The sequence below is a fragment of the Pseudomonas sp. NY11955 genome (assembly GCF_048068035.1).
In the GTDB taxonomy this organism is placed as follows: Bacteria; Pseudomonadota; Gammaproteobacteria; order Pseudomonadales; family Pseudomonadaceae; genus Aquipseudomonas.
In genome coordinates, this window is sequence record NZ_JBLUPS010000024.1 from 1 (window position 1) to 82,160 (window position 82,160).

Here is an 82,160-nt window from a genome sequence, read left to right on the forward strand (position 1 = left end):
GCCATGCGCCAAGGCGTTCGCGCGCAAATCCCACAGGCATGATTGGCCCGAAACAAATGTAGGAGCGAGCTTCGCTCGCGATGCGCCGCGCGGGCGGCGCTCGATCTCACACGCACCATAACAATCAAGGCATGCGCAAAGAATCAGCTCAGCTCCAACCAGATCGGCGCATGGTCCGACGGTTTTTCCATCCCGCGCAGTTCATAGTCCACACCCGCCGCCTTGATCCGTGGCACCAGCTGCTGGGAGGCCATGATCAGGTCGATGCGCAGGCCGCGCTTGGGCTCGTCCTCGAAGCCGCGGCTGCGATAGTCGAACCAGCTGAAGCGATCGTCCACCTCCGGGTGCAGGTGGCGGAAGCTGTCCACCAGGCCCCAGCCTTTCAAACGTTCCATCCACTCGCGCTCTTCCGGCAGGAAGCTGCACTTGCCGGTCTTCAGCCAGCGCTTGGCATTGTCCGCACCAATGCCGATATCGCAGTCCTGCGGCGAGATGTTCATGTCGCCCATTACCAGCAGCGGCTGGTCGTTGCGGAACTGGCCTTCGAGCAGGGCCTGCAGGTCGCTGTAGAAGCGCTGCTTGGCCGGAAACTTGGTGGGGTGGTCGCGGCTTTCGCCCTGGGGGAAATAGCCGTTCATGATGGTGATCGGGTTGCCGTCGGCATCGGCGAAGGTGCCCCAGATGAACCGGCGCTGGGCGTCTTCTTCATCGGTGGCAAAGCCTTTGTGCAGGCTCAGCGGTGCCTGGCGCGACAGCAGGGCCACGCCGTAGTGGCCTTTCTGGCCGTGATAGTGCACGTGGTAACCCAGTGCCTGCACGTCGGCCAGCGGGAACTGATCGTCGCTGACCTTGGTTTCCTGCAGGCCGATCACGTCCGGCTGGTGCTTTTCGATCAGCGCCGCCAGCTGGTGCGGGCGGGCCCGCAGGCCGTTGATGTTGAAACAGACGATCTTCATGGAAAGACAATCCCGGTAAAAGCCGCGATGCTAGCCGACATCGCCGATCACCACCAGCATGGCAGCATGGTCATCCTGCTGCTAACGTGCTCCAGGGGGTGAACGAAGCGCGCAGGGGCACCTCCAAGGCACTGTACGCCCATTCCAGGAGGTCTGCCCGCAATGCCCGAAACCACAGCCGCTCCGGCCCGTGTCTGCCTGCTCGACGATGGTTACAGCCGCGAGGCGCGTTCGTTGCTGTACAACGCCTATCGCCATGAGCCTACCTTCGCCTATATCTTCGAGGCCCAGCGCCCAGGGTACGAAAGGCGCCTGCGCGTCATGGTGCGCGAATGGGTACGCCAGCACTTCTACCTGCAACTACCCGCCATCGGCCTGCTGGTAGAGGATCGCCTGATTGCCCTGGCCCTGATCGTGCCGCCGCTGCGCCGATTGGGCGTGGCCGACAGTTGGGCCTGGCGCCTGCGCATGATCCTGGGAACCGGCCTGCGCTGCACCCGGCGCTACATGGACTACCAGGCCGCGCTGGCCACCTGCCTGCCCACCGACCGGGTGCATGTGCTGCCGTTGCTAGGGGTGCACCCGCAGTTCCAGGGCAAGCACTACGGCGAGCAGTTGTTACAAGCCGTACACGACTGGTGTGCAGAAGACCCAGGCACCCAGGGGGTGGTGCTGGACACCGGTAACGAGCACTACCTGGCTTTCTATCAGCGCCAGGGCTACGAGGAAATTGGCGAGGTCGCTGTAGGACCAATCCGAGAGAGGGTGTTCTTCCATCCTAATCCTGTCTCTTCAAATTCCGCTTTTGCCTGAACAAGCTGCCAGACGGCTCCCTTGAGCGCCTGGCTCTGGTAGCATTTGCCGCATGACGTATTCAGGAAGATTGACCTGGGGCCTGGTTTTCTGGGCCGCCAGTTTTGCAGCATGGGGCCAGAGCGAGTTGCTGGTGAAGGTAAAACCGGCCAACAAGGCGCTAAAGGCCAATGTCGAAGGCTATATAGGCACTTTGGGTGACCGCGATGAAGAAGCACTTTTACGCTTCAGTCGCGGGGCCGAGGAGCAGGCGCGGAAAGCGGCGCAGGCACTTGGCTACTATCAGGCGCAGATCGATACCGAGGTAAAACCCGCCAGTGACGCAGACCATTCCCCGCAGCTGATCATCCATATCAATCCGGGCGAGCCGATTCGCCTGCGCAACGTGACCGTGCGCATCGAAGGCCCTGCCAGCGAGATGAAGGCCTTCCGCGTGCCCGACAGCAAGGCGCTGCGTGCGGGCGAGCAACTCAACCACGGCCATTACGAAGATGCCAAGCGGTTGATTCAGAACCAGGCATCGCGCTACGGCTTCTTCAGTGGCCGCTTCAGCAGCCAGCGCCTGGCCGTGGATCCGCAGGCCGGTGTGGCCGATATCGAACTTGTCTACCAAAGCGGCCCGCGCTATCGCCTGGGCGCCGTCACCTTCGGGGGCGACACGCCGTTGGATGACGACCTGTTGCAGCGCATGGTGTCGTTCAAACCGGGCACCCCCTACGACTCGGAATTGATCGCCGAACTCAACAACGACCTGCAATCGAGCGGCTATTTCGAAGGCGTGCGGGTGGATGCGGCGCCTACCGCAGCTGTGGGCGAAGAGGTCCCGGTGGATGTCCGCCTGGAAACCCGCAAACCACGCACCATGGGCCTGGGTCTGGGCTTTTCGACCGACGTCGGGCCGCGTGGCAAGGCCAACTGGACTCGCCATTGGGTCAACCCCCAGGGCCATAGCTACGGCTGGGAAACCGAACTGTCCGCACCGCGGCAGAACGTTGGCCTTTGGTACGACATTCCCCTCGATCCACCGCTGACCGACAAACTGCGATTCGCTGGGGGCTACCAGAACGAAGAGCTTGCCGGCACCGACACGCTCAGCAAGCTGTTGACGGTCGGCCCCGAGTGGCACAGCAAGCTGCCCAGTGGCTGGCAACGGGTGATTTCGCTCAAGTACCAGCGCGAGGAATACCGCCTGGGTGACGATTCCGGGTTGAGCAACCTGCTGATGCCTGGCGTGAGCTTTTCCTTCCTGCGCAGTGACAACCGCATCGACCCGCACAACGGCTATCGCCTGCAGTTCGATGTTCAGGGCGCCAAGGAGGGGTTGGTTTCCGACACCAACCTGTTGCATGGCAACGTATTGCTCAAGGGCCTGACCACGCTCGGCCATAACCACCGCTTTCTCGGTCGCGTACAGTTTGGCGGCAGTGCGACCAATGGCTTCAAGAACAACATTCCACCGTCGCTGCGGTTCTTCGCCGGTGGCGACCAGAGCGTGCGCGGTTATGACTACCAGACCCTGTCGCCGAAGAACAGCGACGGTGACCGCATTGGCGGGCGCTACCTGGTGGCCGGCAGCGTCGAGTACCAGTATTCGCTGACCGAAAAGTGGCGGGTTGCAACGTTCGTCGACCAGGGTAATTCGTTCAACAACCTGGAACTGCCCAGCCTCAAGACGGGTGTCGGCTTTGGCGTGCGCTGGGTGTCGCCGGTTGGGCCGTTGCGCCTGGACCTGGCCAAGGCGCTGGATGACGACGGGGGCATTCGCCTGCACTTTTCCATGGGGCCCGAGCTGTGAAACGCGTGATCAAATACATTGTGCTGGGCCTGCTTGGGGTCGTTGCGAGCGTGGGCCTGGCACTGGGCTTGCTGCTGGGTACCGAGGCTGGCAGCCGCTGGGCACTGGGCAAGGTGCCTGGGCTTGAGGTGGCCGATTTCCAAGGGCGCCTGGCGGGCAGTTGGCAAGCCAGCCGGCTAACTTGGGCCGACGCCGGCAGCAAGGTCGATGTTCAAGCGCCACTGCTGGCCTGGTCGCCTGCTTGTCTGCTGCGCGCCACCTTGTGCATCGACCGCCTGCAGGCCGAACGCATCGACATGGCCTTTGCGCCAAGCAGCGAACCGCCTAGCAGCGAGCCCCTGCAATTGCCGACCCTGCGCTTGCCGCTGGCCATCGAGCTGGGCGAGGTCAAAGTTGGCCAGTTGCGCCTGGATGGCAGCGACCTGCTCGGCGACGTGCAGCTGGCGGCGCATTGGACCAACAGCGGGATGCGCATCGACAGCCTGCGGCTGCAGCGCGACGACCTGCAATTGAACCTGCAGGGCGACCTGAAGCCCGAAGGTGACTGGCCGCTGCAACTCAACGCGCAGCTGCAGTTGCCTGCGGTAGAAAGCAAACCCTGGCAGCTGGCATTGACTGCCAGCGGCGAATTGCAAAAGACCCTGAAACTCACCGGCACCAGCAGTGGCTACCTCGATGCGACCCTGAGCGGCCAGTTGCAGGCGTTGGCCGATCATCTCCCAGCGACCCTGCAGGTTCGCTCCGAGGCGTTCAAACCGGCTGGCGCGTTGCCTGATACCTTGCAATTGAACCAGCTGAAACTCGATGCCAAAGGTGATTTGCTCAAGGGCTATCAATTGTCGGGCACGGCCAGCCTGCCGGCTGAGCAGTCGCCGATTGCCTTGGCCCTGTCCGGGCTGGTCGACAGTAAAGGCGCCCGGCTCGATGCCCTGGACCTGACTGCCAACGACAATCAGCGGGTCAAGCTGCAAGCCACGGCTGACTGGCAGCAAGGCCTGAGCGCCGATGCGCAACTGGACTGGCAGGACTTCCCGTGGTTGCGCCTCTATCCACTGGAAACACCGCCCGAGGTCACCCTCAAGCGCTTCATTACCCAGGTGCATTATCGCGATGGCAATTATCAGGGCACCTTCAACGGCGACCTGGATGGCCCGGCGGGGGCGTTCAGCCTGGCCAGCCCGTTCGAAGGTGACCTGAGCCAGGTGAAGCTGCCGCAGTTGGCGCTGACCGCCGGCCAGGGCAAGGCTGCCGGCAGTGTCGCCGTGCGTTTTGCCGACACCCTGGCGTGGGATGTCGACCTGCAGCTTTCCGCCCTCGACCCGGCCTATTGGCTGGCCGAACTGCCGGGCACCCTGGCGGGGCCACTGCGCAGCAAAGGCGAGCTGAAAGGCGAGGCGCTAACCCTCGATGCCCAGTTGGACCTCAAAGGCCGCCTGCGTGGTCAGCCGGCAGTGCTCAAGGCTGAGGCCCAGGGAGCAGGGCAGAGCTGGACCCTCGGCGCGCTGGCCATCCAGCTGGGTGACAACCGCATCAACGGCAGTGGCAGCCTGCAACAACGCCTGGCTGGGCGAATTGACCTCGACTTGCCGCGCCTGGGCCAGTTGTGGCCGAGGCTGCAAGGCCAGGTCAAGGGGCGGCTGGATGTCGCCGGTACCTTGCAGGCTCCGCAAGGTACTCTGACCTTGCAGGGCCAGCGCCTGGCCCAGGCCGAAAACCGTCTGCAGCAGCTGGACCTGGAGGCCCGTCTGGACAACGCTCAACGCGGCGTTGTCGAGCTCAAAGCCACAGGCATTCACCTGGGCGACACCGCCTTGGGCACGCTGCAGGCCAACGGCAAAGGCGACATTCGCCAACAGGCCTTGACCCTGGCGCTGGATGGCCCGCAGCTCAAGCTCGACCTCGGCCTGGATGGCCAGTTGAACAAGGGTGATTGGCGCGGGCGGCTGGCCAGCGGGCGGGTCCAGGCGGGAGGCCAGGACTGGCAGCTGCAGGCCCCGGCGCGCCTGCAACGGCTGGCCAGCGGCCAGCTGGACTTCGGTGCCCACTGCTGGCGCTCCGGCCAGGCCAGCCTGTGTGGCGATGACCAGCGCCTGGCCCCCGAGCCGCGTCTGCGCTATCACCTCAAGCAATTCCCGCTGGACAGCCTGGCCCAGTGGCTGCCGAAGGATTTTGCCTGGCAAGGCCTGCTCAACGCCGATATCAACCTGGACATTCCGGCCAGCGGCCCCAAGGGCACAGTCGTTGTCGATGCCAGTGGCGGCACCCTGCGTGTACGCGACAAGGGCCGCTGGATCGACTTCCCGTACCAGGCCCTGCGCCTGGACAGCACGCTGGCACCGCGACGTATCGACACGCGCCTGGCGTTTCGCGGTGAGCGCCTGGGTGAGTTGAACGTCAACGCCCGGCTCGACCCGCTGGGCAAGAACAAGCCATTGTCGGGTGATTTCCGCCTGGCCGGGTTGGACCTGTCGGTGGCCCGTCCGTTCGTGCCGATGGTCGAACGCCTGGCCGGGCAGCTCAATGGCAGTGGCCAGCTTTCAGGCACTTTGCTGGCGCCGCAGGTCCACGGCAACCTGATGCTCAGCGGCGGTGAGGTCAGTGGCGCAGAGCTGCCGGCCAGCCTGCAGGACCTGTCGTTGCAGGCACTGATTGCCGGCGAGCAAGTGCAGCTCAACGGCAACTGGCGCAGCGGCGAGGCAGGCCGGGGGCAGTTGAGCGGCAACCTCACCTGGGGCCAGGCGCTGGGCATGGACGTGCGTTTGCAAGGCCAACAACTGCCGGTTACGGTCGAGCCTTATGCCACGCTGGAAGTTGCCCCCGACCTGACCTTGCGCCTGATCGATGACAAGCTGGCGGTAACCGGCAAGGTGCAGGTGCCCAAGGGCAAGATCACCGTTCGCGAGCTGCCGCCGTCCACCGTCAAGGTGTCGGATGACACGGTGATCGTCGGCCACCAGACCGAAGAAGGCAAACCACCGATGGCGATGGCCATGGACATCGATGTCGAAGTGGGCCGCGACACACTGTCGTTCAGCGGCTTTGGCCTTACCGCCAACCTGCTTGGCCATGTGCACATCGGCGACAACCTCGACACCCGCGGCGAGCTGAGCCTGGCAGACGGCCGCTATCGCGCCTATGGCCAGCGTCTGACGATTCGTCGTGCGCGGCTGCTGTTCGCCGGCCCGATCGACCAGCCCTACCTGGACATCGAGGCCATCCGCAAGGTTGACGATGTGATTGCGGGTATCCGTCTGAGTGGCAGCGCCGAACAGCCCACCACCAAAGTGTTCTCGGAACCGGCCATGAGCCAGGAACAGGCGCTGTCGTACCTGGTGTTGGGGCGGCCATTGGGCACCTCCGGCGAAGACAACAACATGCTCGCCGAAGCGGCCTTGGGCCTGGGCCTGGCTGGCAGCGCCGGCATTACCGGCAGCCTGGCTTCAAGCCTGGGCATCGATGACTTCCAGCTGGATACCGAAGGATCGGGCAACAGCACCAGCGTGGTCGCCAGCGGCAACCTCACTGAGAAGTTGAGCCTGCGTTACGGGGTGGGGGTGTTCGAACCGGCCAATACCATCGCGTTGCGCTACAAACTGAGCAAGAAGGTTTACCTTGAAGCCGCCAGCGGGCTGGCCAGTTCACTGGACATTTTCTACAAGCGCGACTTCTAGGCCTGTGCCTGGGGCGGCCGTCAACGGACGGTGGCCGCCTCGATGAACTCATTGGTTTCGGAGGAGGGGGGCGGATTGGCGGCGCGTACCGGGACGATCAAACTGGTGTATTCCTCGATCAACCGGTTGAGAGCTTCGGGTGGATCGCTCGCCTGGAACTGCATGCGGATCTGAACTTCGTCCGGGTCCCGGCTTTCACCCTGACGGCTCTGGCCGCCGATGGTGACCTTGAAGCTGGCGGCTTTGTTCTCGCCTGCCGTCAGCAGTGCTTGTTGCGCTTCAGTACCTTTGACCCGCACCGACAAGTCGACTTGCATGCGCTCCAGGGCCAGGCCCTTGGGCGATACCAGGGCGAACAAGGGGACCCGCATGATGTGCTGGCCGTCCATTGCCACCTCGACCATCTTGGCTTTCATGGGGGCGCCTAACGCTTCGGTATCGCACTCGAAGAACTGGTCGAACAGGTTGATGTACTGCTGGGCGATCAAGCTATTGGTGGCGCTGGCGGCTTCTTGCAGGCCGCGGGTGATCTCGCGCAGGTCGATGGAGGTCATGGGGGCAGGGGGTTTTTGCAACGGTTCGACTCCTCAAGCCTGGTTGTGCCCCTCTCGCTCCAGCCAGAGGGGCAGTTGGGTGATGCTAAAGCGTCTTACGGGGCCGGAGGGGTTTCTGGAGCAGGCCCTTTCAAGGTATCTGCCTGGGAAATTTCGTCCGGGCTTTCCAGTGCGGCCGTTCTGATGACGGTCGGTTTGGTCGCGGCGTCAGTCAGGAACTCGATTACCCTCATCATCGCTTCGGGCGGCTCCTGGCGCTTCAGAGTCGTGTTGAAGGCATAGCGGGCACGGGTATCCGTTTTGCGGGTTTGCGTGGACTTGTGGCTCACGCTGCCTTTCACATTCAGCTTGAAAGGCCCCCAGCCCAGTGAACCGGTCGCCTCGGCATTCATGTCCTTGCTGGAAACATCTTCCGACATCTGGTTGATAACCAGCTCGAATTCGACATTACCTTGCTCGATCGAGATATTCGGGTGGGTAATGGCCGCCAGCAGCGGCACTTTCATGGTCTTGCTGACCACGCCCTTGTATTCGCCCTGTTCGTCGACGATGGTTTCGTCGTAGTCGAACTGGATGGCGACTGCCTTGCCATCCTGGACGCAAACCTGCATCAGGAAGTCGGCATACGATTTGCTGGCGGTCACCTGCGCCTGGACCATGGCCTGCAGGGGGCCGGCGATCATGCGGTCCATGGGCAGGGCGTTGATGACGGAACCAATAAGGCTGTTGTCTATCGGCATATCGGGAAACTCTTCTTTAGGTGAGGTGAGGCAGCCGCCAATAGCGGCCACGGTGCTTGGGGGGTCAGCGCGTGCAAGGTTCCTGGCGCCGGATGTTGCCGATCTGGCGCAGGCTCAGGCCGTACTTGTTGGCCAGCAGGCTGCGGGACAAACCGTTGGCGCTTTCCTTCTGGATCTGCTGGTTGCGCAGTTGGCGCAGGAAGTGGTCAACCTTGGGAATCTCCAGGGCGACGCCGGCAAAACGCTTGATCAGCGCTTCGAGCGCTTCGGCCGGCAGTACGTCGGCGAGCTTGGTGCGCTCGCGGTGCTTGGGGATGTATTTGGGCCTGCCGCCGTAGGCGCAGGTCAGCTGGTAGGCGTTTTCGATGCCGATACAGTCGATCAGGGCCTGCAACGAGTGGGGCAGTTGGCTGATATCGATCTGGCTCAAATCTGGCAGTTGCATATGGCGCTCCTTCGGGATGGGTGGGATGTGCGACCCGATCACCCGCGGCGTTATGTCGAAGGTGTGAGCAAATTCTGTGCGACAGCCAAGTCACGTCGCTAGGCGACATAGGGGCTAGTGGTTGTAGCTTCCGTGCACAGGTTTTGCAGGCAGCGATATCCTGCTCTGTAGGAAATGGCGTCGAAATCGGGCTGTACCGGTTGGTTTCTCATTTTTTCAGTCCCGTTGTTGTGGGAAGGGTCTGGCACCCTCAGTCGCATGGATAGCTGCTCAGCAGGCTGGCGCTGCCCAGATAGGCTCGTGGGGTGGCGCGCATACCCTCGGGCAACGTGCGCCAGTCGACCAGCAGACACAGCGCATGCAAAGGCTTCCCGTTGCTCTGACCGATGGCCGGGCCGGCAAAGCTGCGGCGGTACAGTGCCTGGGTCTGGCGCAGCGCCTGCACCTGATCGGCCTCGGCCAGCGTTTGCCGGGCCAGGTCGGGTAACCGGGCCATCGGCACGCTGAAATGCACCGGCGCAGCATCGCTCTGCAGGTAGCCGGCCTGGCGTACCCGTTGCCACAGTTGCTGCCATTGGCTGGCACCGGCATGGGCAGCCAGCTCCCGGCCCAGTTCGAGCAGGTGTTCGCCAGGTGTTTGCTGGGTGTCCAGCGCATGAAGGGAGAAGGGGAGTAGTAACAGCGGTGCGAGCAGCAGGGGTTTGTACATGGTGCCTCCGGCATGGGTGCTTGGAAGCCCCATGCTTTCAGGCTGACGCCGCCCCACCCAGCAGGAAATCCAGCGCCGGGGGCGGTGGCCGTTGTATCATTGCCGCGGCTCGTTGCGAGCCATATGCCCCTGATGTTGCAAGGAACCTTCGATGACACACGTGCAGCGCCTCAAATACTCACTTCTGATCATCCTGGTGGTACTGGGCTTGATGCTGGGCCTGTCCCACCTGCAAAAGCAGGGCACGATCAGTGAGCAGACCTTCCAGATGCTGGCCATCGCCATTGCCGTCGTGGTCGTGGTGATCAACGGCATTCTGCGGCGCAAGGTCAAGCCCTGATCTGTGCGGGCCGGCCAGTGATGGCCGGCCATGCGCTCAGCGCGAGGGTGTTTGCTCCAGTACGGCGCGCGCCTGGGGGTTGAGGCTGTAACATTTATCGCTACCCAACTGGATGACGCCTTCGCTGCACAGGCGCTTGAGCACCTCGCGCACACTCAGGAACGACAGCGGGATATCCAGTTGTTCCAGCTGCGCGTGCACACCGCGCACGCCAATGCTGCGGCCATTGCGGTCGGCGGCGTGCAAGGCGTCGATCACCTTGAGGCGGATCAGGCTGGTGCGCAGGCCGAAGGTGCGCAGCAGCTCGCGGATCTGCTCGTTGCCGATACGTTCGTCAGCAAAAACGTCCTGTCCCTTGGGCGCTTTGCCTGGGACGCGCCCGGCCTGGATCGAGGGTTGCGGGTTGTACATGTGAATGCTCCTTTTCGTGGACGAACCCGAAATGTGGTTGCCTCACTTACTAGGACGAATGAGAACGCAAAAACTGCAACCCACTCGTGAAAAAAATGCCTGTTTCTCATCAAGACGTTCCATCGCCTTGTAATACGTAAAATTTTCATCTGGCCATTCGTCTGATCGGGATGACCCCCGAACCCGAGGAGTGCCCGTGTTTCCACTTTTCCGTCCCATGACCTGCGCTGGCCTGGCCGCTGCCCTGGTGGCCTTCAGTGCCGGTGTACAGGCGCAGCTCGCCACCGCCGATGCCAGTGCTCAGATCCGCCGCACCAGCTACGGCGTGCCGCATATCGTGGCCAAGGATGAGCGCGGCCTGGGCTATGGCATCGGCTATGCCTACGCCCAGGACAACCTGTGCCTGCTGGCCAACGAAGTGCTGACCGTGAGCGGAGAGCGCTCACGCTTTTTCGGCGCCAAGGGCAAGACCCTGGAGCAGCGTGACAACTTGGCCAGCGACCTGTTCTTCACCTGGCTCAACAGCCCGGCGGCGGTCAATGGGTTCTTGCAGGCGCAACCGGTGCCGGTGCAGGCACTGCTGGCGGGTTATGCCAGCGGCTATAACCGGGCATTGGCCGAGCGCCGTGGCCAAGGGCTGCCCGCCGAGTGTGGCGATGGCGCATGGGTGCGCCCTATCAGCAGCCAGGACCTGGTCAAACTGACCCGCCGGCTGCTGGCTGAAGGTGGCGTCGGGCAGTTCGTCGAGGCGCTGGCGGGGGCGCAACCACCTGCGCTGACCCGCCAGCAATCGTCAGCGGGTTTTGCCAGCGCCCTGGCCCGCCAGGAGCGGTTCGCTTCGGAGCGCGGCAGCAATGCCGTGGCGCTAGGCGCGCAGCGTTCGGCCAATGGCCGCGGCCTGTTGCTGGCCAACCCGCACTTCCCGTGGGTGGGCGGCATGCGCTTCTACCAGATGCAACTGACCATTCCCGGTCAGCTCAATGTGATGGGCGCGGCATTGCCAGGCCTGCCGATGATCAACATCGGTTTCAACCAGCACCTGGCGTGGACGCACACCGTCGACACCTCGAAGCACTTCACCCTCTACCGCCTGCAACTCGACCCCAAGGACCCGACCCGCTACCTGCTCGACGGCAAGTCACTACCGATGACCCGGCAAACCCTCAGCGTCGCGGTCAAGGCCGAGGATGGCAGCATGAGCCAGGTACAGCGGCAGGTTTACAGTTCACAGTTCGGCCCGGTGGTGCAATGGCCAGGCCGCCTGGACTGGGATACGCGAGCGGCCTACAGCTTGCGTGATGCCAACCTTGAGAACACCCGGGTGTTGCAACAGTGGTACCAGATCAACCGCGCCAACAGCCTGGCGGCACTGAAGGGCTCGGTCGAGCAGTTGCAAGGCATCCCGTGGGTCAATACGCTGGCGGTGGACCAGGGGGGGCGGGCCTTGTACTTGAACCAGTCGGTGGTGCCCTATGTCGACCAGCAACTGTTGGATAGCTGCAGCAACCCACAGGCGCAAGGACGCCTGGTGGTGCTGGATGGCTCGCGCAGTGCTTGCCAGTGGAAGGTGGATGCCCAGGCGGCGCAGCCGGGTATCTTCCCGGCCAGGCTGCTGCCGAGCCTTGAGCGTGAAGACTTCGTGCAGAACTCCAACGACCCGGCCTGGATGGCCAACCCGGCGCAGCCGCTAACCGGTTATTCGCCCTTGATCAGCCGCAATGACCAGCCGCTGGGCATGCGTGGCCGCTTTGCCCTGCAGCGTCTGCAAGGCAAGGCCCGCCTGGATGTCGATGCGCTGCAGCGCATGGTCACCGATGACGAGGTCTACCTGGCCAGCCTGGTGTTGCCAGACTTGCTGCAATGGTGCAAGGGTGCCGACGCGGATGTACAGGCCGTGTGCAGCAGCCTGGCCGCGTGGAATGGCAAGGCCGACCTCGACAGTGGCATTGGCCTGGTGCACTTCCAGAACCTGTTCAATACCCTGGCCGAGCACCCCGAAAGCTGGCGGGTGGCTTTCGATCCGGCCGACCCGCAGCACACCCCGCGCGGCCTGGCGGTCGAGCAGGCCGCGGTGGGTAAGCTGGTGCATGAGGCAGCGCTGGCGTCGCTCAAGCAGGTGCGCGAGAGTGGCGTGGCAGGGGAGGCGCGTTGGGGGCAGGTGCAACAGGCTGTCGATGGCACCCCGGTACCGGGCGGCCCGCAGGCGCTGGGTGTGTACAACGCGATCTACAGCGTGCCGCACGGGCAGGGCAAGCGGCTGGTGGTCAGCGGTACCAGCTACCTGCAATTGGTCAGCTTCACCGACAAGGGGCCAGAGGCCCGTGGGCTGCTGGCGTTCTCCCAGTCGAGCGAGGCGGCTTCGGCGCACGCCAGCGACCAGACCAAGGCATTCGCGGCCAAGCAACTGGCGGTGATACCGTTTACCGAAGCGCAGATCAAGGCAGACCCGGCGTACCGGGAAGTGCTGATCAGTGAAGGAGACAAAGGGACGGTAGCACAGCAGTAAGGCATTCCGGCCTCTTCGCGGGCTCGCCCGCTCCCACAGGTTCTCTACACGCTTCTTGTGGGAGCGGGCTCGCCCGCGAAGAGGCCGGCCCTGCCAGCGCACACGCTTCAGGAAAACTCGAACGGCGCCAGCTGAAACCCTTGCTCGTCCACCTGCAAGGCCCACCCGCGGCGGTCCCAGTCGCCCAGCACGATACGCCGTGCCGGTTGCCCGTCAACCACCAGCTTGTGAATGGCCGGCCGGTGGGTATGGCCATGCACCAGCGTGCGCACACCATGCGCCGCCATCACCTTCGGCACTTCCTCCGGCGTGACGTCGACGATTTCGGTAGACTTCATGCGCGTCTGTGAACGGCTTTCGTTGCGCAGCTTGCGCGCCAATTTGTAGCGAGCCGAGAGCGGCAGGTGGCGCAAGATCCACAAACTCAGCGGGTTGCGCAGCAAGCGGCGCATCTTCATATAGCCCAGATCGCGGGTGCACAAAGTGTCGCCATGCATCAGCAGCACCTGTTCACCGCCCAGCTCGATCACGCTGGGGTCGCTCAACAGCGTGCAGCCCGCGGCATCGCAAAATGCCTGGCCAATCAGGAAATCACGGTTGCCATGCATCAGGTAGATGGCCGTGCCACTGTCGCTCAGCCGGCGCATGGCCTGGCAGATCGACTGCTGGAAAGGCGTCATGGCATCGTCGCCGATCCACGCTTCGAAAAAGTCGCCAAGGATATACAACGCCTTGGCGTGGCGGGCGCGGCCATCGAGCAGATCAAGAAACGCCCGGGAAATGTCCGGGCGTTCTTCTTGCAAATGCAGATCGGAGATCAGCAGGATCACTCAATGATCTCGGCTTTCTCGATGATCACGTCGTCTTTCGGCACGTCCTGGTGGCCAGCTTTCGAGCCGGTGGCGACTTTTTCGATGGCGTCGACGATTTCACGGCCTTCGATCACTTCGCCGAACACGGCGTAGCCCCAGCCCTGCACATTCTTGCCGCTGTGGTTGAGGAAGTCGTTGTCGGAGGCGTTGATGAAGAACTGCGCCGAGGCGGAGTGCGGCTCCATGGTACGGGCCATGGCGATGCTGTACTTCTTGTTCTTCAGGCCGTTGTCGGCTTCGTTCTGGATGCTGGCGCGGGTTTTCTTCTGGCTCATGCCGGCCTCGAAGCCGCCGCCCTGGATCATGAAGCCCTTGATCACACGGTGGAATACGGTGCCATCGTAATGGCCTTCCTTGACGTACTGAACGAAGTTTTCGGTAGTCAGTGGCGCTTTCTCGGCGTCCAGCTGCAGGACGATGTCGCCGTGGTTGGTGCTCAGTTTGACTTTGGACATGCTGAAACTCGCTCTTTCAAGGCAATCAGAAGTTAGGGTGCGCAGTGCGCGGGTTATCACCTGACGCAGGATCAGGCCATCGCGACACATGGCGTGCACTGGCCATTTTGCCAGGCTGCGGCAAAAAGCCGTGATAAATCACATCAGTTTGTTTGGGCCCGACTGTCAGCAGCTTGACTGCTTCGGCTATGATAGGCCCTTTGATTCAATCGGCCTACCCAGGCTGGACACACGCATTCAAGGATCCTATGAGCAAGCCCACTGCCGACAACGCGCCCAACGCCGCTGCCAAAGGCGCCCCCGCTGTCCCTGCGAACTTCCTGCGGCCGATCATCCAGGCCGACCTGGACTCGGGCAAGCACAGCAGCATCGTCACCCGCTTCCCGCCGGAGCCCAACGGTTACCTGCACATCGGCCACGCCAAGTCGATCTGCGTAAACTTCGGCCTGGCCAAGGAATTCGGCGGCGTCTGCCACCTGCGTTTCGACGATACCAACCCGGCCAAGGAAGACCAGGAGTACATCGACGCCATCCAGAGCGATGTCAAGTGGCTGGGCTTCGACTGGGCCGGCGACGTGCGTTATGCCTCCGACTACTTCGACCAGTTGCACGACTGGGCGGTCGAGCTGATCAAGCAGGGCAAGGCCTATGTCTGCGACCTTACCCCTGAGCAAGCCAAGGAATACCGCGGCAACCTCAAGGAGCCGGGCAAGAACAGCCCGTTCCGCGAGCGCAGTGTGCAAGAGAACCTCGACCTGTTCGCCCGCATGAAGGCCGGCGAGTTCAAGGATGGCGAGCGCGTACTGCGGGCCAAGATCGACATGGCTTCGCCAAACATGAACCTGCGCGACCCGATCCTGTACCGCATCCGCCATGCCCACCACCACCAGACCGGTGACAAGTGGTGCATCTACCCCAACTACGACTTTACCCACGGCCAGTCGGACGCCATCGAGGGCATTACCCACTCGATCTGCACCCTGGAATTCGAAGGGCATCGTCCGCTGTACGACTGGTTCCTTGACAACTTGCCGGTGCCGGCACATCCGCGCCAGTACGAGTTCAGCCGCCTGAACCTGAACTACACCATTACCTCCAAGCGCAAGCTCAAGCAATTGGTGGACGAGAAGCATGTCGATGCCTGGGACGACCCTCGCATGTCGACCCTGTCCGGCTTCCGTCGCCGTGGCTACACCCCGGCCTCTATCCGCAACTTCTGCGAAATGATCGGTACCAACCGTTCCGACGGCGTGGTCGACATGTCGATGCTCGAGTTCAGCATCCGTGATGACCTGGACCGCACCGCGCCGCGCGCCATGTGCGTGCTGCGCCCATTGAAGGTGGTCATTACCAACTACCCGGAAGGCCAGGTCGAGCAATTGGAGCTGCCACGCCACCCGAAGGAAGACATGGGTGTGCGCGTGCTGCCGTTCTCCCGCGAGCTGTACATTGACCGCGACGACTTCATGGAAGAGCCGCCCAAGGGCTACAAGCGCCTGGAGCCGGCCGGTGAAGTGCGCCTGCGCGGCAGCTACGTGATTCGCGCCGACGAAGCGATCAAGGACAGCGACGGCAACATCGTCGAACTGCGTTGCTCGTACGACCCGGACACCCTTGGCAAGAACCCCGAAGGCCGCAAGGTCAAGGGCGTGATCCACTGGGTGCCGGCCGAGGGCAGCGTGGAGTGCGAGGTGCGCCTGTACGACCGCCTGTTCCGCTCGCCGAACCCGGAAAAGACCGAGGAGGGCGGCAGCTTCCTGGACAACATCAACCCTGGCTCGCTGCAAGTGCTCAGCGGCTGCCGTGCCGAGCCGTCGCTGGCCCAGGCGCAGCCCGAGGACCGCTTCCAGTTCGAGCGCGAAGGCTACTTCTGCGCCGACCTGAAAGACAGCCAGCCGGGCCGCCCGGTGTTCAACCGCACTGTCACCCTGCGTGACTCCTGGGGCAGCTGAGGAAACGCCGTGCTTACCATCTACAACACCCTGAGCAAAGCGAAGGAAACCTTCAAGCCGCTGGAAGGCAACAAGGTGCGCATGTACGTGTGCGGCATGACCGTGTACGACTACTGCCACCTGGGCCATGGTCGCAGCATGGTGGCCTTCGACCTGGTCACCCGTTGGCTGCGCAAGAGCGGCTATGAGCTGACCTACGTGCGCAACATCACCGACATCGATGACAAGATCATCAACCGGGCCAACGAGAATGGCGAAAGCTTCGACGCCTTGACCGCCCGCATGATCGATGCGATGCACGAAGACGAGCGCCGCCTGAACATCCTGCCGCCGGACCAGGAGCCCCGTGCCACCGACCATATCGCCGGCATGCACGCGATGATCCAGACCCTGATCGACAAGGGGTACGCCTACGCCCCAGGCAATGGCGACGTGTACTACCGCGTCGGCAAGTTCGTCGGCTACGGCAAGCTGTCGCGCAAGAAGATCGAAGACCTGCGCATCGGTGCGCGTATCGAGGTCGACGAAGCCAAGCAGGATCCGTTGGACTTCGTGCTGTGGAAAGGCGTCAAGCCGGGCGAGCCGAGCTGGGAATCGCCATGGGGCCCGGGCCGTCCGGGCTGGCACATCGAGTGCTCGGTGATGTCCACCTGCTGCCTGGGTGAGAGCTTCGACATTCACGGTGGCGGCAGCGACCTGGAGTTCCCGCACCACGAGAACGAGATTGCCCAGAGCGAGGCGGCCACTGGCAAGCAGTACGCCAACGCCTGGATGCACTGCGGCATGATCCGTATCAACGGCGAGAAGATGTCCAAGTCGTTGAACAACTTCTTCACCATCCGTGACGTACTCGAGAAGTACCACCCGGAAGTGGTGCGCTACCTGCTGGTGGCCAGCCACTACCGCAGCGCGATCAACTACTCGGAAGACAGCCTGCGTGACGCCAAGGGCGCTCTGGAGCGCTTCTACCACGCCCTGCGCGGCCTGCCGCGGGTGGCGGCCAAGGGTGGCGAAGCGTTTGTCGAGCGCTTCAGCGTTGCGATGAACGATGACTTCGGTACCCCGGAAGCTTGCGCCGTGCTGTTCGACCTGGTGCGCGAGATCAACCGTCTGCGTGATAGCGACCTGGAAGCGGCTGCGGGCCTGGCCGGTCGCCTGCGCGAGTTGGGTGATGTGCTGGGTGTGCTGCAGCTGGAGGCCGATGACTTCCTGCGTGCGGGTGCCGAGGGCAAGGTCGATGCGGCTGAGGTCGAGGGTTTGATCCAGGCGCGTCTGCAGGCGCGTGCGGACAAGAACTGGGCCGAGTCCGACCGCATTCGCGACCAGCTGACCGCCATGGGCGTTGTGCTGGAAGACAGCAAGGGCGCGACTACCTGGCGTCTGGCTGACTGATCGACGTATAGGGGCTGCTTTGCAGCCCATTCGCAGCACAAGGCTGCTCCTACAGGGTTGTGCGATCCCTTGTAGGAGCAGCCTTGTACTGCGAATGGCCCGCATGGCGACCTCAAGCCTCTACTTGGCCAGCCCCGCCAGCGGGCAGTGCATCACCAACCTCGCCCCACCCAACGCGCTTTCCCCAATCTCCAACCCGAACCCATGCAGGTCGACGATCGCTGCAACGATCGACAACCCCAGCCCGAAGCGTGCTGGAAGACAGCAAGGGCGCGACTACCTGGCGTCTGGCTGACTGATCGGCGTATAGGGGCTGCTTTGCAGCCCATTCGCAGCACAAGGCTGCTCCTGCAGGGTTATGCGATCCCTTGTAGGAGCAGCCTTGTGCTGCGAATGGCCCGCACGGCGGCCTCAAGCCTCTACTTGGCCAGCCCAGCCAGCGGGCAGTGCATCACCAACCTCGCCCCACCCAACGCGCTTTCCCCAATCTCCAACCCGAACCCATGCAGGTCGACGATCGCTGCAACGATCGACAACCCCAGCCCGAAGCCGGCATGGCGGTGGCCTTCATCACTGCGGTAGAACCGCTTCAGTACCGCAGTCCGCTCTTCTTCCGGGATGCCCGGGCCGCTGTCCTCGATGGCCATGTGCACGCCGTTGTCGTCCTGCGTGGCGGTAATCCGCACTTGTCCACCCTCGGGCGTGAACTTGATCGCATTGCCTACCAGATTGGCCAGCGCTTCGAACAGCAGTTCGCGGTCGCCATGCAGTGCCGGCAACTGATCAGGCTGGTGCAATTCCAGGTGAATGCCGCCATCTTCGGCCAATGGCAGGTAAAAGTCGTGCAGTTCGACCAGCAGTTCGTGGGGGTCAAGCTGCACGAAGCCGGCGCGGCGCTGGCGGTCTTCCAGCTCGCTGATGCGCAGCAACCCACGAAAACGCGCCATCAAGGTATCGGTTTCGCCGATGGCCTGGTCCAGCGCCTCGGCTTGCGCGGAATCCACGTCGCTTTGCTGGCGAATGCGGTACAACTGCGCGCGCAGGCGGGTCAGCGGGGTGCGCAGGTCATGGGCAATGTTGTCGCACACCCCCTTGACCTCGTGCATCAGCCGCTCGATACGGTCGAGCATGGCATTGACGATGGCGGCCAGCATGTCCAGTTCGTCGCGCCGGGCCGACAGTGGTAGGCGGTGGGTCAGGTCGCCGGCGACGATCAGTTCGGCCTGGGCCTGGATCGCGCGGATTCGCTTGAGCGGCCGACGACGCAACAGATACCAGCCGGCAAAGCCTGGGATCAGCGTCAAGGAAATGCCCCAGAGCAGGGCATCGAGAATGATCCGGGTAACCACGAACAGTGAGCCGTTGTCGCGGAACAGTACCAGCCAGCGGCCGTCCTGCACCTTGATAGCCACCGCATCGCAGCTGTCGCGGGGCAGGTGGGGGTCGTCGGCATCCAGGCAGCGTTTCAACTCATGGATCTTGCCGTCCAGCCTGAGCTCTGGCGGCAGGGCGCGCACACTGCCGCTAATCGGGTTGAGCTGGCCGTCGAACAGCCCGTAGGCGTCGAAGCTGCGTTCCTCGAAGGCCTGGCTGGCGACCAAAGCGTCGTCCAGTTGCTTGCCGCTCATGTGCGCGAACAGGTGCTGGCGCTGCAGCATGGAATGGCGGGTAAGTTTGTTCAGGTAGCTGGACACCTCGAAGTACAGCACCCCCATGAGGATGCTGCTCCAGGCCACGAACAGAAAGCTGTAAAGCGCCAGCAGGCGGCTGGTCGAAGAGCTCCAGCCTTTAGACGGGTTCAGCAATGGCATAGCCGGAGCCCCGTACCGTACGGATCAGCGGCGATTGGCCGGGTGAGTCGATTTTCTTGCGCAGGCGGCCGATGTGCACGTCGATCAGGTTGGTGCCCGGGTCGAAGTGGTAGCCCCAGACTTCCTCGAAAATCATCATCCGCGTGATCACCTGGCCGCTGTGGCGCATCAGGTATTCCAGCAGCTTGTACTCGGTGGGCAGCAGGTTGAGCGTATTGTCACCGCGACGCGCTTCGTGGCTGATCAGGTCCAGTTGCAGGTCGGCGACCTGCAAGCGGGTCTGGGTCATGGGCACGCTGTTGCGGCGCAGCAACACCTCGACCCGCGCGGCCATCTCGTCGGAGGCGAACGGCTTGGTCAGGTAGTCGTCACCGCCGGCACGCAGGCCGCGCACCCGCTCATCGACGTCGGACAGGGCACTGATCATCAAGATCGGCGTAGCGATCTTGAGGCTGCGCAGGGTGGTGACGATGGTCAGGCCATCGACCTCTGGCAGCATGCGGTCCAGGGTGATCAGGTCGTAGCCGCCGGCAATGGCCTTGGCCAGGCCTTCACGGCCATTGTCGGCCCAATCCACCTCCAGGCCGTGGCTGGTAAGTTCGGCGACGATTTCCTGGCCGGTGACGGCGTCGTCTTCGATGGTCAGTACGCGAGGCATGCTGGTTCCTGGGCATCTAATAGAGATTTGATTGTGCCAAAGAATAGACAACCGGCGATTTAAGAAAAATTCATCTAGCGTGCGCCGATACCTTCGGCATGCATGATCTGCGCAATGATCGGCACTGGGGTCATCAGGTGCGAGCGCATCATGGCACTGGCGCGTTTGGCATCGCGGGCGAGGATCACCTCGACCAGTGCCGCGTGCTCCTGGCGCTTGAGCTCCAGCGCCTGCTCGGAAAACACCGTCTGCGTCAGCCACAGGTGGCGGTAGCGTTCGGCCTGGTCGAACAGGTAGCTGCGCGCCTGCAGCAGGTGCTTCGAGCCGCAGCCCGAGGCGATGGCGGTATGGAACGCCTTGTGCCGTTCGTCCCACACATCCAGGCGTTGTTCGCGGGTTTTCACTTCCACCACTTTGGCCAGGGTGTGCGAATGGGCCAGCACCGAGGCCTCCCAGGTGTCGTCGCCGCGCTCGATGGCGAGTGCGATGATCATCGCTTCCAGGTTGGCGCGGGCATCGTAGATGTCGTTCATCTCGTCCAGCGACATGGGTGCGACCCGGTAGCCTTTCTGGCTGATCGCGTTGACCAGGTGTTCGGCCACCAGTTGCGACAGCGCTTCGCGCAGCGGGCCCACGCCCAGGTCGTAGCGATCCTTTAGGGCGCTCATCAACAGTTTTTCACCGGGCTTGAACACGCCGCGGATGATGTCCTTCTTGAGCCTCTCATACCCGCTGAATGCTGAGTTTTGTCGGGGGGCGAGCGCTTCCAAGATCCTGTTCCTCAAAACGTTTTGCCGATCATACCGAAACCCTCTGTTGACGAAAAACAATGGACAAAAAAGATAAATATCGCTGAATAACAAAAATGTAGACATTTCTAGTTAGTGGCGATATTTTTACCTCGCCCGCACTGGTCCAGGTCACCACCGGACGGCGCCATTCACCTTTTTTGCCAGGACACTGCCATGAACGCCTTTACGCAGATCGACGAACTTGTCATGCCGCTGCCGCTCGAACCGCAGGGCTACACCATTGCCCCCTCGAAACAGTCGCCGCGCCTGCTGGAACTGACCTTTGCCCGGGAAACCGTGGAAGCCTTCGTACAGGCTGTTGCCCAATGGCCGGTGCAGGCGCTGGAATACAAGTCGTTCCTGCGTTTTCGCGTAGGCGAAATTCTCGACGAGCTGTGCCAAGGCACTCTGCGCCCGGTGCTGCTCAACACCATTCTCGACCGCGCCAGCGGCGGTATGCTGATTACCCCGATCGGCCTGGACGACGTGAGCCAGGCCGAGGACATGGTCAAGTTCACCACCGCCTGTGCACACCTGATCGGCCGTTCCAATTACGACGCCATGAGTGGCCAGTTCTATGCGCGCTTCGTGGTGGTCAATAGCGACAACTCCGACAGCTACCTGCGTCAGCCGCACCGGGTCATGGAGTTGCACAACGACGGCACGTTCGTGAACCAGATCACCGACTACGTGCTGATGCTGAAGATCGACGAAAAGAACATGGAAGGCGGCAATTCGCTGTTGCTGCACCTGGACGACTGGGAGCAGTGCGAGGAATTCTTCCGTCACCCGATGGCTCGCCGCGAAATGCGCTGGACCGCGCCGCCGAGCAAGAAAGTGGCCGAGGATGTATTCCACTCGGTATTCGACACCGATGCCGAAGGCCGGCCAACCATGCGCTACATTGACCAGTTCGTGCAGCCGGAAAACTACGAGGAAGGCATTTGGCTGAACGCCTTGTCCGATTCGCTGGAAGGCAGCGACAAGAAAGTTTCGGTGCCGGTCGGTGTCGGCAGCTTCCTGCTGATCAACAACCTGTTCTGGCTGCATGGCCGCGACCGCTTCACCCCGCATGAGGGCCTGCGCCGCGAACTGATGCGCCAGCGTGGTTACGTCGCATTCCCCAAACCGCTGTACCAGCGCGGGCAATAATGACAGGGCGCGGGGCGGGCGCCCGCCCATGCGTCTTTGCACAAAACGATGCCACCAGGGCCCGCGCGGCCCTCGGTGAGCAAGCCAGGCAATGCCTGCGTGTGAGGTAAGGCTGTGTACGATTTCATCATTATTGGCGGTGGCATTGTGGGTATGTCCACGGCCATGCACCTGATCAAGGTCTACCCGGACGCGAAGATTCTCCTGCTGGAGAAAGAGTCTGGGCCGGCCCGCCACCAGACTGGCCACAACAGCGGCGTGATCCACGCCGGCGTGTATTACACCCCTGGCAGCCTCAAGGCGCGCTTCTGCCTGGAAGGCAACAAGGCCACCAAGGCGTTCTGCACCCAGCACGGTATCCGCTTCGATGAGTGCGGCAAGCTGCTGGTAGCCACCAATGACCTGGAAATGCAGCGCATGAAGGCGCTGTGGGAGCGCACCGCGGCCAATGGCCTGGAGCGTTACTGGTTGTCGGCCGATGAGTTGCGCGAGCGCGAACCCAACATCGTTGGCATGGGCGGTATCTTTGTGCCATCCAGCGGCATCGTCAATTACGCTGAAGTGACCGCTGCCATGGGCGCCGAATTCCAGCGTGCCGGCGGTGAAATCCGCTATGGCGCCGAGGTGGTCGGCCTGCAGGAACAGGCCAGTGAAGTGATCGTGCGCACTCAGCGCGACGAGTTCCGCAGCCGATTCCTGGTAACGTGCTCGGGCCTGATGGCCGACCGCGTGGTGAGCATGCTGGGCTTGCGCACCGAGTTCGTGATCTGCCCGTTCCGTGGCGAGTACTACCTGCTGCCCAAGCAGCACAACCAGATCGTCAACCACCTGATCTACCCGATCCCCGACCCGTCGATGCCGTTCCTGGGTGTGCACCTGACTCGCATGATCGACGGCACTGTCACCGTAGGCCCCAATGCTGTTCTGGCGATGAAGCGCGAGGGCTACCGCAAGACTGACGTCAGCCCCAGCGACCTGTTCCAGACCCTGACCACCCCTGGCATCCTCAAGGTGTTGGCGAAGAATTTCCGTCCGGGGCTGATCGAGATGAAAAACTCGCTGTTCAAGGGTGGGTACCTCAAGCAGGTGCAGAAATACTGCCCGAGCATCACCAAGGCTGACCTCACGCCATACCCGGCCGGGGTGCGTGCCCAGGCGGTGTCGCGTGACGGCAAGTTGATCGACGACTTCCTGTTCGTCAACACCGCGCGCAGTGTCAACGTGTGCAACGCACCGTCGCCAGCCGCCACCTCGGCCATCCCGATCGGCGCCTACATCGTCGAGAAAGTGTGTGAGCAGGTCAGTCTGCAAGGGGGCAACTTCCCCAAGGCCGATCGTGCAGCCAACCAGCGTGCTGCCAGCTGATCCACCCGTAACGCCTCCTGCGGTCTCGTTTTACTCAACCCGAACTGCCCTACTCACCATTTAGGGCAGGGCGGGCTTTTTCGCGCCTGCGTCGGTGACGTGCAGCCGGCGGCCCCTGCGTGGGCATGACAAAAACAACAAGGTAGCGCCATGCAAACCCACAAGAACAATTTGAGTCATGGATTGAAATCACGGCATGTCACCATGCTGTCCATTGCCGGCGTGATCGGCGCCGGCCTGTTCGTCGGCTCCGGTCGAGCCATCGCCGAAGCCGGGCCGGCCACCATCCTGGCCTACATCCTGGCCGGTGGCCTGGTGGTGTTGGTGATGCGCATGCTGGCCGAAATGGCCGTTGCTTCGCCGGATACCGGCTCGTTTTCCACCTACGCTGACCTCGCCATCGGCAAATGGGCCGGTTACACCATCGGTTGGCTGTACTGGTGGTTCTGGGTGTTGATCATCCCGATCGAAGCCAACATCGCCGCTACCATCATCAATTCCTGGGTCCCGCAGTTGGAGATCTGGGTATTGTCGTTGGTGATCACCTTGTTGCTGACGGCCACCAACCTGTTTAGCGTGAAGAACTACGGCGAATTCGAGTTCTGGCTGGCACTGGTCAAGGTGGTGGCCATCGTCAGCTTCATTGCCCTTGGCGTTTGCGCCATTTTCGGCCTGTTGCCAGGCTCCGGCGTCAGCGGCGTCTCGCGCCTGTGGGATACCGGTGGCTTTATGCCCAACGGCTTTGGTGCAGTGCTGAGCGCAATGCTGATCACCATGTTCTCGTTCCTCGGGGCGGAGGTGGTGACCATTGCCGCGGCCGAATCCGACGAGGCGGGGAAGCATATTTCCAAAGCCACCAATTCGGTGATCTGGCGGATTACGCTGTTCTATATCCTGTCGATCTTCATCGTCATCGCACTGGTACCGTGGACTGACCCACGCCTGGCTACCGAAGGTTCCTATGTCACGGTGCTGGACACCCTCGGTGTGCCAAACGCCAAGGCCATCATCGACTTCGTGGTGCTGACGTCGGTGACCAGTTGCCTCAACTCGTCGTTGTACACCGCCTCGCGCATGGTCTATTCGCTGAGCCGCCGCGGTGACGCCCCGGCCTGTGCCCAGGTAACCAGCCGCAGTGGTACGCCAGTGGTGGCGGTGCTGTTGTCCACCGGGGCTGCATTCCTGGCGGTGATCGCCAATTACCTGGTGCCGGCCAAGGTGTTCGGCTTCCTCATGGCAAGCTCTGGCGCCATTGCCCTGCTGGTATATCTGGTAATCGCGGTTTCCCAGCTGCGCCTGCGCCAGCGCCTGACTGCGCAGGGCAAGACGTTGGGCTACCGCATGTGGCTGTTCCCGTGGCTCACCTGGGGCGTGATCCTGTTCATCAGCGGCGTGCTGGTGCTGATGCTGTTCCGGCCGGATCATCGCCTGGAAGTGGTGTCGACAATGGTGCTGGCGGTGTTGGTGGTGTGTTCGGGGTTGCTGGTGACCCGGCGCCGGGCGCGCGGCGTGGTGGCTGGTGGCGTAGGGCAGGGCGCCTGATGCGTCCAGCTTGAAGACAGACGAGCAAGTTGCATCAGGCTGTGAGAGGATGTCCGCCAACGAAGCCAGGACTCTGAACGCAGCCTGATGAAGACACCTAAAAGAATCGAACCCCTGATCGAAGATGGCCTGGTCGACGAAGTGCTACGGCCGTTGATGAGTGGCAAGGAAGCCGCTGTGTACGTGGTGCGCTGCGGCAGCCAGGTGCGCTGCGCCAAGGTCTATAAAGAAGCCAACAAGCGCAGTTTCCGCCAGGCCGCCGAATACCAGGAAGGCCGCAAGGTACGTAACAGCCGCCAGGCCCGGGCCATGGCCAAGGGCAGCAAGTACGGCCGTAAAGAGGCCGAAGATGCCTGGCAGAATGCCGAAGTGGCGGCGCTGTTCCGTTTGGCCGGCGCAGGTGTAAGGGTGCCCAAGCCTTACGACTTCCAGGACGGCGTGCTGCTGATGGAGCTGGTGACCGATGCCGATGGCGATGCGGCCCCGCGCCTGAACGACGTGCACCTTGAGGCCGACGATGCCCGCGCGTTCCATGCTTTTGTCATTCGCCAGATCGTGTTGATGCTGTGTGCCGGGCTGGTGCATGGCGACTTGTCCGAGTTCAACGTGTTGCTCGGCCCGGATGGGCCGGTGATCATCGACTTGCCGCAGGCTGTGGACGCGGCGGCCAACAACCATGCCTTCAGCATGCTGCAACGCGATGTGGACAACATGGCGCATTATTTCGGGCGCTTCGCCCCGGAGCTGAAACGCACCCGGTATGCGCAGGAAATGTGGGCATTGTACGAGGCCGGTGAGTTGCTCCCTGACAGCCCACTGACTGGGGTGTTCGAGGATGACGAACATGAAGCTGACGTGACTGGGGTGATGCGCGAGATCGACGCCGCCCGGATGGATGACGCCCGCCGCCGTGCGGCACGCGCCGAGGCTGAGTACGGGCCGGCCAAGGCAGAGGAGCCGACGCCACCCTGGCTTCAGTAATGTAGTGCCTGTTCCGGCCCCTTCGCGGGCACGCCCGCTCCCACAGGCCTTGTGCAGCCTCAAGGCCTGTGCAACCCCTGTGGGAGCGGGCGTGCCCGCGAAGGGGCAGGAACAGAAGAACCAGCGGTCGAAGCAGCCATTGCCATTGACGCAAGACATAATCTCGTCATTTGGCCTTTTCACTGGCGCGCGACAGGCATAAGGTATACGCCGTTCAAAATGCCCTGGAGCTGTCATGTCCAACCAATTCCCGTCCGTTCGTCCCCGCCGTCTGCGCCAGAACGAGTCCCTGCGCACGATCTTCCAGGAAACCGAGTTCCGCCTGGAAGACCTGATCCTGCCGATCTTCGTCGAAGAGGGCATCGATGATTTCGTGCCGATCACCAGCATGCCCGGTGTCAACCGCATCCCCGAGAAATTGCTGGCCCAGGAAATCGAGCGCTATGCCCGCGCCGGCATCAAGTCGGTGATGACCTTTGGCGTGTCGCACCACCTGGACGCCGTCGGCAGCGACACCTGGAACGAAAACGGCCTGGTTGCGCGCATGTCGCGTATCTGCAAGGACACCGTGCCGGAAATGGCGGTGATGTCCGACACCTGCTTCTGCGAGTACACCAGCCACGGCCACTGCGGCGTGCTGCATGACCACGGCGTGGACAACGACGCCACCCTGGCCAACCTGGGCAAGCAGGCGGTCATCGCCGCCGCTGCCGGCGCCGACTTCATCGCCCCGTCGGCGGCGATGGATGGCCAGGTGCAGGCCATCCGCAGCGCGCTGGATGGGGCCGGCTTCCACGACACCGCGATCATGGCCTATTCGACTAAATTCGCCTCGTCGCTGTATGGCCCGTTCCGCGAGGCCGGCGGCACTGCGCTGAAAGGTGACCGCAAGAGCTACCAGATGAACCCGATGAACCGCCGCGAAGCGGTGCGTGAGTCGCTGCTCGACGAGCAGGAAGGGGCGGACGTGCTGATGGTCAAGCCGGCCGGCGCCTACCTTGACGTGATCGCCGACATTCGCGCCGCCTCGCGCCTGCCGCTGGCGGCGTACCAGGTGAGTGGCGAATACGCGATGATCAAGTTCGGCGGCCTGGCCGGTGCCATCGATGAAGGCCGGGTGGTGCGTGAAAGCATCGGTGCGATCAAGCGAGCCGGTGCCGACCTGATCCTGACCTACTTCGCCATGGACCTGGCCCGCGAAGGTATCTGAAGCCAGGCCTTCAGCCTAAAAAGCCGCTGCAATTGCAGCGGCTTTTTTATGCCAATGCACAAAAAATCAGTAAGCGCTGAATTATTTAGTGTCCCGTTGTATCTGATCCCTTAGAGCATTCATCGACAGGGATACGGGCATGAAACCTCGCAAGAAAAGCGTCCAGCCAATCGGCCTGAAGGACATCACCATCGTCGACGACGCCAAGATGAAGAAGGCAATCACCGCCGCCGCGCTGGGCAACGCCATGGAGTGGTTCGACTTTGGCGTGTACGGCTTCGTCGCCTACGCCCTGGGCAAAGTGTTCTTCCCCAACGCCGACCCCAGCGTGCAGATGATCGCGGCGCTGGCCACCTTCTCGGTGCCGTTCCTGATCCGGCCATTGGGCGGGCTGTTCTTCGGCGCCCTGGGCGACAGGTTCGGGCGGCAGAAAATCCTTGCCGCGACCATCGTGATCATGTCTCTCAGCACCTTTGCCATCGGCCTGATACCGTCCTACGCCAGCATCGGCATCTGGGCGCCGATCCTGTTGTTGCTGGCCAAGATGGCCCAGGGTTTTTCGGTGGGTGGCGAGTACACCGGCGCTTCGATCTTCGTTGCCGAATACGCCCCCGACCGCAAGCGCGGTTTTCTCGGTAGCTGGCTGGATTTCGGCTCGATCGCCGGCTTTGTGCTAGGTGCAGGGGTGGTGGTGCTGATTTCCACCCTTCTTGGCGAAGAACAATTCCTGGAATGGGGTTGGCGCCTACCGTTCTTCCTGGCCCTGCCGCTCGGCATCATCGGCCTTTACCTGCGCCACGCGCTGGAAGAAACCCCCGCGTTTCAGCAGCATGTCGACAAGCTGGAACAGGGCGACCGCGAAGGGCTGGCCTCCGGGCCCAAGGTGTCGTTCAAGGAGGTGGCCACTCAGCACTGGCGCAGCCTGGTGACCTGCATCGGCGTGGTCATTGCCACCAACGTCACCTACTACATGCTGCTGACCTACATGCCCAGCTACCTGTCGCATAACCTGCATTACAGCGAAGACCATGGCGTGCTCATCATCATCGCGATCATGGTCGGCATGCTGTTCGTGCAGCCGATGATCGGCCTGCTCAGTGACAAGTTTGGCCGCCGGCCGTTCATCATCCTCGGCAGCGTGGGCCTGTTCGCCCTGGCCATTCCGGCGTTCATGCTGATCAACAGCGGTGTGCTGGGGGTGATTTTCGCCGGGCTGTTGATCATTGCCGTCATGCTGAACTTCTTTATCGGCGTGATGGCCTCGACGCTGCCGGCGATGTTCCCTACGCACATCCGCTACAGCGCCCTGGCCAGCGCCTTCAACATTTCGGTGCTGATTGCCGGCCTTACCCCGACCATCACCGCCTGGCTGGTGGAAAGCACTGGCGACCTGTACATGCCGGCCTATTACCTGATGGTGATCGCCGCCGTTGGGCTGGTCACGGGCCTGACCATGAAGGAAACCGCCAACAAGCCGCTGCGCGGCGCGGCGCCGGCGGCCTCGGACATCGAGGAAGCGCGTGAGCTGCTGCAGGAGCACCACGACAACATCGAGCAGAAGATCGAGGACATCGATGCGCAGATCGCCGAACTGGAAGCCAAGCGCAAGACGCTGGCCCAGCAGCACCCGCGCATCGAGTGATCAACGCGGCATGTAGCCACGCTGCCAGGCGCGCGGGATGAACCGCGACACCAGGGCCAGCACGCAGGCCAGCGCGCAACTGCCGGCCAGCGCCTGCAGGCCCAGGTGTTGTTGCAGCCAGGCGCCAAGTGCGGCCCCCAGCAGCATGCCGGCCCAAGGCACCAGTTGCACCCGCCAGCCATTGCGCCGCTCGCCAAGCAGCCAGCGCCCCAGGCCACGGCCGAAACGTGACAACGCGCCGGTCACGTAGGTCAGGCCGATGGGCAGGCCATTCACCTGTTCGACCACCGCATTGATCATGCCCATGGCCAGCGTGGCGGCCAGCAGTGCCGGGAAGGTAGCCGGCAACGGCCACGCTGCCGCGAACGCCAGCAGGGCGGCAACCACCAGCAGCACCGGCCAGGCCCGACGGTGGAAGCCACGCGCCAGCAGCACGCCCAGTGCATTGCCGGCGACGAAGCCCAGCACCGCGCCGCTCAGGCGCAGCACCAGGGCCAGGTCAGCTTCACTGATGGCCACCGCCAGGCGTGTGGTATTGCCACTCATGAACGACACGAAGTCGCCCAGTGCCAGTAGGCCAATGGCATCGGTCATGCCGGCCAGTACCGACAGGGCGGCGACCAGGCCTAGGCCGACGCGACCACGCAGAACGTGCAGGCGCAAACGCCTGGCGGTGCGCGCGGGGAGGGCGTCAGGCAGCATGTGCAGGCCTCAAGGCAGCAGTTTTTCGCGGGCCAGGGTGCCTTTGATGGTGCGCTCCACCACATCGACCAGCACCATGGTCTGGTGGTCTACCTCGATGTTGAGCAGCTCGCCAGCCTGGTAGCTGGCAAAGGTGGTCTGGCGCAGGGTTTCCGGGATCAGGTTGATGGTGATCACGTTGTCCTCCACATCCGCGACGGTCAGGCTGCAGCCATTGACCCCGATGAAACCGCGCGGGAACACGTACTTGCCCCATTCCGGCGGCATGCGGAACTTGATGAAGGCGCCGGTTTCCTTGATCGAAAGCTCGACGATTTCGGCGGTGGTGGCGATATGGCCAGCCATGAGGTGGCCGCCGACTTCGGCGTTCATTTTTGCCGAGCGTTCGATATTCACCCCTTGACCGGCCTTGAAATTGCGCAGGTTGGTGCGTTCCAGCGTCGCGGTCATGGCGTCGAACCTGACCTGGTTGCCGTCGATTTCGGTGACCGACAGGCAAGTGCCTTCGACACTGACACTGGCGCCGATCTTCAGCTCTTCGAGCAGTTCCGGGGTGAGGTCGATGGTGAACTGGTTGTGGCCCGGGTAGGTGGTTACATCAAGCAGAGGGCGGACGGCCTGGACGATGCCGGTGTACATGGAGTTGCTCCTGGGCACGGAAAAGAAAACACCCGAACGCTATGCCTCTGGAGCGTCAAAAGCAAGTTGACAGCACTGGCCTTGTCGCCGGCAAGCCAGCTCACACAGGTCCTCTGCGACCCTGGAGGCCAGTGGGAATCCTGTAGCAGCTGGCTTGCCGGCGAAGAGGCCAGGTCAGTCAACAAAGCGCTAGAACGTCAATTGCCACTGCCCAACCAGCGCATGGTTGCGGCTGTTGCTGCCCAGCTCCCCGCTATACCCGATGCCTACGCTCTGCCGCACACTCAGCCCTAGGTCCAGCCCGGCCTCGACCAGCAAGCTGTCGCGATCGATTGCACTGCCTTCGACACTGAACGCATCACCCCCTGCAATGAACGCCTGCCGCGTGTGGGTATCGATGCTGCCATAAGTGTGCCGCCAGCCCAGGGTCGCCCGTGGTGTCAGGCTCATGCCGTTGTTCAACTGCCCCAGGTGCGCCAGGCGCACACCAAAGGTGCTGCTGACGTTGTCCTGGGTATCGGCATCCACGGCCAGCGCAGCGTCGCCGCCTTGTTCGCGGTAGCTGTCGCGGTGATAGCGCTGATAGCCGAGGTTGGCAAACGGTTCGGCGCTCAGGCGACCGCTGCCCATGGCGTAACCCAGTTCGATGAAAGCCTGCTGGCTGTCAGCGTCGTAGTCACCCTTGAGGCGCTCGTTGAGGCCGGCAAACGCCACATCGCGCTTGCTGTCGCCGTCATGGCTGCTGTAGGCCGCGCCCAGGCGCACGGCCAGGGGGCCGCTCTGATGCTGGGCGTAGACACCGGCGTGCCAGCTGCGCACGGTGCCATCCAGGCCCGTGGCGTCCAGACGGCTGCGCGAGTAGCCGCCCAGCAAGCCCAGGCGCCAGTCGCCAGTTAACGCCCAGTCAACACCCAGCACGCCGCCGTTGGTGCGCTGCTCCAGGGTACTGGCGCCGTGGCTGCCTTCGACCTTGCCGTAGCTGCCCAGTGCCTGCGCCCACACGCGCCCCTGGGCGTTTGGGTCGTTGAGGTTGCGCGCTTCACGCGGCACGCCCGTGGCGGCAAGGGCCGGGCCGTCGCTGTCGTTCAGGCCAACCAGCAGGCTGCCAGCGCTGCCCATCGCCTGCATCGCGCCAAGCATGCTGCTGCCCACCTGCGACGCGCCAGCCAGGGTAGCGGCCGCCAGGTTGGCGGTGTTGCTGGCGGACAGTTGTTCGATTGCACTGCCGGCACCGATTGCGGTGGTGCCGAGCACCGCGTTGTACAAGCTGCTGTGCTGCCCGAGGCTGGCCAGGCTACGTGCGGCGCCAGCCGCGTTGGCAGACGGTGCGTAGTGCTCGAAGGCCACGTCGTTGCGGGTGTAGTCCAAGCCTACCGAGGTGCTGTTGTAGCTCAGGGTCGGGGTAAGGAAGGCATAGTCGCTGCTGACCTGGGCGAAGGTGCCGTTTACGACACTGGCAGTCAGCACGGTGTAGTGGCTCTGCCACGGGTAATCGCCGGCACTTGGCTGCACGCGCAGGGTGGCGCCATTGAGGTTGGCCGTGCCGCTGACGTTGAGCGGCGCGCTGCTGCCATCCGCGTTTACGCCGTACACCAGGCTTGAACCCTGGCCGAAGTTCAGGTCGCCCGCGACCTTGGCGACACCCAGGCCGGTGTCGGTCAGCAGCGTGCCGTTCACCTGTAGCCCACCTACCGAGCCACCACCGGCATAAGTGGCCCCTTGCTCGATCAGCATCTCACCGAGGATGCTGCCCTGGTTGATCAACGTAGCGCCCGAGGTCACCACGCCGCCCTGGCTGAAGTCATCGATGCTACGCAGCGTCCAGGTGCCACCGCTGACCTGCAAGGTTTCGAAGTTAGCGCTGTTGCCAAAGCTGCCAGTGCCGTCCAGGTTCAGGCTGTCGATGCCGGCGCCGCCATCGACCAAACCATTGAACACGCCACCGCTCAGTACGGTGAGGCTGTCGTTGCCAGCCCCCATGCTCAGTGCCAGGCCATTGCCACCGCTGATGGTGCCGTTGTTGATCACGCTGTCGTCGTACTCGCCGATCAGTTTGATGGCAAAGCCCGTTTCGCCTTCGATGCGCCCGGCGTTGCTGATAGTGGTCGCGGCCACACCGGCACCTTCGGCGCCGTCATCCACCAGAATGCCGTTGTCGACACTGCGGATGACCCCGCTGGCAGTGTTGACGATGCTGCCGCCGCCCATGGCAATGCCTTCGCTGCCATTTGGTCGGCCACCACTGTCGACGCCTTTGGCACCCAAGCCCTGGATGGTGCCGGCGTTGTAGACATGGCCGATGTTGTCGATATCGACGCCATCGCCGTCGCCATTGATCTTGCCGTCGGCGATGGCACCGGTGATGGTGCCCCAGTTGTACACCGTGCCGCTGCCGTCGGAGCCGAAACCCGAACCGTTGCGCCCGGTAACGCTGGCGCCCTCGTAGTTGTACAGCGTGGCATCGGTCTTCAGGTCGATGCCGTGGCGGTCGGCGCTGATGGTGCCGTGGTTATACACGGTGACGCCGGTCGAGGTACCGATCTTGATGCCGTCCCACTTCTGGTCCTGACCGTTGTTGTCCTGTGGGGCGGTGTCGGTGTAGATCAGCCCGTAGTTGGTGATCGTGGCGTTGGAGCCGGTCTTGATCGCGTCGTTGCCTGCGGCGTGGATCACGCCCGTGGCCTGGTTCACCAGGGTGGTGGTGAACGCCGGATTGTTCAGGGATTCGAGGTCGATGGCCTGGCCTTCGACGGTGGACGCGATGGTGCCGGCGTTGACGATGCTCAGGCTACCTCCGGCAGCCGGGTTGGTCTGCAAGCGCAGGCCATCGTTAGTGCCTTGGATCAGCGCCCCAGCGTGGTTGGTGATCACGAAGTGACTGAGGTCTTCGCCGTCGCTCTTGGAGTCGATGCCGCGGCCATCGGTCGAGCGGATGATACCGGCGTTATCGACGCTCACCGTGGCACCGCTGGTGTGCTTGGGCAGAATCACTCCGTCGTCGTCGCTGGCTACGATGCTGCCGCCGGAGGTCACCTTCAAGGTGTCGGACTTCTTCAGCTCCAGGGTGTCGCTGCTGGCGCTGTCGATCAGGTAATCCTTGGCAAAGGCGCTGGGGGCGAAAGCAGCACAGGCCAGGGCGACGCACAGGGCCAGGCGGTTGGGCGTGAAATGCATTGGGCGACCATGGGTTGGTGTTCAGGGGCGCCCAATATGGCTATTCGATATTACGATTTGATTGATCGTACGGCTGTTTTCATCGCCAATTACACATGTCCGCTACTGTTGACGATGCGCAAGCACAGCGCCTCGTAGGGGTCCAGGTTCACCGTCAGCCGCCCGTCTTCGCTCAAGTCGCCTTCGACTGTTTCGTTGATCATGTCCACCACCGGCCCTGGGGTGAACCCGGTCAACAGCAGTTCCTCGACAATCGCGTCCTGGCCAAAGTTCAGCGCACTGATCTGGATGCCGCGCCCGGCTGGCAGCTCATGCACCATCACCAGCAGCCCTGGGCTGATAACCTCGGGTACCAGTACCTGACGGCTGGTGGCAATGCCGTAAGCCTGGCGCACGGCCAGCAGTTTCTTCACGTTGGAGGCAAACGAATCAACCTCTTCCAGTTGGCTGTCGAGGCTGCCGTAAAGCGCACGGGCACGCGGCATGCCGCGCACCGAGGCGTCGGCCTGCGGGTCAAGCCCGGCGAGGTCATAGCCGCCCCGGTGAATCCAGCGGGTATCGCCATCGAGCATGCGCTCGGCAACCGCTTCGGCGGGTAGGGGCAGGGCGCCGACCAGGTCCCAGCCGGATAATGCGACCACCCCAGGCTGCATGGCGTTGTACATGACCAGCAGCAGGTGAACCTTCTTGATCAGCTCGATTTCAGCTGCGCCAATCTGTTCGAGATCGCGCATACCCAGTGCGGCGGCGATCAGGCTGGCGGTGGTGCAGGCGATGCCATTGGTGACGAAGCGCAGGTTGTATGGCGCATGTTCGCCGGACAGCCGTTCGTAGATCTCCTCGCGGATATGCTCGCGCAGGATGCTGCCAGGCAGGGTCTGGCCCTTGTACAGGTACATGTCATGGGCGTGCAGGGTCCAGAAGTGGACCAGTTCCACCGTCAGCTCGTCGTGGTTTTGCAGGGCATGGATCAGCGAGGCCGGGTCGATGCCGAAGGCGTGCATTTGCGTGAGCATCAAACGCAGGAACGCGGTGTCGCCGGTCAGCAGCGCATGCTGGTAGGCCGGCCGGGTAATGAAGTCGTAGGACAGGTCGGCACCGCCTTTGGACATTTGCGCAATGTCGTCGAGGGTCAGGTTCAGCTCCTGAAAGCTGAAACCGCCGGCCTTGCGGATCATGCCACCGATCAACTGGTTGCCGACGATCGACAGCGGGTGGCTTTCCGACCAGGCCGTACCGCTGGCGCGCGTTTCCACGCCGAGAAAGCCGTTGGCATCCAGGCGCAGGCCGCGTGCACCCAGGCAATCCAGGGCGTGCAACGCATCGCCGATGATCATTTGCTGGGCGGCAAAGGTCGGGTCCAGCCAGTTCAGCGACGGTTGGCCCTCTTTGAAGTAGTGCAGGTACACCCAGCGCCGGGTCTTGCCGTCGACACCGGTAATGGGCGGCGTGGCGCTCCAGTCGGTTTCTTTCACGCCCGGCTCGAAGAAGATGACCCGTTGCAGTTGACCGACGATGTAGTGGCGCGCCTTGAGTTCGTCGCACTGGGCTGGCAGCAGGTTGACCGCATCGCGGCCGATGGGGACCTCGGGCAGCAGCGGCCAGTCTTCTTCGCGCACCTCGACCATGTGATAAAGCCCCGGGTAGGGACCATGGGCGAGCTCGGCCAGGCGGAAGTCGGCACCCTTGCCGGTGTGCGAGGGGATCAGGTCGTCGATGGTCACGGCATTGTGCGCAGCGGCCATGCGGCTCATCTGGATCAGCTCCTGCTCACTGCCGTAGAGCGGGTCGATGTCGAAGCTGATGCGGTCGAAGTTACCGTCCACGCTAGGGGTGAGTTCGCGGCCACGGATGCCACCGGAGAGTTTTATCGGGCCGGTATGCAGGCCTTGTACGCCGATTTCCGACAGGCGTTTCCACAGCGCTTCGTGGGCCAGGGCTGCAAGTACCGAGCAGCCCTCGGGGGCGATGATGGCGTCGGGGTAGACGGTCAGCCACACCGAGGCGATTTCGGTGGCGCGGCGAGGCTGCGCCTCGGCGTAGGGTTGTTGCCACAGCCGGGACTGGCCTGAGTACAGGCTGGCGCGCTCCTGAGAGGCCTTGAGCATGGCGCGGTCTTCGAGCCATTTGACGTATGACGGGTCGGGCTGGGTCATTTCGCGTCCTCTTTGCGTGGCGGCATCGGCTCAGCTTATGACGGCTGTGACAGCTGAACGTTCGGCTTGAGAATGGTTTTGGCCTCTTCGCGGGCGTGCCCGCGAAGAGGCCGGACCTGCCAGGACACCCTCAACGCCGAGCCGACAATTGCTGTGGCGCCAGAAACGCATCATGAAAATAATTGCGCACGGCCTGCATCGCCGGGCTGAATGCCCGTTCCCGGTGCCAGGCCAACCCCACGCTCATCGGCGTGACCGGGTCGCTGATGGTCAGCGTTTCGATACGCTTGCCCTCCAGCGACCATGGGCGGTGCACCAGATCCGACAGGATCGCCACGCCGCTGCCATTGGCGACCATGCTGCGCACCGCCTCCACCGAGCTGGTTCGTACCCGTATGCTTGGCCGTTGCCCGGCCTGCTCCCAGTAACGCATGGCACTTTGCTCGGCCTCATCGACCGTCAACAGGATGAATGGCTCATTGGCCACATCGGCCAGGCTCACCGCCGAGCGTTCGCACAGCGGATGATGCCCGGGCAGCCACAGTCGGCGCTCGGAGTTGAACAGGGTTTCCGAGACGATGTCCGGGTGGGTGAGGTTGGCGGTGAGCACCACCGCCATGTCGAAACGCCCATCCAGCAGGCCTTGCTCGATAGCACTGCGCTCTTGTTCGAACAGCTCCAGGGTAACGTCCGGGTGCCAGTGTTCCAGGCGCTGCAGGTGGTGCGGCAGGAAGTAACCGATCACCGTGTAACTGGCTGCCAGGCGCAACAGCCCGCTGGCGCGCACGTCTGGCAACGGGCTGTTCAGGGCATCGTCGACACTGCGCAGAATGACGTAGGCGCGGTTCAGAAAGTGCCTGCCGGCCTCGGTCAGGCTCATGCCCTGTGCCGAGCGCTGGAACAACAGCACGCCGAGCATCGCTTCCAGCTCCTTGATTGCCGTGGTCACTGCCGACTGGGAGATGTTCAGGTGGATCGCCGCCTGGGAAATCTGGCCGATTTCGGCGGTGGCGACAAAGTAGCGGACCTGGCGCAGGGTCAGTGACACGGTAGGCTCCATGGGTATCTGATTTTCAGAAGGTACCCTATCTGTTTATAAATCTTCCCAAGGGGGTGCGGAGAATCTAACGTGGCTTGCATGCAGTCACAAGTGCCAGGAGATGCCGTCATGCAAGCTGTGGATTTCAACTCGGACATGGGTGAGGGCTTTGGCCCGTGGACTATTGGCGACGGCGTCGATAACGAACTGATGGGCTACATCAGCAGCGCCAATATCGCCACCGGCTTCCATGCCGGCGACCCTGGCACCATGCGCCGCACCGTCGAACGCGCCAAGGCGCTGGGTGTCGCGGTGGGTGCGCATCCCGGCTTCCGTGACCTGGTCGGCTTCGGCCGTCGGCACATCAATGCGCCGGCGCAGGAACTGGTCGACGACATGCTCTACCAACTGGGCGCACTGCGCGAAATCGCCCGCGCCCAGGGCGTGCGCCTTCAGCACATAAAACCGCATGGGGCGCTGTACATGCACCTGGCGCGCGACGAAGAGGCTGCACGCTTGCTGGTGGAGAACCTGCGGGTGATCGAGCCTGAGCTGCTGCTCTACTGCATGCCGGGGTCGGTGATCTGTCGCATTGCCCAGGAACTGGGGCAGCCGGTCATTCGCGAATTCTATGCTGACCGTGAGTACGACCTGAGCGGGTCGATCGTGTTCACCCGCAATGTGCGTGGCTACCAGCCCACTGCGGTGGCTGAGCGGGTGCTGCGCGCTTGCCGGCAAGGCGTGGTGCGTACGGTCGAGGGCCAGGATCTGGCCATCGCCTTCGATTCCATCTGCCTGCACAGTGACACCCCGGGCGCGCTCGACCTGGTCGAGGCCACGCGCAAGGCACTGGATACGGCCGGCATCGTGGTGCGAGCACCACGCTGAGCCCGTGCATTTTGTTTTTGCCTGCCTTTCTATAAAGATTCCAAGAAAAGGAACAGTCATGGCCGAATCGCTTGCTACAACCCCGATCCGCTACAGCTTCGGCGCCGACGAGCACCTGTTTGCCGAAGTCAGCGACAGCATGTCGCTGGAAGCTTTTTTCAAAGGCATGGCCGTCACCCGTGCGGTGGAGCGGCTGGCCTTGGATGGCGTGCTGGATGTGTGCCTGGCCAATGCGTCGTTCCAAATCCGCTTCGACCCGGACCGTATCGCCCCCGAAGCATTGCTTGAAGCCGTGCGCGGCGCCGAAGCGCAAGCGGTGGCCGAGCGTTCCTTGCAGACGCGGATCATCGAGATCCCGGTGCTGTACAACGACCCCTGGACCCATGAAACCCTGATGCGTTTTCGCGACCGCCACCAGGACCCGGGCAGTACCGACCTGGAGTACGCCGCACGCATCAATGGCCTGGCCGATGTCGAGGCCTTCATCGCCGCCCACAGTGGCGCACCGTGGTTCGTGTCGATGGTCGGCTTCGTCGCCGGCCTGCCGTTCATGTTCCAGATGGTCGAGCGCGAGCGGCAGCTGCAGGTGCCCAAGTACCTGCGCCCACGTACCGACACGCCCAAGCTCACCTTGGGCCATGGCGGCTGCTTCGGCTGCATCTACTCGGTGCGCGGGGCAGGGGGTTACCAGATGTTCGGCGTCACTCCGGCACCCATCTACGACCCGCAGCAAACCTTGAGCTACCTGAAGGCGCATATGGTGTTCTTCCGCCCGGGCGATATCGTGCAGTTCAAGCCCATTGACCGCAGAGCCTATGACCAAGCTGTGGCGGATGTGGAGGAGGGCCGCTTCGACCTGCGCATTCGCCCGGTGGCGTTTTCCCTGGACGCCTTCCTTGCCGACCCGGTCGGCTACCCTAAATCGCTGCAGGAGGCGCTGGCATGATCAAGGTACTCAAGCCTGGCTTGGCGACTTCCGTGCAGGACCTGGGCCGAGAGGGCTACTACCATCTGGGCATCCCACCGTCTGGCGCACTCGACCAGTATGCCTTGAGCGCGGCCAACCACCTGGTGGGCAACCCGGCCGGCGCTGCAGGGCTGGAATGTGCGCTGGTGGGGCCGGAGCTGGAGTTCCAGCAGGACGCACTGGTAGCTGTGTGTGGTGCCCAGATGCCAGCGTTGCTCGACGGCCGCGAGCAGCGTCCGGATACGGCGTTTGCCGTGCGTGCCGGGCAAGTGTTGCGTTTCGGCTTCCCCACGGCAGGCGCCCGGGCTTACCTGGCAGTGGCTGGAGGCATCGATGTGCCCGAGGTGCTCGGTAGCCGTTCCACCTATGCGCTGGGAGCGCTGGGCGGCTTTCATGGGCGCAAATTGATGGCGGGCGACCTGCTACCGGTCGGCGTGCCCAGCGGCAAGACCCGCGTCGGTGCGAGCCTGCCCATGGCCTTGCGCCAGGCTCTGGGCGGCGAGGTGGTGTTGCGGGTGGTGCCTGGGCTGTACTTCCACCGCCTGACCGACGCTGCGGCACAGAGCTTCTTCACCGAGGCCTGGACAGTCGGTTCCGAGGCTGACCGTATTGGCTATCGCTACAAAGGCGGCAGCGCCTTGAGCTTCCAGCCGCGGGAGCAGCCGTTCGGTGCGGGGTCGGACCCATCGAACATCGTCGACAGCTGCTACCCGATCGGCTCGATCCAGGTGCCGGCAGGATTGGAACCGATCATCCTGCACCGCGATGCCGTATCGGGTGGTGGCTACGCCATGATTGGCACGGTGATCAGTGCCGACCTGGATCTGATCGGGCAGATGCAGCCTAACCAGCAGGCGCGGTTCCTGGCGGTGAGCCTGGAGCAGGCACTGGAGGCACGGCGTTCGTACAAGAAGAAGCTGGCGTGCCTGGCCAGGCTCTTCGCCTGACCTTCTTGTGAGCGCGGCCTTGCGTCGCGATTGAGCTTCAGCCTCGTGGCATCGATTGCCGGGGCCACTTGCGGCCCGATCGCGACCCAAGGCCGCTGCATCTTCTTTCTCCCCGAAAGGTTCAGTTGAAAATTCCTACAACACCTTAGGACGCTCCCGACTCCCAGTAGAATGCGTTCCCCGATAGCGTTCATGTCTTCAGTTTGCTGGAAGACAAGGACCTCTTCATGCCTGGCCCATCCGATTTACCGCCGGTAGAACCCGCGGGCGCTGCCGATGCCCATGGCGTATCAGAACGCAGCGTCTACGCGATGCTCGAAGTGCCGGAAGGTACTGATTCACCCTATCCAGTTGACCAGGGGTCGCCAGGGGGAGACCCGGATTGCGAGGGCTACCCCGCCGACCCGGACTTCCAACTGCGCGGTGGCTACAAAAACCTGATGCTCGACGCAGCAAACCCGCTGTTCGGCCTGGTGATTCGCCTGCGTACGCTGGATGACCTGCCCAACATCGCCTACGTACACAAGACCGTACAAAACCAGATCAGCAACATTCGCGAGGAGATCCGCCAGCACGGTTACTCCACTGCGCATCTGGAAGTCTACTCGTACGCCCTGTGCCTGCACCTGGACGAAGCCGTGATGAGCCGCCCGTGGGGCAGCAACTCGTGCTGGAGCCATGAGCCGCTGCTCAGCATCTTCCATGGCGAAACCCAGGGCGGCGAGAAGATCTTCGTGCTGCTCGAACGGGTCATGCAGGCACCCAAGGAATTCCAGGACGTGCTGGAGTTTCTCTACTACTGCTTTTGCCTCGGTCTTAGGGGCAAGCACGCCCTCGACCCCAAATGCGACGAGATCATCAAGGCCCTCATCAGTCGCATGCACACGGTCATTCGCGAACTGCGTGGCCCCACGCCGGAAGAGGTGTGCGACCCCTACAGCAACGTCGTCCATTGCCCCCACCGCAAGCGGCGCTGGGAATGGCCCTGGTGGAGCCCGCTGGTGATCTCGGCCATCGCCATGGTCTGCGCCTACAGCTATTACAACTACCGCCTCGGCCTGATCACCGCCGAAGTCGTGGAGTCGCTCAACGCCATCATGCAGCAGTAGCGGGGACGCCACATGCCTAGTCAATCCGATTTGCGCTTCACCTTCCAGCCGCTGGTTGGTGGGAGTGAGTTCGAAGTGGTGTCGTTCGAGCTGGACGAAGCCATCAGCACGCCGTTCCAGTTGAAACTGGAACTGATCAGTTTCGAAGATGCTGTCGACTTCGGTCAGTTGCTCGACAAGCCAGTGTTGTTCACGATCTGGCGCGGTGAGCACCCGTTGCGCCATGTGCACGGCTTGGTCAGCACCTTCAGCCAGGGAGAGACAAGCCGGCGTCGCACTTGGTATCGCGCCCTGGTCGAGCCTGTGCTGGCCCGCGCCGGGCTGCGTTCGAACTGGCGCATTTTCCAGCAGAAAACAGTGCCGCAGATTCTCGAAATCATGCTCAAGCGCCAGGGCATGAATGCTTACCTGCTCAAGTGTATCGATCAGCACCAGGTGCGTGAGTTCTGCGTGCAGGCCGGTGAAACCGACCTCGATTTCATTGCCCGCCTGGCCGCTGAAGAGGGCCTCGTCTACCGTTTCGAGCACACGCCGAAAGACCACAAGCTGATCATTACCGACCGGCTGCTGGCGTTGGGGCAGATCAGCCAGGGCACCGTCAAGGCTGAACACGAGGATGACGGTTTCTTCGAACAGGATGACATCGGCCCCAACCAGGTGCTTTACCACGCCAACAGCGGCGGTGACCAGGCCAAACCCTGCCTGCGCCACCTGCGTTACAGCGAGCAGGTGCGGACCGCCCGCCAGGTCCAGCGGGACTACACCTTCACCCACCCGGCCTATCGTCTGGAGCTGCGCGCCGAAGGCAACGACCTGGGGCACCAGTCCACCGCCTACGAACGCTTCGACTACCCCGGCCGCTACAAACGCGAGGCGGTCGGCGCCCCCTTCACCGCCACTCGGATCACTGCTCTGCGCCATGATGCCCGCATGGCCGAGGTGGAGGGCGACGATGTGCGCCTGCAACCGGGGCTGAGCTTTACCCTGATCGAGCACCCGCGCGAAGACCTGAACCTGCATTGGCGGGTCACCCGCGTGCACCACGAGGGTAGCCAGTTCACCAGCCTGCAGGAAGAAGCTGCAAATGCGCAGCAAGGCACCCGCTACAAGCAGGAAGCCGTGCTGGTACCCGGCAGAGCCGAATGGCGCCCGGCTCCACTGCCCAAGCCGCGCATCGACGGCCCGCACATGGCGACGGTGGTTGGGCCGAAGGGCGAGGAAATCTACTGCGACCCATGGGGCCGGGTGAAGGTCAGCTTCCCTTGGGACCGGGAGAGCGAAAACAACGAGTTCAGCTCCTGCTGGGTGCGCGTGTCGCAGGGCTGGGCCGGCGGCAGTTGGGGCTCGATGGCCATTCCGCGCATCGGCCACGACGTGATCATCCAATACGTCAATGGCGACCCGGACCAGCCGATGATCACCGGGCGTACCTACTGCGGCAACCAATTGCCCCCTTATGACCTGCCCGAACACAAAACGCGCATGACCATCAAGAGCCAGACCCACAAGGGTGATGGCTTCAACGAGCTGCGCTTCGAGGATGAATTGGGCAAGGAAGAGGTATTCGTTCATGCCCAGCGAGATCAGAACAATGTGGTCGGCAACGATGAGACCACGCGCGTCGGGCGCAATCGGATCGAGCGGGTCGGTAATGATGAGCAACTGAGCATTGGTAACAACTACCGCCAGGAGACGGCGCGTGACCACCGTCTGGTCATCGGTCAAAACAGCCTTGTGGACATCAAGCAAAACTTGATCGAGACGGTGGGCAACGATCACCGCGAATCAACCGGTGCCAATCATCACGTCCTCATAGGCAAGGACAGCGAGCTTGTTGTCAAAGGCGCCCAAAAGGTCAATGTCGGGCAAGGCATTGAACAACGCACAACGGTCTACCAGCTGTGGGCCAGTGAGCGCATCGAGCTCCGAACTCCAGGTGGCAGCCTGGTGCTGGATGAGCAGGGCATCACCCTCAATGGGCTGACGCTCGACCTGCAGGGGCAAACCAAGGCGGTTGCGAAAGGCGATGGAAATACCCAGTCGCTAGCACTTGCGCCAGACGCCAGCACCACCTGTGAGGCCAGGTCGTGATGAATAGCGCGAACCTGGCCAGCAGCATCGAACGGCACCATGCGGCGCATTTGCATTGCCATGTATTGATAGATCCTCTCGCGATCACGGATAAGAGCGACCATGCCTTGCTTGCTCAACTGCGCGAAACGTTGGGCGAGTCTGCATTGACTCGAGTGCACAGGGTCGATCTGGCTAACGCGCCGCACCTGCACCCGGTTCTGGCCTGCCTGGCCTCACCCGGAACGGTACCCAGTCGTCAGTTACTGGAGCTGACTGCTCGTGCCGCCCACAGGGGGCTGTACCAGCACCGGCGCTACCTGAGTGGCTGGCTGTTCAGCGAGGCAACGCCAGCCACTGTGGCTGCCCATGTCACGGCCATGTGTCGCATACCCAATGCCGAGCGGGAAATCAACTTCTACCCGGTCTACGAACCTGTTCGCCTGGAATTGCTCGCGGCGACGTTCAAGCAGGTCGAGCATGGCCCGTGGTGGCCGGTCAACAGCTGGTTGTTCTTGGGTAGCGGTGGCAGGTTGGCCCACCTGAAAGGGCAGAGCGGACAGCGGCATCCTTTGCCAAAGGCTGCCCAGCGTATTCAGGAAGATGTGGTGTTGATCGAGCGCGTACTGGCTATCTGGAGAGTGCTGCGCGCGGGATCACACGACGCGACCCAGTGCCAGATACCGCCGTTTGCCGCCGTACGCGTATCCAACCACATTGATGACGCTCGCGGGCTGGGCTTGAGCGCAGAGGAGGACATCATGGTGTTTGCCCTCCATCACCTGTGCATTCACCCCAGGCTACATACCGTTGCCGCAGTGCGCAGCATGGTTGACGCGGCCGTCAGCGACCACCGACCACTTGCCCCCATGCTCGCTCACTACTCCGAGGCGCAGTGGTGCAGCCTGATCGATGTCCTGCCGAAAACCGAGAGACGTTTATGACCCTTAGCCAACGTATCGCCATTGCGATCGCCGAAGCCGGGCTGCCGCACGATCAGTGCATGTCCTGCGAACGGCAAGGCCTGCCGATCCTGCCACTGCGCCGCGCCCTGGTGCCGGATGCGCGCCCAGGTTGCGTCACCACCGTGGCGGGTAGCCTGCATGTCTCGACGAAAATGGGCCTGCGCACCTTGCGCATGGGCTACCTGTACGTGCTGCTGGATCAACAGGTCTGGCATGCCTACGAGGTCAGCGAGCAGGGCCACCTGCGCCGTTTCAACCCCTACGAACCCTCAGACGGCCCACCCGCGTCACTGCCCGAAAAGTGCGCGAATGAAAACCACGACATTCCCTCATCTTTCCTGAACATCGATACCGACCGCTATGGCAGCGCCTGGCTGGCCTTCTCCAGCGACCCTTGGCCGGTGCGGGTGTTGAATGCCTACAAGCGGGGCACGGCGCCTGCGCAGCGTTTTGAAGGGCTGGATTTGATCCAGGCGCGCAACAACCCTGAATTGCTGGGCATCGCCATGACGCCCGACAACCTGCGCATCGACAAGGAGGTGTTCGAGTACGCCCAGCATGGGTGTTCGCCGTTCGACAGTGCGCATGGCTTCCACAGCCGCTGGCTGCGCCGGTTCGCCCTGAAGGGGTATCTGGTCAATGCGATGAACCGGCACAAGCTTGAGAACGGCGTGCTGGCGGTGGTGCTCGACGACACCGTTGGCTTGATTCAGGAGTACAACCACCAGCGGTTGAACTGGGTGGTGAAGCGCCAGGTCTGGCGCGAAGAGCCCATGCGGGCGTATCAACTGCAGACTTCGCAGATTCTGCAGATCATCCGCGCCACGCACCGGGAGTGGGCGGCGCAAAAAGTACCGTCGCTAGAGCCGATGACTGGCGATGGGCCACCGGTTTTTGTCGACCCGGCAGTGGAACGTCAGCGCCTGGTCGAACGTGCACAGTCGGAAAGTGACGAGAGGCTTGAAGAGCGCTACCACGAGCCGCAACGGGCGGCGTTCCAGGCAGAGTACGACCAGCAGGAAGCCGAGTTCCAGCGCTACATCGACAAGGACGCCCGTGCGTATGCCGCACTGTTCGACACGCCCATGTTCAAGGTGGCCGAGCAGTACGATTACGACGGTGATCATCGTGAGTCTGGCGTGGCGTATGCCAAGACCATGGCGTTGTGCCTGGGCGGCGGTGTTACTGAAGCTGTGGTGCCCGGTACGGTGCCTGCGGCCGGCACCAGCGAAACGCTCTGGCTGAAATGGCTGCAGGATCCCGACAGTCCTCCCTATCGCGCGTTGTTGATGCGCGACCGCGCATTGCTGGCTGGGCTGCTGCCCAGTTTTACCGCTGCTGAAGCCATCAACTGGAACGACAGCGACAAGCTCTACGGCATCCTGAGCAAGATCATCGCCAGCGACGACGCAGGCCTGCGCATGCGCAACACCCTCAAACAGGCCATCGCCGAAACGCAGAGCGCGCTCAACACGGCCAGCCAGCGCCTGGCGCCCAATTTGCGACCTGGCATTCACAACGCGGTGCGGCACCTGAACAGCGCGACGCAGTTCCTCTACAACGGCGTGCACCTGATCGAACTGGAAGTGAAGATCAAGCTGGGCGAGTACTACGCCTTGCAGAGTGCCCACTTGCGCGAGTTGCAGCACAAGGCCAATGCCTCCATCGCCGAGGCACGGGACCGGATGCATCGCAACATCGATGAATTCGAACTTGGCTCGATGAAGGCGTTCCGTAAGGTGCGGCCGATCATCCAGCATGGGTTGATGAGCCTGGCAGTGCTCGACCCACGGTTCACCAACACCATGATCAGCGTGACGGTGTGGGTTGAAGGCACGGCTGAAGAGGTGCGTGGCCGGTTGCTTGAAGAGGCCAATATGAAGGTGACTCAGGCCAGCAGCGCGGCACAGATAGCCTTGGTGGATATTTCGGTGGCGGCGGGGACGCTGGAGGCGAATGCGCGCAAGGTGTTGCAGGGGATGAGGATCACTTCGCAGCAGGCGGCGAAGCTGGTGCGGGCCGGTTTTGGTGGCTTGCGAGGGGTGGCGGGGAGTTGGGAAGTACTGCTCGCGATTGGAGGGCTGTACTTGCAAAGTGACAGCCTGGCCAGGAATCAGGAAAAAGCGGAAGCGGAGGTTGGGCCGAAGGCTCATGAGGCGAAGTTGGCGTTGCAAGGCTCAGCACTGGGGGTGTTTGGGGGGCAAATCGAGTTGGTTGGACTTGTACTGAGATCAACTGCTGGCCACATTGGGGTGAGTCCGGCCAAAGGTGTTGTAGCCACTGGAGAGGCACTAATAAGGCTGGGTGCGGTAGTAAGTTCTGTTGCTGGTTTTATTGAAGCAGCTCAGGCTATTTCTGCGGCTAAACGCGCTTCGGCAGCAGGCGACAGTGTGGCGGCGACATTCTATGGTTATGCAGTAGCTTCTTTTGGTATCGGAGCCATTTCATTTGCGGGGGCGGCACTAAACGCATCTCTGCTTGGCCCGTTAGGCGTGGCTGTGATATTGGTGCTGGGAGCATATGCGTTAAGCAAATATGCTGAGAAAAATGAATCTAAGCCACTGGAGCGGTGGGCAAGACGGTGCTGCTTCGGGAAAGCAGATGAAAACCCCTCTGTTAATTGGAATGTTCCAGAGTACGCAGACATTGCGTTTGCAGAGCTCAATGCTGCCACGTTGGGTTTGCAGGCTAATTTACACTTTGAGTCAAATATCATAACTGACCCTGCCGCTCCTAAAGTAGGAGGATTGGTTGGGTTGGTAATAGAGCATAAGCTCAAATTTCAGATTGTCTTGCCAAGGTATAGAGATGCGGTCTCGGCTTATAACTGGAAATTGATAGTGCATCGCCACGGAGATGGAGACGCTCCAGAGTTCACCGGCGGGGAACCCATTGCCGGCGAAGCGCATCATGCTTCAACTGTAAATGCCGTCTCGAAATCGGCTAATTATTCTGGGTTTTCTCCGCCGCACCTGCCTGATTATAAAAATGGTTTCAGTTTTGATAAAAAGCAGCATGCTGATGTGGTAGCTGGTCGTGAGATTTTTAACTTTGAGATTTCTGGAGTTGTGGAGCTTATGCCCACGATAGGGGGGCACTCCATAGTGGCAGCGACACTGCTAGTAATGTACTGGCCAGATCGTAATGTAGATAGTGCGTATATCGAAGTATGTGTTCGGGGGCATAATGATACAGCGTGAATCAAGAGTTTTATGGAGGCGAGGGTTAGGCTGGAGTCACGATCTGCCTCATGTGGATGAAGTATCAGATCCTCATTTCACTCTAAAAGACATAAGTCCGCCGCCGAACCATGTTGGTGATGTGTATCTAGAATTTCCCAGGGCTACTCTGATATTGCGTGGTGTTTTGGCCTTGCTTGGCATTCCTGCCTTACTATTTTTGTTTGGATTGACACTGTGGTTGTACTGGAATGTCTTTAGCTACGGTTGGACACGTGAATGGATGATGTACGTTATGCTAGTTATTGGGCCTATTGTCTGGTTCGGCTCTATTTTTTCATTTGTCAAGTTGGACTTGATGCTTCCAAGGGACGAACCTATTCGCTTCAATCGCCTGCGGCGAAAGATCTATCTCTATCAATATCGATTCAACTACTTCTACCTGTTTAGCCGTAAACACTGGGGTGTAAAACCTGTCGCCTACAACTGGGACGACGTAACCGCCGAGGTCTACCGAGTCTATGCTCCCGGCCACGGTGGTCTGATCGAGAACGTCATGCTTTCTGTCCGCAACCCGGAAACCAATGAAGTCATCGATCGCGTATTGTTCACTTCCAGCCTTTACCGAGGCGAGGCCTACTGGGCCATCGCCCGATTGTTCATGCAACAAGGCCCCGAAGCCCTGCCAAAGTTCGTCCACCCGCCCCGTGACTGGAATGACGACGATGGCCTGAGCCACATGCACTGCCTGGCGCCGAAGGTTAAATGGCCAGACGATATTGACCGTGAATCCCGTACTGCACCGTCCGAAGGAGAAGCCCAGTGAGCCCGGTTGTACTAGTAGGCCATAGGCATGAATGCCCGCTGCATGGCGTTAATCAGGTAGAAAGCGGCAGCACGGCGTATACGTTCAATGGCCGCGCGGTTGCCAGGGTAGGTGACCAGACTACATGTGACGCAGTGATCGAAAGTGGGGCTGAGCATTACCTGATCGAAGGCGCTGCTGGAAGAGTGGATCTTATACCTATGTTCGGGAGCCATTCCATACTTGCAGCAACACTGTTACTGATGTATTGGCCAGATCGAAATATAGATAGTGCGTATGTCGAGGTGTGTAGTCGGGGTCTAAATGATTGAGCATGAGACAAAAGCGTTGTGGAAGCGTGCGATAGGCTGGAGCTATGATCTGCCTGATGTCAGTTCGCAGGCGGTCCCGCGTTTTGGTTTTGAAGATATAAAGCCATCGCCTAACTATTTGGATGAGGTGTATCTAGAGATTCCTCGCTCAACTGTCAGTTTGCGTGGCATTGCAGTTCTCCTTGGGGTTCCAGGTTTGGCGTTATCTTTTTTGGTGCTTGTCCCTTTGTATTGGAATATGCTCAGTATCAATTGGTCTCGTGACTGGTATATAGCTCTTACTGTGGTTTTTACGCCTCTGGTCGGTGTGTGGACTGTCGCGTCACTTGTAAAAATTGACTTGAAACTCCCAAGGGACGAACCCATTCGCTTCAATCGCATGCGAAGAAAGATTTATCTATATCAATACAGATTCCATTACATCTACCTGTTCAGCCGCAAGCACTGGGGCGTCAAACCTGTAGCCTATAACTGGGACGACGTAACCGCTGAGGTCTACCGTGTTTACGCTCCCGGCCACGGGGGGCTGATCGAGAATGTCATGCTGTCGGTCCGCAACCCCGAAACCGACGAAGTCATTGACCGAGTCTTCTTCACTCATACCCTGCATCAGGGCGAGGCCTACTGGGCCATCGCCCGGTTGTTCATGCAACAAGGCCCCGAAGCCCTGCCAAAATTCGTCCACCCGCCCCGTGACTGGAACGACGATGATGGCTTAAGCCACATGCACTGCCTGGCGCCGAAGGTTGAATGGCCAGCGGACATTGACCGTGAATCCCGTACTGCACCGTCTGAAGGAGAAGCCCTATGAACCCTGTTGTACTTGTAGGCCACTTACATGAATGCCCGCTACATGGCATTAACCAGGTAGAAAGCGGCAGTGCCGCGTATACCTTCAACGGCAGGGCGGTTGCCAGGGTGGGAGACCGGACCACCTGTGGCGCGGTGATCGAAAGTGGGGCTGAACACTTTGTGATCCAAGGCGCGGCGGTAGCGAGAAAGGGCGACCGGACGGATCACGGTGGTGTGCTGATGGAGGGCGATGCTGGGTGGTTGCTGGATTGATGAGTGGGCAGCGCAGTGGTTTGTGCAGGACTGGTTGTGAAGCTGAAACCTTGGGGCCGCTTTGCGGCCCATCGCGGCACAAGGCCGCTCCTACACTGAACGTGCTGGCTTGCTGATTTGCTTGCCGGATTGTGCGGCCACCTCCATGGCCTGGGCGTCCCGCTGTTTGCCTTGGCGGGCCAAGCCTTCCAGTTGCGGTATAAGCATGCCTTCGGGCAAATGCCGCCAGAAACGACCTGGCATGTGCAGGCGCAAGGCGCCCGGGTTGAGGCGGGCAGGGTTGAAGGTGTGGCGGTAGTAGGTGCGCCAGAGCTCAGCCCCCGGGTCTTCGGCGTTGCGGGCCCACTGGCGCCAGGCCTCGGGGCACTGTCGCTGGTAGTCGAATATCTGGCCGTCGAAGCGAATGCCATCCTGCGGTGTAGCAATCAACCAACGCAAGTGCCCCAGGCGGTCGGCGAAATGCGGGCTGGCACTTTGCAGAATGTCATGCGCCGGCTCGTGATAGGCCACCAGGTCCAGCTGCAAATGCTCGACCAGTTCATCGGGCAGCGGCACGAAGCGCACGAAGGCATGCAGATGATGTGCTTCGCGGGTCACCTGCTTGATACGCCGTTGCAGCTCACTGCCCAGCCGGTCACCTGCCAGCATTGCCGTGCGGTCGCCATGGGCGACCCGCCAAAGCACTTCATACAGCAGATTCCAGCGTTGCTCGCCACGGTAGCGGGAAGCCTGTTCCAGTTGGCTCAGCAAGGCTGCCGGGACTTTGGCGCGAAAAGGGCCAGGGCCTTCCGGGGGCGCAGTCGGGATGGCCAGCAGGTCAGCCATCGGGCCTTGTGACCAAGTGACTTCGGACGGGTCTATGCCATGCCCCAACAACACCCGGGCCTGATCGCGCCAAGTGGCGAACAGGTCGTCGCAGTCGAGCGCGATCACCCCCATAACCCCATCTGCACCGGTGCTTGCGGCTCACGCAAACGCGCACGCAGCAGGCCACTGCGCAGTTCGGCCTGGGCCGGGCGATAGTCGCTGGTGACGATGAACGGCCGTGCCTTGTCCAGCACGCAGCGCAGCTGGATCAGGTCGTCATAGCGGATACGCCGTTCCCGCCGCAAGGCAACCAGGCGCTGCACACTGCGCAGGCCGATGCCAGGGATACGCGCCAGGAGTGCGGGCTCGGCGCGGTTCACGTCCAGCGGGAAGACTTCGCGGTTGGCCAGCGCCCACGCCAGCTTGGGGTCGATGTCCAACGCCAGGTTCCGGCTCTGGCCCAGCAACTCACCGGCCTTGTAGCCATAGCCACGCAACAGGAAGTCGGCCTGGTACAGGCGGTGTTCGCGCAGCAGAGGTGGGGCAGCCAGGGGCACGCTGCCTGGGCTGTCGGGGATCGGGCTGAAGGCTGAGTAGTACACGCGCTTGAGGCCGTAGCCCTGGTACAGCGACTCGGCATTGCGCAGCAAGGTGCTGTCGTCGGTGCTGTCGGCGCCGACGATGACCTGGGTGCTTTGCCCGGCCGGGGTAAAGCGTGGCGCCTTGGGTTCGTTGGCCACGGCTTGCTGGCCCTGGTGAATCACGCCCATGGCCTGGCGAATAGTGTGCGCCTGTTTTTCGGGCGCCAGGCGTTTGAGGCTGGCGTCGGTAGGCAACTCGATATTGACGCTGAGGCGGTCGGCCAGGCGCCCGGCCTCTTCGATCAGCAGCGGGTCGGCCTCGGGGATGGTCTTGAGGTGGATGTAGCCGCGGAAGTTGTGCTCTTCGCGCAACAGCCGGGCCACGCGGATCAGCTGCTCCATGGTGTAGTCCGCCGAGCGGATGATGCCAGAGCTGAGGAACAGCCCACTGATGCAATTGCGCCGGTAGAAATCCAGGGTAAGACGCACCACTTCCTCGGGGCTGAAGCGCGCACGTGGCACGTTGCTGGAGCGGCGGTTGACGCAGTACTGGCAGTCGTACAGGCAGAAGTTGGTGAGCAGCACCTTGAGCAGCGATACACAACGGCCGTCGGGGGTGTAGCTGTGACAGATACCCATGCCGTTGGTGGCGCCCAGGCCATCGGCGCCGCGCGAGTTGCGCTTGGGCGCGCCGCTGCTGGCGCAGGACGCGTCATATTTGGCGGCGTCAGCCAAGATGCCGAGTTTGGCGATGAGTTGCATGGCGCTGTCTCGCTACACTGAATATCCATACAGTATTTTGAGAATGGATGGATTGCAAGTGATAGTGCGCCAGCCATACCCGACCAAATCTGTCAGCTAAGCTTGTGGCTGAACTTATGGATAGGCACGAGGCACGGGAGAGGTTATGAAGATCACCATCAAGCCGAAACTGGCGCTGGCTGGGCTGGCCTTGGCAATCGGCATGCTCAACGCCCAGGCTGCGGAAACCAGAAAAGTCGATGTACTGCTGGTGGGCGGCGGCATCATGAGCTCCACCCTGGCCATATGGCTCAACGAGCTGGAGCCTGGCTGGTCGATGGAAATGGTCGAGCGCCTGGACAAAGTAGCCGAAGAAAGCTCCAACGGCTGGAACAATGCCGGTACCGGCCACTCGGCCCTGGCTGAACTGAACTACACGCCGGAAAAAGACGGCAAGATCGACATCAGCAAAGCGGTGGAGATCAACGAGTCGTTCCAGATCACCCGGCAGTTCCTCGCCTGGCAGGTGAAACAGGGTGTACTGAAAAAACCGCACTCGTTCATCAACACCACCCCGCACATGAGCTTTGTCTGGGGCGATGACAATATCCGTTTTCTGAAAAAGCGCTACGAGGCGCTGCAGGCCAGCCCCTTGTTCAAACCCATGCAGTACTCCGAGGACCATGAGCAGATCAGCAAGTGGGTTCCGCTGATGATGGAGGGCCGCGACCCTAACCAAAAACTGGCCGTGACCTGGACGCCGATCGGCACCGACGTCAACTTTGGCGAGATCACCCGGCAATACGTGGGCTACCTGCAGTCCCGGCCGAACTTCGACCTCAAGCTGTCGAGCGAGGTGCAGGAAATCACCCGTAACGGCGACGGTTCCTGGCACGTCGAGTACAAGAACCTCAAGGATGGCAGCAAGACGGCCACCGATGCCAAGTTCCTGTTCATCGGCGCTGGCGGCGCGGCATTGCCACTGCTGCAGAAGTCGGGTATCGACGAGGCCAAGGACTATGCCGGCTTCCCGGTCGGCGGTTCGTTCCTGGTCACCGACAACCCGGCCATCGCCCAGCGCCACATGGCCAAGGCCTACGGCATTGCCGCCACCGGTGCGCCGCCCATGTCGGTGCCACACCTGGACACCCGGGTACTCGATGGCAAGCGCATGATCCTGTTCGGGCCGTTCGCCACGTTCTCGACCAAGTTCCTCAAGCAAGGGTCGTTGCTGGACCTGCTTGCCAGTACCAGTGTGCACAATGCCTGGCCGATGGTGCGGGTAGGGGTACGTGAGTTCGACCTGGTGCAGTACCTGATCGGCCAAGTGCTGCAATCCGACAATGACCGCTTCGAAGCACTGCGCACCTACTTCCCCGAGGCGAAGAAGGAAGACTGGCGGCTGTGGCAGGCGGGCCAGCGCGTGCAAATCATCAAGAAGGACGAAGCGCTCGGCGGTGTGCTCAAGCTCGGTACCGAAGTGGTGACGTCCAAGGACGGCAGCATCGCCGGCTTGCTCGGGGCGTCGCCCGGCGCTTCGACCGCACCGCCCATCATGCTCGATGTGCTGAACAAGGTGTTCAAGGACAAGGTGGCCTCCCCCGAGTGGCAGGCGAAGATCAAACAGATCATTCCGTCCTATGGCATCCGCCTTAATGACCACCCGGACCAAGTGCAGAAGGAATGGGCGTACACCAACGAAGTGCTGCAGCTCAGCCCTCCAGCGCCTTGATCCAGGCAAAGCGGTAGGTGTGGGTGGGGGCGACGGCTTGGCACTGGCCGTTGTCGGCATCGGCACCTACCACATACCACTCGGCCCGTGACGTCACGCCCAGCTTGCGGGCCTTGTCGGCGCTGAAGCAGCGGCCCAGCTCGATGGTGGGCACCAGGGCAAAGGCGCTAGGGTGCTGGCGCAGCCAATAGGCTGCCGCTTCTGCTTTGGATTGGCCGGTAAAGCCGAAGTGCACGATGGGTTGCCGGGCAAACAGCCAATGCCCCTCGCGCCAATTGACCAGCACCAGTTCGGCACCACCTGTGGCCTGCGCGGCGTCGCTCATTAGCGATTCATGCGGGTTGCGGCCTTCCTTGATGGGCTCGACGAAGCCACGCACGAACCACAAGGCGAACCATACCAATGCCACAGCGGTGAAAGCCTTGCGCCAGCCTGGCCGGTGTTGCCACCAGTGCTTGAGCAGCCAGGGCACCAGGGGTGCGATGGCCAGCACCAGGCCAGGCAGCGCCGGGAAGATATACAGCTTGCGCTTGCCGCTGCTGAGGCTGAAGAACAGCAGCACCAATGCCACCCAGCCAAGCAGCAGCAAGAAGCGGCCATCGCGTTTTTGCAATTGCCGGCGCCAAGCTGGCACCAGCCAGGGCAGGGCCAATATCAAGGGCAGCCAGTACTTGGGGATGACCTTCACGAAGAAGTACCAGAATGGCTCGCGATGGTCCCAGGCATTGGCGTAGCGGCTGGCGGTCTGGCGCAGCAGGATTTCCTTCAGGTAGGCCAGCTCTGGCGCGCCACCGCCATGGGCGATCGACACCAGCAATGGCAGCAACCACACCGCGCAACCGGCCAGTAACCACAGCAGTCCCAGGCTCCAGCGCCACCCCTGGCCGGGCATGGCCACAACGCCGTGCCAGCGTTGGCGTACCGCCCAGGCGTAAGGCAGCAGCATCAGCGCCGGGACAAACCCTACGCCTTTGCTGATGATGCCCAGGCCCATGGCCGCGCAGGCCAGGTAGAACCAGCCCCAGGCGGGCCCCAGCAGCAGGTGGCGCAGCATGCCGTAGAAGCCTAGCGCTACCCACAGGCACAGGAAGCTGTCGATCTGCCCGGTGCGTAGAATGCTGTAGCTCTGGTAAGTGGCCAGGAACAACAAGGCCGCGATCATGCCGATGCGCCGGTTCCACAAGCGCCGCCCGAGGTCATGCAGCACCCAGGTGATGGTCGCCGCCGACAGCAGCCCGGGCAAGTACAGGGCAACCTTGGGTGAGCCGGTCAGGTAGCTGAACAGCGCCACGGTCCACATGAACAACGGTGGCTTGTCGCCATAGATCTCCGCTGCCCGGTGCGGGATGAACCAGTTGCCGCTTTGCAGCATTTCCAGGGCCACGCCGAGGAAGCGTTCTTCATCGACATTCATCGGCTGGCGCCAGCCGATACCCGCGCCCAGCAGCACCACGGCAAGGGCGATCAGGGCCAGGCGTTCGGCGCCGAGCGTCTTGAACTTTGGCACAGGCCTATTCCTTCTGTTCCTGGTGGCGGGCAATCAGTTGCAGGTTTCGCAGGTAGACCAGAAAGCCGAAGCTCTGGCCGATGATGAACACCGGGTCCTGGCGGTAGATGGCGTACGTCAGCAGTAGCGCGCTGCCGAACATGCTCAGGTACCAGAAGCCCACCGGGATCACGCTGCGGCGCTTGAATTCGCTATACAGCCACTGCAGCACGAAGCGCCCGGTGAAAACGGCCTGGCCGGCGAAACCGACGATCAGCCACAGGGTTTCGCGGGTCATCCTTCGAGCTCCTGCGGGCGGCTGTCCAGACGGGTACGGCGGATCAGCCACCACACCCCGAACAGGTCGAGGATGCCGACCAGGGCGCGGTCCAGGTTGCCGTATTTGGAGACCCCGGCGTGGCGTGGTCGGTGGTTGACCGGGTGCACCAGCATGCGGCCGTTGTGGCGCAGGATCAGTGCCGGAATGTAGCGGTGCATGTGGTCGAAGTAGGGCAGGCGCAGGAAGGCTGCACGCTCGATCAGCTTCAGCCCGCAGCCGGTGTCGGGCGTGGCGTCTTTGAGCAGGCGGCTGCGCAGGCCATTGGCAAAGCGCGAGGCCCAGCGCTTGCTGGCGCTGTCGCGCCGGTTTACCCGGTGCCCGGCCACCAGCTTGACGCCGCCGGCCAGGTGCTGGTTGGCACGCACCAGGGCCAGCATGCCGGGGATGTCTGCCGGGTCGTTCTGGCCGTCGCCATCCAGGGTCGCCAGCCAGTGGCCGCGGGCCGCCTGGGCGGCATGCCACAGCGAGGTGCTCTGGCCCAGCGAGCGGTCGTGCCGCAGGATGCGCAACTGTGTGTAGCCCTGGCTTTTCAGGTGCTGCAGTACGCTCAAGGTACGGTCGCTGCTGCCGTCGTCGACCACCAGCACTTCATAGTGTTCGGCCGTGAGCGCAGCGCGTATCTCCATCAGCAGTGACGGCAGATTGTCGACTTCGTTCTTGGCGGGGATCAGTACCGAGAGGTCAAGGGGATCTGTCATGAGGCTACCTGTGATCTTGTTGTGATTGCGTGGATCAAACCCGGTAAAAATCCCGGTACCAGCCCACGAAGGCATTGACGCCATGTTCCAGCGACGTGCCAGGGGAGAAGTCGATCCAGCGAGCCAGTGAGCCGACGTCGGCCCAGGTTTCCAGTACGTCTCCCGCTTGCAGCGGCAGGTAGTCGCGCCGGGCCTTGATGCCCAAGGCGTGCTCCAGGCACTCGACAAAATGCAGCAGCCTTACCGGCTGGCCGCGGCCGATGTTGAACAGCTGGCAGGGCGGTTGTCCCTCGGCCGGCCGCGGCGGCTTCAGGCGCAAGCGCACGATGCTCTCGACGATGTCGTCGATGTAGGTGAAGTCCCGGCCCATCAGCCCGTTGTTGTAAACCTCGATCGGTCGGCCTTCGAGCATGGCGCGGGTGAACTTGAACAGCGCCATGTCGGGGCGGCCCCAGGGCCCGTAGACGGTAAAAAAGCGCAGACCGGTGGCAGGTATCCGATACAGGTGCGCGTAGCTGTGCGCCATCAGTTCATTGGCCCGCTTGCTGGCGGCGTACAGCGAGACCGGTTGTTCGACTGGGTCGTCGACGCTAAACGGCAGCTTGGCATTGGCACCGTACACAGCGCTGCTGGAGGCATAGATCAGGTGGCGGGGTGGCTGTCGGCGGCAGGCCTCGAGGATATTGAGGAAGCCAACCAGGTTGGCCTGCCCGTAGGCGTCAGGGTTATCCAGTGAATAGCGCACGCCGGCCTGGGCCGCCAGGTGGATCACTTCACTGAACGCCTGCCTGGTGAACAGTTGTTGCAGATCGGCCGGGTTGGCGATGTCGAGGGTATGGAAGTGGAAATTGGCAAAACCCAACAACTGCTGCAGGCGTGCCCGCTTCAGCTCGACACTGTAGTAGGCGTTGAGGTTGTCGATGCCGACCACTTCGATGCCCGCCTCGCAAAGGCGCCGCGCCAGGTGGAAACCGATGAAACCGGCCACGCCAGTGATCAGTACGGGCATGCTGGCTGCGCCTGGCCACGGCCGATGCCGTAGTAAATGAGGCCAGCGGCCGCCATATGCTCGGGCTCGAACAGGTTGCGCCCGTCGAACACCACCCGGTCGGCCAGCTGCTGCGGTACCTTGTCCAGGTTGAGCACGCGGTAGTCCTGCCATTCGGTGACGATCACCAAGGCATCGGCGCCCTGCAACGCATCGTCCTTACAGGGCACCAGTTGCAGGTCGGCACGCGGGCCGTAATGGCGCTGGATTTCTTCCATGGCCTGCGGGTCATGGGCCTGCACCCGTGCGCCAGCGGCCCACAATGCTTCCAGCAAGACCCGGCTGGAGGCTTCGCGGATGTCATTGGTATTGGGTTTGAACGACAACCCCCACAGGGCGAATACCTTGCCCCGCAGGCCACCGGGGTAGTGGCGTTGGATCTTGCTGAACAGCCGGCCTTTTTGTTGCTCGTTGACCGACTCCACCGCGCGCAGCAACTGTGCCTCGAAGCCTTCGGCGGCGGCACTGTGGCGCAGGGCTTGCAGGTCTTTGGGGAAGCACGAACCGCCAAAGCCGCAGCCGGCATAGATGAAGTCGTAGCCGATGCGTGGATCGGAGCCGATGCCACGGCGCACCATTTCGATGTCGGCCCCCAGGTGTTCGGCGAGGTTGGCGATTTCATTGATGAAGGAAATCTTGGTCGCCAACATGCAGTTGGCCGCGTACTTGGTCAGCTCGGCGCTGCGCGCATCCATGACCATGAGCTTTTCTCGGTTGCGGCTGAACGGCAGGTACAGCTCGCGCAGCAGCTCCACTTCGGCTGCTTGCGCGCCGCCGATGATGATGCGCTCCGGGCGCATGCAGTCGTCCACTGCAGAACCTTCCTTGAGGAACTCGGGGTTGCTGATCACTTGGAAGCGGCTGGTATCGGCCACGGCCTGGGCGATGCGCGCCTGGATGCGGTGGACCGTACCCACCGGCACAGTGGACTTGTTGACGATCACCTTGGGCCCGTCAGCATGTTCGAGGATGCTGTCGACCACGGCAAAAACGTGCTTCAGATCGGCGCTACCGTCGGCCTGTGGCGGGGTGCCGACCGCAATGAACTGCAACCTGGCATAGTTGGCAGCTTCTGCAGCGTCAGTGGTGAAGCGCAGGCGACCGCAGGCCAGGTTCTTTTCCAGCAGCGGCGCAAGGCCGGGCTCGAAGATCGGGCAATGGCCTGCACTGAGGCTGGCAACTCGCTCGGCGTCGACATCCATGCACAATACCGAATGGCCCACCTGTGCCAGGCACACTGCCTGGGTGAGGCCGACATAGCCGGTACCGAAAACCGTGACCTTCATTCGACAGCTCCTTGATAAGAAAGCTGAAAAAAAATGTCACATCGTTGTTTAGAAATTGTTACCTGACGAAGGATTTCAGGGGCAAGCTGGCGGCGATTTCGTTTCGTCCGGGCAGACGATCTAAACTTAGAGTCGGTTCGCGGTAACGTGTTTTTCAGCGAACTGAAACCCTTGAACCGACCACCGCCTCCCCGGAGCGGACGTCCCTCGCTGGCGATGGCCTTCTTGCAGAGGAGGGCAGGTCATGGACGAGGCAAGGCTTCACGATTTCATGGGTAAGCTGGTTGGCGACATGGGCGCAGCGGCGACCCTGGCCAATGTCATCCTTGGCGATGAGCTGGGCCTGTACCGGGCCATGGCCGATAGCCAGGCGGTTACCCCTGAGCAGTTGGCGCAAAAGACTGGCTGCCACCCGCGGCTGGTGCGCGAATGGTTGAATGCCCAGGCGGCATCGGGCTATGTGGTGCATGAAAAGGGCCGTTTCGTGCTGCCTGAGGAACAGGCCATGGCCCTGGCCCTGGAGGATTCGCCGGCCTACATGGCCGGGGGTGCGGCGGTGGTGGCGGCGCTGTTCCATGACAAAGACAAACTGGTAGCCGCCATGCGCGGCGATGGCGGGCTGGCCTGGGGTGACCACCACCCGTGCATGTTCAGTGGTACCGAGCGGTTTTTCCGGCCTGGGTATCGCACATTCCTGGTGGCAGAGTGGCTACCGGCACTTGAAGGTGTGGTGGCCAAGCTGGAGGCAGGCGCCAAGGTGGCGGACGTGGGCTGCGGCCATGGTGCCTCGACGCTGGTCATGGCGCAGGCATTTGCGGCGTCGACCTTCGTGGGGTACGACTATCATGGGCCTTCGATCGTCACCGCCAATGAGCGCGCCCGTGAGGCAGGGTTGACGGAGCGGGTGAGCTTCCAGCAGGCCAGCGCCAAGGACTACCCTGGGCATGACCACGACCTGGTGTGTTTCTTCGATTGCCTGCACGATATGGGCGACCCGGTGGGGGCGGCCAGGCACGCCTACCGGGCTTTGAAAGCGGATGGCACGGTGATGCTGGTGGAGCCTTATGCCGAGGATTCCCTGGACGGTAACCTGACACCCGTTGGGCGTTTGTTCTATGCGGCATCGACGTTTATCTGCACACCGAATTCGTTGTCGCAGGAGGTGGGGCTGGGCTTGGGGGCACAGGCAGGCGAGGCGCGGTTGCGGGCGGTGTTCGAGGAGGCGGGGTTCAGCCGGTTCCGGCGGGCGACGCAGACGCCGTTCAACCTTATTCTGGAGGCCCGGAAGTAGAGGGCAGCCTTTACCGGCCTCTTCGCGGGCACGCCCGCTCCCACAGGTAAAGTGCTGGATTGAGGCCTATGGTGGTCTAGTGGGGCTGCCCGCGAAAAAGCAGAAGGGGCGCCCTGTTGGCGCCCCTTCTGTGTTACTGCTTAGGCTTCAGCGTCCCAAGGACGATCACCTTTTTCATCCTTCACGCGGGTCGGCAGGCCCATCACGTCCAACGCCTTGAGGAACGGCTCGGCGGGCAGCTCCTCGACGTTGACCATGCGCTTGGCATCCCACTCGCCGCGGGCAACCAGCAGGGCGGCTGCCACTGGCGGTACACCGGCGGTGTAGGAAATACCCTGGCTGTCGGTCTCGGCGTAGGCTTCTTCGTGGTCAGCCACGTTGTAGATGAACACTTCGCGCGGCTGGCCATCCTTGGTGCCTTTGACCAGGTCACCGATGCAGGTCTTGCCGGTGTAGCCCGGGGCCAGCGAGGCTGGATCCGGCAGTACGGCCTTGACCACTTTCAGCGGTACCACTTCCAGGCCTTCGGCGGTTTTCACCGGCTGCTCGCTGAGCAGGCCCAGGTTCTTCAGCACCGTGAACACATTGATGTAGTGCTCGCCGAAACTCATCCAGAAACGCACGTTCGGCACGTTGAGGTTCTTCGAAATCGAGTGAACTTCATCGTGGCCGGTCAGGTACAGGTTTTGCGAGCCTACCACTGGCAGGTCGTCGGTACGCTTGACCTCGAACATGGTGTTGCTGGTCCACTGGCTGTTCTGCCAGCTCCACACTTGCCCGGTGAACTCGCGGAAGTTGATTTCCGGGTCGAAGTTGGTGGCAAAGTACTTGCCATGCGAACCGGCATTGACGTCGAGAATGTCGATCGAATCAATGCTGTCGAAATACTGCTGCTGCGCAAGTTTTGCGTAGCTGTTCACCACACCCGGGTCGAAACCGACGCCGAGAATGGCGGTGATGTTCTTTTGTTGGCACTCTTCGAGGTGTTTCCACTCGTAGTTGCCGTACCACGGCGGGGTCTCGCAGATCTTGCCCGGCTCTTCGTGGATGGCGGTGTCCAGGTAGGCGACACCGGTATCGATGCAGGCACGCAGCACCGACATGTTGAGGAAGGCGGAACCAACGTTGATCACGATCTGCGATTCGGTCTCGCGGATCAGCGCCTTGGTCGCCTCGACATCGAGGGCGTTGAGCGAGAAGGCCTGGATGTCGGCGGGTACCTTGAGGCTACCCTTGGCCTTGACGCTGTCGATGATGGCCTGGCATTTGGAGATGTTCCGTGACGCGATAGCGATACGACCCAGTTCGTCGTTATGCTGTGCGCACTTGTGGGCCACCACCTTGGCGACACCTCCTGCACCAATGATAAGAACGTTCTTCTTCAATTTACCCTTTGCTCCTTACTTGGTAGGCCGGTCTTACGACAGGCTGGAAACGTAGTCTTCGAAACCGAACTCGCGGACCACTTCGACGCTGCCGTCGAGTTGCTTGACCACGATGGACGGCATTTTCAGACCGTTGAACCAGTTTTTCTTGACCATGGTGTAACCCGCCGTGTCGATGAACGACAGGCGATCGCCAATGGCCAACGGACGATCGAATTGATACTCGCCGAAGATGTCACCGGCCAGGCACGACTTGCCGCAGACCATGTAGGTGTGCTCGCCGTCGTTGGGGGCCATCTTGGCGTTGAGGCGGTAGATCAGCAGGTCGAGCAGGTGCGCTTCGATCGAGCTGTCGACCACGGCCAGGTGCTTGCCGTTGTACAGGGTGTCGAGCACGGTCACTTCCAGCGAGGCGCTGTTGGTGATGGCGGCTTCGCCGGGCTCCAGGTACACCTGCACGCCGTAGGTTTGCGAGAAGGCCTTGAGGCGCGCGCAGAAGGCGTCTACCGCGTAGTCTTCACCGGTGAAGTGAATGCCGCCACCGAGGCTGACCCACTCGACCTTGTGCAGCAGGTGGCCGAAACGCTCTTCGATGTGCGTGAGCATTTTGTCGAACAGGCCGAAGTCACCGTTCTCGCAGTTGTTGTGGAACATGAAGCCGGAGATCTGTTCGATCACCTGCTCGATCTTGGCCGGGTCCCATTCGCCCAGGCGGCTGAATGGGCGGGCCGGGTCGGCCAGCAGGTAGTCGGAACTGCTGACTTGCGGGTTGACGCGCAGACCGCGCACTTTACCTTCGGACTGTTCGGCGAAGCGCTGCAGCTGGCCAATCGAGTTGAAGATGATCTTGTCGCAATTCTCGAGCATTTCCTCGACCTCGTCGTCGGCCCAGGCCACGCTGTAGGCGTGGGTTTCGCCGGCGAACTTCTGGCGGCCGAGCTTGAGCTCGAAGAGCGAGGACGAGGTGGTGCCGTCCATGTACTGCTGCATCAGGTCGAACACCGACCAGGTGGCGAAGCACTTGAGGGCGAGCAGCGCCTTGGCACCGGAGTGTTCACGCACGTAGGCGATCTTCTCCATGTTGCTGAGCAGCTTGGTTTTATCGATGAGGTAATACGGCGTCTTGATCATTTAAAGGCCCCCGGCCAGGCCGGCCAAAAAAAGGACACGCATTGTGCCTTCACTTGCCGCAGACCGAAAGGGTGGGATACGCATTTCGTCAGGGTTGACGCCATTGCGAAGGCATTTTTCGGTTGCGGCGGGCCTAGTAGATCAGGTGCATGTGACTATCGTAATCACCACCGACAGGTGGCAGCCTCAATCTGCCTGCTGCAACCATGCCTGAATCTGTTCCAGTGTGGCGGTGGCCCCGCCACAGACCACCACCAGCACATTCTGATAGTTGCCCAGTGCTTTGGCATCATAGGCCACTGCCAACGCTGCCCCACACGCCGGTTCTACGAGTAGGCGATGGTCCAGCAGGAACCGCTCACAGGCCTCCAGCGCCGCGCGATCGCTGACCAGCCGGCTGTGCACCGGATGCTGCTGCACGCACACCAGCGCCTGATCGGCCACACGCTTGGCCCCCAACGATGTCGCCACCGAGGCGATGCGCTCAAGCTCCACCGAATGCCCTGCCTGCATGGCCGCATGCAGGGACGCCGCGCCTTCGGTTTCCACTGCCAGCACCGGCACATCGCCCCAGCCATTGCGCTGCAAGCCCTCGACCACACCACTGAGCAAGCCGCCACCGCCGACCGACAATACCACTGCATCCGGCTTCAGGCCGGCCTCGGCCACTTCATCCACCAGGCTGGCATGCCCGGCCCACAGCAGCGGATCGTCGAACGGGTGGATGAAGGCATCGTCCGGGCCTACCAGTGTTTGTGCCAGGGCGTTGGCCTCTTGCCAGGAACTGCCGTGCACCACCACCTTGGCGTTTTCCAGGTGCAGCAGTTGCTTGGCCCGTTCGGTGGTGGTTTCCGGTACAACCACAGTGACCGGGACCCCCAGCTTGCGCCCCGCGTAGGCGACTGCCAGGCCGGCATTGCCGCCGGAGGAGGAGACGAAGTGCCGGGCGCCGCGAGCTTGGTGTACCTCGCAAGCGTGGCCTACACCGCGCAGCTTGAACGAACCGCAAGGCTGCAGTGCATCGAGCTTGAGCCAGACGTTACGGCCGGCAGCCAACGACAGCGGGCGCGACTCGATCAGAGGGGTGTGGATATGCAAGGTCATTGGCTGGCTCCGCGCAGTTGTTCAAGGTAGTTGTAAATGGTGTAGCGGGTTACGCCGAGGGCACTGGCGGCCTTTTCCACGCCGCCTTTGACGATGAACAGGCCACGCTCCTGCATGACCTGTACGGCCTCGACCTTGGCCTGTTTGTTCATCCGCCCCTGGCCGCTGCGTTGCAAGGAAGCCTGGATGATCTCGCTCATCAGCAGTTCCATGTCGGCGGGCTCGCTGACGGCAGGCGTGGCTCCCAGCGGTTGGAACTGCTGGAGAAAGCTCATGGCGGCGTCCAGGCCGGTGACGTCGGTGTTGACGCAGAGGCTGGCGAAGGGGTGGCCGTTGCTGTCACGGAAGATGGCCGTGGCACTGCGCAGCGTGCGGCCCTTGAGCGTGGTGGGGTAATCGGGTAGTACCACCGGCTCGCAGCCACGCTGGTCGGCCGAGGCCTGCATCAGTGCCTTGAAGCCTTGGTCCTGCTCCGGTGCGGCGAGGATCGGGCTGCCGACGCTACGGCCGGAGAGGTGGCCGTTGACGATCGCCACCACGGAATGCTCCGGGTGGTCCAGGTCGTGCAGCAGGATTTCCATGTTGCGTGCGGCAACGCTGCCCAAGGCTTGTATGGCGGCCTTGAGCACGGTGATGGTGAGGTGGCGTTCTTCGGCGGGGGAAAAGGGCATGGCAAATCGCATAATTCAACTTTTTGTGTATTTTTACACATAGCGTTGAATTATGCGATTTGCTTTTTCAGGCCCATTCGCGGGTACACCCTCCCACAGGATCGCCACAAGCCTTGAGACCGACGCCGTGCCTGTGGGAGCGGGTTTACCCGCGAATGGGCCGCAAAGCGGCCGCTGTAAACTCAGCTCAGAGCCGGAGTGCGCGGTGGGACCATGCGGCGCGAGCCGGTCGCCTCGAAGGCCGCGGCAAAGCTCAACAGCGCATTGTCGCTATAGGCACGCCCGGCGAAGGTCAGCCCCACCGGCATGCCGATATCGGCCATCACGCCCATCGGCACGGTCACGGTCGGCACGCCCAAGTGACGGATCGCCAGGTTGCCGTTGGCCACCCAGATCCCGTTGCTCCAGGCGATGTCCGCCGAGGCCGGATTGACGTCGGCATCAGCCGGGCCAACGTCCGCTACGGTCGGGAACAGCACGGCGTCCAGGCCCAGCTGGTCCATCCAGTCTTCCAGGTCCAGTTTGCGGGTCTGTTCCAGGCCGCGCAGGCCGTCTGGCAGGGTTTCGATCTGGTCCCAGGTCTTTAGGCCACGCTTGGCCATGTTGACGTACTCGTCCATGCCGGCGGCCAGGTCGTCCTCGCGGTTGGGCAGGGTGCCTGGGTCGTGGGGGAAAATCTTGGGCCCGTCGACATCGGCCAGGCGGTTGAGCTTGGGGTCGTCGTTGGCGCGCAGGAAATCGTCAAAACCCCAACCCGACAGTTCCCACAGTTCGTCATGCAGGAATTCCTTGCTGACGATACCGCGGTTGTAAACGGTCGGAGCGCCGGGGCGGTCGCCTTCGCAGTTGGACACCAGCGGGAAGTCCACTTCCAGCACTTGCGCACCGGCCGCTTCCAGGGCTTGGCGCGCTTGCTGCCACAGGTCGATCACCGTGGCGCGGGTGTTGATGCGTTGGCCAGTCGGGCCGCCGATGCCCGGTTTCTCGGAGGTGCCGGCTTCGGTGTCGGCATTGATGTACATGCGCGGCACGCCAAAGCGCTTGCCCTTGAGTGCGCTGGCATTCACTGCCAGGTCCAGGTACGACGCAGGACGTACCGCCGAGGCCGCCGGGATCGGCACCCAAGGCTGCAAACGCCACAGGTCGCCGCGCTTGTCAGCATCGTCGGCAACCACCACGTCGAGGATTTCCAGCAGGTCGGCCATGGTGCGGGCGTAAGGCACCACCACGTCCATGGTCGGCGTCAGCGGCCAGTTGCCACGCACCGAGATCACCCCGCGCGATGGGGTGTAGGCGCACAGGCCGTTGTTGGACGCCGGGCCACGGCCGCTGGACCAGGTTTCTTCGGCCAGGCCAAAGGCACTGAAGCTGGCGGCGGTTGCAGTGCCGGCACCGTTGGACGAGCCCGAGGCGAACGGTGCGGTCAGGTAGTCAGCGTTGTATGGGCTTTCAGCGCGGCCATACACGCCACGCTGCATGCCACCGTTAGCCATGGGCGGCATGTTGGTCTTGCCCAGGCAGACGGCACCGGCGGCACGCAGGCGCTCGATGGTGAAGGCGTCGCGCTGGGCGACCAGGTCCTTGAAGGCAGGGCTGCCGGAAGCGGCAGTCAGGCCCTTGACCAGGTAGCTGTCTTTGGCGGTGTAGGGAATGCCGTCCAGCGGGCTCAGCACCTGGCCCTTGGCCCGGCGGGCGTCGGAGGCTTCGGCTTCTTTCAGCGCCTCCGGGTTGCGTACCACTACGGCGTTCAGGGCAGTGGCCGTGTCGGCACCATCGTAGGCATCGATGCGTGCCAGATAGGCCTTGACCAGCTCGACCGCCGTCGTGCGGCCCGACTCAAGCGCATCGCGCAGCTCGGCAATGGAAACCTCGGTTACCTCGATCATGCGTTCACCAAAAAAATGTGCAGGTGGGGGCTAATGCGAGGAGTGTACAAGAAGGGCTTGGTGGGCGCAGGTTTGCGCAGGGGCAAATGGTTTTATGCAGGCGGGCATTGTCGGGGTCGCGCAGCGACCCCGGCCTACCCTTAATCGAGGTCTGTGGCTGAATGCCGCTCCGGCACCTGGCTGTCTTCATCGCCCCAGGTACGGTTGACCCGGGTACCGCGCTGCACCGCCGGGCGCAAGGCAATTTCCTCGGCCCAGCGCTGCACGTGGGGGTACTCATCCACCGCCAGGAACTCCGCCGCACCATACAGATTGCCGCGCACCAACTGGCCATACCACGGCCACACGGCAATGTCGGCAATGCTGTACGCCTCGCCGCCCAGGTAGCGGCTTTCAGCCAGGCGGCGGTCAAGCACATCCAATTGACGCTTGGCCTCCATGGTGAACCGGTTGATGGCGTACTCGAACTTTTCCGGCGCATACACATAGAAGTGGCCAAAGCCACCGCCCAGGTAAGGTGCGGCACCCATCTGCCAGAACAGCCAGTTCAGGCTTTCTGTGCGCGCAGCGGGCGATTTTGGCAGCAGGGCGCCGAACTTGTCCGCCAGGTACAGCAGGATAGCGCCCGACTCGAACACCCGTACCGGCGGCTCGACGCCGCGGTCGAGCAGGGCAGGGATCTTCGAGTTGGGGTTGACCTGGACAAAGCCACTGGAAAACTGGTCACCCTCGCCGATGCGGATAAGCCAGGCGTCGTATTCGGCACCGGTGTGGCCCAAGGCGAGCAGTTCTTCTAGGGCAATGGTGACCTTGACTCCATTGGGCGTGGCCAGGGAATACAGCTGCAACGGGTGCTTGCCTGTCGGTAGGTCCTTGTCGTGAGTCGGGCCGGCAACTGGACGGTTGATGCTGGCGAACTGGCCGCCGGGCGCTGCGTCGTTGCGCCAGACCTTGGGTGGCACATAGGCGGGCTTGCTCATGCATGGATCTCCTTCAATGGCGCGAATCGGTCACGTAGGACGTGGACCTGCATCTATGCCACGGGTTCGACGCAATGCGCAATTGCATAGCGCGCAAGCGCAGCATGCATGACGGCGTTTTCATCCAGTTTTCATCCGGGGTAGGCCTGGCCGGTTTTATGCTGGGCTATCTCTTCGCCCTGCAAGGAACCGCCGGCCGATGACCATTCCTCGTTGCTTGTTGGCGCTGGCACTGTTCGGCGGGCTGCTGGCCCGCGCCGACGCCGCGCCGTGGGTCGCCGGCCTGCACCCTATGACCCTGGCCGACCCGATCGACAGCCGCCCGATGCAAGCCCTGGCATTTTACCCGGCGATTGGCGCAACCCGTAGCCGCCGTATAGATGGGTATCCCGTCGAGGTGGCCGAGGAGGCGCCAGTTGCCATGGGGCGGTTCCCTTTACTGGTGCTTTCGCACGGCAATACCGGTAGCCCATTGGCCTTGCATTATCTGGCTACGTCGTTGGCCCGCCAAGGGTTCGTGGTGGTGGCGGTGGTACACCCGGGGGATAACGCCCGCGACCACAGTCGCCTGGGCACCTTGAGCAATCTTTATGGGCGGCCGCTACAGGTCAGTGCCGCGATCACCGCCGCACGCGATGATGCAGTGGTCGGGCCTTACCTGAATGACGGCAAGGTGGGCGTGATCGGCTATTCGGCTGGCGGTGAAACTGCGTTGATCCTGTCTGGTGCGCGCCCTGATCTGGACCGCTTGCGCCAATATTGCCTGGAGCGACCGAACGACGCTGACGCCTGCAAGACCCACGGCATACTGATCGCCGACCGCAGCGAACTCGCGCCTGAGGCTGACCCGCGAGTGGGTGCAGTAATGTTGATGGCGCCGCTGAGCCTTTTGTTCGGCCGTCATGCACTGGCCGGAGTGCAGATACCGGCGCTGATCTACAGCGGCGACAGCGACCAGTTGGTGGCGGTGGACCGTAATGCCGAAGCCTTGGCCCGCAAGCTGCCCGTCACCCCCGACTACCGCCTGTTGGCCGGTGCGGGGCATTTCGTGTTCATGGCCCATTGCGATGCCGAGCAGTTCGCGCGTATGCCGGCGCTGTGCAAGGACGCCGACGGCGTCGACAGGCGGCACATCCATCACTCGTTGCAACGTGAAACAGCGGCGTTCTTCAGCCAGGCCCTGGGCGCGCCAGAGCCCGCCGAACGTTCAGCCGAGACGGGCGCGCCGCGCCAGCAACAGCGTTAGGCCGACCCCGGCGAGGGCGAGCAAGGCCGCCACACAGAAGATCGAGGCGTAGCCCAGGTGCACGGCTACGGCCCCCATCACTGGCCCGGCGATGGCCAGTGCCATGTCGAAGAACACTGCATAGGCGCCCAATCCTGCGCCTCGGCTGCTGCTGGGAACTTGCTTGATCGCCTCCACGCCCAGTGCCGGGTACACCAGCGACAGCCCGAAACCGGTCAGCCCGGCACCCACCAGCGCCCAGGGCGGTGAGGGCGCCAGCCACAGCAGGCACAGGCCAAGCACTTCGGTGGCCATGCAGGCGACGGCCACGTTGAAGCCACCAAAGCGGTTGACCGCGTTGACGAAGAGCAGCCGCGAAATGATGAAGCACACACCAAACGCACTCAGGCACCAGGCCGCGCCCGCCCAGCCGCGTTCCAGGTAATACAGGGTGACGAAGGTGGTCAGGGTGCCGTAACCGATCGAGGCCAGGGTCAGGCCCAGGCCACAGGGCGCAACCCGGCCGAATGCCGACCAGAAAGGCAGGCGCTCGCCGCGTACCACGACCACGTCAGGGCGCTTGCGCAGTACCAGCAGCGCAGCGGCCGCCAGTACCAGCAACGCCGGCCCCAGCACGCTGAAGTTCAGCCCATCCACGGCCAGTACGCCCAGTGGCGCACCAATGGCGATGGCTCCGTACGAGGCGATACCGTTCCACGAAATCACCCTGGCAGTGTGCTCGGGGCCGACCTGGCTGATACCCCAGCTCAAGGTGGCCACGCCGATCAGCCCTTGGGCAACGCCTAGCAGCAATCGCCCGCCGAGTAACAGGGCCAGGCTCAGCACCGGTACGGTGAGCGTCCAGGCTGACAACAGCGTTAGTACCCCGCAGCCAGCAATCCCCAACAGGCCAAAGCGGATGGCTTGTTTACCCCCCAAGGTGTCCGCCACCTTGCCGGCGAACGGGCGGCTAAGCAGCGTGGCCAAGTATTGCAGACCAATCGTTACCCCGGCGATGACTGCGCCGAAGCCGAGTTGGTCGTGCACATAGCTGGGCAGTACCGCAATCGGCAGGCCGATGCAGAGGAAGGCAATGAAGGTATAGAAAACGATCGACAGGATCTGCAGGGTAATGTGCAGCGTATCGCTGGCTGGGGCGGGTTGTTGCGCGGTCATGGGCTCTTTCGCGGGCGGGCGGTTAGGCGTGGTCCCATCATGGCCGTTGCGCGAAATAAATGAAAGCAGGCTAACGAATTATTCGTCGGCGCAGTGGCAGCCTGAGGTCTGTAGGAGCAGCCTTGCGCTGCGAAGAGGCCAGCAGAAATCCGTTGGATTTACCGGCCTCTTCGCAGCACAAGGCTGCTCCTACGGGCGAAGAGGTCGGGCCAGCAGCAGATGGCCCGACCTTACCCTAGGATCAGACCAGCACGCCTTGGCTGCGCAGGTAATCGTCGTAGGTACCGCTGAAGTCCACCACGCCATCGGCCGACAGCTCGATGATGCGCGTGGCCAGCGACGACACGAACTCGCGGTCGTGGCTGACGAACAGCAGGGTGCCTGGGTAGTTTTCCAGCGCCAGGTTCAGCGCTTCGATCGACTCCATGTCCAGGTGGTTGGTCGGCTCGTCCATCACCAGCACGTTCGGCTTCTGCAGGATCAGCTTGCCGAACAGCATGCGACCTTGCTCACCACCGGAAATCACTTTCACCGACTTGAGGATCTCGTCGTTGGAGAACAGCATGCGCCCCAAGGTGCCGCGGATTACCTGCTCGCCGGAGGTCCACTGGCCCATCCAGTCGAACAGGGTCATGTCGTCTTCGAAGTCGTGGGCGTGGTCCTGGGCGTAGTAGCCCACTTCGGCGCTATCAGTCCACTTCACCGAACCCGCATCCGGGGTCATCTCGCCGACCAGGGTGCGCAGCAGGGTGGTCTTGCCAATACCGTTGGGGCCGATGATTGCAACGCGCTCGCCTGCTTCGACGGTGATGTCGAAGTTCTTGAACAGCACCTTGTCGTCGAAGGCCTTGGCCATTTTCTCGACGACCACTGCCTGGCGGTGCAGTTTTTTCGTCTGCTCGAAGCGAATGAACGGGCTGACGCGGCTGGAGGGCTTGACCTCTGCCAGCTGGATCTTGTCGATCTGCTTGGCCCGCGAAGTGGCCTGCTTGGCTTTCGAGGCGTTGGCCGAGAAGCGGCTGACAAAGGTCTGCAGCTCGGCGATCTGGGCTTTCTTCTTGGCGTTGTCCGACAGCAGTTGCTCACGCGACTGGGTGGCCGCGGTCATGTACTCGTCATAGTTGCCCGGGAACAGGCGCAGTTCGCCGTAATCCAGGTCAGCCATGTGGGTGCAGACACTGTTGAGGAAGTGCCGGTCGTGGGAAATGATGATCATGGTGCTGTTACGCGCCGTGAGGATCGTTTCCAGCCAGCGAATGGTGTTGATGTCCAGGTGGTTGGTCGGTTCGTCGAGCAGCAGTACGTCCGGGTCCGAGAACAGCGCCTGGGCGAGCAGTACACGCAGCTTCCAGCCCGGTGCCACTTCGCTCATCGGGCCGAAGTGCTGTTCCAGCGGAATACCCAGGCCCAGCAGCAGTTCACCGGCACGGGATTCGGCGGTGTAGCCATCCATTTCGGCGAATTCGGTTTCCAGCTCGGCGACGGCCATGCCGTCTTCCTCGGTCATTTCCGGCAGCGAGTAGATACGGTCGCGCTCGGCCTTGACCTTCCACAGCTGGCCGTGGCCCATGATCACCGTGTCGATCACGGTGAATTCCTCGTAGGCGAACTGGTCCTGGCGCAGTTTACCCAGGCGGGTGTTCGGCTCGAGCATGACCTGGCCAGCGGACGGCTCCAGATCGCCGCCGAGGATTTTCATGAAGGTCGACTTGCCGCAACCGTTGGCGCCGATCAGGCCGTAGCGGTTGCCGTTGTTGAATTTGACGGAAACGTTTTCGAACAGCGGCTTGGAGCCGAACTGCATGGTGATGTTAGCGGTGGAGATCAAGGAGCTTACCTATCAATAACTTACGTGGCTTCTTCGCAGCTACGGACCAATTTCGGACCAATCTGGAGTTTTTCCAGCTCCTGCCAGTCGTTGGACGAGTTAATCCAGCGCGCATAAGTCGATAAGAGCATCTGCACGCTATGCCCGAGCTGTTGGGCGATAAATGCGGGGTTGAGACCAGACATTAAGCATATTGTCGCATAGGTGTGACGGCAGTTGTATGGGGGGCGGTACCTGATCCCCAAACCTTTTAGGATCGGTCGCCATTGATGGTGCAGGTCCGAGGTCTGTTTTACGTGCTCTCCATTCTTCCCAGGCGGGAAGACGAACGGCGACTCGGTGAATTGACCTTTGCCCTGCCTGCGGCGCTCTACGTGTCGCTTGGCGAACTCCAGGGCATGAAGCGCTCTGTCGTTAAGCAGCACGAACCTATCCCTCCCGGTCTTCGTCCTTTCCTCAACCACCCCCAGTGCGATCGTTCGCCGCACGTGAACGGTCTTTTGGGTCGCGTCGACCGTATCCCAGCGAAGCGCCAGCCCTTCGGAAAGCCGCAAGCCGGTGAAGAACATGAATTCAAAGAACGCAGCGTAGATCTGGCTTGGCCAATGCTTGTGCTTGTAGAGCTCGGCGATGATGGCGTTGGCTTCGTCAAGGGTGAACGGATCGACCTCCTTCCTAGCGCGCGCCGGCAGCTGGATGGCCTCCGCTGGATTCCGAGTGATCAGCCCATCCATCACCACAGCGCGGAGAATGGTCGACAGCTTCACTATTGCGTTGCGCTTCACCGATGGAGACGTCCAGTTGATTGAGGCGATAATCCGCCTGAGCAGGGTGGAGGTGATCAGGTCAATGTGTACCAGGGCGAGGTGTGGCACCCAGTACAGATTCAGCGTGCCCTTGTAGTTCAGTTTTGTGCCGGCGGCGATCTCCCGACTGTCCAGCCATAGTTGGGCGTACTCGCCGAATGCTGGAACACCGCCCACGACAGCGGCGGAACTTGGAAACAGCTCCGTGTATTTGTCGTGGTCGAGCAGGTCGAGCTTGATCAGGCTGTTTACTTGATCGCGAAGCTGGGATGCAGTTTTGATGCCTTTCTGTGTCGCGGGGTAGGGAAGGGTTTCACTTCGACGGGTGCCTTCCCACATGAAGCGCAGCCGCAGTGACTCGTGGTGGAAGTCGATTCCTGCGGGAAAATCCACTGGCTTTCCAACCATTTGTCATACCTCTTTTTGCTGTAGATGGTCCGGCCACCAAGCTTTATCCAGACGCCCGCGGGAATCTTCCCATCCAGGTGTTGGTGTTCCAGGGAGCGCTTGTTTGTCTGCTCGGCGTCGCTCATACCGCCCCCATGACCCTGCGCACTCCTGCTCTACCAAATCACCTGCTTTGAGCTTCAGCGTTCCGCAGTTGCTACCTATGTCCTCGTCTGCGAACACAACTGTGATGTCTTCGGCAGGGGGCAGGGCGGACAGAGCCTTGAAGACCGGTACGGGCGCGTTCCAAGCCGTATCGAAAGACAGCGAGCAGCCTTCAACATCTATCTTCTAGCTGTAGGCGTTCCACTTGGTGCCCCAGGCATGGCGGGAGAAGTCCATGCAGTGCATGTATTCGGTCTTGCGGTGATTGCGAAGCATCTGGACGAACTGCTCGAAGTTTACGTCGCTGAGCTTCGTCACCGAGGATGTTTCCCTACTGTGCCGCTGCAGGCCGGCGAGCAGCGGGTTGTTGCTCAGGGGTAGATTGATTGCTGCCTCTGCAGCGGTCTCAGCCGCACCGCAGATACCGTCCCAGGGGAACGCGCCCTCGAACTTAATGAGCTTGCCGAAGTCGATTCGGCCGTCTCCGTTTGATTTAATCGGGGTTCAATATGAGGAGCGATATGGCCAAGAAAACTAGGAAGCCGTGGGGCTATGCAGCAGTCACCCTGATACCAACGGGTATCGGGTTCGCTTTCAGTGGGCTGATGACAGATCAGCCTGCATTCATCTACAGCGGTCTTGGTTTGGCCATACCGGGGGCGTTGCTTGCCGCGACGTATTTCCGGGCTGTACGCCGGCGAGCTTAAGTTGTAGAGAAGGGCTAGGAGTAAAGATTGACCTCGCTCGTTTGTCGTTGCACAGTTACAGCTGGTGAGGAGTACAAATGTTCTTTTGATGTCGCAAGGCCATTATTGGTATCGTAAGCGTCACCTAGAAATGCGATCATTCGGATCTCAATCCGAATGATCGAATGTGAGTGAGTTGCAGGACATGGATAAAAAGGATGTTGAGTTAGCGATTGGGCGCCTCCTAAAAGGAGAGCGTCCTTTCGGTTTTAGGCGCCCACGCTGGTATCTCATCACTGAGTATGGCGACCGATTGCCATTGAAGTACGTTTATGCAATGGCAAGTGGTCTAAATAGCCTTGATACTCACACAGATATAGCTAAGAAAGCCCTTGGGGAGTTGGGCTACACTTTTGTTGAGGACAGTGGTGGGTCTGCAGTCTCAGTAAGTTATTGGTGGGTCAATCACAAGCAAACTTATCAGGCCGAATTGGAAGGCGGTTACATATGGTCGCCTACAAAAAATTCAAATGGTGCTCGGAACCAGACTTACATCAACCTGACGCTGGTTAGAGCGGGTGACCTGGTATTTTCCTACGCCGGAGGGCAGATTCGAGCTATTGGTGTCGCGACCGCAGCCTATAGCAGCCAGGCGAAGCCCGAGGCTTTTGGCCAAGCAGGTCAGAACTGGTCGGATACCGGATGGCTGGTTCCTGTGGAATGGACTGAACTGGATCAAGCACTGTCGCCAAAAGATCACCTCACGGCCATTGCGAAGCTGTTGCCGGTTAAAAACTCGCCGCTCCAGGCAAGTGGGAATGGCAACCAAAGATGCTACCTCGCTAGCATCTCACCTGAGCTTGGCTCGTTTGTTCTCAGCCTGTCCAAGGCGACTGGGAGTGCCATCATAGAGCGGGTTAAGGAGCTTGAAGATCAGGTCAGAGCTGATGAAGTAGAGCGCGAAATCGAGTTAGACGAAGAATTGACTGCTACTGAGCGCGAGCAGTTGGTGCGCTCTCGTATAGGCCAAGGGGCATTTCGTCTAAAGGTATTGGATCATGAAAATTCTTGCCGTCTTACAGGTGTTTCCGATAGGCGCTTCCTAATCGCTAGCCACATCAAGCCCTGGAAAGATTGTTCGAATGCTGAGCGATTGGACGGGAGCAATGGTTTGATGTTGGCGCCTCACGTGGACAAGCTCTTTGATCGCGGTTGGATAAGTTTTCAGGACGATGGGGAATTGCTGGTTGCCGATACCGCTGAGGAAGTTGTATCGGCATGGGGGCTGGCGTCAGGCATGAATGTCGAGGGTTTCACACTGGAACAGCGACGCTATCTGAGCCACCACCGTTCATTGGTTTATAGGGGCAAGCTGTAGAAGCATGTACTGCTGGTTGCGTATCCTATCAATGGAGTCGACCTCCAGTATGCGGTGCTGCTGGGCCATGTTGTGGTCCTTGCGTGCAGGTGCCGCCCTCGCCGGGGTGCGTACTCAGTCAACTAGGGAATGTTAGTGCTGCGAGGGAAGTATGAGTAGATCGGATTTGATCATGTTGGTAGTAATTGGGCTGGGTCTTTTTGCTACAGGCCTGGTTTGGCGCCCCATGGTTGGGGATGGTGATAGTATAAAATATGCTCTAGAGTGTACTAGCTATATTGCAACGGCTGTGGCTGCAATCGTTGCAATAACTGCCCTTAGCGCATGGAGGGATCAGTTTAGGTATACTGAGCGCTTCAAGTGCTTAACTGAGCTAAAGGAGGCTGCAGCTGATTTAAGTGCTTTCAGTGAGTATCTTCATGATTATTACACTGCTTGCTTCAATAGCATCCCGAATGGTGGGACGCTCGTGTGGAAGCATTCAGATGATGGAAGCTTAGCTAAATGGTACAAAGCACTCGATAGATACAAGCGAGTGTGGACAACTGCAAGGGTTTTCTTGACTGAAGTTGAAATGGATTATTTTTCAGGCAAGCCTGAAGACTTTGATGATCTATATGCCAGAGCTTCGGTTTGCTTGCCCGCTTCTTTTGTTAATCACAAGGGGTCGCAAAAGCTAACGAAGCTTATGGAGTGCTATCAGGAGGTGCATCAAGAAAGCTGGGATCTTTACAAGTCTACCCTTAAGCAAGCTGAAGAATTGCTAAAAAAAAGTCGTTAGGCTTTGTTCAACGAGTTTGCCCTATGGCGAAGGCGCCGCCGTTCAGCTCTTCGAGGAGTTCGGTAGTATTGGTTGGGGTGGACATTGCTCGACTACTTGGGGCAAATACCGCTTGGCGGCAAAGTAATTTGGTGCTGGCGCCGCCCTCGCCGGGGAGGCGTTATCGTTGGATAAGGAAGGCGCTGGCGGGAAGCGCCGTGTAGTAATTTGTGGCGGTGTGCTTCGTTGCTTACCAAGCAAGGAGAGTGGTAATGAGATTGCGGGAAAGTCGTGCAGCTTTGAAGGAGTGGTTCATACCGAAGCGCAGGCGCTGGGTTGGCGGTGCGATGGTTGCATTCTGGGTTATCGGGCTGATCATCAACCCGACTATTCACTGGAGCTGGGGCAACATCGGTGGACTAGGTCTGTTCTGGTTTATCAGCGCTTGGCCGCCGGAGCTTTACGAGAAGCGTTAAGGCGTTGGCGGGCAGCGTCGGAGGGGCAGGCAGATAAGCGATTCTTGTGAGCCCGCAACGTTGAAGCCATCTCGGTGTTGCTGGATCGGTTTTCTGTGGGCATTGTGAGTTCGTCGGACAATACCCTCAAGTTCACGCCTGCTGCGCCGATGCAGTAAACACTTCCAACACGTGGTGTTCCCCTCAAATACGGACAGGATGGACTATGTACACAACACAGCAGGAGCAGCTCTCCCACGAACGCGACGCGATCGAAGAGGCCATTCGCAACGCCATCAAAGGTGCTGGCAAGGTCAACATCTTGGTCGCGGGAAAAACAGGTGTGGGTAAAAGTACGTTGATCAATACCGTGTTTCGTGGCGATTTAGCAGAAACGGGCTCTGGCCGCCCGGTGACGCAGAATACCCAAGAGATCACCAAGCCAGGGCATCCCCTGACCATTCTTGACACCAAAGGGCTAGAACTGAAGGACTTTGCCGAAATCAACGAAACGCTCGAAAAGGAACTGCGTGATCGGGCGGCCGACTTCGATGGTGAACGCCATATCCATGCTGCATGGGTATGCATTCATGAAGACGGCCGCCGTGTTGAGGAGGCCGAAATAAACCTGTGTAAACTCTTGGGCAGTTACAAGGTGCCAGTGATCGTTGTAATCACCAAGGCCCGCAATGACCAAAACTTCAGTAAGGAAGTCCGGGATGTCATCAAACAGGCCTGCGAAGTTGTGCGTGTCCGAGCCGTTACCGAGGAAATCGAGGTCGACGAAGAACGTATCTTTTTGCCAGTCAAAGGTATTGACGATCTGATCGCTGCGACCGCGAAGTACATCCCCGAAGCACAACAACGAGCCTACGCTAATGCCCTTTCCTCTAAGAACCAGGAGGGCCTGAAACAGAAAAAAAAGCAGGCTGAGCGTGAAGTGAACATGGCAGCAGGCTTGGCCGGCACCGCCGCCGCCGTACCTATCCCGTTTTCCGATGCCTTCGCGCTGGTACCCATCCAAGTCGGCATGCTGACCAAAATTGGAATTACCTATGGAATGGAAGTCAGCACAGCTGCTATCACAACGATGGTGGGCTCGATCATCGGTAGTTCGGCTGCTACGTTGATTGGTCGCGCGTTTGTCACCAATGCCTTGAAATTGATACCGGGTGTGGGGTCGGCGGCAGGTGGTGCGTTAGCAGCGACTACTGCGGTTGCCCTTACCAAAGCTCTCGGAGCCGCATACATTGCGGTACTGCATGACTTCTGCGAGCAGAAGCCTGGTGCCGAGCTAGACATTGAACTGATCACCAGCGAACTTAAGCGGCGAATGAAGTTTTCTTGAGCCTTTTCTGCGCACCATTAAAGAAACCGCGGTAATGCGCGGTTTCAGATAGCGAGAAAATGTTCTCGCTCGTATTGGTAGTCGTTCTTCTCCCACTCGCGTATCTGCGCCTGCCTTCGATGTAAATCTGCGTGCCCTTGCGTGTGTACTTGCCGGCGGTCTCCGCAATCTGCCAGGACAGCGCCACCCGGTGCCACTCAGTGCGCTCAACCTTCTCGCCCGATCACTTGTCCGTCCACTGCTCTCTGGCGGCCAAACTGAGGTTAGTCACCGCGTTGCCGTTCGGCAGGTAGCGCACTTCCGGGTCCCGGCCGCAGGTGCTGACCAGCATGACCTTATTTACCCCGCGGCTCATGACGAGAACGCTCCGGCCATGATGATCAGCACCAGTCGGGGCAATCGCGCCTTCGGCGTCGGTCGCTTCGGTCGTTGAGGAGCATACTGCCCGAATCAGTGCTGACGAGGCGGACGCCACTGCTATCAGCGGAGTGAGCAGCAGCCTTACTACCACCAACCAGAATGTCACCGCAGCGCAGCAGGCCGCCCAGGCCAGATGCCGAGGGCGTGAACAGCGCCCAAGCAGTCGCCATCAGCCAAACGGACGCGACAGTGAAGCAGCACGGCACTGAGCTAACTGCTCAGGCGAGCCGACTGGATGGGTTGTATGTCCAGGTGAACCCGGAGATGGAGGGTGACAGCACCGGCATGGCCGGCGCTGCGGGTGGCCTGGTCGGTGTGTGGACTGAGCAGCCGGCCCGGATCGAGGATGGCATTGCCATGGGCCGGCAGGTCGAAACAGTCCAGGCGCAGATGGGGCAGACCAATGCGTCGGTACAGCAGGTCAGCGAGGTCATTGCGGGTGTTGATGGCAAGGTGTCAGCCATGACCACGATCAAGGCAGAAACCATCTCAGGTGGCCGACGGGTCATGGCGGGCCTGGCTCTGGGAAGCGATGGCAGTACCAGTGAAATTCTGGCTTACGCCCAGCATTTTGCGATTGTCGACGAGTCATCTGGCCAGTTGGTCCTTCCGATTGTGGTTTCGAACGGTCAGGTGTTGATCAATCAGGAGGTGATAAACAAGGCGTTCATCCAGGACATCGTGGCCGGATTGACCATCCGCTCTCAGGCTCTCGATTCGCAGGGGCGGCCGCTATTGGAACTGAACTTCGTAACGGGGGCCGTGACTATCCGCGGGCAGGATGCCGAACTGAGTAAGGTTCGTCGATCAAGCCGCAACGGACCTCCGTGGCGCGGGTTAGCTGCCGCAGAAGCGTTAGCGCTCCTTGGCGTACTTCCGGAGTCATGCCACTGATCATTTCTTTCTCTTCAGCAATCAAATCGGTGCGGATCCGCTCGTACAGACTGATGCCGGCTTCGGTGACCTGGACGCGCACGGCGCGGCGATCTTCAGGATCGTCAATGCGTGTGACGTAGCCCTTGCGCTCCAGCGTATCGACCACGCGGCTGGCTGTGCTCTTGTCCAAAAACATCTCTTCGGCCAATGCCTGCAGACGCAGTGGACCTTGCTTTACTAGCGTTTCAACGGCGTAGTACTGAGTGACGGAAACGTCGTAGCAGCAGATACGGTCACGATCCCTGAACTGGTGAACCCGCACTAGCTGGTTTAAGGCCTCATACAGAGCTTCGGCGTCCTGACTCAGGTCGTCGTTACATTCGCGCGGCATATCATTTCCAATTGGTTGTTACTTACAACGATAGGTGGGATGAGCATGATCGTCAACTCGCCAGTCACCGGATTGACGGGTAGGGGATCGGTCGACTACCTTGGTTGTCACTACCAACTAAATAGGCAAGCTGCTGTGACACGATACGAAACGCACCTGCCAGTCAGTGAGAACCGTTATCGGTTGGTGCTCACTTTGGGCGTAACTCAAATCTTGGCTTGGGGGTCTACGTTTTACCTACCTGCTGTCCTAGCCGGCCCAATCACCCGAGATACGGGATGGTCGCTATCGTCTGTCGTAGGTGGATTATCCTGGGGCATGTTGGTAGCCGGTCTATGCGCGCCACTTGCTGGCCGAATGATTGATCGGCGTGGCGGACGTTATGTACTTGCCTTCAGCTCGTTTATGCTAGGCGCTGGGCTTCTAGTGATGTCTGTGGCGAGCAATTTGTGGCACTACTACCTGGCTTGGTCGCTATTGGGCGTGGCCATGGCCTCCGGCTTGTACGATGCGGCATTTGCTACGCTGGGCACGCTCTTAGGTGAGCGCGCACGGGGAGCAATTACTGGGCTGACCCTGATTGGCGGTTTTGCCAGCACTGCCGGGTGGCCTGCGATCGCTGCCCTGGAGTCGTGGATCGGCTGGCGGGAAACCTGTTTGATACTTGTCGCGGTGCATGTGCTGGTTGGTCTACCGATTCACTGGCTGGCTGTGCCCAAACCGACAGATCACGGAAAGCAATCAACTCCTGGAGCTTCGACCCCTCTTACACTTGATGAAGGTAGTCGCCGACTATTTTGGCTCGTTGCAGGGCTGATGACGGTGATTGCCTTCGTCATGGCCACTCTTTCCGTGCACCTGCTCACCGCGCTCAAGCAACTGGGGCTACCGGTAGTAACGGTATTGGCGGTTGGTATGGTAATTGGACCGGCCCAAGTGGTGGCCAGGGTACTGGAGTTCTCCATCGCTCGTCATCTTCATCCGAGCTGGTCTGCCCGTATCGGTGTGCTGGTGAGTTTGATTGGCATCTGTCTGTTTATTCCCGGCGTGCCTTGGTTGGCATTTGCCGCAGCAGCGCTTTACGGTGCCGGCATGGGCATTCTCACTATCGCGAGAGGTACATTGCCATTGGTGCTGTTTGGGGCGGAGGGGTACGGCACAAGAATGGGAGCACTGGCGCGGCCCATGCTCCTGGCACAGGCCGCAGGCCCATTAGCTGCGGCCCTAGTGTTGGGCGCACAGGGCGCCTCCGTGATGCTCTTGCTAACGGCGATGTTGATCGCTGTGGCGTTGTATTGCAGCTTTCGTCTGCCTATTCGATCGTCGAGTTGATACACCTCTAGGAGTGCGTCACGGACCGCCGAAGCTGGGGTCATTCAGCAGGAGTTCGTTCTAGTAGGGTGCTAGCGCATGGTTCTTGCGGCAGTTTTGCTACCGGTCCTGTGCCCCCTGAAAAGTCGCCGATGATTCAGAGCTAGCCGGGGTCATTCAAGAGTGGCCCAGCACGGCTAATTACGCTTCTTTATATACGCGGCCACCTCCATCCATGCGTCGGCAGCTACGGCTGAAGCCTCGCGACCTTTGTCGGTCAGCGTGTAAACCTTTCGGCCTCGACCGGCGACTGTCTCGCTTTGGACTGTAACGTAACCCCCTTGCTCAAACTCGCGGAGTACGGGGTAAATCGTGCCTTCTGTAGGGGCGCAGCACCCGTGAGTAGCCCCTTCGACTTCACGAGCGATTTCGTAGCCGTGCATGGGGCGCTCGTGCAACACGCTCAGAATGAAGAACTTGGAAAGGCTCATTTTGATGATGCCGTTCCAATACATTCGATCGGTGTAATCAATCACAGGTTTGGATGCCTTAGTGGGTTCTGTTGTTGACTTGGTCATGGTTGAAATTCAATCCAATGGCTTTCAGTGAGCCAGAAAATCCACTGCTCAGGTAAGACATTTCGTCGGCAGCGGATAAAAATACCTGTCAATACATTGATGGGTAATGTATGTTTCTGCACTATGCATTGAGCATCAATGCATAGGCCGATTGGGCCTCTTGCAATTCAGTGAGGCATCATTTCATGAGTAACTCGACGACTGACATTTCGACCCTGCAAGCCCCTAATTTGAAGGAAGAGGCGTTTGATTCTTCGATTGCTGACAAGCTTGAAGCTCGTCAGCCGATGAATCACCCACCTCGGATTCTAATGCTTTACGGATCCTTGCGAGAGCGCTCCTACAGCCGCTTAGTGACTGAGGAGGCTGCTCGGATACTGCGCAAGCTTGGGGCTGAAGTACGTATCTTTGATCCGGCAGGCCTGCCGCAGCCTGACACGGCTTCTCCTGATCACTCGAAGGTCAAAGAGCTGCGAGAGTTGTCCTTGTGGTCTGAGGGACAGGTTTGGTGCAGCCCTGAGCGTCACGGCAACATGACCGGGATCTTTAAAACCCAGATCGACTGGTTGCCTCTTTCCGAAGGGGCTGTACGTCCTTCTCAGGGTAGAACATTGGCCGTGATGCAGGTCAGCGGTGGGGCTCAATCCTTTAACACGGTAAATGCTCTACGGGTTCTGGGACGATGGATGCGTATGGTCACGATTCCGAATCAGTCGTCCGTGCCTCGCGCCCATCAAGAATTCGATGATGCAGGGCGTATGAAGCCGTCGCCTTACTATGACCGCATCGTCGATGTCATGGAGGAGCTGTTCAAATTTACGTTGCTGGTACGTGAACGTTCCGATTATCTGGTGGACAGATATTCTGAACGTGTGGAGCAAGCAGAAGAGCACCAGGCAGCGATTGCTAAAAACCTCGCTGACGCGATGTCAGGAGAGCGCAAATGAAAATTGCCTGGTTGTCTGATCTTCACTTAGTCGTGCCCGGAGGTGACCCCCCTCGGGGGGTTGATCCTGCCTTTAGAGCAAAGCTGTGCCTCGATGATGTACGTGCACGCCATGCGGATGCGGACCGCTTGATCATTACCGGTGACCTCATTCAGCTTCGCCATACAGGTGCATATGGGCTTTTGAAGGAGCTACTGGAGGAAATGCCGATGCCAGCCAGGCTTTTGGTGGGCAATCATGACGATAGGGCCGCGTTCCTCGAAGCCTTTCCAGATATGCCCAACGAGTTTGGATATGTGCAAAGTAGTGAGATGGTCGACGGTCACCAGCTGATTTATCTGGATACAGTCGCAGAGGGTGGCAAGCATCATGGGCAGCTGGACAATGTACGATTGCAGTGGCTTGATCGAGCACTGGGCCAGTGTGACTGCCCGGCCTTACTTTTTATGCATCATCCCCCGACTATGGTAGGCATTCCTGCGCTGGATAAAATGCGGCTGAACGAAGGCGATGCGGGGCTACTGGAAATCCTGCATCGCCACTCACATCGGTTGATTCACCTGTTCTGTGGCCATGTGCACCGTAGCATCTCAGGTACGTGGGGTGGCTTTCCCTATGCGGTGATGACGACACCACATGTTGGGTTTGAATTGGACATGCAACAGCACAAACTCCTACCAGTGGATGAGGCACCGGGCTATGGTGTGATCCAGCGTCTTGATAGCAGCATCATTGTTCATACACAGGTCATCAATGCGGCTGGCTCATAATCGTTCGGTCGGTGAGTGGCGGGTTGGTGGGAGGACGCGCGCTATCTCAGCAGGGGGAGCGGAACCCGGCGTATCCGCACCCGTAGAAGCGACCAGACCAAAGCAGCACACCCCCAAAAGACTGTATGGTGATGTTAGCGGTGGAGATCAAGGAGCTTACCTATCAATAACTTACGTGGCTTCTTCGCAGCTACGGACCAATTTCGGACCAATCTGGAGTTTTTCCAGCTCCTGCCAGTCGTTGGACGAGTTAATCCAGCGCGCATAAGTCGATAAGAGCATCTGCACGCTATGCCCGAGCTGTTGGGCGATATATGCGGGGTTGAGACCAGACATTAAGCATATTGTCGCATAGGTGTGGCGGCAGTTATACGGGGGCGATAGCGGACCTTGGTTAGTCTGCTGAGCGTGTAGGAGCAGCCTTGTGCTGCGAAGAGGCCCGTATGGCTGACAGTCATGTGTCGGCTATACGGGCCTCTTCGCAGCACAAGGCTGCTCCTACAAGGGCGCGGCGCCAGCCATGAAATGGCGCCGTGCCGGTCAGGCGTTACACCGCCAGCGCGCGCTCACGCAGTTCGCTGTTGAGGATGCGGTCGTTCTCGCTGTAATCGACCGGGCAGTCGATCACGTGCACGCCCGGGGTCTTGATGCAGTGCTCCAGCAGCGGCAGCAGGCCTTCGGCGCTT

The 82,160-nt window shown here is 61.2% G+C and carries 70 protein-coding genes and 5 pseudogenes; 35 read left to right on the top strand and 40 right to left on the bottom strand.

From position 1 onward, the window contains the following. Positions 1 to 143: 143 nt before the first annotated feature. Positions 144 to 956 carry an exodeoxyribonuclease III gene (xthA, locus tag ACNFBR_RS27710; RefSeq protein ID WP_416737690.1) on the bottom strand — a complete coding sequence of 271 codons (813 nt, stop codon included), beginning with the start codon at positions 954 to 956 and terminating at the stop codon, positions 144 to 146. Between the two features lie 162 nt (positions 957 to 1,118). On the opposite strand from xthA, the gene ACNFBR_RS27715 reads away from it, so the two are divergent. From ACNFBR_RS27715 to ACNFBR_RS27725, 3 genes are read left to right on the top strand one after another with little or no spacing between them, the layout of a single operon-like run. Then, complete coding sequence (locus ACNFBR_RS27715; protein ID WP_416737691.1) at positions 1,119 to 1,769, top strand: GNAT family N-acetyltransferase; 651 nt, start codon at positions 1,119 to 1,121, stop codon at positions 1,767 to 1,769. A gap of 52 nt (positions 1,770 to 1,821) precedes the next feature. Next, entirely contained in the window at positions 1,822 to 3,564 is a 1,743-nt protein-coding gene (locus tag ACNFBR_RS27720; RefSeq protein ID WP_416737692.1) for an autotransporter assembly complex protein TamA, read from the top strand. Beyond that, complete coding sequence (locus ACNFBR_RS27725) at positions 3,561 to 7,235, top strand: translocation/assembly module TamB domain-containing protein (protein WP_416737693.1); 3,675 nt, start codon at positions 3,561 to 3,563, stop codon at positions 7,233 to 7,235. The genes ACNFBR_RS27720 and ACNFBR_RS27725 overlap by 4 nt, the downstream gene beginning before the upstream one ends. Positions 7,236 to 7,255: 20 nt before the next feature. Here ACNFBR_RS27725 and ACNFBR_RS27730 read toward each other — a convergent pair whose 3' ends face one another. From ACNFBR_RS27730 to ACNFBR_RS27745, 4 genes are all read right to left on the bottom strand, one after another. Then, on the bottom strand, positions 7,256 to 7,810 hold the full coding sequence (locus tag ACNFBR_RS27730) for a DUF2589 domain-containing protein (protein ID WP_416737694.1): 555 nt from the start codon (positions 7,808 to 7,810) through the stop codon (positions 7,256 to 7,258). A 74-nt stretch (positions 7,811 to 7,884) separates the two neighbouring features. Then, complete coding sequence (locus ACNFBR_RS27735; protein ID WP_416737695.1) at positions 7,885 to 8,529, bottom strand: DUF2589 domain-containing protein; 645 nt, start codon at positions 8,527 to 8,529, stop codon at positions 7,885 to 7,887. Between the two features lie 64 nt (positions 8,530 to 8,593). Beyond that, positions 8,594 to 8,974: a Mor transcription activator family protein gene (locus ACNFBR_RS27740; RefSeq protein WP_416737696.1), complete on the bottom strand. Its 381-nt coding sequence runs from the start codon at positions 8,972 to 8,974 to the stop codon at positions 8,594 to 8,596. A gap of 250 nt (positions 8,975 to 9,224) precedes the next feature. Then, the gene (locus ACNFBR_RS27745; RefSeq protein WP_416737697.1) at positions 9,225 to 9,683 is read right to left on the bottom strand and encodes a hypothetical protein; all 459 of its coding nucleotides are present in this window, start codon (positions 9,681 to 9,683) and stop codon (positions 9,225 to 9,227) included. A 151-nt stretch (positions 9,684 to 9,834) separates the two neighbouring features. Between ACNFBR_RS27745 and ACNFBR_RS27750 the strand changes: the two genes are divergently transcribed. Next, positions 9,835 to 10,023, top strand: coding sequence for a hypothetical protein (locus ACNFBR_RS27750; RefSeq protein ID WP_003248064.1), 189 nt, complete (start codon positions 9,835 to 9,837; stop codon positions 10,021 to 10,023). Between the two features lie 36 nt (positions 10,024 to 10,059). Here ACNFBR_RS27750 and ACNFBR_RS27755 read toward each other — a convergent pair whose 3' ends face one another. After that, a complete protein-coding gene (locus tag ACNFBR_RS27755) occupies positions 10,060 to 10,434 on the bottom strand; it encodes a fe2+ zn2+ uptake regulation protein (RefSeq protein ID WP_416737698.1) in 375 nt (124 codons plus the stop codon). A gap of 217 nt (positions 10,435 to 10,651) precedes the next feature. On the opposite strand from ACNFBR_RS27755, the gene ACNFBR_RS27760 reads away from it, so the two are divergent. Next, the gene (locus ACNFBR_RS27760) at positions 10,652 to 12,940 is read left to right on the top strand and encodes an acylase (protein ID WP_416737752.1); all 2,289 of its coding nucleotides are present in this window, start codon (positions 10,652 to 10,654) and stop codon (positions 12,938 to 12,940) included. Between the two features lie 107 nt (positions 12,941 to 13,047). Here the strand turns inward: ACNFBR_RS27760 and ACNFBR_RS27765 are convergent, their stop codons facing one another. Next, on the bottom strand, positions 13,048 to 13,770 hold the full coding sequence (locus ACNFBR_RS27765; protein ID WP_416737699.1) for a UDP-2,3-diacylglucosamine diphosphatase: 723 nt from the start codon (positions 13,768 to 13,770) through the stop codon (positions 13,048 to 13,050). Beyond that, the gene (locus ACNFBR_RS27770; RefSeq protein ID WP_012272511.1) at positions 13,767 to 14,267 is read right to left on the bottom strand and encodes a peptidylprolyl isomerase; all 501 of its coding nucleotides are present in this window, start codon (positions 14,265 to 14,267) and stop codon (positions 13,767 to 13,769) included. The genes ACNFBR_RS27765 and ACNFBR_RS27770 overlap by 4 nt, the downstream gene beginning before the upstream one ends. 248 nt (positions 14,268 to 14,515) lie before the next feature. Here ACNFBR_RS27770 and ACNFBR_RS27775 point away from each other — a divergent pair, with 248 nt between their 5' ends. Together ACNFBR_RS27775 and cysS are read left to right on the top strand one after the other, a co-directional pair. After that, on the top strand, positions 14,516 to 16,219 hold the full coding sequence (locus ACNFBR_RS27775; protein WP_416737700.1) for a glutamine--tRNA ligase/YqeY domain fusion protein: 1,704 nt from the start codon (positions 14,516 to 14,518) through the stop codon (positions 16,217 to 16,219). Positions 16,220 to 16,228: 9 nt separating this feature from the next. Then, positions 16,229 to 17,611, top strand: coding sequence for a cysteine--tRNA ligase (gene cysS / locus ACNFBR_RS27780; RefSeq protein WP_416737701.1), 1,383 nt, complete (start codon positions 16,229 to 16,231; stop codon positions 17,609 to 17,611). 120 nt (positions 17,612 to 17,731) lie between these two features. On the opposite strand, the pseudogene ACNFBR_RS27785 reads toward cysS, so the two are convergent. The 4 genes and pseudogenes from ACNFBR_RS27785 to csiR form a co-directional block, all read right to left on the bottom strand. Beyond that, positions 17,732 to 17,866: pseudogene (locus ACNFBR_RS27785) on the bottom strand (two-component sensor histidine kinase); the annotation flags it as partial. Positions 17,867 to 18,030: 164 nt separating this feature from the next. Beyond that, positions 18,031 to 19,422, bottom strand: coding sequence for a sensor histidine kinase (locus ACNFBR_RS27790; protein ID WP_416737702.1), 1,392 nt, complete (start codon positions 19,420 to 19,422; stop codon positions 18,031 to 18,033). Next, a complete protein-coding gene (locus ACNFBR_RS27795; RefSeq protein WP_012272507.1) occupies positions 19,400 to 20,080 on the bottom strand; it encodes a response regulator transcription factor in 681 nt (226 codons plus the stop codon). The genes ACNFBR_RS27790 and ACNFBR_RS27795 overlap by 23 nt, the downstream gene beginning before the upstream one ends. Before the next feature lie 74 nt (positions 20,081 to 20,154). Continuing rightward, the gene (csiR, locus tag ACNFBR_RS27800) at positions 20,155 to 20,850 is read right to left on the bottom strand and encodes a DNA-binding transcriptional regulator CsiR (RefSeq protein WP_416737703.1); all 696 of its coding nucleotides are present in this window, start codon (positions 20,848 to 20,850) and stop codon (positions 20,155 to 20,157) included. A 195-nt stretch (positions 20,851 to 21,045) separates the two neighbouring features. Here csiR and glaH point away from each other — a divergent pair, with 195 nt between their 5' ends. The 6 genes from glaH (at position 21,046) to proP (ending at position 28,763) form a co-directional block, all read left to right on the top strand. Continuing rightward, positions 21,046 to 22,023 (top strand): glutarate dioxygenase GlaH, encoded by a 978-nt coding sequence (glaH, locus tag ACNFBR_RS27805; protein WP_416737704.1) that lies wholly within the window; start codon positions 21,046 to 21,048, stop codon positions 22,021 to 22,023. A gap of 114 nt (positions 22,024 to 22,137) precedes the next feature. Next, positions 22,138 to 23,388 carry an L-2-hydroxyglutarate oxidase gene (lhgO, locus tag ACNFBR_RS27810; protein ID WP_416737705.1) on the top strand — a complete coding sequence of 417 codons (1,251 nt, stop codon included), beginning with the start codon at positions 22,138 to 22,140 and terminating at the stop codon, positions 23,386 to 23,388. Between the two features lie 150 nt (positions 23,389 to 23,538). After that, entirely contained in the window at positions 23,539 to 24,930 is a 1,392-nt protein-coding gene (gene gabP / locus ACNFBR_RS27815) for a GABA permease (protein WP_416737706.1), read from the top strand. Positions 24,931 to 25,017: 87 nt separating this feature from the next. Continuing rightward, a complete protein-coding gene (locus ACNFBR_RS27820) occupies positions 25,018 to 25,911 on the top strand; it encodes a PA4780 family RIO1-like protein kinase (protein WP_416737707.1) in 894 nt (297 codons plus the stop codon). 235 nt (positions 25,912 to 26,146) lie between these two features. Further along, a complete protein-coding gene (gene hemB / locus ACNFBR_RS27825; RefSeq protein ID WP_416737708.1) occupies positions 26,147 to 27,121 on the top strand; it encodes a porphobilinogen synthase in 975 nt (324 codons plus the stop codon). Positions 27,122 to 27,260: 139 nt separating this feature from the next. Then, positions 27,261 to 28,763, top strand: coding sequence for a glycine betaine/L-proline transporter ProP (gene proP, locus ACNFBR_RS27830; RefSeq protein ID WP_416737709.1), 1,503 nt, complete (start codon positions 27,261 to 27,263; stop codon positions 28,761 to 28,763). Here proP and ACNFBR_RS27835 read toward each other — a convergent pair whose 3' ends face one another. The 5 genes from ACNFBR_RS27835 to ACNFBR_RS27855 form a co-directional block, all read right to left on the bottom strand. After that, positions 28,764 to 29,465 (bottom strand): YoaK family protein, encoded by a 702-nt coding sequence (locus tag ACNFBR_RS27835; RefSeq protein ID WP_416737710.1) that lies wholly within the window; start codon positions 29,463 to 29,465, stop codon positions 28,764 to 28,766. Positions 29,466 to 29,474: 9 nt separating this feature from the next. Then, entirely contained in the window at positions 29,475 to 30,104 is a 630-nt protein-coding gene (locus tag ACNFBR_RS27840) for a riboflavin synthase subunit alpha (protein WP_416737711.1), read from the bottom strand. 189 nt (positions 30,105 to 30,293) lie between these two features. Further along, the gene (locus ACNFBR_RS27845; RefSeq protein ID WP_416737712.1) at positions 30,294 to 33,278 is read right to left on the bottom strand and encodes an autotransporter outer membrane beta-barrel domain-containing protein; all 2,985 of its coding nucleotides are present in this window, start codon (positions 33,276 to 33,278) and stop codon (positions 30,294 to 30,296) included. Positions 33,279 to 33,367: 89 nt separating this feature from the next. After that, positions 33,368 to 35,434: a maltose alpha-D-glucosyltransferase gene (gene treS / locus ACNFBR_RS27850; RefSeq protein WP_416737713.1), complete on the bottom strand. Its 2,067-nt coding sequence runs from the start codon at positions 35,432 to 35,434 to the stop codon at positions 33,368 to 33,370. 130 nt (positions 35,435 to 35,564) lie between these two features. After that, positions 35,565 to 36,482 carry a LysR family transcriptional regulator gene (locus ACNFBR_RS27855; protein WP_416737715.1) on the bottom strand — a complete coding sequence of 306 codons (918 nt, stop codon included), beginning with the start codon at positions 36,480 to 36,482 and terminating at the stop codon, positions 35,565 to 35,567. A gap of 120 nt (positions 36,483 to 36,602) precedes the next feature. Between ACNFBR_RS27855 and ACNFBR_RS27860 the strand changes: the two genes are divergently transcribed. The 11 genes and pseudogenes from ACNFBR_RS27860 to ACNFBR_RS27910 all read left to right on the top strand — a co-directional run bounded on the left by ACNFBR_RS27860 (position 36,603) and on the right by ACNFBR_RS27910 (position 48,800). After that, entirely contained in the window at positions 36,603 to 37,361 is a 759-nt protein-coding gene (locus tag ACNFBR_RS27860; protein ID WP_416737716.1) for a 5-oxoprolinase subunit PxpA, read from the top strand. Positions 37,362 to 37,419: 58 nt separating this feature from the next. Then, a complete protein-coding gene (locus ACNFBR_RS27865) occupies positions 37,420 to 38,307 on the top strand; it encodes a 5-oxoprolinase subunit B family protein (RefSeq protein ID WP_416737717.1) in 888 nt (295 codons plus the stop codon). Continuing rightward, positions 38,304 to 39,275 (top strand): biotin-dependent carboxyltransferase family protein, encoded by a 972-nt coding sequence (locus ACNFBR_RS27870; RefSeq protein ID WP_416737718.1) that lies wholly within the window; start codon positions 38,304 to 38,306, stop codon positions 39,273 to 39,275. Before ACNFBR_RS27865 ends, ACNFBR_RS27870 begins: the two co-directional genes overlap by 4 nt. Before the next feature lie 227 nt (positions 39,276 to 39,502). Beyond that, a complete protein-coding gene (gene icmH / locus ACNFBR_RS27875; protein ID WP_416737719.1) occupies positions 39,503 to 40,384 on the top strand; it encodes a type IVB secretion system protein IcmH/DotU in 882 nt (293 codons plus the stop codon). Positions 40,385 to 40,396: 12 nt separating this feature from the next. Then, the gene (locus tag ACNFBR_RS27880) at positions 40,397 to 42,475 is read left to right on the top strand and encodes a type VI secretion system Vgr family protein (protein ID WP_416737720.1); all 2,079 of its coding nucleotides are present in this window, start codon (positions 40,397 to 40,399) and stop codon (positions 42,473 to 42,475) included. Continuing rightward, complete coding sequence (locus ACNFBR_RS27885) at positions 42,475 to 43,398, top strand: hypothetical protein (protein ID WP_416737721.1); 924 nt, start codon at positions 42,475 to 42,477, stop codon at positions 43,396 to 43,398. Before ACNFBR_RS27880 ends, ACNFBR_RS27885 begins: the two co-directional genes overlap by 1 nt. Continuing rightward, positions 43,395 to 46,619, top strand: a complete 3,225-nt coding sequence (locus ACNFBR_RS27890; protein WP_416737722.1) for a T6SS effector BTH_I2691 family protein — start codon at positions 43,395 to 43,397, stop codon at positions 46,617 to 46,619. Before ACNFBR_RS27885 ends, ACNFBR_RS27890 begins: the two co-directional genes overlap by 4 nt. Before the next feature lie 52 nt (positions 46,620 to 46,671). Further along, on the top strand, positions 46,672 to 47,424 hold the full coding sequence (locus ACNFBR_RS27895; RefSeq protein WP_416737723.1) for a DUF6708 domain-containing protein: 753 nt from the start codon (positions 46,672 to 46,674) through the stop codon (positions 47,422 to 47,424). Further along, positions 47,421 to 47,603 (top strand): annotated as a pseudogene (locus ACNFBR_RS27900) (PAAR domain-containing protein); the annotation flags it as partial. The gene ACNFBR_RS27895 and the pseudogene ACNFBR_RS27900, both read left to right, overlap by 4 nt. A gap of 124 nt (positions 47,604 to 47,727) precedes the next feature. Further along, positions 47,728 to 48,546, top strand: coding sequence for a DUF6708 domain-containing protein (locus ACNFBR_RS27905; protein ID WP_416737724.1), 819 nt, complete (start codon positions 47,728 to 47,730; stop codon positions 48,544 to 48,546). Beyond that, positions 48,543 to 48,800, top strand: coding sequence for a PAAR domain-containing protein (locus ACNFBR_RS27910; RefSeq protein WP_416737725.1), 258 nt, complete (start codon positions 48,543 to 48,545; stop codon positions 48,798 to 48,800). The genes ACNFBR_RS27905 and ACNFBR_RS27910 overlap by 4 nt, the downstream gene beginning before the upstream one ends. Positions 48,801 to 48,890: 90 nt before the next feature. Here the strand turns inward: ACNFBR_RS27910 and ACNFBR_RS27915 are convergent, their stop codons facing one another. After that, complete coding sequence (locus ACNFBR_RS27915; RefSeq protein ID WP_416737726.1) at positions 48,891 to 49,739, bottom strand: TIGR03915 family putative DNA repair protein; 849 nt, start codon at positions 49,737 to 49,739, stop codon at positions 48,891 to 48,893. Next, positions 49,730 to 50,950: a putative DNA modification/repair radical SAM protein gene (locus tag ACNFBR_RS27920; RefSeq protein ID WP_416737727.1), complete on the bottom strand. Its 1,221-nt coding sequence runs from the start codon at positions 50,948 to 50,950 to the stop codon at positions 49,730 to 49,732. Before ACNFBR_RS27920 ends, ACNFBR_RS27915 begins: the two co-directional genes overlap by 10 nt. 145 nt (positions 50,951 to 51,095) lie before the next feature. On the opposite strand from ACNFBR_RS27920, the gene mqo reads away from it, so the two are divergent. Then, positions 51,096 to 52,661: a malate dehydrogenase (quinone) gene (gene mqo, locus ACNFBR_RS27925; protein ID WP_416737728.1), complete on the top strand. Its 1,566-nt coding sequence runs from the start codon at positions 51,096 to 51,098 to the stop codon at positions 52,659 to 52,661. Here mqo and ACNFBR_RS27930 read toward each other — a convergent pair. The 5 genes from ACNFBR_RS27930 to ACNFBR_RS27950 are packed head-to-tail and all read right to left on the bottom strand — an operon-like array spanning position 52,642 to position 57,519. Then, positions 52,642 to 54,168, bottom strand: coding sequence for an ArnT family glycosyltransferase (locus ACNFBR_RS27930; RefSeq protein WP_416737729.1), 1,527 nt, complete (start codon positions 54,166 to 54,168; stop codon positions 52,642 to 52,644). The two genes, mqo and ACNFBR_RS27930, sit on opposite strands and share 20 nt — an antisense overlap. A 4-nt stretch (positions 54,169 to 54,172) precedes the next feature. Next, entirely contained in the window at positions 54,173 to 54,445 is a 273-nt protein-coding gene (locus ACNFBR_RS27935) for a lipid-A-disaccharide synthase N-terminal domain-containing protein (protein ID WP_416737730.1), read from the bottom strand. After that, a complete protein-coding gene (locus ACNFBR_RS27940) occupies positions 54,442 to 55,185 on the bottom strand; it encodes a glycosyltransferase family 2 protein (RefSeq protein ID WP_416737731.1) in 744 nt (247 codons plus the stop codon). Before ACNFBR_RS27940 ends, ACNFBR_RS27935 begins: the two co-directional genes overlap by 4 nt. 34 nt (positions 55,186 to 55,219) lie before the next feature. Further along, entirely contained in the window at positions 55,220 to 56,194 is a 975-nt protein-coding gene (locus tag ACNFBR_RS27945; RefSeq protein ID WP_416737732.1) for an NAD-dependent epimerase/dehydratase family protein, read from the bottom strand. Further along, positions 56,182 to 57,519 carry a UDP-glucose dehydrogenase family protein gene (locus tag ACNFBR_RS27950; protein ID WP_416737733.1) on the bottom strand — a complete coding sequence of 446 codons (1,338 nt, stop codon included), beginning with the start codon at positions 57,517 to 57,519 and terminating at the stop codon, positions 56,182 to 56,184. The genes ACNFBR_RS27945 and ACNFBR_RS27950 overlap by 13 nt, the downstream gene beginning before the upstream one ends. A 244-nt stretch (positions 57,520 to 57,763) precedes the next feature. Between ACNFBR_RS27950 and ACNFBR_RS27955 the strand changes: the two genes are divergently transcribed. After that, entirely contained in the window at positions 57,764 to 58,810 is a 1,047-nt protein-coding gene (locus ACNFBR_RS27955; protein WP_416737734.1) for a class I SAM-dependent methyltransferase, read from the top strand. A 140-nt stretch (positions 58,811 to 58,950) separates the two neighbouring features. Here ACNFBR_RS27955 and ACNFBR_RS27960 read toward each other — a convergent pair whose 3' ends face one another. The 6 genes from ACNFBR_RS27960 to yghU all read right to left on the bottom strand — a co-directional run bounded on the left by ACNFBR_RS27960 (position 58,951) and on the right by yghU (position 65,967). Continuing rightward, entirely contained in the window at positions 58,951 to 60,195 is a 1,245-nt protein-coding gene (locus tag ACNFBR_RS27960) for a saccharopine dehydrogenase family protein (protein ID WP_016394970.1), read from the bottom strand. Positions 60,196 to 60,228: 33 nt separating this feature from the next. Continuing rightward, the gene (locus ACNFBR_RS27965; protein ID WP_060493713.1) at positions 60,229 to 61,326 is read right to left on the bottom strand and encodes a carboxynorspermidine decarboxylase; all 1,098 of its coding nucleotides are present in this window, start codon (positions 61,324 to 61,326) and stop codon (positions 60,229 to 60,231) included. Between the two features lie 186 nt (positions 61,327 to 61,512). Continuing rightward, positions 61,513 to 62,430, bottom strand: coding sequence for a pyridoxal-phosphate dependent enzyme (locus tag ACNFBR_RS27970; protein WP_416737735.1), 918 nt, complete (start codon positions 62,428 to 62,430; stop codon positions 61,513 to 61,515). Then, positions 62,427 to 63,101 carry a helix-turn-helix transcriptional regulator gene (locus ACNFBR_RS27975; protein ID WP_416737736.1) on the bottom strand — a complete coding sequence of 225 codons (675 nt, stop codon included), beginning with the start codon at positions 63,099 to 63,101 and terminating at the stop codon, positions 62,427 to 62,429. The genes ACNFBR_RS27970 and ACNFBR_RS27975 overlap by 4 nt, the downstream gene beginning before the upstream one ends. Positions 63,102 to 63,283: 182 nt before the next feature. After that, positions 63,284 to 64,987 (bottom strand): amidase, encoded by a 1,704-nt coding sequence (locus ACNFBR_RS27980; protein ID WP_416737737.1) that lies wholly within the window; start codon positions 64,985 to 64,987, stop codon positions 63,284 to 63,286. A gap of 140 nt (positions 64,988 to 65,127) precedes the next feature. Beyond that, positions 65,128 to 65,967, bottom strand: a complete 840-nt coding sequence (gene yghU, locus ACNFBR_RS27985; protein WP_416737738.1) for a glutathione-dependent disulfide-bond oxidoreductase — start codon at positions 65,965 to 65,967, stop codon at positions 65,128 to 65,130. A 199-nt stretch (positions 65,968 to 66,166) separates the two neighbouring features. On the opposite strand from yghU, the gene ACNFBR_RS27990 reads away from it, so the two are divergent. Further along, positions 66,167 to 67,213, top strand: coding sequence for an alpha/beta hydrolase family protein (locus ACNFBR_RS27990; protein ID WP_416737739.1), 1,047 nt, complete (start codon positions 66,167 to 66,169; stop codon positions 67,211 to 67,213). Here the strand turns inward: ACNFBR_RS27990 and ACNFBR_RS27995 are convergent. The 5 genes from ACNFBR_RS27995 to ACNFBR_RS28015 form a co-directional block, all read right to left on the bottom strand. Beyond that, positions 67,175 to 68,368, bottom strand: a complete 1,194-nt coding sequence (locus tag ACNFBR_RS27995; RefSeq protein WP_416737740.1) for an MFS transporter — start codon at positions 68,366 to 68,368, stop codon at positions 67,175 to 67,177. The two genes, ACNFBR_RS27990 and ACNFBR_RS27995, sit on opposite strands and share 39 nt — an antisense overlap. A gap of 241 nt (positions 68,369 to 68,609) precedes the next feature. Continuing rightward, positions 68,610 to 70,196: an ABC-F family ATPase gene (locus ACNFBR_RS28000; protein ID WP_416737741.1), complete on the bottom strand. Its 1,587-nt coding sequence runs from the start codon at positions 70,194 to 70,196 to the stop codon at positions 68,610 to 68,612. A gap of 20 nt (positions 70,197 to 70,216) precedes the next feature. Further along, complete coding sequence (locus ACNFBR_RS28005) at positions 70,217 to 71,410, bottom strand: tyrosine-type recombinase/integrase (RefSeq protein WP_416737742.1); 1,194 nt, start codon at positions 71,408 to 71,410, stop codon at positions 70,217 to 70,219. A gap of 3 nt (positions 71,411 to 71,413) precedes the next feature. Continuing rightward, positions 71,414 to 71,737: a hypothetical protein gene (locus tag ACNFBR_RS28010; RefSeq protein ID WP_416737753.1), complete on the bottom strand. Its 324-nt coding sequence runs from the start codon at positions 71,735 to 71,737 to the stop codon at positions 71,414 to 71,416. A 3-nt stretch (positions 71,738 to 71,740) separates the two neighbouring features. Next, on the bottom strand, positions 71,741 to 71,872 hold the full coding sequence (locus ACNFBR_RS28015) for a hypothetical protein (protein WP_416737743.1): 132 nt from the start codon (positions 71,870 to 71,872) through the stop codon (positions 71,741 to 71,743). Positions 71,873 to 72,427: 555 nt separating this feature from the next. On the opposite strand from ACNFBR_RS28015, the gene ACNFBR_RS28020 reads away from it, so the two are divergent. From ACNFBR_RS28020 to ACNFBR_RS28035, 4 genes are all read left to right on the top strand, one after another. Further along, a complete protein-coding gene (locus ACNFBR_RS28020) occupies positions 72,428 to 73,618 on the top strand; it encodes an HNH endonuclease (RefSeq protein WP_416737744.1) in 1,191 nt (396 codons plus the stop codon). 172 nt (positions 73,619 to 73,790) lie between these two features. Beyond that, positions 73,791 to 74,399, top strand: coding sequence for a hypothetical protein (locus tag ACNFBR_RS28025; protein ID WP_416737745.1), 609 nt, complete (start codon positions 73,791 to 73,793; stop codon positions 74,397 to 74,399). 251 nt (positions 74,400 to 74,650) lie between these two features. After that, positions 74,651 to 74,854: a hypothetical protein gene (locus ACNFBR_RS28030; protein WP_416737746.1), complete on the top strand. Its 204-nt coding sequence runs from the start codon at positions 74,651 to 74,653 to the stop codon at positions 74,852 to 74,854. 205 nt (positions 74,855 to 75,059) lie between these two features. After that, positions 75,060 to 76,181, top strand: a complete 1,122-nt coding sequence (locus ACNFBR_RS28035; RefSeq protein ID WP_416737747.1) for a GTPase family protein — start codon at positions 75,060 to 75,062, stop codon at positions 76,179 to 76,181. Positions 76,182 to 76,264: 83 nt separating this feature from the next. Here ACNFBR_RS28035 and ssb read toward each other — a convergent pair. Continuing rightward, positions 76,265 to 76,536, bottom strand: a pseudogene (gene ssb, locus ACNFBR_RS28040) (single-stranded DNA-binding protein); the annotation flags it as partial. A 455-nt stretch (positions 76,537 to 76,991) separates the two neighbouring features. Here ssb and ACNFBR_RS28045 point away from each other — a divergent pair. After that, positions 76,992 to 77,231, top strand: a pseudogene (locus ACNFBR_RS28045) (phage tail tip fiber protein); the annotation flags it as partial. A gap of 136 nt (positions 77,232 to 77,367) precedes the next feature. Here the strand turns inward: ACNFBR_RS28045 and ACNFBR_RS28050 are convergent. Beyond that, entirely contained in the window at positions 77,368 to 77,868 is a 501-nt protein-coding gene (locus ACNFBR_RS28050) for a MarR family winged helix-turn-helix transcriptional regulator (RefSeq protein ID WP_416737748.1), read from the bottom strand. A gap of 45 nt (positions 77,869 to 77,913) precedes the next feature. Here ACNFBR_RS28050 and ACNFBR_RS28055 point away from each other — a divergent pair, with 45 nt between their 5' ends. Next, the gene (locus ACNFBR_RS28055; RefSeq protein ID WP_416737754.1) at positions 77,914 to 79,200 is read left to right on the top strand and encodes an MFS transporter; all 1,287 of its coding nucleotides are present in this window, start codon (positions 77,914 to 77,916) and stop codon (positions 79,198 to 79,200) included. Positions 79,201 to 79,376: 176 nt separating this feature from the next. On the opposite strand, the gene ACNFBR_RS28060 is transcribed toward ACNFBR_RS28055, so the two are convergent. After that, a complete protein-coding gene (locus ACNFBR_RS28060) occupies positions 79,377 to 79,757 on the bottom strand; it encodes a PadR family transcriptional regulator (protein WP_416737749.1) in 381 nt (126 codons plus the stop codon). Between the two features lie 185 nt (positions 79,758 to 79,942). Here ACNFBR_RS28060 and arsH point away from each other — a divergent pair, with 185 nt between their 5' ends. Beyond that, positions 79,943 to 80,704: an arsenical resistance protein ArsH gene (gene arsH / locus ACNFBR_RS28065; protein WP_416737750.1), complete on the top strand. Its 762-nt coding sequence runs from the start codon at positions 79,943 to 79,945 to the stop codon at positions 80,702 to 80,704. Further along, positions 80,701 to 81,474 carry a metallophosphoesterase gene (locus ACNFBR_RS28070; protein ID WP_416737751.1) on the top strand — a complete coding sequence of 258 codons (774 nt, stop codon included), beginning with the start codon at positions 80,701 to 80,703 and terminating at the stop codon, positions 81,472 to 81,474. Before arsH ends, ACNFBR_RS28070 begins: the two co-directional genes overlap by 4 nt. A gap of 171 nt (positions 81,475 to 81,645) precedes the next feature. Here ACNFBR_RS28070 and ACNFBR_RS28075 read toward each other — a convergent pair. Then, positions 81,646 to 81,852: pseudogene (locus ACNFBR_RS28075) on the bottom strand (site-specific integrase); the annotation flags it as partial. A gap of 169 nt (positions 81,853 to 82,021) precedes the next feature. Then, a partial coding sequence (locus ACNFBR_RS28080) for a hypothetical protein (protein WP_186723264.1) occupies positions 82,022 to 82,160 on the bottom strand: 139 nt, incomplete at its 5' end.

Coding starts and splice junctions, on each gene's coding strand:
- xthA (WP_416737690.1), bottom strand. CDS start 956: ATGAAGATCGTCTGTTTCAACATCAACGGCCTGCGGGCCCGCCCGCAC.
- ACNFBR_RS27840 (WP_416737711.1), bottom strand. CDS start 30,104: ATGTACACCGGCATCGTCCAGGCCGTCCGCCCTCTGCTTGATGTAACC.
- mqo (WP_416737728.1), top strand. CDS start 51,096: ATGAAGATCACCATCAAGCCGAAACTGGCGCTGGCTGGGCTGGCCTTG.
- ACNFBR_RS27740 (WP_416737696.1), bottom strand. CDS start 8,974: ATGCAACTGCCAGATTTGAGCCAGATCGATATCAGCCAACTGCCCCAC.
- treS (WP_416737713.1), bottom strand. CDS start 35,434: ATGACCCAGCCCGACCCGTCATACGTCAAATGGCTCGAAGACCGCGCC.
- ACNFBR_RS27995 (WP_416737740.1), bottom strand. CDS start 68,368: ATGACCGCGCAACAACCCGCCCCAGCCAGCGATACGCTGCACATTACC.
- ACNFBR_RS27795 (WP_012272507.1), bottom strand. CDS start 20,080: ATGCCTCGCGTACTGACCATCGAAGACGACGCCGTCACCGGCCAGGAA.
- proP (WP_416737709.1), top strand. CDS start 27,261: ATGAAACCTCGCAAGAAAAGCGTCCAGCCAATCGGCCTGAAGGACATC.
- yghU (WP_416737738.1), bottom strand. CDS start 65,967: ATGAGCAAGCCCGCCTATGTGCCACCCAAGGTCTGGCGCAACGACGCA.
- ACNFBR_RS27770 (WP_012272511.1), bottom strand. CDS start 14,267: ATGTCCAAAGTCAAACTGAGCACCAACCACGGCGACATCGTCCTGCAG.
- ACNFBR_RS27865 (WP_416737717.1), top strand. CDS start 37,420: ATGGCCGAATCGCTTGCTACAACCCCGATCCGCTACAGCTTCGGCGCC.
- ACNFBR_RS27845 (WP_416737712.1), bottom strand. CDS start 33,278: ATGCATTTCACGCCCAACCGCCTGGCCCTGTGCGTCGCCCTGGCCTGT.
- ACNFBR_RS27775 (WP_416737700.1), top strand. CDS start 14,516: ATGAGCAAGCCCACTGCCGACAACGCGCCCAACGCCGCTGCCAAAGGC.
- ACNFBR_RS27970 (WP_416737735.1), bottom strand. CDS start 62,430: ATGACCTTGCATATCCACACCCCTCTGATCGAGTCGCGCCCGCTGTCG.
- ACNFBR_RS27940 (WP_416737731.1), bottom strand. CDS start 55,185: ATGACAGATCCCCTTGACCTCTCGGTACTGATCCCCGCCAAGAACGAA.
- ACNFBR_RS27975 (WP_416737736.1), bottom strand. CDS start 63,101: ATGCCCTTTTCCCCCGCCGAAGAACGCCACCTCACCATCACCGTGCTC.
- ACNFBR_RS28060 (WP_416737749.1), bottom strand. CDS start 79,757: ATGACCAAGTCAACAACAGAACCCACTAAGGCATCCAAACCTGTGATT.
- ACNFBR_RS28070 (WP_416737751.1), top strand. CDS start 80,701: ATGAAAATTGCCTGGTTGTCTGATCTTCACTTAGTCGTGCCCGGAGGT.
- ACNFBR_RS27965 (WP_060493713.1), bottom strand. CDS start 61,326: ATGATCAAGACGCCGTATTACCTCATCGATAAAACCAAGCTGCTCAGC.
- ACNFBR_RS27820 (WP_416737707.1), top strand. CDS start 25,018: ATGAAGACACCTAAAAGAATCGAACCCCTGATCGAAGATGGCCTGGTC.
- ACNFBR_RS27945 (WP_416737732.1), bottom strand. CDS start 56,194: ATGCCCGTACTGATCACTGGCGTGGCCGGTTTCATCGGTTTCCACCTG.
- ACNFBR_RS27860 (WP_416737716.1), top strand. CDS start 36,603: ATGCAAGCTGTGGATTTCAACTCGGACATGGGTGAGGGCTTTGGCCCG.
- ACNFBR_RS27910 (WP_416737725.1), top strand. CDS start 48,543: ATGAACCCTGTTGTACTTGTAGGCCACTTACATGAATGCCCGCTACAT.
- ACNFBR_RS27950 (WP_416737733.1), bottom strand. CDS start 57,519: ATGAAGGTCACGGTTTTCGGTACCGGCTATGTCGGCCTCACCCAGGCA.
- ACNFBR_RS28035 (WP_416737747.1), top strand. CDS start 75,060: ATGTACACAACACAGCAGGAGCAGCTCTCCCACGAACGCGACGCGATC.
- ACNFBR_RS27880 (WP_416737720.1), top strand. CDS start 40,397: ATGCCTAGTCAATCCGATTTGCGCTTCACCTTCCAGCCGCTGGTTGGT.
- ACNFBR_RS27720 (WP_416737692.1), top strand. CDS start 1,822: ATGACGTATTCAGGAAGATTGACCTGGGGCCTGGTTTTCTGGGCCGCC.
- gabP (WP_416737706.1), top strand. CDS start 23,539: ATGCAAACCCACAAGAACAATTTGAGTCATGGATTGAAATCACGGCAT.
- glaH (WP_416737704.1), top strand. CDS start 21,046: ATGAACGCCTTTACGCAGATCGACGAACTTGTCATGCCGCTGCCGCTC.
- ACNFBR_RS27870 (WP_416737718.1), top strand. CDS start 38,304: ATGATCAAGGTACTCAAGCCTGGCTTGGCGACTTCCGTGCAGGACCTG.
- ACNFBR_RS27885 (WP_416737721.1), top strand. CDS start 42,475: ATGAATAGCGCGAACCTGGCCAGCAGCATCGAACGGCACCATGCGGCG.
- ACNFBR_RS27745 (WP_416737697.1), bottom strand. CDS start 9,683: ATGTACAAACCCCTGCTGCTCGCACCGCTGTTACTACTCCCCTTCTCC.
- ACNFBR_RS27790 (WP_416737702.1), bottom strand. CDS start 19,422: ATGCCATTGCTGAACCCGTCTAAAGGCTGGAGCTCTTCGACCAGCCGC.
- ACNFBR_RS27750 (WP_003248064.1), top strand. CDS start 9,835: ATGACACACGTGCAGCGCCTCAAATACTCACTTCTGATCATCCTGGTG.
- ACNFBR_RS27755 (WP_416737698.1), bottom strand. CDS start 10,434: ATGTACAACCCGCAACCCTCGATCCAGGCCGGGCGCGTCCCAGGCAAA.
- icmH (WP_416737719.1), top strand. CDS start 39,503: ATGCCTGGCCCATCCGATTTACCGCCGGTAGAACCCGCGGGCGCTGCC.
- ACNFBR_RS27935 (WP_416737730.1), bottom strand. CDS start 54,445: ATGACCCGCGAAACCCTGTGGCTGATCGTCGGTTTCGCCGGCCAGGCC.
- ACNFBR_RS28005 (WP_416737742.1), bottom strand. CDS start 71,410: ATGGTTGGAAAGCCAGTGGATTTTCCCGCAGGAATCGACTTCCACCAC.
- ACNFBR_RS27735 (WP_416737695.1), bottom strand. CDS start 8,529: ATGCCGATAGACAACAGCCTTATTGGTTCCGTCATCAACGCCCTGCCC.
- ACNFBR_RS27980 (WP_416737737.1), bottom strand. CDS start 64,987: ATGATCGAGGTAACCGAGGTTTCCATTGCCGAGCTGCGCGATGCGCTT.
- ACNFBR_RS28030 (WP_416737746.1), top strand. CDS start 74,651: ATGAGATTGCGGGAAAGTCGTGCAGCTTTGAAGGAGTGGTTCATACCG.
- ACNFBR_RS27835 (WP_416737710.1), bottom strand. CDS start 29,465: ATGCTGCCTGACGCCCTCCCCGCGCGCACCGCCAGGCGTTTGCGCCTG.
- ACNFBR_RS28025 (WP_416737745.1), top strand. CDS start 73,791: ATGTTGGTAGTAATTGGGCTGGGTCTTTTTGCTACAGGCCTGGTTTGG.
- ACNFBR_RS27990 (WP_416737739.1), top strand. CDS start 66,167: ATGACCATTCCTCGTTGCTTGTTGGCGCTGGCACTGTTCGGCGGGCTG.
- ACNFBR_RS27955 (WP_416737734.1), top strand. CDS start 57,764: ATGGACGAGGCAAGGCTTCACGATTTCATGGGTAAGCTGGTTGGCGAC.
- ACNFBR_RS27915 (WP_416737726.1), bottom strand. CDS start 49,739: ATGGGGGTGATCGCGCTCGACTGCGACGACCTGTTCGCCACTTGGCGC.
- ACNFBR_RS28055 (WP_416737754.1), top strand. CDS start 77,914: ATGATCGTCAACTCGCCAGTCACCGGATTGACGGGTAGGGGATCGGTC.
- ACNFBR_RS28050 (WP_416737748.1), bottom strand. CDS start 77,868: ATGCCGCGCGAATGTAACGACGACCTGAGTCAGGACGCCGAAGCTCTG.
- ACNFBR_RS27715 (WP_416737691.1), top strand. CDS start 1,119: ATGCCCGAAACCACAGCCGCTCCGGCCCGTGTCTGCCTGCTCGACGAT.
- arsH (WP_416737750.1), top strand. CDS start 79,943: ATGAGTAACTCGACGACTGACATTTCGACCCTGCAAGCCCCTAATTTG.
- ACNFBR_RS27905 (WP_416737724.1), top strand. CDS start 47,728: ATGATTGAGCATGAGACAAAAGCGTTGTGGAAGCGTGCGATAGGCTGG.
- ACNFBR_RS27920 (WP_416737727.1), bottom strand. CDS start 50,950: ATGCAACTCATCGCCAAACTCGGCATCTTGGCTGACGCCGCCAAATAT.
- hemB (WP_416737708.1), top strand. CDS start 26,147: ATGTCCAACCAATTCCCGTCCGTTCGTCCCCGCCGTCTGCGCCAGAAC.
- ACNFBR_RS27760 (WP_416737752.1), top strand. CDS start 10,652: ATGACCTGCGCTGGCCTGGCCGCTGCCCTGGTGGCCTTCAGTGCCGGT.
- ACNFBR_RS27890 (WP_416737722.1), top strand. CDS start 43,395: ATGACCCTTAGCCAACGTATCGCCATTGCGATCGCCGAAGCCGGGCTG.